We start from the raw sequence: 111,206 nt of genomic DNA, 5'->3' as shown, positions 1-111,206 counted from the left end.
TTGGCGGCGACGGCCAACATGTACCTCGACAAAGAAGGCAATGTCATTCCCGACCTCAGCACACGCGGGCACCTGGCCGTCGGCGTGCCAGGCACTGTCTCTGGTATGGAGCTGGCGCTGAGCAAGTACGGCACCAAACCGCGCAAGGACATGATCGCCCCGGCGATCAAACTGGCTGAGGACGGCTTCGAACTGGAGCAAGGTGACGTCGAGTTGCTTGAGTACGCCACCGATGTGTTCAAGAAGGACATGCGCGATTCCGGCTCGATCTTCCTGCACAACGGCGAGCCGATGCAGGTTGGGCAGAAACTGGTGCAGAAGGATCTCGGCAAGACCCTGCGCAGCATTTCCGAAAAAGGTGCTGACGGTTTCTATAAAGGCTGGGTGGCCGACGCCATCGTCACCTCCAGTCAGGCCAACAAGGGCATCATTACCCAGGCCGACCTCGACAAGTACAAGACTCGCGAACTGGCTCCGGTGGAGTGCGACTACCGCGGTTATCACGTGGTCTCGGCACCACCACCAAGCTCTGGCGGGGTGGTCATCTGCCAGATCATGAACATTCTCGAAGGCTATCCGATGAAGGATTTGGGCTTCCATTCAGCCCAGGGCATGCACTACCAGATCGAAGCGATGCGCCACGCCTACGTGGATCGCAACAGCTACCTTGGCGATCCGGATTTCGTCAAAAATCCGCTTGAGCACCTGCTCGACAAGAACTACGCGACCAAATTACGCAACGCGATCCAGCCGCAGAAGGCTGGCGTGTCGGCGGAACTGAAACCCGGCGTCGCACCCCATGAAGGCAGCAACACCACGCACTATTCGATCGTCGACAAGTGGGGCAATGCGGTCTCGGTCACCTACACCCTCAACGACTGGTTCGGCGCGGGCGTGATGGCGAGCAAGACCGGGGTGATCCTCAATGACGAAATGGATGACTTCACCTCCAAGGTCGGCGTGCCAAACATGTACGGTCTGGTGCAGGGGGAAGCCAACGCCATCGCCCCAGGCAAGGCGCCGTTGTCGTCGATGAGCCCGACCATTGTCACCAAGGACGGCAAAGTGGTCATGGTGGTGGGTACGCCGGGCGGTAGCCGGATCATCACCGCGACCTTGCTGACCATGCTCAACGTCATCGACTACGGCATGGGCTTGCAGGAAGCAGTCGACGCGCCGCGATTCCACCAGCAATGGATGCCGGAGGAAACCAACCTCGAAGACTTCGCCGCGAGTCCCGATACCCGGAAGATTCTGGAGAGTTGGGGCCACAAGTTTGCCGGGCCGCAAGATGCCAACCACATCGCTGCGATTCTGGTCGGTGCACCGTCGCTGGGCGGTAAGCCGGTAGGGAAAAACCGCTTCTACGGCGCCAACGACCCACGGCGCAATACCGGGTTGTCACTGGGCTATTGAGAGGCGTAAAAGGGGACGGACGCCAGTCCGTCCCTGTTTCAAGGAATGATCAAAGAAGGCTCATCATGACCACCGCATTACTGATCATCGACGTTCAGCGCGCCCTGTGCTCGGGCGAATACCAGTGCCACGACATCCACCGCGTGATCGCCACCATCAACAACCTCAGCACCCGCGCCCGCAAGGCCGGGGTGCCGGTGGTGCTGATTCAGCATGAGGAAAAGGACAGCCCGTTGGCCCATGGTGCCGAAGGCTGGCAACTGGCCGAAGGGCTTGAGACCTCCCCGCAAGATCTGCGCGTGCGCAAAACCACCCCGGATTCGTTCTACCAGACCGACCTGGGCAAATTGCTGCCGGCCGAAGATTTCGAGCGATTGGTGATCTGCGGCCTGCAAACCGACTATTGCGTCAACGCCACCGTGCGCCAGGCCCATCAACTGGGCTACGACGTGGTACTCGCCGCAGACGCTCATTCCACCCTCGACAACGGCAACATGAGCGCCGAAGACATCATCGCCGAACACAACAAGGATCTGGCGCACCTGACCGGCTCGGTGGCGCGGATCGATGTCAAACCTGCCTTGGACATTGCGTTCTAACTCCGATGTCCTGTGGGCTCCCACAGGGATATGCGGAGGCTGGCTGGAACCTTGGTGTCCAGCGAGGATTTCTGTCAGCGGCACTGGCATAATGCGCGCCGTTTGAAGAATGGAATCTATCGATGTTCGCCTTGACCCTCCGTCATGCCCTGGCGCTGACGGCCCTCGCGTTTACCTCCGTCGTCCACGCCAGCAGTTTCGATTGCGCCAGCGCTGGCAGCAAAACTGAAAAAGCCATTTGTGCCGATGCGGATCTTTCGCGGCTCGACGAGCAGCTCGCAGAGCGTTGGCGCGCGACGCTGGCCAGCGTCCCCGATCCCAAGGCGCTCAAGACCGATCAACGCCAATGGCTGAAAAATCGCAACGGCTGTGTCGATCTGACGGCCTGCTTGCGCCGTCAATATTTGATGCGTCTGGCCGAACTTGAGCACGCCACTCAACCCTTCAACTGGGACGCGACCTGGCAACTGATTCCGCCCGGCACCTCAACGTCGGCGACCGCGACTACCCAGCGCCGCGACGCCACTCACATCATCGTCAGCATAGAGGCGGCTGAGGGCGGCAACTCCGGCGATCTTGAGGGCGTCGCCACGCTCAAGGACGGCAAAGCGATCTACTCAGAGGACGAATGCACCCTGTTGCTCACGCCGATCAATGGTGTATTGGATATCTCGCAAACGGACGCTGGCGGTTATTGCAGCGCCGGCATGGGCGTGTATTACACCGGCCGCTTTATCGCCTCGGAGCAGCGGCTGAGCCTGGATTACGACATGCTCAGCCTGGGCCTGGTGCGAACGCCCGCCGACAACCAGGCCTTGCACGCGCTGCTTGAAAACGACTACCAAAGGGCGGTGGAAATGTCGGGTTCGTTGATGACCGCTGAACCGTCATCCGACGTCCCGGACAGTCAGGTCACCGAGATGTGGATGCGCGGTCTGGGCGGAACCGGCGTGGTCATGCGTGCCGGCGGCGCGCGCTTCTGGGTACTGCTGGTGACATACGATGGCGGCAAATCACGCCTGCGCTATTACACCAATGAACCGAAGTGGAAAAACCGCCTGCCTCAAGCCTTGCAAGTCTGGAGCGAACGCATGAAGAGCTACCAGGATCTCCCCGTTGACTTCATGCCTTGACCGCGCACTCAAGTCGCAAACAAAACCCCACGAATCTCCCCAACCCGGGGCGCTACCACCACGCCCTCCAGCACCATGCGCGTAATCGTCTCCGCAGCCGTCTGATAGTCCTCATCCTGCGGCTCGGCACGCCCGGTGATGCAGCCCATTTGCCAGCCAATATTGGTGTACGTACGCGTCGCCGACCAAATGAACAGCATCAAGTGTTCGGGATCTACCGGCGCCAGCAAACCGCGCTCGATCCAACTGCGCAAACAGTCGACATTGCGCCGCGCTTCCGCGTGCAACAGGTCGCGACACTCGTCCGGCAACTGTCGACCGCCGAGCAACAACTCGCCGCTGAACACCTTGGCAATCGCCGGATGCTCACGGGCGATGCGGATGCGCGCCGCGACGTAGGCGCGCAGACCAATCAACGGGTCGTCACTCTCGCGCAGCACCGCCGAAGCCTCCAGCAGCGGCTCGACAAAACCCAGCAGCACTTTGCCGTACAGGTTTTCCTTGGTCTGGAAGTAGTAATACAGATTCGCCTTGGGCACCCCGGCGCGGGCCGCGATGTCGCGGGTCTGGGTGGCGTCGAAGCCGTTGGCCGCGAATTCTTCGCTGGCGGCGGCGAGGATCAACTGCTCGTTGCGGACTCGTATAGCGCTCATGGAAACACGGAATGGATGGACGGCATGGAAAGGTTCTGGCGATTTCGGTTTCGCAATATACAAAACTATATAGCGGTGAGGCCAGCGTACTCGACGGACAGCGCTATGATGTTTCGATCATTTATAAGAAACGGAGCGGGAATATGAACATTCAGGCACTGCGAGCGGATGCGACACACCTGGACGCAGTCGCCCAACTGTTCGATGCCTATCGAGGTTTTTACCTGCAACCCTCAAACATCGAACAATCGCGCACTTTCATCGCCGAGCGCATGGCGGGCAACGAGTCGGCGATTTTTCTCGCGCTGGACGAGCAGGGAGAGGCGCTGGGTTTTGTGCAGTTGTACCCGACGTTTTCCTCCATCGACGCCCACCGCACCTGGCTGCTCAGCGACCTGTTCACCGCGCCGACTGCCCGTGGTCGCGGCGTTGGTCGGGTGTTGATGAATACCGCTCGCGAATTTGCCCTGGAGACCGGCGCCAAAGGCCTGATGCTGGAAACCGCCACCGACAACGTCACCGCACAGGGTCTATACGAGTCGCTGGGGTATGTGCGCGACACGGGTTATTACACCTACCTGCTCGATTTGCGTCAGGGCTGAGCAAATATTTTTGCCGATTTCACCCATTCGGTCTTTCCCAAGACGTTCGCTCTCTCTAGAATCCGCCCGGCTTCTGAGGTAGAGGCTCATTGCCATCATTTGGCTGTGTTCATATAGGGACGGACATCATGCAGTTCGGGAAAATCCTGGCGTTGGGCCTGGTACTGACGCTGGGCGGTTGCGCCAGTTTCACCAAAGACGAAGTCGCGCCGGTGACTCTGCCGTCGATGGCCAACTACGCCAACAAGCCAAATGTTTACGTCGATTTCGACTTCTACGTCGGTGAGCCTAAAAGTGCTTCTGCGGTAGAAGTGCCGCAAGGGCGCGACCAACTCAAGCCACAACTGCAGAAAATTCTCACTGACTCCGGTCTGTTCGGCCGTGTCACGCTCGACGAATTCCAGAAGCAGCCTGGCGATTACAACCTGCGCTTGAAGGTGTACAACCATCCGCCGAACGCCGGCTCGATGGCGCTGGCGTTTATCAGTGGTTTCAGCATGATGGTGATTCCGGCTTACGGCACCGATCAGTACACCATGAGCCTAGAAGCCGTGGACGGACAAGGCCAGGCCCTGACGACCGCGAGCAATCACGATGCGATTGGCACCTGGTTCGGTATCTGGTTCATCCCGCTGATGGCCAACACGCCTAAAGAGGCTATGAGTGATACGTTCACCCGTCAGGTCAACGCGCTGCTCAAGCAAGTGGTCGAGAGCAACAGCCTGAAATACTCGGCACTCGAAACCCGCACCCCACGGGCGTGAAGCAAAAAAAGAGCCGCGATTGCGGCTCTTTTTTTGTCGGTTACTTCAACGCCTGAATGAACTGCGGATCGCTGTACAGTTCTTTGAGCAGATCACGCAACATCGGGTTGTAAGCGTTGACCGCATTCGGGATCGCGATAAACCCGAAGAAGCTGCTGCTCCATTGACTGCTGACATCCTTGGTTGCGTCGTACACGACATCATTGCCGTTGAGCAACGTGAAACGTGCGGCAAGTTCACCGTTGCCAGTGCCCATGCCTGCGGTCATTTCGTTCTTCACCACCAGCACTTTCAACTGACGCTGAGCTTGCGGGTCAAGCAGACCGGCCTTGCGCAGTTCTTCACTGATCGCATCCTGAATGTGTGCCGGAATGCTGCCGGATGGCGAGCGAATCGGATTGGCGCGCACTGTCAGCGAACCTTCACCGGATTGAGCGGTGACCTGCGGATTGCTGATCGCATGCAGCGGCGGGGTTTGCTTGAGCTTCTGGACGTTCTCGTAATTCGGCTCGTAGCGCAGCATGGTCATGCCACACCCTTGCAGCAACAGCGCCAACATCGGGATCAACAACAGCGACTTCTTCACGGCAGTTCCTTGCGTGGATAGGTAGGGAGGCGAATTATGGGCAGAGTGCCATCATCGAGCAACCTTGTTTATCTGAGCCATCAGCAAGTTCTCGATTTGCGCCAATTCCCAGGTACTGAGCAAATTCACCGGATCAGTGCCATAACGCTGCCATGTATCCAGCGCGCCTTCCTGCCCGTCGCAGTGGCGGGCGTATTCACAGTGATGCAAACGCCCATCGGTAAAATCCAGCAGCAGGCGCCAACCCTCGATATCGACCGTGACCAGTCCGGCCTCGGTCGGCGCTTCGCACACTTTGCAGGCAAGTACGCCCAACGCAGCGTCGCGCAAGCGCTGGCAAACTTCGCGGGCAGTCAGAAATTCAGACATGTTGAACTCGGCGAATACAGAAACGCGCCAGCATAAAGCCCGCGTCGCCAGGTGTCAGCGACACTGGCCCGATCCGGGACAATTCCGTAACATCCGCAACCCTCTTTTCTTCCGAACACCGGCGGCCATGCTCGTTGGCCGCTCAATCAGGTAAGCCATGAAACCGATCCGTCTGCGCGCCGATGTCCTGGCCGGACTCACCACCTCGTTTGCCTTGTTGCCCGAATGCATTGCGTTTGCGCTGGTGGCGCACCTCAATCCGTTGATGGGGCTTTACGGCGCCTTCATCATTTGTACGTTGACGGCTTTGTTCGGCGGGCGGCCGGGAATGGTCTCCGGCGCAGCGGGCTCGATGGCGGTCGTCATTGTTGCGCTGGTGGTGCAACACGGCGTGCAATATCTGCTGGCGACGGTGCTGCTTGGCGGCCTGATCATGCTGGCGTTCGGGCTGTTGCGCCTGGGCAAACTGGTGCGCATGGTGCCGCACCCGGTGATGCTCGGTTTCGTCAACGGCCTGGCGATCATTATTGCGCTGGCACAACTGGAGCATTTCAAAAGCGGCGAAGCATGGCTCAGCGGCACGCCGTTGTACCTGATGGCCGGGCTGGTGGCGCTGACCATGGCCATCGTCTACATGCTGCCGCGCCTGACCAAAGCGGTACCGCCCGCGCTGGTCGCCATTCTCGGCGTTGGCCTGCTGGTCTACCTGTTTGCCCTGCCGACCCGCACCCTCGGCGACATGGCGCACATTGCCGGTGGCCTGCCGACCTTCGCCTTGCCGGACATCCCGTGGAATTTTGAAACCCTGCGAATCATCGCCCCCTACGCGATTCTGATGGCGCTGGTCGGCCTGCTGGAAACCCTGCTGACCCTTAACCTTACCGATGAAATCACCGAAAGCCGTGGCTTCCCGGATCGCGAGTGTGTGGCACTGGGCGCGGCGAACATGGTTTCGGGCGTGTTCGGCGGCATGGGCGGTTGCGCGATGATCGGCCAGACCGTGATCAACCTCAGCTCCGGCGGGCGCGGGCGCTTGTCCGGTGTGGTGGCGGGGGTGTTGATCCTGTTGTTCATTCTGTTTCTGTCGCCGCTGATCGAGCGCATTCCGCTGGCGGCGCTGGTCGGCGTGATGTTCGTGGTGTCGCAGCAAACCTTCGCCTGGGCTTCGTTGCGGGTGGTGAACAAAGTGCCGCTCAACGATGTGCTGGTGATCATCGCGGTGACCACCATCACCGTATTCACCGATCTGGCCACGGCGGTGCTGTGCGGCATCATCATTGCTGCGCTGAATTTTGCCTGGCAACAAGCCCGCGAGTTGTATGCCGATGAGCATCTGGAAGCTGACGGCAGCAAGCTCTATCGCCTGCACGGCACGCTGTTTTTCGCCTCGACGACGCCGTTCCTCAACCAGTTCGACCCGGCCAATGACCCGCAAAAGGTAACGCTCGATTGCCGGCACTTGAGCTTTGTCGATTACTCGGCGATTGCCGCGCTGAAAACCCTGCGCGAGCGTTACGCGAAGGCTGGCAAGCATTTGCAGGTGTTTCATCTGTCGGAACGGTGCAAGAAACTGCTCAAGCGTGCAGGCGTCGCGCACGACTGAACACCTCGTCCCCGGTAGGAGCTGCCGAAGGCTGCGATCTGTTGATCTTGAAATCCTCAAGATCAACAGATCGCAGCCTCGTTTCACTCGACAGCTCCTACAAAGGAAGGGGGCAGTTTCAGATCGCCGGGAAGTCGATTTCGGTCAGCGCCGTGTTGTTCAGGTAATTGGTCAGGGTCTGCACCGCCACCAGCGCAATCACTTCAATGATTTTGCTGTCGTCGATCCCGGCGGTGCGGGCGGCGGCGATGTGCTCGTCGCTCAAGTGGCCGCGGGTTTGCGTCAGTTGATAGGCGAGGGCGGCGTAGGCGTTGAGTTCGCCTTGGCGCGCCGCGACGATGTCCTGCGCTGACAGCCCGGATTTACCTGCAAACAAGGTGTGCGCCGCCAGGCAATAATCGCAACCGTTGACCTGCGACGTGGCGAGGTACACCGCTTCTTTTTCCTTGGCGCTCAGCGACGACTTGCCGAGGAGCGCCGAGGCTTGCACGTAGGTATCCAGGGCCAACGGGGCCTTGGCCAAAGTGGCGAACAGGTTCGGCAGAAAACCGATTTTCTTCTTCACGCCTTCCAGTACCGTGCGGGTGGCGTCGGTGGCGGTGTCGAGGCTGATAGCGTTGATGCGGCTCATGATGACTCTCCGAAAGTCCGGTGCGAAGTGCGCCGGCGATGGAGCTCATGTTATTGAGCGTGGCTGGTGCTTTGGCGTCATATCGTCGAGGATATGCGACAGATCGTCCAGAACTGCCCCGGGAGTCACCATGGATCGCCTGTCTACACTGCTCAGTCATTTCGGCGTCAATGCCGGCACCTTCCACAGCGGCGAGTTCTGCGGTATCAGCGTGCATGAGGGCGAGCCGAGTGGGCATGTGCACCTGTTGCAGGCGGGTGAGTTGCTGCTCAAACCCGGAATTGAACGCGAGATTCGTCTTGCCGAACCCTCGCTGATTTTCTTCCCCCGACCGTTTGCCCACCGAATGTCGGCCGACGAGGCCATGGAGACGAAACTGGTGTGCGCGTCGCTGACATTCGACGGCGGCTCAGGCAATGCCTTGGCGGCGGCGTTGCCGGATTATCTGGTGCTCAAACTGACCGACATTCCAGAGTTGAGCGGCACGCTGGAATGGCTGTTCAAGGAAGCGTTCGAGGGTCATTGCGGGCGTATGGCGGTGATGGATCGCTTGTTCGAATTGCTGGTGATTCTGTTGTTGCGGCACCTCATCAGCAGCCGTGATCAGCAACCGGGAATGATGGCCGGGCTGGCTGATCCGCGCCTGTCCCGGGCCTTGAACCTGATCCACGAGCAACCGGCGAAACCCTGGAGCGTGGCGGATCTGGCCAGCGCCGCCAACCTCTCGCGCGCCGGGTTTGCCGAGCAGTTTCGCCGCGTCGTCGGCCAGACGCCGGCCGATTACCTGCTGAGCTGGCGGGTCAGTCTGGCGCAGAAACGCCTGCGTGAAGGCAAGCCGATTGCGTTGATTGCCGATGAAGTCGGTTATGAAAGTCCCTCGGCGCTGGCCCGGGCCTTTCGGCGCAAAACCGGGCTCAGTCCTCGGGAGTGGAAGGCAGGACTCTAACGCTTATCGGGCAAATTTCTTCGCCCCGGCCACACACAAAATTACGCCAAGTGTCACCGCCAGCATGCCGAGGCTGACGTGCTCGTGCAGCAGCGTCGCCGCCAGCGCCAGGCCGAAAAACGGTTGCAGCAGTTGCAATTGCCCGACCGCAGCGATCCCGCCCTGCGCCAGTCCGCGATACCAGAAGACAAAGCCAATGAGCATGCTGAACAGCGAGACATAGGCCAGACACAACCACGCCGACAGGCTGATGTGGCTGAACGAGGCGGGCGCCAGCCACAGACTCAACAGGGCCATCAGCGGCAGCGACAACACCAGCGCCCAACAGATCACCTGCCAGCCACCGAGGGTTCGCGACAGTTTGGCGCCTTCGGCGTAACCGAGGCCGCAGGCGACAATGGCCGCGAGCATCAGCAGATCGCCGGTCGGCGAAGCGCTCAGGCCTTGCGACAGCGCAAAGCCCACGACCAGAGCACTGCCCAGAATCGAGAAAATCCAGAACACCGGGCGCGGCCGCTCACCACCGCGCAGCACGCCGAAAATCGCCGTCGCCAGCGGTAGCAATCCGACAAACACAATCGAATGCGCCGACGTCACGTGCTGCAATGCCAGGGCGGTCAACAACGGAAAACCGAGCACCACGCCCATCGCCACAATGAACAGCGACAGCCATTGATGTCGCGCCGGGCGGCGCTCGCGAAACAACCCCAACAAGGCTAACGCCACCACCCCGGCAATAGCTGCACGCACCACCGTCAGAAACACCGGATCGAATTCCAGCACCGCCACTCGCGTGGCTGGCAATGAGCCGCTGAAGATCAATACGCCGATAAAACCGTTGATCCAGCCGCTGGTTTTTTCCAGGGCCGGTTGGGCCAGGTTTGAGGTTCGTTCCATACGAGTTCGCGCTCAGAGGTGGGTTGCGTTGCGGCCATCCTAGGGACGAGAATCAGGACAATCAAAGAATTGTCATGGATACATCGCCCTATGCCGCGCGCTCGCTACAAGACGCTTGTCGACACCTACGCGGCGGACATTCGCGCCGGTCGATTGCCACCGGGTATGCGGCTGCCCACCCACCGGCAACTGGCGTCAGCGCATGGGCTGGCGCTGGTCACCGCCTCGCGGGTTTACGCCGAATTGGAGGCGATGGGGCTGGTCAGCGGCGAAACCGGGCGCGGCACCTTTGTGCGCGAAACCTCGTTGTCGCCGGGGCAGGGCATTGATCAGAAAGACGTCGCGGTCGGCATGATCGACCTCAATTTCAATTATCCGTCGTTGCCCGGTCAGGCCGAGTTGCTGCGCACGGCGCTAAGGCAATTGGCGCTGTCCGGCGACCTCGAAGCGTTGCTGCGCTATCAACCGCATGCAGGCCGCGCGCACGAACGCGCCTCGGTCGCGCGGCACCTGCTGAGCCGTGGGGTGAATGTCGATGCCGAGCAAGTGCTGATCGTCAATGGCGCCCAGCAAGGGTTGGCGGTGGCGCTGATGGCAATACTCAGGCCCGGTGATGTGATTGCGGCGGACGCGCTGACCTATTCCGGGTTCAAGGTGCTGGCGGAGGCGCTGCATCTGGAGATCGTGCCGATTCCGGTCAGCGCTCAGGGGCCGGATCTGCTGGCGTTGGACAAACTGTGTCGGCATCGCTCGGTACGCGCCGTGTACAGCATGCCGACGCTGCACAATCCGCTGGGCTGGGTCATGCCGATCGAGCAGCGCGAGCAATTGGTGGCGATTGCCCGGCGGCATGAACTGACGATCATCGAAGACGCGGCCTACGCGTTTCTGGTAGAAAACCCGCCGCCTGCGCTGGTCGAACTGGCGCCGGAGCGTACTGTTTACGTCTCGGGACTTTCCAAGAATATTGCCACCGGCCTGCGCGTGGGCTTCATTGCCGCGCCGCTGCCAACGGTGCCGGCGCTGGAGCGGATCATTCGCGCCACTACCTGGAACACGCCCGGTGTGATGACCGCGATGGTGTGCGCGTGGCTCGATGACGGCACGGTCATCGAGCTTGAAGAGCAAAAGCGCAACGATGCCAAGGCGCGTCAGGCATTGGCGGTCGAGTTGCTCCAGGGGCTGACCTGCATCGGTCATCCGTCCTCGTACTTTGTGTGGCTGCCGCTGCCGGAAGACGTGCGCGCCGATCAGATTGTCGTCGAGTTGATGCACGAACAGATTTCGGTCACCACGGCTGAGCCGTTTTCGGTGTCGACGCACGTGCCCCACGCGATTCGTCTGGCGCTGGGCTCGGTGGATATGGCGCTGTTGCGCCAGGCATTGATCACCGTCAGGAAGATCATCGCTGCCTATCTGTAAAACCATCTCGGTAAAAACCCTGTGGCGAGGCAGCTCGCTCCCGCTGGACTGCGCAACTGGCCCAACATTCGGGATCGCCTCGCAATCCAGCGGGAGCGAGCTCCCTCGCCACAAAATGTTAGCCTTGCCTCAATTGCATTACACCGTCCTGGATCGTCCGATGAAAAACACCGCGTCACTGTCTTTTGCCCTGATCTTCACCGCAGCTTTTTTCAGCGCAGGCGTCCACGCAGCAGGCGACCCGGAGGCTGGCGCGAAAATCTTCCCGCGCTTGTGTGGCGGCTGCCATCAGGTCGGCGAATCAGCTCGCCCGGGGTTCGGTCCGCAACTCAACGGCATCTTCGGCCGACCCGCCGGGACCTCGGCCAACTACGTGTATTCCGATGCGATGAAAAACTCCGGCGTGACCTGGGATCGCGACACACTGACGGCGTATCTCAAAGATCCCAAAGGCGTCGTACCGGGCACGCGGATGATTTTCTGGGGGCTGAGTGACGAAGAAAAACTCGACAACCTGCTGGCGTATTTGCAGGGTTTTCAGGCTCAGTGAGGCGCGATTCACGCCGCCAGATGTTCTGGAGGCCGCCGAGATAGACGGTCGGGAGTCTGCTAGAGTCCATGTTTTTTGAATAAGACAGGCGCTACACGGTCATGCATGTTCGAAGCCTTCGATTTTCCTCCATACGCCAATTGAACGTCCGGCCCAAGCCGCCCAAAGGGAATTCCGGTACACAACAACACATTGATGTCATGGAACGCATCGACCTGACTGACATCAATCTCTTCATAGGCAGTAACGGTGCGGGTAAATCTACAGTCATCGACATGGTCAGGGCGCTGGCCTCTCCTCAACTATTGCCCAGCCTTTATACCGAGAATGCTTTTTCAGGCGTTTTTTCTGGATTCTCCGTTTCTTTTGACAAGATTGATTACTCATACAAGTTTGAGCCCGTCGGCCCTCACTATGACTCGGTGATGTGCCAAATGCTGAGTCGAACAAACCGTAAGAAAGACTCTGCGCAAATAAAAAAGAAAAAATTCCCCGTGTTCTCGCTGCCGGCCAGAGCATTCAAACGCCTCCGGCAAAGGGCGTCGTTGTCAGGTATCTGCACGGTGGTGGCACGCTCCCTGTCGATGCCGATGCAATGCTGTTGTTGAATGATCTGGGGCCAATGTTGACCGGTGCGGTCGACTGGAATACCTACAAGGGCAGATTGCCCCCACCAAAGAACGGCGGCGCGCTGCAAAAGAAGGATGCGCAAACCCTTAACGTCTTTCTGGCTGACAGCGCTGCTGATGAGTTGCCGCTTTCGCCACACAGCTTATCCGTGGAGTCTTTTCCCTCGGGTTGGAAGGCTTACGCGGCGGTGCTGAAATGGCTCAAGGACGTTCCGCGAGGCGGGATCGCCTTGCTTGAAGAGCCCGAATCGCATCTGCATCCGCACTTTCAACGTTTACTGTTTACAGTGATGACGAAGCTGGTCAAGGCAAGAAAGCTGCAACTGTTGATGAGCACGCATTCTTCTGCGCTGATCAACGCGGCGGCGGAATTGAATGGCAAACCATCGGTAAAAATATTTCAGATGCATGATGGCCACATTCAATCGGCCAACATTGGCAAAGTGCTCGATCAACTGGGCTATCGCGCTTCGGATCTGCTTCAGGCCAACAGTGTGATCTGGGTGGAAGGTCCTTCCGATCGCATTTACCTCAACTGGTGGATTCGCCATAAGCGCAAGGATTTCATCGAGGGTGTTCATTACTCGATCATGTTTTATGGTGGGCGTTTGTTCAGTCATCTCTCCGCTGAGACGGAGCCACTGGCTGACCTGATCAAGTTGAAAAAACTCAACCGCCACTCCGCCATCATGTTTGACAGCGATAAAGAGGCTCCCCACGTCAAGCTCAACCCCACCAAGGAGCGACTAAAAAAGGAGTTTTCCGGAACGACGGAAGAACCGGGTTTTGCCTGGGTGACCGAAGGTCGTGAAATTGAAAACTATCTCGACGAAACGCAATTCAAAAAAGCCTGAAGGCTCAGCACAAACATCTGCACAGGTATTCCGCCACAGGCATTTGGGAGAACTGGCTCAAATATGAAATTGCGAAACCGGCGCCCAATGCAAAATCGACGGATCTCAAGCGCAGTGGAGATAAAGTGGCCGTGGCGAACCGATATATCAAAAAGTGGAAAGTGGATCTCAAAGTGCTGGATCTGGACAGGCAGTTAACGCTGCTGTGCGAATTTATCGACCGAGCGAACCGTTGAAGTAACGTTTCATGCCGATTGCCAAGAGGCGGTGCAGGTTATACCGCCTCGACTCGGGCATGGCTCGCGAACCATTGCAGGACTGTTGTGCAGGCAGGATGCCCCGCCGCCGAAGACAGCAGGCACATTGCGTAAACTCCGCCGGTCTTCAATGGTTCGCCGAACGGCACCACCAACACCCCTCGCTCGATCGACTCCGCCGCCAGTGTCATGTCCGTTACCGCCACGCCCAATCCTCGTGCCGCCGCATCCAGAGCCAGCTCATCAAGGTTGAACGGGATGTGCCGGTAATCTTCCAGCGGTTTTCCATCGTTTGCCGCCAGCCATTCTATCCACGCCTGGCGATCGGCCGAGCGGTGCAGCAAGGCAAAACGCTGCAACTCGTCGATCGAGCGCGGTGCGTGCGCGAGGGTGGGTGAACACACCGGCACCAGCGCTTCTTCAAATAGCGTCAGGCAGTCTGCATCGCTGCTCGGTTGCGGCAGATAAAGAATGTAGGCATCACTGTCACTCGCCGGCTCAACCACTTCAGTGGCGACGGTTTCAATGGCCAGCGCCACCTCAGGATGGCGCAGATAAAAATCGCTGAGTTTTGGCAGCAGCCAGCGCACCGCCAGCGACACGTGCATGCGGATGCGGAAGGGGCGCCTCTGTGGGGCGAGGCGTTCTTCAAGGTTTTGCAACTGTTCGAGGATGCTGCGCGCGCTGGCCAAAACCTGCTCTCCCTCCGGAGTCAGTCGCAAGCTGCGGCTGGTGCGGATGAACAGCGCCACATTGAAGTGGCTCTCCAGTTGCTGGATCTGTCGGCTTACCGCGCTTTGGGTCAGACACAGTTTTTGCGCAGCCGTGGTGAAGCTGCCGCAGCGGGCAACTTCGACCAGCGCTTGCAGAGCTTGCAGGGAAGGAAGGTGACGAATTTTATCCATGCGGTTTCAGAATGGCTCGATGATTTTATAGCGTTGGTCGGTCAGGCGAAGACCTAATAGATTCTAGCTCTGGCGACGATCTTCTCAAGTTGCGCATGCGATTCACGCATGCTCGACGGGCAGAAGCAAGCCGCAGAACGAGAGTCGATGAGGTGATGCATGGAAAATGTATGTGGCTGGATCGCGCAGGCCGGCAGTTCGCCGGAACGCGGTCGCCTGAGTGGTGCGCAAAAAGCCGACTGGCTGGTGATCGGTGGCGGGATTACCGGGCTCAGCGCTGCGCATACGCTCGCCGAAATGCACCCGCAGGCACGTATTGTCGTGGTCGATCGGCAGCGGGCGGCGCAAGGCGCTTCGGCGCGTAACTCGGGGTTCGTCGTGGCCCATGAACATCCGGCGTCGAGCGAGTTGCTCGGCGCTTCAGGTTTTGCCGGGTTTGAAACCGATACGATGATTTCCCGCGCTGCCAGTGAAGAAGTGCGTCAACGCATCGCTCGCCATGGTATCGACTGCGAGTTTCGCGACAGCGGTTATTACTTTGCCGTCAGCGACCGGGCGAAACTCGACCAGGTTGACGCCAAACTGGCGACGCTGCGCGCCCTCGGTGCCCGCGCCGAGTTTATGCAGGGCGCTGCACTGGCGCAGACGCTTGGCACTCGCCACTACGAAGCGGCGATCTATTGCGGCCACGGCAACGCGTTGCTGCAACCGGCCAAGTACGTGAAAGGGTTGCTCAACGCGCTGCCGGGCACTATCACCCTTTACGAAAACACTGACATCACCGGTATCGAGCGCCTGAGCCAGGGACGGCTGCGCGCCAATGCGGTGGATGGCAGCGTCGAAGCCAAACGGGTGCTGGTGTGCCTGAACGCCTTCATTCCGCGCGTCGGCATCACCGACAGCGCCACCTTCCCGATGGAGCTGAGCGCCAGCCTCACGCGACCGCTGACCGATCAGGAGTTTGCAGCCATCGGCGCGGTCGAGCCTTGGGGCGTGCTGTCGACTCGTCCGCTTGGCGCCACGGTACGGCTGACGCCCAATCGCCGGGTGATGATCCGCAACACTGCCGAATACCGCACGCGCGACCTTTCCAACAGCCAACTCGCCTTGCGTCGGCAACATCACGTGCGAGGCTTGCAGCGGCGCTTTCCGTTCCTCAGCGAGCAGGACATTCAGTACACCTGGACTGGCCACTTGAGTGCGACGCGCAGCGGCCAGGCTTTTTTTGATCGGGTTGAAGAGGGCGTCTTCGCCGTCGCCGGCTGCAATGGTTCCGGCGTTGCCCGGGGGACGTTGTGGGGGCGCTTGCTGGCGGAACTGGCGTCGGGCGTTGATTCGCCACTCTTGCAATCGGTCATGCAGCGCGCCGAACCCGGCTGGCTGCCGCCGCGTCCCTTCTTCGATATCGGTGCCATGCTGCGCATGCGCGTGGAGGCAGTCAGGGCCAGAACAGAAATCTGAAATTTCGCCTATCGCACAAGAACAAAAGCCACTCAACTCAGGTGACAGAACATGCGCATTCATCCACTTTCTCTGACCGTTGTGCTCGCAGCCGCTTCCACTGCGGCGCTCGCCGACGAAACCGTCAACATCTCCAACTGGAACAGCTACATCGCTCCGGACACCCTGGCCAACTTCACCCAGGCCACCGGCATCAAGACCACCTACGACATTCACGACAGCAACGAAGTGCTGGAGTCGAAGTTGATGACCGGCAACACCGGGTATGACGTGGTCAGCCCGTCGAACCATTTTCTGTCGCGGCTGATCAAGGCCGGGGCGATCCAGAAACTCGACAAGTCGCAATTGCCGAACTGGAAAAACCTCGACCCGGTGTTGATGCAGAAGCTTGAAGTCAACGACCCCGGCAACCAGTACGGCTTCCCGTACATGTGGGGCACTGCCGGCATCGGTTACAACGTCGAGAAGATCAAGGCGATCTTCGGCAACACCGATGTCACGCGCTCGTGGAAGATGTTGTTTGATGAAGAAAACATCAAGAAGTTGAGCCAGTGCGGTGTGGCGTTCATCGATAACCCGACGCAGGTGTTGCCGATCACCCTCAACTATCTGGGCCTGCCACCGCACAGCCACGAGCCGGCGGATTACAAAAAGGCCGAACAGGCGTTGTTGAAGATCCGCCCCTACATCCAGTATTTCCACGCCTCGAAATACATCAGCGACCTGGCCAACGGTAATGTCTGCGTGGTGATCGGTTTCAACGGCGACATCGTCCAGGCTGCCGCCAGCGCCAGGGAAGCGAAGAATGGCATCGACATCGCCTACTCGATCCCGGACGAGGGCACGACCCTGTGGTTCGACATGATGGTCATGCCCAAAAGCGCGCCTCACGAGAAAAACGCCTACGCCTATATGAATTACCTGCTCGACCCCAAGGTGATTGCCAACATCAGCAACAGCATTCATTACGCCAACCCCAACGCAGCGGCTGACGAGTTTCTCAACACCGACGTGAAAGAGGACTCGGCGATCTACCCACCGAAAAGCGTGATGGAAAAACTGTTCACCGTGGAAGAGTTGCCAGCAGCCATTGCGCGTCTGTCCACACGCTTGTGGACCAAGCTTAAAACCAACACCTGATCGACACCCCTGTAGGAGTTGCCGCAGGCTGCGATCTTTTGATGTCTAGTTACTGAAAATCAAAAGATCGCAGCCTGCGGCAGCTCCTAGATTGGTGTAATCCGGCATTCTGGGCTATTGCTGAAGGCTTGGCACATCGTCTGAATCAAGGAGTACAGGGTGAAATCTCTGATGTTTGCATTGCCTCTGTTGTTCGCTGCCGGGATGGCCCACGCCGCCATTCCGATGCTCAACGCCACCTGCCCGGGAAAGATCGAAGTACATGCCGATGAAGGCGGGCCGATCTACATCAATGGCAAGGAAGGCAAACTGAAGAAATTCAACGAAAACTACTTCGAAGCCAAAGGCGCAGGCGTGACCATTTCCCTGAGCATCAATCCCGATGGTTCGCCAGCGCTGTCGTATACCGGCAAGAACAAGGCCCACGGCATCTGTGAAGTGAAAAAGGCCTGATCAGGCCACCTGATTACGGCCTGCTGCTTTCGCCTGATACAACTGCTGGTCGGCCCGTTTGATCAGCGCTGTAGGGTTGTTGTCCGCCGGGTCTGCCAGACCGATGCCGAGGCTCACCGTCACCTGACCGACGGCTGGGAAGTGGGCATCGGCAATGGCTGCGCGGATCTTCTCCGCGACCACTTCCGGGGTGTCGGGTTGGGCGATTTCCGGCAGCAGTACGGCGAACTCTTCACCGCCGTAACGCGCCACGAAGTCGGTAGTGCGCAGGCTGCTCTGAATCAGTTGGGCCAACTGCTTGAGCACTTCGTCACCCACCGCGTGGCCGTGCGTGTCATTGATGCGTTTGAAGTGATCGGCGTCGATCAACAACAGTGCAAACGGGCGCCCCGTGCGCCGCGACAGCAAGCTGTATTCGGTGAGTTTTTCGTCGAAACGACGGCGATTGAACACGCCGGTCAGCGCATCGTGCGTGGCCAGGTTCAGCAGCTCTGCGTTGGCCTGCATGAGGTCGGCGGTGCGTTGCGCCACAGTGGCCTCCAGTGAGGCATTGGCTTCTTGCAGTTCGCGCTCTTTGGCGAGCAACGATTGCGTCATCGCATCAATCGATTGGCCGAGCTGAGCAATTTCGCGCACCGGATGTTGCAGCGGGAAGTGAGCGCCGGGCTGGTTGTTCTGGACTTGCTTGGCCGAATTCGCAAGCTGCTCGATCGGACGGCTCAGGTACAGCGCCAGGTAATACGCCACCAAGCCGAACACCATTGCCGCGAACACGCCCAGCATCAACAGCTTGTAAAGCAACAAGCGCGCCGGTTGCAGCGCCGTCTCCAGTGGCTGGCGGACGGCAATCGACCACGACAGCGCCGTGCTGGGTGGCGTCGGCACGGTGACCATGCTGGTCAGGTAACCGTTACCCACCGACCAGCCCGGCGCTTTTGCTTCGTCCATCGCCAGTTGCTGGCCCATCAGGGCCTCGGGGTACAACACTTTGCCGTCGTGATCGACGATCAGCGCTTCGACATCCGGCGCAGCATTTTTATGGGAAAACGTCGCCGATTCGACAATGCGCGTCACCCAGTTCCAGTGAGCATGGGCGCCGAGCACGCCAATCACCTGACCTTCGGCATTGTGGATCGGTGCGGCGAAATCGATGAAGCGCAGCGGTTCGCCGTTTGGTGTGCCCGGCAGCAATTTGGCCAGCAGCACGGCCTCATGCGGGTCGCCGGTGTACTGCCCACGCAGCCCGGCTTGAAACCACGGCCGCTGTTGCACCGATTGACCGACCAACAATCTGTTCACCGCCTGGTGCACGTTGCCTTGCGCATCGGTCACGCCCATCCACGCGTACTCGGCTCGGGCTTCAGTGCGCAGTTGCATCGACTTCAGAATTGCCGGGTTGTCCAGATCGCCGCGCTCCAGATGCGGTGCGCGGCTGAGCAGATACACCTCCAATTGGCGCTCGCGCAACTGCTCACCCAGCAAGGTTGCCGCCGAGCGCGCAGTGTTCAAAAGGGCATTGCCGCTGGCCTGCTTCATCTGTTCGGTGGCGATATGGCCGACATAGAAACCCACGCTGAGCAGCGTCAGCAATGACAAACCGGTAAACCACAGAGTGAGATGGCTACGCAGACTGGCTTTGAGCATGGGCGGGCAAATTCTGTTTTGGAGTTGTGGCCGCATGGTATGCGTAATCGGCGGTGTGCTGCCAGTCGGCCGATTCGGTCAGTCGCTGTCGGACGTTTCAGTGGTACTCGGTCTTGGTGTCAACTTCTCTGACGGTTGTGCTGGAATACCGCAGGCACAAAAACAGCACATGAAAAAGCCCGGCTGATCAGGCCGGGTTTCCCAGACCCGCAGTATGGCTCCTGTAGGCGCTGCCGCAGGCTGCGATCTTTTGACCTTCACCCCACACTCAAAGCCCCGACCGAACACACAACTCCCCGGTAGCTCGAGTCAACGCCAACTCATGCAGCGCATCAAGGGCTAAGCCACTGCGCGCTTTGGCTAGCCACACCGAGCAATCGGGAGCATGCCGGTACGGTGCGAACTCAGCGTATTGCTGCAACAGACGGCTTTGCAATTCGTCCAGTCGCGGCCGGATCTGCTTGCCCAGATCCGGCCGTGGCGTGTCCGGCGCTGCACCGGCCGCTTGCCACTGCGCAAGCAAACCGTATTGCACCAACTTGTTAGCCTCCATCTGCGCGGCGATCAATTGCGCCACATCCTCCGCGTCGAGCTTGCGCTCGACAGCCAACGTGCGGGCATTGGCAATGACTTGCGCTTCCCGAGGGCTGTCCTGAATCGGCTTGCCGCTGTCCCATTTGGTCAGGGCGACGAGATCGCCGATGTTCAGGCGTTCGTTCAGGGTTTCCAGCAGGGGCTTCAAGGCCTCGGGCGGCGCAGCGGGTGTGCCAGCGTTCGCGAGGGTGGCAGCCAGAGTGAGGAGGGTGCAGGTCAGCAGGTTTGGAAGGTGGGGCATGAACCGAGCCTCGATGGAAGATTTCTGGAAGGCGGGGTGTTTATCACAACCCGGAAAGGCAACCGAGAATAAACAACCTTAAATGTTAATTGCACCTCGCCCCCAACTCACCGAAGCTATCCTTCATCAAGCCCCCGCCGTCGAGATGGACCTCAAGTCAATGCAAACCCCCGCCGCCATCAAACCCCTCTGGCAAACCTACCTGCTGTTCCTGGCGCCCATGGTGCTGTCCAACTTTTTGCAGTCAATGTCAGGCACGGTCAACAGCATTTACATCGGTCAGATGCTCGGCACTCAGGCGTTGGCGGCGGTGTCTGGGATGTTTCCCATCGTGTTTTTCTTTATCGCGCTGGTGATCGGCCTCGGTGCGGGTGCCGGGGTGTTGATCGGTCAGGCCTGGGGGGCGCGTGAGCCGCATATGGTCAAAGCCATTGCCGGGGCGACGTTGTTGTTGGGGGTATTGATCGGTTTGGTGGCGGCGGTGTTTGGCAGTGTGTTTGCGCGGCAGGCATTGACCGGGTTGGGCACACCGGCGGATGTGCTCGACGATGCGGTGGCGTATGCGCATGTGATGATGTGGATCTTGCCGGCGATGTTGGTGTTTGTGCTGTTCACCCAGTTGTTGCGCGGGGTCAGCGATACGTTGTCACCGTTGCTGGCATTGGTGGTGTCGACGTGTGTGGGGTTGGCGCTGACGCCAGCGTTGATTCGCGGCTGGTTCGGTTTGCCGCAGATGGGCATTCAGAGCGCGGCGTATGCCGGACTGGCGGGCACCCTGTCGGCGATGGCGTGGCTGGCGTGGCGTTTGATTCGCAAGGGCCATCCGTTGGCGCCGGATCGCGAGTTCTTCGCGGCCCTGAAACTGGACGGGGCGATTCTAGGCAAAGTGCTGCGCATCGGTCTGCCGACCGGGGTGCAGATGATTGTGCTGTCGTTGTCGGAGCTGGTGATTCTGGCATTGGTCAATCAGCACGGTTCACAAGCGACAGCGGCTTACGGTGCCGTGACGCAAATCGTCAATTATGTGCAGTTTCCGGCGCTGTCGATTGCGATCACTGCGTCGATCCTTGGTGCGCAGGCCATCGGGGCTGGGCGGCTGGAGCGCATGGGGCCGATTCTGCGCACCGGGCTGTGGATCAATGTCTGTCTGACCGGCGGTTTGATCGTGCTCGGTTACCTGTTGTCGCACTGGTTGCTGGGGTTGTTCCTGACCGAGGATGCGACCCGGGCGATGGCGGAACATCTGCTGCACATCATGTTGTGGAGTCTGTTGGTGTTCGGTTTTCAAGCGATCATCGGCGGGATCATGCGCGCCAGTGGCACGGTGCTGGTGCCGGTGGTGATCGCCATTATCTGCGTGGTGGGTGTGCAGTTGCCGGCGGCGTATTGGCTGGACAGTCAGTACGGCTTGCAGGGTGTGTGGATGGCGTTTCCCGTTGCGTATCTGGCGATGCTGGTGCTGCAGACGCTGTATTACAAACTGGTCTGGCAACACCAGAAAATCGAACGCCTCGTCTGATTCGCGTGGGGTGGCGTAACCGGTGGATGTTTGCTTAAGTCAATCGAGACCCTCGACGGCTAGCCTCGCCCGGAGAATCCCATGTCGATCCGATTGCTGCTGGCTACCGCGTGTTCGCTGTGCGTCATTCCTGGCGCGCACGCTGTCGAGTACAGCCGAGTCAACACCACCGCCAGTCAGATCAGCTTCACCTACAACCAGATGGGCTCGCGGATGTACGGCACCTTCGGCAAGTTCGAGGCGACGCTGGACTTCGATACCGACAACCTCGCCAGCGCCCACACGACTTTGCACATCGACCTCAACAGCATCGATGCCGGCAGCGAAGACGCCAACACCGAACTGGTCAAACCGGCCTGGTTCGATACCGAAAAATTCCCCGTGGCGGTGTTCGAATCGAGTCGGTTCACTCAGGTCGCCGAGCATCGCTATCTGATCGCTGGCCAACTGACCCTCAAAGGCATCACCCGCGAGGTGCAAGTGCCAGTGGAACTGAAACCCGACAGTGACATCGGCATTTTCGACGGTGAACTGGTGCTCAAACGCGATGAGTTCGGCCTCGGCGCGGGGGAGTGGGCGGACAGCGTGGTTTCCAAAGACATCGCCATCAAATTCAAAGTGGTGGCGCCACAGCAGTGACGCCCCACGCTCGGATCAATAGGCGCGCCAGTGCCCCGGCACCCAGCGCCATTGATTACCGCCCCAGCGGTAGTGACCGGCGACCCAGTGATAACCCGGCGCCGGCATCACCGGCACGACTTCAACCGGCGGCGGCGGGCGATGCGGGCGAGCCGGTGCGACGACGCAACCGCTCAGGGTGATGGCCACCAGTGTGGCCGCGAGCAGTGATTTAACCGTTTTCGACATGGTGATGTTCCCGGAAAGTGACGTTTGCAGGCAGGCGTGTGATCAACGCACCCAATGCCCCTCAACCCAGAACCAGTTCGGCCCGCGCGCCTGCCAATGCCCCGGCTTCCAGTGCGCGTTGTATCGCACCGGCTGCCAGTGGCCGGGCATCCACACATAACCTCGGCCTTGCCAGCGCCAATGGCCCTGATCCCAGACATAACCGGGGCGCGGGCCGGGCATCACTTCCATGCGCATCGGCGGAGGTGCTTGCTGGACAATCACCACCTGCTGCGCAAACACCGGCGTGCTGGCCAGCGCCGCCAGGGTCAAAGGCACCAGCAGCAATGTTTTTCGCCATTTGGACAGGGAACGCAAAACGCTCATGACAACTCCTCAAGGCCTGCGTTGAAAAGTTAACGCAGCTGAAGAATTGGACGCTTCAAAAGGCAAACATCCCATTGGCCGCAGATGAAATTTTTGTCAGGAATTCGGCTTGGGTTTTCGCGGGCGACAAACAGTCGTCGGCTGTTCATTCAGCACAAATACAGGCTGATCCGGCCTACAAGGTATGATGTTGCGGTTTTCTGTCGGAGTTCGTTTGTCATGCCACGCATCACCCACTACAAAACCCCATGCCCCGAAGGCGTCAACAGCCAGATTCTGCAAATGGTGGTCGACTACCTGACCGACATCAGCGCGATCGGCCTCGGCCCGAGCAACCTGCTGTACAACGTCTATCAGTACGCGGTCGGCTACGAGGTGCATCTGTATCTGGAAGCGTTGAATGGCGATAAGGGCACCGAGGTGGAATTGCTGGTCGCGAGCGATGACGAGGATCCGGAGCAAGTGATCGGTTTCCTCTTGTACCTGCCGGTGCAGGGCGATTGGGAGGCGTGCAGCGTGGCTTACATGGCCGTGCGTGAAGGGCATCGACGTCAGGGTGTGGCGCGGGCGTTGATTGGCGAAATGGTCGGGCGTTATCCGCACGCCGAACTGGCCTGCACCGTCGGCAAAGTCCCTTATTTCGAAGCGCTGGGCTTTGAGGTGATCGCTGCGCGCGAGACGCAAGTACTCATGAGTACCCGGCATTACCGCAGCAATGGCCTGCGCGGCTTTATCGACACCACGCCGATTTACCGATCGCTGGAAGTGCAGCAGATTCACACGTATCTGTTACAGAAGAACGGCAAACGGGCGATGCTCGACGCCGAGAAGCAGCGCGACCGCCATCTCGATCAGACCACCCGTCACACCGAGGAATTTGTCCGTCAACGGCTCACCGTTCACTGATCAAGGCCAAACCCTTGTCGCCGAATTCAGCTGATTTGCGCAGACAAAAAAGAGCCTCAAAGCTCTTTGATGGGGAGGAAGTAGAGCCCGTGAGGCTCAAGAGGGGCATGAATCAAGGCGCGGGCTTGATTGGGGTTCAGAGCACCCGCGCCTACGCGGGGCTTGATGAGCAAAGCCGCCGCGCCACTCCATCCTAGGAGTGTGCCGGGGTGGCCTCAAGTACCGCCAGTCGCGCGGGCGGCGGCTCTTTCGACCATCGCCATGATGGTTTCATACAGCTCGTCACTGGCCTGTCCGGCGCTGATTTCGTCGTTGGCTGCGGCGTGGGACAAGGCTTCCGCAGCGCCGAGCATCGCGCGCAAAGCCGCTTGAGTGATCTGCCCGCCGTTGGCATAGGGCACCAGATCGTTGCGGCATTTTTCGAGGAAGATCGCCTCGTACTCACGCTTGATCTTCTCCAGTTCCGGAGTACTCGCCAGCGCGGCGATGACGCCGGGAATCTCGTTGCCTTGCAGCAACACACAATCGACGTACGCCTTGGCGATCACTGACGCGGTGCTGATCAACGTCGGCTCGCAATTGGCGATGGCGGCGTCCATGACCAGTGTCTGACGCGCATCGAAATCCCGGTACAGCGCCGCCAGCAATCCGGCGCGAGTGACAAAGTGGTCGTAAACCACCGGTTTGGTCACGCCAGCCTTTTCTGCCAGATAGCCGAGGGTCAGGGCGTCAGTGCCTTCGGCGCGAATGATCTGCCAGGCGATGTCGAGCAACTGGCGCAATCGATCTTCACGCGACAGGCGTTTGCGCGGTTGGGCGGGGGAATTCTGTTCGGACATTTCAGTGGTTGACATCGTTATATACCAAACGTAACTTACTGTTAGTAACTTACCAAGAGTATATAAGCCTTGTCAGGCAATCACCAACAGGAGATTCCACATGCACACGTTGATTGTTGTCGCGCATCACGATCCTCGCTCATTGACCCATGGCGTGGCAGCGCAGATCGCCGAAGGTCTGACGCAAGCCGATCCGGACAATACCTTTGAGATCGCCGACCTTTACGCCGAAGGGTTCGAACCGCGTTTCGGCGCCGCCGATTTTGCCGTGCATCACCGCGAGGCACAGCCGCCCGCCGATGTGCTGGCGGAGCAGGCGCGAATCGACCGCGCCGACACGCTGGTGCTGGTGTATCCGGTGTACTGGTGGTCGATGCCGGCCCTGCTCAAAGGCTGGATCGATCGGGTCTTCAGCAATGGCTGGGCGTTCGATTTCAGCGGCGACCTCAAGCATGTGAAGCTGCTGCAGCGTATGCGCGTGCACTTGGTCCAGCTCGCCGGGGCGGATGCGCGCACCTACGAGCGCCATGGCTATGGCGCGGCGATGAAGGCGCAGATCGAACACGGGATTTTCGATTACAGCGGGGCGACGGTGCTGAGTTCGACGTTGCTGCCGGAGTCGGAGTTGCGTGATCCCGCACAGCAACTGAGTGTCGCCCGCGAACTCGGCACCCAAATGGCCAGATAACCCGTGTAGGAGCTGCCGAAGGCTGCTCCTACAGGTGGAGCGTCTATTAGCGGGCGCCGGGCCACCCGGCCTTTTCGAGGGCGGCGAGCAGGGTTTTTTCGTCCAGTCCCGGTACAGCATGGCCATTGCCTTGAGTGCTTTCGCTGGCGAGCAGGGCGTTGATGATCGCCTCTTCAACCGCTTCGGTGGCGGCGAGGAACAGTTCGCTGATATGGTCGTTGTTGACCATGCGCAAGCCATCGCAGGTCGACGCCCCTTTGCCTTCATACGCCGCGGGCGGAACGTGATCGTTGCCGGTGGCGAACGCGATGAAAATGTCGCCGCTGTGATCCTCGTTACCACCGCCGGTACGCGCGAGGCCGAGGCTGGCGCGCTGCGCCAGACGCGTGCATTGATGGGGCAGCAGCGGTGCATCGGTGGCCAGACAGACCACGATGGAACCCATGCCGGGATGCGGCAACGATGCGCGCAAGAAGGGCGAATCCACCTGTTCCATGTAGCGGCCGACCGGGTAACCGTCGACCCGCAATTCACTGCGAATGCCGTGGTTGGCTTGCACAATCGCACCCACCGTCCAACCGCCCTGAACATCGCTCAAACGGCGTGATGCCGTGCCAATGCCACCCTTGAATTCATGGCAGATCATGCCGCTGCCTCCGCCCACGGCGCCTTCCTGTACCGGACCGGAGGCCGCGTTTTGCATGGCTTCGGCGACGTGCTCGGGCTTGACGTGAAAGCCGTTGATGTCATTGATCAGCCCGTCGTAAGTCTCCAGCACCACCGGCATGTTCCAGTAGAGGCGACCATCATCCGGTTGCTGTTCGCGATCCAGCACAATCAGCGCGTCACGCACCACGCCGAGGCTATGGGTGTTGGTAAACGCGATGGGGCTGGTCAGCAATCCGGCTTCGCGAATCCACTCAAGCCCCGTGGCATCACCGTTGCCATTGAGCACATGCACCCCGGCGAAGCACGGTTGCTGGCTGGTCGAGCCCTGCCGCGGCTCGATCAGGGTGACGCCGGTGCAGATGTCGCGACCCGCGCTGCTGCGGCCGCGCACATTGCTGTGGCCGACGCGGATGCCGGGTACATCGGTGATGGCGTTGAGCGGACCGGTTGGCAGTTGGCCGATGCGGATGTTCAGATCTCGGGCGCGGGGTTTCATGGATGGTTGTCTCTCTCTTAAGGCAGAAGAAGTTCTCGGGCAACGGACAGTTTCTGTGGCGAGGGAGCAAGCTCCCTCGCCACAAAAGCTTCTTTGAGTTCTATGGGATTACTGGCCGTTTTTGACTTTGCTCCACACCCGCGTACGCACGCGCTCGGTGGCTTTGGGCAACGGTTCAAGGGTGTACAACGTGGCCATCGCTGCGGCGGAGGGATAAACCGCCGGGTTGTCCCGGGTAGCCTCAGCCACCAGCGGCGTGGCCGCGCGATTGCCGTTCGGATACGACAGATGATCACTGACCGGCGCGATCACCTCGGGGCGCAACAGGTAATCGATGAACGCCAGCCCTTGAGTCCGATTCGGCGCATCCTTGAGCAGCACCAGCGTGTCGAACCACACCGGCGCACCTTCCTTCGGCAGGCTGTAGGCGATCTTCACGCCGTTGTTGGCCTGCTCGGCATTGGTCTTGGCTTCAAGCATCGCCCCTGACCAGCCGACCGCCACGCAAATGTTGCCGTTGGACAGGTCACTGATGAATTTCGAGGAATTGAAATAGGCAATGTGCGGGCGCAGTTTCAGCAGCAGCGCTTCGGCTTTTTTATAGTCTTCGGGATCGGTGCTGTTCGGTGGCAGCCCCAGATAATGCAAGGCAACCGGAAGCATCTCCGAGGGCGAATCCAGCATCGCCACGCCGCACTGGCCGAGCTTGGCGAGGTTCTTTTCGTCGAACACCAGATCCCAGGAATCCACCGGTGCCTTGTCGCCCAATGCTGCGCGCACCTTGTCGACGTTGTAGCCGATGCCGTTGGTGCCCCACAGGTAGGGCACGGCGTATTGATTGCCGGGATCGTTGTTGGCCAGTTTGCTCAGCAGATCGTTGTCGAGGTTCTTCCAGCCCGGCAGTTGATCGCGCGGCAGCGGGGCGAGGGCGCCCGCCTTGATCAGCGTTGGCAGGCTGTAGTTGCTCGCCACCACCACGTCGTAACCACTGCGGCTGGTCATCAGTTTGCCTTCAAGCACCTCGGCACTGTCGAAGGTGTCGTAGACCGGTTGAATACCACTGTCGCGCTGAAAGTCGTGCAGCGTGTTCGGGCCGATGTAGTCGTACCAGTTGTAGACGTGCACGCTCGGCGCATCGGCGGCGCCGGCGGCAGATACCACGCCCAGACAGGCGAGCAGGCCCAAGTTGATATAGCCACGATGACCACGCATGATGCGGCACTCCTGGCCTGTGCAGGCCGGTGATGAACAGGAGTGGTCAGCCTACCGGGCCGACCACGCCTGACCCATTCCCTTCATGGGTTATACAAAAGGGGTAGTGCGTGGACGCGTTGTTGCAGGAATTGCCGGTGCATCAAAGCCTGGCGCGGGTATTTGCCAGTGTCGGGCAGGATGCGTTCTGGCGTGCATTGGTCGACACCCTGCGGTTGCTGGTGCCGTTGGATAACGCACTGGTGGCGGTGATGAAAGCGGGGCAGGCGCCGCAGTTGTTGATCGATGTCGACAGCAAGGGCCGCGCCGACGAGCAGGAAGAACTGGCGGGTTACACCGACGGCATGTACCTGCTCGATCCGTTCTATCAAACCGCGACCATCGGCCTTGCCGATGGCTTGCACAGCCTGGCCTCGGTGGCGCCGGATCAGTTCCTGCACAGCGAGTACTACCAGAGTTACTTTCGCTCGGTGGTGGGCGAGGACGAGTTGCAGTTCATCATCAATGTCGATGGCGGCGTGCTGGGTTTGTCACTGGGACGCTCGACGGCGTTCGAAATGGCCGAGCAGGGCAGGCTGCTGTGCGTGCGCGACTGGGTGCTGGCGGCGATGCGCCGGCACGTGCAGCTTATGCCGCCGCAGGGGACGATTGCCGAGGTGGGCATCGGGGATCTGGCGACCTTGCTGGATCGTTTCGATGCGCGGTTGACCGCGCGCGAAGTCGACACCGCACGGTTGATTCTGCAGGGCTTCTCCAGCAAAGCGATTGCCCAGCAAATGGGTATTTCGCCGGAGACGGTCAAAGTCCATCGGCGCAATCTTTATCACAAGCTCAATGTCAGCGGACACGGCGAATTGTTCGCCCTGGTGCTGAGACCAGCACAAATCCTGTAGGGGATTTTGGTAGGTCAGTGGGTGCGTTGGAAGACCAGGGCTTTCAGGCCGCTTTGCGGGTCGATGTCGGGGAATTCCGGCGGGTTTTCCAGGCGCTGTTCGAAGCGCAGACCGGGCGCTTGCTCGGTCACCCCGTCAATCAAGAAGTCCGGGCCGAACGCCGGATCATTCATGCACGCCAGCACCGTGCCGTTCGCCGTCAGCAGCTCCGGCAGACGGCGCAGTACCCGCTGATAATCCTTGGTCAGCAGAAAACTGCCTTTCTGAAACGACGGCGGATCGATGATGACCAAGTCATAAGGGCCGCTGTTGATCACCTTGCCCCAGGATTTGAACAAGTCGTGGCCAAGAAAACTGACTTTGCTTAGATCATGGCCGTTCAAACGATGATTATCGCGCCCGCGACTCAAGGCTGCGCGCGACATGTCCAGATTGACCACATGGCTGGCGCCGCCCTCGATGGCCGCCACGGAAAAACCGCAGGTGTAGGCGAACAGGTTGAGGATTCGCTTGCCGCTGGCCTGTTCGCGCACCCAGTCGCGCCCATAACGCATATCGAGAAACAGCCCGGCATTCTGCTTGCGGCCCAGATCGACGCGGTACTGCAAGCCGCCCTCGATGATGGTCATTTCATCGATTTCATCGCCCAGCAGCCACTCGGCAGTGCTTTGCGGCAGGTAACGGTGCTGGATCAACAGGGTCTTTGCGCCGCACTGCTGCCATTGCTCAGAAACGGTGATGTCGAGCAGCAAGCGCTTGAGGTTTTCCAACTGCTCAGGTTCCGGCTCCTTGAACAGCGACACCAGCACCACACCCTGCAACCAGTCCACGGTCAGTTGTTCCAGCCCCGGCCAGCAACGTCCGCGCCCGTGAAACAAACGGCGGGTTTCGCTCGGCGCCGCCGCGAGTGCAGGCAGCAGATGGGCGTGGAGGGTGGCGAGGGCTTCAGGGTTCATCGGTCAGGGCCGGCAAGCAAAAGGGCCAGCATTTTAACCACAATTGCACCGTCGCGAACGCTTGTCGCGGGCCGGCCAGTTTCACCTTTCAGAAAAGAGCTGTATCAAAAATGAATTTCTGCAGAACGCGCCGCTCATACCAGATAAGCAGCGGATTCAAACCGCTAAATCGTTAATGCAGTTCCGGGAGTGCCAGTTCATGTGCCCAACACCAACGGCGAGCACGCACCTTCCTGGCGGGTTGATTCTGGTAGTTGAGGATGATCCGTTGATTCTGGAGTTTCTCTGCGAAATTCTTCAGGAGGAAGGTTTCAAGGTCGAGCCGCAGACCAGCGCCGACGCCGCATCGCAATACCTTGAGGAACACGCGCCGGAAGTGGCGTTGTTACTCACCGATATCACCATGCCCGGCACCCTCAACGGCGCCGACCTGGCGAATCTGGTCGGCGATCGCTGGCCGGACAAACCGGTGATGGTCATGTCTGGCTACGAAACCCCCGAGACCTCCGGGGTCAAGCATTCGGTGGCGTTCATCAAGAAGCCCTGGGCGATCGGTCAGTTGCTCGATTGCGTCGACAGCGCCTTCAAATCCAAGGCGCCGCGCCTGCACTGACAAGTGCTACATTGCCGGGCAAAATTGCCCGGCCCCTTGCCAGAGGAAGCGAACCTTTGCCTGCTCACACTTGTGTTTTTGAACGCGCGTTCGGCGCGTTCCTGTTTGACATGGACGGCACCGTCCTCAACTCCATCGCCGCCGCGGAGCGGATCTGGTCCGCCTGGGCCGTGCGTCATGGCGTGGACGTCGACACGTTTTTGCCGACCATTCACGGTGCCCGGGCTATCGACACGGTCAATCGCCTGAACCTGCCGGGGGTGGACGCCGAGGCGCAAGCGGCGTTTATCACCGAAGCGGAAATTGAAGACGTCGAAGGCATTGTCGAGATTCCCGGTGCGGCGGCGTTTCTCAATGGCTTGCCTGCCGATCGTTGGGCCATGGTGACTTCAGCGCCGCGCGATCTGGCGCTGCGGCGGATGGCTGCCGCAGGGATTCCCGAACCGGCGGTGATGATTACCGCTGAAGACGTCAAGGCCGGCAAACCCGACCCGGCCGGCTACATACTGGCCGCCAGACGCCTGGGTCTTGAACCGCGCGATTGCCTGATTTTTGAAGACGCTACCGTCGGCATTCAGGCTGCCGAAGCGGCTGGCGCTGCGCTGATGATCATCACCACGACGCATCAACATCCGCTGCAAACGAGCCACGCGACGTTGGCCAGTTACGCCGACATCAGCGTCAAAATCGACAACGACGGCAAGCTCCACCTCGATCGCAGCTGACACAACACAATCCCTTGTAGGAGTGAGCCTGCTCGCGATAGCGGTGTGTCAGACACACATTTTTGACTGACACACCGCTATCGCGAGCAGGCTCACTCCTACAGTGACGGTGTTCGCAAATCAGTAAACACCGGGGAGCAAGCGCCAGCTGCGTGCGCAGTAAGCGTCATATTCGCCGCCAAACTGCGCGCGTAGCAGGGCTTCTTCGGAATGAATGCGGGCGATCAGCGGAATCAATGTCAGCGCCGCGAGCAACAACCCGACACTGGAACGAAACGCCAGCGCCCAACCCACGGCATTCACCACCAGGCCCAGATAACTCGGATTGCGCAAGTACTGATAGATGCCATCTGTCACCAGCCGATGGCCCGGCTGAATTGCGACCAAACCACTAAAACGTCGCCCCAGCACGAACACCGGCCACAGCCGCAGCGCACCGCCGACAATGAACAGCAACGCTCCCAACCAACGCACGCCTTCGCCACCGAATGTCCAAAAACTCACGCGGTCGCAATAGGCCGGCAGAAAACCGCTGACCAGCCCAATCACGCCAAACGCCGGAAGCACCCAGCGATTGGCCCGGTCCTCGCGTTCGCCGGCACTCAGGTTGACCTCGGTGAACAGCGATGCGATCACCATTGCCACCGTCGCCAGCGCCACTACCACCAGCGAACCGTGGGAGAAAAATATCCCCACACCACCGATCCCCCACATCGCCAGACCCAGGTAGGCGAGGCTGGCGAGTACCGCGGCAACGGTCATTTGCGCTGACATTCTCATGGTCAGCTCATCGCACAGGCTGTTCCTTGCAGTGTAGTGCGTGACCGACGATCAGGCGCCGGCCCTTGTGGGTGGGGCTTGCTCCCGAATGCGCGGGATCAGTCGACAGTGATGCTGGAGGTGGCAATGCCTTCGCGAGCAAGCCCGCTGCCACGGGGGAAGGGGTCGGTGAGGACTTTGCGGAAGGTTTCTACCAACGGCCGCAAGTTGATCCGGTGCCACGCCGCCCACAACGGTGTGGTGAGCGTCAGCCAAGGCACTTCGCGCAATACCACACCCGGCGGCGCGTTATGGCTCAAGCCTTTCTGAATCATCGCAATCCCAAGCCCCGACGCCACCAGCCCCAGCGCCGTAAACGGCTCGGTTGCCTGCATGCGCACATCCGGGGTGAAACCGGCGCGGATGCACGCGCTGACAAACTCATCACTCGCATCCTGACGTGGTTGCACGCCGATCCATTCCTGCCCGGCCAGATCCTGCGGGCTCAACGTTGCCTGGTGCGCCAGCGGATGGTGCTCCGGCAGGGCCAGCAGCATCGGGTCATCGAGCACCTGAAAACCCAGCAAGTCCGGGTCGTCATCGGTCGGCGGCTCGCTCACCAGGGCGATATCGAGACTACGCTGACGCAGGCCCTCCAGTTGCTCGGCCGAACTCAGGTTGTACAGCGCGACATGCACATTCGGTCGATCGATGCGCAGTACCCGCAAGGCATTGGGCAGCACGCCGGCGTGCATGGCGTTTTCGATATAGCCGATGCACAAACCGCCTTCCTCACCCCGGCCCAAGCGTTTGCCGAGGGATTCGAGGCGATTGGCGTGGGTCAGCAGGGCACGGGTTTCGGCGAGAAATGTCTGACCATCACGGGTCAGCCGAATGCGCTGTTGGCTGCGCTCGAACAGCGTCAGGCCCAAGCGCTCCTCTAGCTGGGCGATCTGCCGGCTGAGTGGGCTTTGGGAAATATGCAGCCGTTCGGCGGCGCGGCCGACGTGCTCTTCCTCGGCGACTACAACGAAGTAGCGCAATTGGCGAATGTCGATCATGTCAGACCTGTAGGGACTCAAGTGCTGCACATTATGTCTTGGACGGTCTCGGTGTCGCAATCTAGGATCTGCTCAACGGTCACGCAGACCCTGAACCTATGAGGAACATCCAATGAGCTTGAAAGACAAACTGCCCGGCCAACTCGGTTTCGGTACTGCCCCACTGGGCAACATGTTCCGCGCCATTCCCGAGGAAGAAGCGCAAGCCACCGTGCATGCCGCGTGGGCTGCCGGCGTGCGTTACTTCGACACCGCGCCGTTTTATGGCTCGGGCTTGTCGGAAATCCGCCTCGGCGAAGCTTTGAAGCAATACAACCGCGATGACTATGTACTCAGTAGCAAAGTCGGCCGAGTGATTCTCGATGAAGTCGAAGACGCCGCTGCCCGCGATCTCGGCGAAAAAAGTGGCGTGTTCGAGCACGGTCGCCCGAACAAGATCGTTAACGACTACAGCGCCGACGCGACCCTGCGCTCCATCGAAGACAGCCTCAAGCGCCTGCAGACCGATCGCCTCGACATCGTTTGGGTGCACGACATCGCCCAGGACTTTTACGGCGATCAATGGCTGGAGTACTTCAATCAGGCGCGCACCGGTGCGTTCAAGGTGCTGACGCGTTTGCGCGAAGAAGGCGTGATCAAGGGCTGGGGCCTGGGTGTGAACAAAGTCGAGCCGTGTGAACTGACGCTGGATCTGACGGAAGCGCAGCCTGACGGTTTCCTCTTGGCCGGGCGCTACACGCTGCTCGATCACGAACGGCCGTTGCAGCGCCTGATGGATGCGGCATTGGCGCAGAACGTTGAAATTGTTGTCGGTGGACCCTACAGCTCGGGGATTCTTGCCGGTGGCGCGCACTTTGAATACCAGCAGGCCAGCCCTGAAGTCGTTGCCAGGGTTGAACAGATCAAACGCATCGCTGCTGCTTTTGGCGTTGATGTGAAAGCCGCTGCGCTGCAATTTTCGCTGGCCCATCCGGCGGTCGCGGCAGTGATTCCTGGCGCGAGCAAGCCGGGGCGGATTGCTGAGGATGTGGCGGCTTTGTCGGCAGTGATTCCAGCCGGGTTCTGGCAGGCATTGCGTGAAGCGAAACTGGTTTCCGAACGCGCACCATTACCCATCGATGAGGTGAAAGCATGAAGATTGATTTGGGTGGCAAGCTGGCGATAGTCAGTGGCAGCACGGCGGGTATTGGTTTGGGCATCAGCCAGTCGCTGGCCGAGGCCGGGGCCACGGTGGTGGTCATCGGCCGCGACACCGGTAAGGTCGAACAAGCACTGGCGAGCATTCGGCAGAAGGTGCCGGGAGCGCAGTTGCGTGGTTTGACTGCGGATCTGGGCACCGCCGAAGGTGCGGCCAAGTTGTTCGCCGCCGAGCCGCGTGCCGACATTCTGGTGAACAACCTGGGCATCTTCAATGACGTCGATTTCTTTGAGGCGCCGGACAGTGAGTGGACGCGCTTCTATGAGGTCAATGTGATTTCCGGCGTGCGCCTTGCGCGGCACTATGTGCCGGCGATGGTCGAGCAGGGCTGGGGACGGGTGATCTTCCTGTCTTCGGAATCCGGGGTGGCCACACCGGCAGACATGATCAATTATGGCGTAACCAAAAGCGCCAATCTGGCGGTGTCTCACGGTCTGGCCAAGCGTCTGGCTGGCACCGGTGTGACAGTCAATGCGATCCTGCCGGGGCCGACGTTTACCGATGGCCTGGAAGAGATGCTCAAGGATGCCGCCGCCGAATCGGGCCGCACGCTGCGCGATGAGGCCGACGCCTTTGTGCGCAAGGCCCGTCCTACTTCCATCATCCAGCGCGTGGCCGACGTTGAAGAGGTTGCGCACCTGGTGACTTACATTGCGTCACCGCTGTCTTCGGCGACCACTGGCGCGGCGTTGCGCGTCGATGGTGGTGTGGTCGACAGCCTGACGATCTGAATTCGAATTCTTCAAGAGAGACGTATATTTATGCCAACAGCATCTGCAACCATCGACATCCCGGCTTCGGCCGATCAGGTCTGGCAATTGATCGGCGGTTTCAACACGCTGCCGGACTGGCTGCCGTTCATTCCCAAGAGTGAGTTGAGCGAAGGCGGGCGCGTGCGCACCCTGCAAACCGCCGATGGCGGCGTGGTGATCGAGCGCCTGCAAGCGTTCGACAACACGGCGAAGACCTACAGCTATTCGATCGAACAGGCGCCGTTCCCGGCCACCGATTATCTGGCGACGATCAAGGTTGAAGCCCAAGGGCAGGGCGCACGGGTGACGTGGTCAGGCCGTTTCAACGCCAAAGGCGTCAGCGATGAAGAAGTCGTGGCGCTGTTCAACGGCATCTACCAGGGCGGCCTCGAAGCGCTGCGCGCCAACTACCCGGCCTGAAGAACACCACGATCAAATGTAGGAGTGAGCCTGCTCGCGATGGCGTCTTTTCAGTCGATATTGTCGTTGACTGATACACCGCTATCGCGAGCAGGCTCACTCCTACAGGGGTTGTATTCCAAGTTAGGGATCAGGTGTTAGAGATCAAACGCTGCTGACAATCGAGCACCAGTTTCGCCCCACCCAAATCGCTGCTGCCGACTTCGAGGCTGAAGCCATGCAAGCTGACAATCGCGGCCACAATCGACAGGCCCAAACCAAAACCACCCTGCGGTTGCCCACCTTCGGCGCGATAGAAACGCTGGAACACCGCCTCACGCTCAGCCTCCGGGATGCCCGGCCCTGAATCGTGCACTTCAATCCGCGTCTGGCCACCGGCATTCACGCCACGCAACATCACCGTACCGCCCGGAGGGGTGAATTTGATCGAGTTGCTCAACAGGTTCGCCAGTGCCTCAAACAGCAATGCCCGATCACCGTTCAACGGCGGCAACGTCTCCGGCATGTTCAGCTCGAAACGCAGCTCACCTTCCTCAGCCAGCGGCAAATAAAACTCGTGCAATTCTTCCAGCAACGACACCGGATTCAGCTCGACAAACCCTGAGCGACGCTGCCGATCTTCCAATTCGGATATCCGCAACAGCCCGCGAAACCGCGCCATCAGCGTGTCCGCTTCGGCCAGCACCAGATCCAGTTGCGCCGCCTCCTGGGAGCCTTCACCGGCCTGTTGCTGCATGCGATACAACTGCGCGCGCAAGCGGGTCAGCGGTGTGCGCAAATCATGGGCGATGTTGTCGCACACGCCTTTGACTTCATTCATCAAACGCTCGATGCGCTCAAGCATGGCGTTGACGATGGCCGCGAGCATGTCCAGCTCGTCACGGCGATTGGACAGCGGTAAACGGTGAGTCAGGTCGCCGGCCACAATCGACTGCGCACTGGCCTGAATCGCCCGGATCCGCCGCAACGGTCGCCGGCGCAACAAATGCCAACCGGCAATCCCCGGCAGAATCGTCAGCGACACGCCCCAGAACAACGCGTGCAAAATGATCCGCGTTACCGCGAACAACGAACCGTTGTCGCGCAGCAATACCAGCCAACGACCGTCGCGGGTTTGCGTGGCGACGGCATCGCAGCTGTCATTGGGCAGGGTCGGATCATCGGAGTCGGCGCAGTCGGCGAGCATGTGGATCTTGCCGTCCAGCGGCAGGCCTTCGGGGATCTGCTGTAGCGCGCCGCCGAGGTAAGTGCCTTGCGCATCGAACAGGCCATAAGCGTCGATGCCACGAATGTCGAAGGTCATGCTCGCGGCGAGCGCCTCTTCCAGTTGCTCACCGCGAAAGTGTGAAAACAGATGCTGACGTTGCATCAGCGAATGCTTGGCAAGATTGTCGAGGTAGCCGGAAACCTCGTAATACATGACCCCCATGAGGATCGCGCTCCAGGCCACGAACAACGAACTGTACAGCGCCAGCAAACGGCTGCTGGAAGAGCGCCAACCGTCAGACGGGTTCGGCAATGACATAACCTGAGCCCCGTACCGTGCGGATCAGCGGCACGTTGCCCACCGCGTCGATTTTCTTGCGCAGACGGCCGATGTGCACGTCGATGAGGTTGGTGCCCGGGTCGAAGTGATAACCCCAGACTTCTTCGAAAATCATCATCCGCGAGAGAATCTGGCCGCTGTTGCGCATCAGAAATTCGAGCAATTTGTATTCGGTCGGCAACAGCGTCAGCACCTGCTCGGCGCGGCGCGCTTCGTGGCTGATCAAATCCAGTTGCAGATCGGCCACCTGCAAGGTTGTCGCTTGCGTCGCGACGCTGTTCTGCCGGCGCAGCAACACTTCAACCCGCGCCGCCATTTCATCGGTAGCGAACGGCTTGGTCAGGTAATCATCACCACCGGCGCGCAAGCCGCGCACACGCTCATCGACATCGGAAAGGGCGCTGATCATCAGAATCGGCGTGGCCACGCCCATGGTGCGCAGCGTGGTGACGATGGCCAGGCCATCGAGTTCCGGCAGCATGCGGTCGAGGGTAATCAAGTCGTAATTGCCGCTCACGGCGCGGTCGAGGCCTTCACGGCCATTGTCGACCCAGTCGACGTCCAGACCGTGGCTGCTGAGTTCGGCGACGATTTCCCGAGCGGTTACGGCGTCGTCTTCGATGGTCAATATACGAGTCATAGGGCAGGCCTTGATCGGTTCAAACGGAATGGCAGCATTTTGCCAAGAAATTTCCGTGACGCTTTAAATTAACTTTCATGTTGTAGCTGTCAAAAACGCAAATCGGCGGATTTATTTTCCAGTGCAGAAAACCCGCTGAAATCGACCCTTTGTTGCAATTTGCATGGTCTTAGGAAGTTCATCTTTTCTAAGTTATTGATAAACATAGGTTTATTAAATTCTGGCAACTGGCACGGTCGCTGCAATTCCTCTGATGTCGAGTTGTAACACCATTTTTCATGCCTGGAGCAGAACAACAATGAATAGATCCTCTGATGGGTTGTATCCTGCCTTCGAAGAGTCGAGCAGCGTGTCAGGTGTGTCCTGGGGCGCAATTTTCGCAGGTGCCGCGGCTGCCGCTGCCCTGTCGATGATTTTGGTGCTGCTCGGTTTCGGTTTGGGTTTCTCTGCCGTTTCACCGTGGGCCGGGGAGGGCATCAGTGCCAAGGGCCTGGGTATATCAACGATAGTCTGGCTGGCGGCGACGCAAATCATCGCTTCCGGCATGGGTGGCTACATCGCCGGTCGCCTGCGGGTGAAGTGGGCGAACATGCACGGTGATGAAGTGTATTTCCGTGATACCGCACACGGCTTCCTCGCCTGGTGCGTAGCCACGTTGGTGACCGCGATCCTCGTGGTCGGTTCGGTCAGCAGCGTGATCAGTGGTGGTGTGCAAGCCGGTGCCAGTGTGGCTGGCGGTGCTGCCAGCGCCATGACCCAAGCGGCCGGTACTGCAGCAGCGAACACTGACAGCAACCAATACGGTTATTTCGTCGATAGCCTGTTCCGCGATGACCGTCCTGCTGCCGTCAGCGATGACGCTGCCCATGGCGCGGTCACCCGCATCTTCGCCCAGAGTCTGGCTAACGGTCAGCTCAGTGCCGAAGACCGTACCTATCTCGCCCAACTGGTCGCCCAGCGTACCAACCTGACTCAAGCCGACGCTGAACGTCGTGTCGACGAGATCTACGCCCGCACTCAGAAAGCCATCGCCGACGCCAAGTTGAAAGCTCAACAAGCCGCCGACACCGCCGCCAAAGTCGCTGCCTTGACCTCGCTGTGGATGTTCGTTGCGCTGCTGGCCGGCGCGTTCTTTGCCAGCTTCGCCGCGACCTTCGGTGGTCGTCGTCGGGACGCGGTCGAGTACGTTGAAGTCGACACTTACACCACGACCACTCCGGTCCGTTAAATAAGGAGATTCACCATGCGCTCACTCCTATTGTTTTTCCTCGGCGTACCGATCCCGATCATCATCCTGATCGCCCTGTTCGTGCACTGATTGCTCTATTGAGGCGTTTGCCTCGGCCGCTTTCACCTTCGGGTGAAAGCGGCTTTTTGCTTTCTGCGGGGACAGCGGCGAGAATTGCCGTCGGAAGTGGATTGGCCGCTTTACCTCTCTTTAAGGATGAACGCGTTGGACAAGAAGGAAATCAAACGACAATTGGTGGAAATGCTCGAGGCCGGGCGTTCGAAAACCGAGACGTTCAAAGCGCTGTCGGGCGGCAAGGTCAAGGATCGCGTGTTGGCGGCGTGGATAGCAGGTCGCCCCGATCCGGCGCTCAGACAAAAGCATTCACTCAAGGTCACGCTGTTGATCGTGCTGATCTGTATTCAGGCATTTATCGGCGCAGTGTCCGGGTTCTTTCTGTTTTTCGAGGTCAGCGCCGGCCTGGCACTGACCATGATGCTGATCGCTGGCGGTGTACCGCTGTTGTTTGCCTGGTATTTCTACAAGAACGTCGCGGCGGCTTATACCGTCTTCATTCTCCTGAACATCAGTCAGGTTTCGCGCATGTTCAAGGGCTATGAAGAGGATCCGCTGTCCACCGTGATCGCCGTTGGCATCACCTTCGCTGTGGTGTTTTACGCTGCCTGGGTCAAATCGTTGTTGTTCCCCGATCTGGGATTCATCGGTGCGAAGAAGCTCAAAGGGCAGTTCGTCTTCTCCAACTGATCGTTGAACAATCCGACTGTTTTCACTGGCCTGGATCAATGTTTCGATTGGCGATATCGCCTAACGTAAATGAACCAGGCCTTTGCTGAGGTATGAGCTACAGTGCTTCCCGCGCACCTTGTTTGCGCTGACGGAGTACCCCGCGAGCCCGCCCGATCGAAGAATTATCCGGGCCGCAAGGTGTAGTGCAGCAAGGAGCTGACGCAACACTCCCCTGAACCTTTTCACGGATGAACACCGCAATGCACTGCCTAGAAAGATCCTTCGATATCCAGCCTTTGGCGCAGGCGGATATGACTGTCCACATCAACGGCCAGGCGGTCACTGCCGCCATCGGCGAAACCGTCCTCAGCGTTATTCAATCCCTCGGCGTACGCCAGATCGCGCGCAACGATCATGACCAGATCAGCGGCGCCTATTGCGGCATGGGCGTGTGCCAGTGCTGCCTGGTCAAAATCAATGGTCGGCACAAACGTCGTGCCTGCCAGACGGTGGTGCGCGATGGCATGCAGATTGAAACCCGGGTCAACCGCATCACCGCGCAGGAGGTCGTATGAACCTGCAACCGGTAATCGTCGGCGGTGGCCCGGCGGGGATGGCCGCGGCTATCGAACTGGCGCGCCATGGCGTGCGTTGCACCTTGCTTGAAGAAGCTTCGCGTCTTGGCGGTGTGGTCTATCGCGGGCCGCTGCGTGATGGCGTGCAACTGGATTATCTGGGCCCGCGTTATTCCGAAGCATTGAGCAAACTGCACGGTGATTTTCAGGAGCAATCCGGGCTGATCGATGTCCGCCTCAACCACCGTGTGATCGGCGCTGAAGGCACCCGTGCGTTGGTGGTGCTCGATGGTGATGAGCAATTGCACGAGATTGACTATCCGCAATTGCTGTTAGCCGCCGGTTGCCATGAGCGCAGCGTGCCGTTTCCCGGCTGGACGCTGCCGGGGGTGATCATGCTTGGCGGCCTGCAACTGCAAATCAAGAGTGGCGTGGTCAAGCCGCAAGGGCCGGTAATCATTGCCGGCACCGGGCCGCTGCTGCCGCTGGTGGCGACGCAGTTGCACGCCTCTGGCGTCAGCGTGGCCGGCGTCTATGAGGCCTGTGCGTTCGGCAAGATCGCCCGCGAGAGCCTGGCGCTGCTGAACAAGCCGCAGCTGTTTCTCGATGGCTTGAGCATGCTCGCCTACCTGAAATTGCACGGCATCCCGATGAACTACGGTTGGGGCGTGGTCGAAGCGCACGGCGAGGGCGAGTTGAAAAGCGTCAGCGTCGCGCCGTACTCGGCGACGTGGGAGCCGGACCTGTCTCGCGTCGAGCGCTTCGAAGCGAAGACCCTGGCGGTCGGTTATGGCTTTATTCCGCGCACTCAACTCAGTCAGCAGATGGGCCTGGATCACGGTTTCAGTGACGACGGTTACCTGCGCGCCAACTCGAACATCTGGCAGCAAAGCAACGAACCTCACGTGCATCTGGCCGGTGACATGGGCGGGATTCGCGGCGGTGAAGCGGCGATGCTCGCGGGCAAGATTGCTGCGACGTCGATCCTGCTGCAACGCGGTGTGCTTGAAGAAGAATTGGCTCGCGTGCGCCGCGACCGTTACCTGAGCAAACTCAAAGCCATCGTGCGCTTCCGCGCCGCCGTCGATCGCTACACCGAACGCGGCGTTGGCCAGACAGCATTGCCCGCCGCCGACACGGTGATCTGCCGTTGCGAACACGCGACCCGCGCCGACATCGATCGGGCGCTGGAGCAGGGTGTGCAAGACATCGCCAGCCTGAAAATGCGTACCCGCGTGAGCATGGGCGATTGCCAGGGACGGATGTGCGTCGGCTACTGCAGCGACCGTTTACGCCAGGCCACGGGGCGCAAGGATGTTGGCTGGCTGCGTCCGCGCTTCCCGATTGATCCGATTCCTTTTTCCGCGTTCCACAATGCCGGCACGGAGGCCGCTGCCCATGAGTAAGTTCTACGATGTGATCATCGCGGGTGGCGGCGTGATCGGTGCTTCTTGTGCCTATCAACTGTCCAAGCGCAAGGGCCTCAAGGTCGCGGTCATCGATGCGAAACGTCCGGGCAACGCAACCCGTGCGTCGGCCGGTGGCTTGTGGGCGATCGGCGAGTCGGTCGGCCTCGGTTGCGGGGTGATTTTCTTCCGCATGATGTCGGCCAACCGCAAGCGCGAAACCCAGGGCGCGGCGGTGGCGGTGGACGCGAGCACGCCGCACATTCTGCCGGAGTCGTTCTTCGATTTCGCCCTGCAATCCAACGCCTTGTATCCCGCGCTGCACCGCGAGCTGAAAGACAATCACGGCATGGATTTCAAGTTCGAAAAGACCGGGCTGAAATTCGTCATCTACGATGATGAAGACCGCCTCTACGCCGAGCACATCGTCGGGTGCATTCCGCATCTGGCCGATCAGGTGCGCTGGCTCGATCAAGCTGAGCTGCGCGTGGCCGAACCGAGCGTCAGCCATGAAGCGCGCGGTGCACTGGAATTCCTCTGCGACCATCAGGTCAGCCCGTTCCGTCTCGCCGATGCCTACATGGAGGGCGCGCGACAGAACGGTGTCGATATCTACGTCAACACCAACGTCACCGGCGTGTTGCATCACGGTACGCGCGTGACTGGCGTGCAGACCGCCGAGGAGGGCGTGTTCCACTGCAAAACGCTGATCAACGCGGGCGGCGCCTGGGCGGCGGATCTGAGCGAATGGGCGACCGGCATTCGTATCCCGGTGAAACCGGTGAAAGGCCAGATTCTGCTGACCGAGCGCATGCCGAAAATCCTCAATGGCTGCCTGACCACCAGTGATTGCTACGTCGCGCAAAAGGACAACGGTGAGATCCTGATCGGCAGTACCACCGAGGACAAAGGCTTCGACGTCACCACCACTTACCCGGAAATCGCCGGGCTGGTGCAGGGCGCCGTGCGTTGTCTGCCGGAGCTCAAGGACGTCAATCTGAAGCGAACCTGGGCGGGGCTGCGTCCGGGCTCACCGGATGAATTGCCAATTCTCGGGCCGATGCGTGGCGTGGAGGGTTATCTGAATGCCTGCGGGCACTTCCGCACCGGCATCCTGACCTCGGCGATCACCGGCGTACTGCTGGACAAACTGGTCAACGACGAGCCGCTGCCGCTGGACATCACCCCGTTCCTGGCGGACCGCTTCGAAGTGGCCCCGGTCAAACCAGAGCGCACGCTAGAGCCTGCTTGACTCAGATCCCCTGTGGGAGCGAGCCTGCTCGCGATGGCAATTTGTCAGTCCTGAATGTGTTGACTGACACACCGCTTTCGCGAGCAGGCTCGCTCCCACATGGAGTTTTGTGTGTGGCTCAGGTTCTGCGGGATTCTTCTTCGAGCTGATCGGACTCGAACAACCGCGCCAGCTCCGCCCGGGCTTCCTGGGCGGTTTGCAGGACTTTTGCCGCGTCGTCGTAGATCGCGTGTTGCGCCTCCAGCACCTGTTCGTCATGGTGTTTGAAGCGCTTGATGCGGGCATCGGCCTGAGCTTGGGTCAGCCCCAAGCCCACCAATGTGCGCCGGCTCATTTCCAGGCTTGAGTAATACGTCTCGCGAATCGCTTCCGCGCCGACATCCACCAAGCGGTGAACGTGCTGACGGTTACGCGCCCGGGCGATGATTTTCATGTGTGGGTAGAGCTTGCGCACCACCTCGGCGGTCTTGATGTTGGTCTCCGGATCGTCCGTGGCAATCACGAAGTATTCCGCTTCGCCGACCTTGGCCGCATGGAGGATTTCCGGGCGCATCGGGTCACCGTAGAACACCGGCACGCCGCCAAAGCTGCGCGACAGTTCGATGGTTTCGACCGAGGTGTCCAGTGCGACGAATTTGATGTTCTGCGCGCGCAGAATCCGCGCCACGATCTGCCCCATCCGGCCCATGCCAGCGATCACCACGCGCGGCGTGTCGGTATCGATCTCGCGGAATTTTTCCGGCACTTCCACCGGCTGTACCTTCGGGCTCACCAAGCGCGCGCAGAGCAACAGCAGCAACGGCGTCAGCGCCATCGACAGGGTGATGGTCAGCACTAGCAAGTCGTACAGGCGCGGCTCGAACAGACCCTGATCGCGGCCTATCTTGAACACCACAAAAGCGAATTCACCACCCGCGGCGAGGACGATGCCGAGGCGAATGGCGCTGATCTTGTTCAACCCGCCGGCCAGACGCCCGACCACAAACAGCAGCGGCAGCTTCAGACCAATCAGCAGCAGCGTCAGCCCGAGCACCGTGATCGGCGCGTTAAGCAGCAGACTGAGGTTGGCGCCCATGCCGACGCTGATGAAAAACAGCCCGAGCAACAGGCCCTTGAACGGTTCGATCTGCGCTTCCAGCTCATGCCGATACTCCGAATCCGCCAGCAGCAGCCCGGCGAGAAACGCCCCCAGAGCCATCGACACACCGACCAGATCCATCAGCCACGCTGTGCCGATCACTACCAGCAACGCGGTGGCCGTAGAGACTTCCGGCAGGCCGGTTTTCGCCACCACGCGGAATACCGGACGCAACAGATAGCGCCCGCCAACCACCACCACAGCGATACCGCCGAGCACTTGCAACGCGTGATTCAGACTCTCGGCACTGCTGGTGTTTTGTGCGCCGCCAGCGAGCATCGGCACCAGTGCAATCAACGGGATCGCGGCGATGTCCTGAAACAGCAGGATCGCGAACGCCAGACGCCCGTGGGGGCTGGTCAACTCTTTGCGCTCGGCCAGACTTTGCAGGCCGAACGCCGTGGAGGAGAGTGCCAGACCGAGGCCCAGCACAATCGCACTGTTCAGTGGTTGGCCAAACACCGACAGAGCCAGCACACCAATCACCGAAGCCGTCAGCAACACCTGCGCCAGGCCGACGCCGAACACCGATTTGCGCATCACCCATAACCGTCGCGGCGACAGCTCAAGGCCAATGATGAACAGCAGCAGCACCACGCCCAATTCGGAAATATGCGCCACGCTTTGCGGGTTGCCGATCAGGCCCAGCACGGAAGGGCCGATGATCACCCCGGCAAACAGATAACCGAGCACCGCGCCCAATTGCAGACGTTTGGCCAAAGGCACGGTGAGCACCGCCGCGAACAGAAACACGACAGCGGCTTGCAACAGATTGCCTTCATGGGGCATGGGTTTACTCCTGACAGCGTACGGCGGGGGCGACAAGGATAAAGGCTGCATCGTTTCCAGATCCACCGAAGATCCCGCCGCAGAACCGGTTTCACTGATCATGCGGCGTACGTCAGGTGGTATCGTGCGGGCCCCGACGCCAGGCGCAGCCGAAGCGTCAGTATCATCTCGATACCCCGTGACGTTACAAGGAGCTTCTCCAGAATGGATTTTAGAACCCTGCTGTGTGCCGGGCTTGTATGTATGACCGCAATTGATGCTCACGCCGAATCCTCGAATTTGCCCGGGCATTACTACCTGTCCGGCGTCATGGAAATGGGCGCCGAATTGCTGCTGCAGGCAGACGGGACGTTCAAGGCCGGGATGGAATACGGTTCCGCCAGCGGCATGGCCAACGGCAAGTGGTACGTCGAGGACGACGTCGTCACGCTGGAAAGCCAGGCCAGTGCGCAACCCGCCGAGGCGCTGGCCTTCGAAGAGCCCGGGGAAATCAGCCTGGCGCAACTGGAAGAAAACACCAGGCACTATCCGGATGAGCGCGCTGGCCTATGGCGCAACCACTATCTGTTAGAGATGCGCTATGCGCGTTTGCGTGAGGCGCCAAAGATCCAACCGGGTTTTGTCTACGTGCAGTTCGACCATGGCGACAGCGGTCCTTTGCCGTTGGAATCCGGCATCCCGGCCAGACTCTGGCTGCCTTACGATTCACAGAAAACCATCCGCAAGATCGGCTTCAGCACCGCCAAAAACACTGCGCCCGAGCAGTGGCTGCAGGTCTCGCCCGACACGCGTCTGTTCAGCTTCAACTGGAAAAAGCCCAAGCTTCAGCCCATCGTCATCGACAAGCCGCAGGAAGATAAACTGGCCGATGCACAACGGTTTTTACCCGAGGATGAGCAAGGCCGAATTCAGAATCACTACTTGATCGAGCTGTTCCATTACGACCCGGTACCCGCGCCGCCGATCAAACCGGTCGACGTGTATTGGCAGTTTGCCGATGGGTCAACTCAGCAGCAGGTCTGGACCGACTCAACTCAGGCCCGGTTGAAGCTGCCCTATACCGGCGCCAGTCCTTTGCAGAAACTGGGCTTGCGCACGCATGGGGCGACCGAGGACGTGCAGTGGTTTGACGTTGGCGCTGACACGCGTTTACTCAAGGTGCAGTGGCAGCCTGATCGTGGTCCCGGAGAGTTGGCGGCGATGTTTGAGGATCTGCAATTGCAGGTCGAGCCCAACTGTCTGGCGGTGAGTGGATGGAGTGACAAGGCCTGTTTCCGTCGGCGCTGATGGTGTGACGCGGCATTACCCGAACCCGCCCTTGTGGCGGGTTTTTACTGGTCGGCGGCTGTAAAATATCGCATCAATTGGTTACATTGATAGCGACAGCGAATCAATCATTTCGAGACCGACCATGGCCATCAACTTCGACCTCAACGACCTGCAAGCCTTTCGCGCTGTGGTCGAGCAGGGCAGTTTCCGCAAGGCCGCCGACACCGTGCGCCTGTCACAACCGGCGCTGAGCCGGCGCATCGAGAAGCTCGAAGACGCCCTCGGCGTAAAACTGTTCGAGCGCACCACGCGCAAGGTCAGCCTGACCCAGGCGGGGCGCGGCTTCATGCCCAGTGTCGAGCGTTTGCTCGATGATCTCGACGTGGCCTTGCTCGGCATCAGCGAAGTCGCTTCGACCCGTCTGGGCCATGTCACCGTCGCCTGCGTGCCCTCGGCGGCGTACTACTTCATGCCGCGCGTGGTTGCCCGCTATCACCAGCAATTCCCGCGCATCAAGGTCAAAGTTCTCGACTCCAGCGCCCATGACGTGCTCAGCGCGGTGGTCAACGGCGAGGCGGATTTCGGTTTGAGTTTCCTCGGTACGCAGGATGCCAAAGTCGACTTCGAACCGCTTGTGCAGGAGTGCTACGTCGTCGCGTGCCGCCGCGATCACCCATTGGCCGGGCGCAGCAGCGTGACGTGGGACGAGTTTTATCAGCAGGATTACATCTCGCTGGACAAGACGTCGGGCAATCGCTTTTTGCTCGATCAAGCCCTGAGCACGGTGGTGCCGCAGCGCCAGAGCATCTGCGAAACCAAGCATGTGACGACCATGATTGGTCTGGTCGAGGCGGGTTTGGGCGTGGCGGCGGTACCGTTGATGGCGATGCCCGGGCCGGATCATCCGATCCTGACGCGGGTGCCGCTGACCGACCCGCAAGTGATGCGCAGTGTCGGCATTATCAAGCGCCGGGATCGCACGTTGACCCCGGCGGCATTGGAGCTGGAGCGGCTGGTGGTGGCGATGAAAGTCCAGCCGCCGACGATCAACGCTTGACCGAGTCCAACCCGGTGGCCTGGACATCCGCCTGGGCGGCTGGCGCGGCGAGGTAGGTGAGCAACGCTTTGGCTTCCTGTGGATGCTGCGCGCCCACCGGGACGCCGGCAGCAAAACGCGTGACCGACTGCACCGATTCCGGAATCTTCGCGACGAAACTCACGCCCGGCACTGGCAGCAATTCGCTGACCTGCTGAAAGCCCAGTTGATAATCGCCAGTGGCAACCACCGAGCCCACCGGGATTTTTGCGATCATTTTGGCTTTCGGTTTCAGTTGCTCTTCGATGCCCAGCTTCTTGAATAACTGCTGCTCGATGTACACGCCGCTGGCGCTGTCGGAATAGGCCACCGACTGTGCATCAAGCAGGGTTTTCTTCAGGCCGTCGACGCTGCTGATATCCGGTTTTGACGCGCCTTCGCGCACCACCATGCCGATCCGCGAATCCGCCAGTTCCACGCGGGACGCCGGGTCGACCTTGCCTTGCTTGATCAAGTCATCGAGGGCGTAGCCGACCATGATCACCACGTCGGCGTGCTCACCGCGCGCGAGGCGATTGGGGATCGCCTCGGGTGCCTTGCCCATCGACGGGCCAAGTTGGGTGTCGAGGGTGTTGCCGGTGGCGGTGGCGAACTTCGGGCCGAGGATTTTATAGGCGGCGGTGAAGCCGCCGGAGGTCATCACGTTCAGTTGTTCTGCGTGCGCCAGGGTGCTGAAAGCGAAGAGCGCGATGGCGGTGAGGTTGAAGAGTTTTTTCATGGTCATTGTTCCTTATGCGGCGACCGGTTGCAGGCGGCCGCCCGCGCGGCGATAGAGGTACAGCGTCGCGCACAGTGCACACAACGCACCGATGCTCATCCAGTAACCCGGCGCCGCTTTGTCGCCGGTGTATTGAATCAGGAAGGTCGACATCGCCGGAGTGAAGCCGCCGAAAATGGCTGTCGCCAGGCTGTAAGCGAGGGAGAAACCGGCGACGCGCACTTCCACTGGCATGATTTCGGTCAGCGCCGGAATCATCGCGCCGTTGTACATGCCGTAGATGAACGACAACCACAGCAGCGACATCAGCATGTGGCTGAAGCTCGGCGCCTGCACCAGGTACGACAGCGCCGGATAAGTGGTGGCCAGTGCTAACAGCGACATCGCAATCAGCACCGGACGACGGCCGATGCGATCCGACAACATGCCGCCAATCGGCAGCCAGAAGAAGTTCGATACCCCCACCAGCAACGTCACCAGCAACGCGTCCGAGGTGCTCAGGTGCAACACGGTTTTGCCGAAGGTCGGCGCATACACGGTGATCAGGTAAAACGCGGTGGTGGTCAGGGCGACCATCAACATCCCGCCGAGTACCACAACCCAGTTCTGGCCAAGGGTGCGGAACACTTCGCCCATGCTCGGACGGTGTTTGCGCGCGGCGAACTCTTCGGTTTCTGCCAGATTGCGGCGCAGCAGAAAGATGAACGGCACGATCATGCAGCCAACGAAAAACGGAATCCGCCAGCCCCAATCAGCAATCACGTCCGGCGCCATCCAAGCGTTCAGCGCGAAGCCCAATGCGGCGGCGACAATGATCGCCACTTGCTGACTGGCCGACTGCCAAGCGGTGAAGAAACCTTTGCGGCCCGGGGTGGCGATCTCGGACAAGTACACCGAAACCCCGCCCAATTCGGCACCGGCGGAGAAGCCTTGCAACAGGCGTCCGATCAGTACCAATGCCGGTGCCAACAGACCGATGCTTTCGTATCCGGGCACCAGCACGATCAATATCGTGCCGCTGGCCATGATCGACAGAGTGACGATCAAACCTTTACGGCGGCCGACGTCATCGATGTACGCGCCGAGCACGATGGCCCCCAGAGGACGCATCAGAAAGCCCGCGCCGAACACCGCGAAGGTCATCATCAGGGAGGCGAATTCACTGCTCGCCGGGAAGAACACCGACGCGATCTGCGTGGCGTAGAAACCGAACAGAAAGAAGTCGAACTGTTCGAGGAAGTTGCCCGAGGTCACCCGGAAAATGGCGCCGGCCCGCGAGCCGCCGTTTGGGATTGAGGCTGTCATAGCAAAGTACTCCACCGCTTTTATGACGTGCGCCACGGAGAGTCAGCGCACGGATGTTATTGGGGCGGATGGTGGCGCAGGTGTAACAATATGTTAATTGCATTGTTGGCATGGATTGATGCGCAAAGCGGATCAATGCGCCCGACGCTTGCTTTTTGTAGGCGCTGAGCTTGCTCGCGAAAGCGTTGTCTCAGACGATCAATATGTTGGATGTGTCGACGCCTTCGCGAGCAAGCTCGGCTCCTACAGGTTTTGTGGTGTGGGTGAAATTTGCGCTCACATGAAAATCTTGTGGGCGCTGGCTTGCCAGCGATGGCGGCCCGGCAGACGACTACAATCCCCCAGCCAACCGGCACAAAAAAACAAGGAATGATTCCCGAGCCGCGCAGTCGGAGTTCAGGTATCACACATCAATGGAGGTTCACCGATGAACAGCAAAACCCTAATCGCCAGCCTGGCCCTCGTTGCCGGCATTGCCGGGATCAGCCCACTTGTTCAAGCGGCGCAAACCTCAAGCAACCTACCGTACAATCCCCGGTCAGCGACCGCGAATTGAAGGTCAACGACCGCGCCCCGGATATTTATCAACGCAGCGAAAAAGCCCTCGACTGGAAAGCCAAAGGCCTGAAAAAACCGGTCGATCAGGCGCAGTGGGTGCAGATCAATGACCAATACGTCATGGTGATGATCACCAACGGGACGATTATGGAAATCAAACCGGTAGAGCGTTAGACAATGTAGCGCTCTAACCATTTTCGTTGAATCGAAGGAATGGTTAGGGCGTAAGACATAACACTTGGCTCCTCCCATAGAGGTTTTGGTAAAAGTTGCTAGCTGAGAAGATATTGGTTTCTGATCACTATTCAGTGATGGCTCTTTGACACTTGCTGATGATTTTAATTAGAATCCGCTTTGTGAAAAAGCATGCAGGGATTCGGCAAGAATATGCCGGGATAACTAAAATATTATCAGCTTAGCGAATCGTCGAATGGAACCGTCAAAACAGCCATTAAGTAAACTTCTTACGATCGAGGGTACGCAGGAAAGCTATCGGGTTCCGAAGTATCAGCGACCTTATTCATGGTCCGCCCGCGACTGGCAACAGTTGGTGGATGATGTGAATGATGATGCAAATGACAAGGAAGGCCACTATATGGGGTCAGTTATTTGCGTAGATGCCAGTTCTGGTGCGCCGGGCGAACCTCGGGTTTATGAACTGATCGATGGTCAACAGCGAATTACCACTATTTCCTGCTTGTTGATTGCTATTTGGTCAAAGCTCAATGAAGTGCTTTCGGCTGAGGTTGATTTGAAAGAGCAGTCCAGTCTGGATGAGGACGATATTGCTGATTTAAAAGCATTGATGGATGATGTTCGTCGTAAGGTGGTACGAGAGCGCAGATATCAAAAAGATGAAAAGATGCCGGTTCATTCAAGCAGGAATACTTTGCTGGGTGATTTTTATATTGGTCGAAAAAATCGCACCGATTATTATTGCCGGATACTGCCGTCGAGTCAGGATTTAAATCGTGTTGATTATATTAATGCTCTGAGTCATTACAGGTTGTTAGCGCTTGTTGAACACGAGGCGCCGAGGAACTGGGGTAATCGTCGTATAGCTAAATGCATTCGTTATTTTTCTGAAGAGTTACCCAGCGATGTGACGGCGCTTAAACTGTTGGCCCAACGAGTAAATGCACTGATTTTTATTCACATCAAGGTCGACAGTCATTCTGATGCCTTCAGACTTTTTGAGGCGATTAACAATCGAGGTGTACCATTATCCGCTCTGGATATTATCAAGAACGCAATGTTGGCCACGCTGGAAAGAAATAGCACTGGTGCTATTGACGAGGCTTTCGAAACTTGGTCCGCCATGACCGAAAGTCTGGGACCAGATGCAGGTCTTCATGAAAGCTATCTGCGGCACTTTTATAATGCATTTCAAGTGGAGGCGGGGCGGAGCGTCCCTAATTTTAAACGAGCAACCAAGACCTCGTTGATTTCCATTTTTGAGTATTTGATAAAAAAGGATGCAGGCGATTTGTTGGATGCTCTAGCCCGGCGTGCCAGTTTTTATACTGCTATTACGCAGCCGGAACGTGCAGATATTGCCCCATTGCGTCGCTCGAAACTGTTGAATTTATCGCGCCTGGATGCCAAGCCAAGTCATCAGTTTTTGCTTTATATGTTGGATAGAGAAGAGAATGGGTGTTGTGCGTCTGCTGACGTAAATAAGTCAATCGATTTTCTTTCACGATACTTTGTGCGCCGAAATCTGACCGGCACCCCTGCCACTAACCGTTTAGATGGTTTGTTTATCGATCTTGTGAGTGTTTGTGAAAAGACCATTAAGAAGAGTGGGGGCTTTTCTTATGAGTTGGTTCGCGGCACTTTGCTCAAGGCGAAGGGTAGCGATGCGCCTGCGGACGATGGGGATTTTGAAGAAGCCTTGAGTACTCATATCTATTATTATAATCCGGTCGTTGCTCGTTACTTGTTGTGCAATTATGTGATGGGGCGCGAAACAAAAGAGCGCCAGATTGATTTGTGGCGCAGAGACGACAAAGGGCGATATGTCTGGACAATTGAACATGTTCTTCCTCAAGGTACATTGAAGTCGGGCTGGATTGAGATGTTGGCAGGTGGCGACGTTGAGAAAGCGCTTGAAATTCAGGAACAATTTGCCGATCAAATAGGTAATTTGACACTGTCTGCTTATAATTCAAATTTGTCCAATGCTGAATTGGTTGAGAAGCAGAAGAAGACTGTGGTCACGCTTGCGGGTGATAAGGCTGCTATAGGATATAAAAACGGCTTATTGCTGAATGACTTGAAGTTCAAGGTCGGAAGAAAGATTTCATGTCTCTCAGGTACCGCCAGTTGGAATGATGAGCACATCGATGCCAGGACTGATGTTCTTGTCGAAGCGATGATGTCGGATTATAAACTCTGAGACTTTATCGGCGTTTATTTGAAACGTTAGATTGTCAGGCGAATTTTAACTTGGCGCTATTTAGGTAGCGCCTCGAATTATTCACCTACTCGACCCGAATGTGACTCAGAACCTGCCCACCGCCCAACCGATACTGATTGTTGCCACTGCGTTTCGCCTCATACATCGCCAGATCGGCAATGTGCAGCAGGCGGTCCATGGTCGGTGCGTGGTCGGGAAACACCGCGACGCCAAGGCTGCTGCCGATATGGCGCTGGTCGTTGCCGATGCTGATCGGCGGCGACAGCTCGATGAAAATCTTCTGACAGATGCTGCGGGCTTCGTCCTGCAAGTCGATGCCCGGTGCCAAGCCTTGCAGGATGACCACGAATTCGTCACCGCCAATCCGTGCGACGGTGTCGGTGGCGCGCAGGATGCGTTTGAGGCGTGTAGCGGTGGTGATCAGCACGCGGTCGCCGGCGGCATGGCCGTAGTGGTCGTTGATGTTTTTGAAGCCGTTCAGGTCGACGAACACCAGCGCCACTCGCGTGTTGGTCTGCCGGGCCTGATCCAGTGCTTCGGACAAGCGTTCTTCCAGTACCAGACGATTGGGCAATCCGGTCAATGGATCGAAGTGGGCGAGGTGCTGGAGGTAACTGGCCGAGGCTTTTTCTTCGGTGATGTCGCGCACCACGCCCATCATTTTGATGACCGTGTCGTGGTCATTGCGCACCACATTGCCGGTCTCGCGCAGCCAGCGAATCGTACCGTCGGGCCAGACCACGCGGTATTCCTCGTCGTGGTTTTCGCCGGTTTTCAGGCAGCGCAGTTCACCGTCGCGCACCCGCACGCGGTCATCCGGGTGTACGCAGGAGCAGAACAGAGCGTAGGACGGCGTGATCTCACCGATCTTGAACCCAAACATGCCGTAGATCGCGTCCGACCAATACAGCCGATCGGTGTCGACTTCCCAATCCCAGGTGCCGATGCGCGCGAAGTATTGGCTGCGCTTGAAGCGCTCGGCGTCGCCGTCCTGATGAATGTTGCGGCCTTCAGCGGCGCGGCTCAGCAGTTCACGGTATTCGGCGAGTTGCCGGCGCAAATTGCGCTCGCGCCAGCTCAGCACGACAATCACGGCCAGCAAGACAATCCCAAGGGCTAGACCGATCCAGAGCTGAGTCATTAGCGTGCTGCCAGCATGGCGGATCTATCCGATGAGTAATGGCGGTTGGCTATGTTAATGCTTCGTCACTCGGTTCGGATACAGGGCGATCTTCGTGTACTGGTTGCCAATAACCGCCATTTCTGGGAAAACGGCGGCCTGCTGAACAATAGAGTGAATGACATGAATGATGAACTGCAGGTAATCGATCTTCAGGTGGGCGAGGGCAAAGCCGCGGTCAAAGGCGCACTGATCACCACGCAATATACCGGCTGGCTGGAAGACGGCAGCGAGTTCGATTCGTCCTACAGCCGTGGCAAACCTTTTCAGTGCGTGATCGGCACGGGCCGCGTGATCAAGGGCTGGGATCAGGGGCTGATGGGCATGCAGGTGGGCGGCAAACGTAAGTTGCTGGTGCCGGCGCACTTGGGGTATGGCGAGCGGACGATGGGCAAGATTCCGCCGAATTCGAATCTGCTGTTCGAGATTGAGTTGCTGGAGGTTTTGACGCGGGAGGATTGAGGTGGGTGGGAAACTGCTTTGGCTGTGAGAGGGGCAATGCCCCTCATCGTTTGATTGAACTACGTGTTGGCGGCGGGTGAGCTTTCTTTCAGGCCCACTGCAACGGTGGCCCGGACGGAAAGCAGATGTCTACTTCCAACTTTGCTGCTGCCGAAATATTGACCAAGGCATCGAGCGAGAACTTGTCGATTTTCCCGTTGAGTACATCATTGAGGCGTGGCTGAGTAATGCCCAGACGCTTGGCTGCCTCCTTTTGTGGAAGCTCCCAAGCGCGAATGGTCTCGCAAAGCGTACGCATCAGTTTGGCCCGCAGACGCATATTGGCTGCGTCCTGCGGCGTGTCTTCCAGTGCATCCCAGACGCTTGTAAAACGCAGGGATGGGTCTTGATGATCCTTCATGGCCTAACCTATTTCCTGGTATCTGGCGCGAGCCAGTTCGATATCTCGCGTTTCAGTTTTTCGTGTGGTCTTGTGCATGGCGTGCAGCACATAAATGGCTTCAGGCCGATTGACCACATAAAACACCCAAAACGCTCCTGAATCCTCAGTGATCCTGATTTCGTTGACGCCACGGCCTCTGGTTTTCATGGGATGCCAATCAAAAGGTTCTTCACCCTGTTGCAAAAGATCCAACTGAAAACCCGCAGCCCTTCGGGCATCAAGCGGGAGCTCTTTCAGGTCTTTAAGCGCATTCCCGACAAACACCACATCCTTGTGTCTTGGCATTGACTTCTCCTTTGTTGATAGGAAAAGCGTAATCGCCCGGATGAAATCGTGGAGCGGTGTTGTGTTGCAAGGAATGGCGGAAAGGACTTTGAAAACAGGTTATATCAGAACAGATATAAAGCAAGCAGGGATTCAACATTCAGATATTCGTCGGCAGAAAGAAAGCTTCGCGAGCAGGCTCACTCCTACAGTGATTGCGGTGGTTCTGCAGGTCCAGTGTGGGAGCGGGCCTGCTCGCGAAGGACTATCACGCGGTCAATCAGGCTGCGTGCGCCATCTCGGCCAAGGTGTCGGCCACCGTCCTTTGCAGTGAGGGGAATCGGCGGCTCACTCGGCGCAGCGCCGGCAGGACGGCGTCGATTTCCAGTTCATCGAGTTGGGCGAGGACGGTGACGGCGGAGGCGACGATGGTTTCTCGTTCGCTTTCGAAGAGCACCAGGCAGGTGTTCTGCGCCCAGCGTCTGTCGCGTTCGTTGAAGCCCATGGCTACCAACGCCGCGACGACTTGTGCATCTGTTTTTTGGGTCATGGTCATTGCCTAAGGTCGGGGTCGAGTTTGTCGAGCGCGCGGTTGACGGCGAGTTCGCCGAGCATCACCACTTGCTGAATGCCAAGCAGGGTGTTGCGGTAGGGCGTTTCGAGCAGGCCGGCGAAGTCGCTGAGCATGATGCTGGCCGAGGCCATGGATTCGCAGGCGTGAGCGAGGAGGGATTCGGTGTCCATGTTCGGGGCGACCAGGAACATGGTGCTGGGTGTTCGCTGCGGTGGGGCGTGGGGTTTGAGGTAGTGATCGAGGGCGCGTTCGGCGGCGTCGTTCAGTTTTGTCGGGTCTAGCGTGGAGTAAGGGGATGTTGGATCGGATTCGGGTATGGCATCCGCTTCTGGCGGATTTGGCGTTACTTTGAACATGACTTGGATAACCTCAATGAGGCTGACACGGTCTTGCGACTAAACAATAGGTGGCAGCTGTACGCAGGTTAGTCGACCAGTATCCAAGCATTACCGGCGCACCCGAAGGCGCCCTGCGCACAGCTACCATTTAGCGCAGGCGTATAAATACCTGACTGAATGACAGCTTGCGAACTTGGAAAAACACCGAGCGACTAAACCCGATCACTGAACATTCAGTGATGCGAACCAAGTTACCGGCGACCCCCAAGCCGCACAAGCCGGCGGATTCTGGCGTAGTTGTAGGCAAAGGCGCAAGGCGCTGTAGCCCGGTGGATGATGTCGAAATGATGCGTTGTTTTTCCGGGCCTTTTCGCGAGCAGACTCGCTCCCCCAGGGCAATGCATTCCAAAATGTAGGAGCGAGCCTGCTCGCGATGGAGCCTTCAAAATTCACTCAAGAATTAGCCTTCACCTCACGCCCAAAACGCTCGCGATAAACCGACGGCGGCACCCCGACCACTGTGCGAAACGCTACCCGAAAGCTCTCCACCGAGCGGTACCCACAGCGTTGAGCTATCTGCTCGGTCGTGTGCGCCGTGCTCTCCAGCAACTCCCGCGCCCGTGCCAGTCGCTCATGTTGCAGCCACGTCTTGGGTGATTGGCCATTGGCCTCGGTAAAGCGCCGCAAAAAGGTGCGCTCGCTCATCGCCGCTTCACTGGCCAGATCACGCACTTCCAATGGTTCATGCAGGCGCTCGCGGGCCCATTGCATGACCCGTGACAGATCGTTGCGCGGTGTCGGGCTGACCGGCGTCGGAATGAACTGCGCCTGACCACCGGTGCGTTGTGGCGACATCACCAGACGCCGTGCCACGGCGTTGGCCACTTGCGTACCGAAGTCCCGCGCCACCAGATGCAGGCACGCATCAATCCCGGCGGCGCTGCCCGCTGAGGTAATCAACTGACCCGCGTCGACGTAAAGCACATCGGGGTCGACTTCGATGGCCGGAAAACGCTGCGCCAGTTCTGTGGTGTAGCGCCAGTGCGTCGTGGCGCGATGCCCGTCGAGCAAACCACTGGCGGCCAGCACAAAGACTCCTGAGCAGATCGACAACAGCCGCGCGCCTCGGGCGTGGGCCTGCCGTAACGCTTCGATCAGTGCAGCAGGTGCTGCAGCATTTCGATCGCGCCAGCCGGGAATGATGATGGTGCGGGCCTCGGCCAACAGGTCCAGCTCGCCATCGGCCAACACCTGAATCCCGCCCAGGGCGCGCATCGGGCCTGGGTCGACTGCGGCAATGGCGTGCTCGTACCACGGGAAATCGAACTCGGGCCGCGCCAGGCCGAAGATCTCCACGGCAATGCCGAACTCGAATGTGCAGAGGCCGTCGTAGGCCAGAATCGCGACCAGACCTGGTGATGTCGGCATTTGGCGGAAAATTCCCGGTGAGTGTCTTGTGCGCCACTGTAGCGATTCACCGTGGCTGGATAAAGTCTGTTCATACCCAACCGACGTAGGAGCAACACCCATGACCAGCCTGGTTCGCGAAATTCCTGCCGCGCCTTCGGCCATCGCCTTGATGCATTTCAGCAATCGTCTGACCTTCGAAACCGATTGTTCCGACGTCTTCAGTAGCCAAGAAACCGGTGAGGTCGATTTTGTCCTGGTCGACGTGCGCGGGCCGCTGGCTTTCGAACGCGGCCACGTGCCGGGCGCGATTAATATCCCGACGCGGTCTCTGACGGCAGAGCAACTGACCAGCTACCCGAAAACCACGCTGTTCGTGGTCTATTGCGCCGGGCCGCACTGCAACGGCGCGAACAAGGCTGCGGTGAAACTGGCGGCGCAGGGTTACCCGGTCAAAGAGATGATCGGCGGCGTGACCGGTTGGCTGGATGAGGGCTTTCAACTGAGCGTGGCGACAGCGGCCAAAACCCCCATTGCCTGCGAATGCTAATGCCTGTGTAGGAGCTGCCGAAGGCTGCGATCTTTTGATTTTTTTAGAATCAGGATCAAAAGATCGCAGCCTTCGGCAGCGTCCTACAGGGGATTCCTGTGCTGTTTGAGGGCTTGTCCTACAGCCTTTGCACCACGACGGCGCAGCCTTTGACCTCGGTCAATCGGCTCGCCGATTTTCTGTAAGTATTTGTCGCATCAACACAATTTACCCTGTGCGCGCCGCCATAGACTGCCGGCCACTTCGGTATTTGCCGCTAAATGGCCATGACCGAACGCTGAATCGAAAGCTGCCAATAAAAGCCTCCGCACACAGGAGTAATAAATGAAGAAGCTAGTGATGTTTGGTGCCCTGGCACTGTCGATGTTGTCCCTGACCGCTGTGGCCGAAGACGCCAAGCCGATTCGCATCGGTATCGAAGCCGGTTACCCACCATTCTCGATGAAAACCCCTGACGGCAAACTCGCCGGTTTCGATGTGGATATCGGCGATGCGCTGTGTGAGCAGATGAAAGTCAAATGTACCTGGGTCGAGCAGGAATTCGATGGCCTGATCCCGGCGCTGAAAGTGAAGAAGATCGACGCGATCCTGTCGTCGATGACCATCACCGACGACCGCAAGAAGAACGTCGATTTCACCATCAAGTACTACCACACCCCCGCGCGTTTCGTGATGAAGGCCGGTTCCGGTGTCAAAGACCCGCTGACCGAGCTCAAGGGCAAGAAAGTCGGCGTGTTGCGCGCCAGTACCCATGACCGCTACGCGACCGAAGTGCTGGTGCCAGCCGGGATCGAACTGGTGCGTTACGGCTCGCAGCAGGAAGCCAACCTCGACATGGTCTCCGGGCGCATCGACGCGATGCTGGCCGACTCAGTCAACCTCAGCGACGGTTTCCTGAAAACCGACGCTGGTAAAGGCTTCGAATTCGTTGGCCCGACCTACGAAGACGCCAAGTACTTCGGCGGTGGCGCCGGCATTGCTGTGCGCAAGGGCGATACCGCACTGGCCGAGCAATTCAACAAAGCCATCACCGAAATTCGCGCCAACGGCAAGTACAAGCAAGTGCAGGACAAGTACTTCGACTTTGACGTGTACGGCCATTAATACGCCGTAAAAAAAAGTGGCCCCGTTGACGCGGTGGCCACTTTTTTTGCGTTTTAATTGTGACGAGATCTTTGTAGGAGTGAGCCTGCTCGCGATAGTGGTGTATCAGATGCCATCGGTACTGAATGTAAAACCGCTATCGCGAGCAGGCTCACTCCTACAGGGGATCTGTGTGATCCAGCTATTGAGGAGTTTTCCCATGCAACGCATTGTTCATGTCCTGCCCTGGAGTCATCTGGGCAGTGAGCGCTCGCTGAGCGTGTTCCGTTATGGCGCAGGGCCGCGCAAGGTTTACATCCAGGCCAGCCTGCACGCCGATGAATTGCCGGGCATGCGCACCGCGTGGGAACTCAAGCAGCGCCTCAACGAACTTGAGCAGCAAGGGCGTTTGCACGGCGTGATCGAGCTGGTGCCGGTGGCCAACCCGATCGGTCTCGATCAGCATCTGCAGGGCGCGCACATGGGGCGCTTCGAGCTGGGCAGCGGCAAGAATTTCAATCGCGCTTTCGTCGAACTGAGCGCCCCGGTGGCGGCGTCGGTCGGCGAGCGCCTGGGTGCGGATGCCGAAGCCAACGTCGCGCTGATCCGCCAAACGATGCTCCAGGTTTTCGAAGACTTGCCAGCCCCGGCCTCGCAACTGGAGGCGCTGCATCGTCTGCTGCTGCGTCATGCCTGCGACGCCGACATCACGCTCGATCTGCACTGCGATTTTGACGCCGCGATTCACTTGTATGCGCTGCCGCAACACTGGCCGCAATGGCAATCGCTGGCGGCACGTTTGCAGGCGGGCGTCGCGTTGCTCTGCGAAGACTCCGGTGGCAGCTCGTTCGATGAATCCTGTTCGACACCGTGGCTGCGCCTGGCGCAGGCCTTCCCGTCGGCGGCGATTCCGCCGGCCAACCTGGCGACCACGCTGGAACTGGGCAGCATGGGGGACACGCGCGTCGATCAGGCACAGGCCAATTGCGAAGCTATTCTGGGCTTTCTCGCCGAGCAGGGTTTCATCAGCGGCGAATGGCCGGCCGCGCCAGGCGAGTGCTGTGAAGGCATGCCGTTCGAAGGCACCGAATACCTGTTTGCTCCGCACCACGGCGTGGTGAGCTTCCTGCGCAATGCCGGTGAGTGGGTGGAGAAGGGCGATGCGCTGTTCGAGGTAGTCGACCCGCTGCAGGATCGCGTCAGCACCGTGCGCGCTGGCACCAGCGGTGTGCTGTTTGCAATTGATCGCGGGCGCTACACCGAGCCGGGGATCTGGCAGGCAAAAGTGGCGGGGCGGGTCCCGTTTCGCACCGGGAAACTGACTAACGACTGACAGTCTTCGTTGCATCTAAAGGCCTCATCGCGAGCAGGCTCACTCCTACAGGGGAACGCTTTCCAAATGTAGGAGCAGAGCTTGCTCGCGAAGAGGCCATCAGCAACACCGCCACATTTGGATCCTTGCCTGAGAATGCTAGGCTCACCCCCGAACCCGACACTCTGTTAAGGAAGGCTTATGTTCAAGGCGTTTGCTCTGTTGACCTTGCTGGCATCCACCGCCGTGCAGGCTCAAACTTCGCTGCAAAGCGATCTGCCGCTGAAGTACATCGAGCAGGTTCACGCGGACGCGAATCCGCGGCCGTTGGTGATTTTCCTGCACGGCTACGGCAGCAACGAAGCCGATCTGATTGGCATGAAATTCCAGCTGCCGGCGCAGTACAACTACCTGTCGGTGCAGGCCCCGTTATCGTTGGGCGAAGGGCGCTACCAATGGTTCCGCAAGAAAGGCGAAGGTGCCTACAACGGCGAGACCGATGATCTGAAGGTCAGCGGCCAGAAGCTGCGTGACTTTGTCGCGCAAGCGGCGAAGAAATATCACGCCAGTCCGGACAAGGTGTACCTGATCGGTTTCAGCCAAGGCGCGATGATGACGTACGAAGTGGGGCTGCGACCGCCCGCAGCGGTAGGTGGTATTGCGGCGTTGAGCGGACGTTTGCTGCCGGTGCTCAAAACCGAGTTGAAGGCGGAGCAGCAACCGCTGCCACTGAGCATCTTCATCGGCCACGGTACGGCCGATGATCGTGTGCCGTATCACGACGGCACCGAGGCCAATGCGTTACTGCAAAAGCTCGATTACAAGCCGCAATTCCACGCTTATCCCGGCGTCGGCCACAGCATCAGTGCGGCCGAACTGCGCGATTTGAATGGCTGGTTGCAGCAGCTCAATCCTTGAGGATGGTTTTTACCAGCGCCTCGTGGCCGGCCTTGTCGCTGACCCGGGAAATCACCTGAACCAGCGCCATGTGCGTGCCGGAACCGGCCATCAACGTGGTGTTGAGGGTCTGACCACCGCCCTGGGTGGCCGTGCTATCGACCTGGCGCAGGCCGAGACCGGTGCTTTTCTGGGTCAGGCTTTTCTCGGTGAGCTTGTTGAAGTCCGGCAGGGCTTTGCGCTGGGCGTCGATGAAGTCGGACACGGTGCCGTCGAGGAACGCACTGTCGTTGTCCTTGACGTTGTTGCCTTCGGGAATCAGGTTTTCGGCGGCGATGACCACGGTTTTAGTGGTCTGATTGGTGTACATCGTGCCCTTGGCGCCAGTCGGGCCGGCCGGCAGCGGGTCGGCGACAAAACCCTTGGGCAGGACGAAGGTAAATTTGCCTTCGAGCATCGAGACTTTCTCGGTGGTGGCTTTTTCTTTGGCCTTGGCCGCCTGAGCGTTGATGGCGCCGAGACCGGCGACGGCCGCCAGCAGCAGGACGACGGCTTTCTTGCTCAACAATGACATTCGAATCTCCGAGGAATGGACGCGTTTAGGCGGCCGATCATCCCATGCGGCGCGTTGCCACTCCAGCCCGGCTCGTCCAGAAGTGAACGCTTCCCTGTGGCTAGCCACAGGAATAGCCTCAGCCTTCAGACGTTCGCGTTGATCGCATTGGCGCCGGTTTGGCGAGCAACTTGCGGGTCACGCCAAGCATGGCCACCGACACGGCAACACCAAGGGCAAATCCAGTCAGACCCAGGCTCGGCAAGGTCAGCGCCGAGACCAGACAAAACGCCGAAAACGAATACATCCCGGTCGCCGTCGCGCGTAACAGTACGGCGGTAAATTCAGGCCCGCGCGTCTGCTGGGAAAACACCGCCATGACACTGCCCAGCACCGGGAACACCGCCAGCAGTCCGCTCCAGCGTTCGCCGACGGTACTGGCCAGCATCGTCACCACCAGCGTCAGCGCCGCGCCGGCGATCATCCGCCAGATCAGTTTGTCCGACTTCGGCGCCGTACCGTTCAGCACCGGTTGCACGTCAGGAAATAAATACGGCGAGGCGAGCAAAGCAATCGCCGCCGCGACTACGGAGAACGGCAGCGACGGCGCAATCACCGACAACACCGACGCAAGCGCAGCCCACACCGCCAGTGAGATCGCCAGCGCCCACGGCCAGTTGGCGCGCTGCGCGACCTGCGCGTAGGTGATACAGAACGCAATCATCGCGAACATCGCCGACAACGCAGCCACCGCCGATTGCGCGGCAAACAGCGGCCCTTGTTCGATGGCGAGGAAAAACAGGATCGGCCCGACCACCACCGGTAACCCCGACAACCAACCGGCCACGCTCGGCCCCCAGCGTTTGCCCGCGAGGGAGATCAGCAGCAGAAAACCGGGAATCAGCAGCAGTTTGAGGATCAGCACGCAGGTGTCTCCGTCGGGTCAGAGGCGCTCACGTTAGCACCGCCGATAAGCGATTGCTGCATATGTGTGCAATTTTTGTATACAAATTGGTCGCTGCGATCCGCGCTATGCTCTGATTATCCAGACTTGCTCGGAGTTGACGCGGCGATGAACAGAACTCCCAAAGTGTTGCGTGGATGTTGTGGCATCGGCTTGTGGGCCTTGTTGTTGACGCCGACCTGGGCCAATTGGCAGGACGCGGTGCCCGGTGCGCAGATTATTGGCACGGGCGATTTCAGTGTTTGGGGCTTCGATGTGTACAACGCGCGTTTATGGAGTGCCGCGCGGCCACTGGCGGACGGCCAGCCCTTTGCGCTGGAGTTGATCTACCGCCGCACGATCTCCCGCGATGATCTGGTCAAGGCCAGCGTCGATGAAATCAAACGTCTGGCCGGGACTAATGTCAGCCCGGCGCAACTGGCTGGTTGGCAGAACCAGATGCAACAATCGTTCGTCGATGTACAGGCCGGCACTCGGATCACCGGAGTGTATCTGCCAGGGCAGGGTGCGCGGTTTTTTGTCGGGCAGCAGTTGCAGCATGAAATTGATGATCCGCAGTTTGCTCGGGCGTTTTTCGATATCTGGCTGGATCCGCGCACGCGCAGTCCCGAACTGCGCGAGCAATTGTTGGGTGTGAGTCGATAGAAATCAGAAGTTCGTTTGATCTTCAAGGTTATGGCTTAAACGTCTAAGCTGCGTTTTTCCGACTTGTTTCTGGATGTGTTCGTGAAATTCAGTGTGCCCAAAATCGCCACCGCGCCGTTTTGTCCGCCGGAAGTGGCCGGCAGTGTCGCGGTCGATCCCAACGCCTCTTTCTTCAAACGTGTGCTGCGTTTCGCCGGTCCCGGTTTGCTGGTGTCGATCGGCTACATGGATCCTGGCAACTGGGCGACGGCGATCGAGGCCGGTTCGCGGTTTGGTTACAGCTTGTTGTTCGTGGTGTTGCTGGCGAGTCTGGCGGGCATGGTTGTGCAGTGTCTGTGCTCGCGGTTGGGCATCGCCACCGGGCGCGATCTGGCGCAACTCTCCCGCGAGCGCTACAGCACGCCGACCGCGCGGCTGCAATGGGTGCTGGCGGAGATCTCGATCATCGCCACCGACCTCGCCGAAGTGCTCGGCTGCGCATTGGCGTTCCACCTGCTGCTCGGTTGTTCGCTGACCTTCGGCATTGCCCTGACGGCGTTCGACACACTGTTGGTGCTGGCCTTGCAGAACCGCGGTTTCCGTCGACTGGAAGCGATCATGTTGGTGCTCGTCGCGACCATCGGCGTGTGTTTCTTCGTTGAACTGGTACTGATCAAACCGTACTGGCCTGATGTTTTCCAAGGCTTCAAACCCTCGTTGTCGGCGATCAGCGATGCCGCGCCGTTGTACCTGGCCATTGGCATCCTCGGTGCGACGGTGATGCCGCATAACCGTTACCTGCACACTTCAATCGTGCAGACGCGGATGATCGGCAAGGATCTGGCGAGCAAACAGGACGCAGTGAAGCTGGCGCGCATCGACACCATTGGATCATTGGCGCTGGCGTTGCTGGTCAATGCGGCGATTCTGATTCTCGCGGCCGCCGCGTTCCATCAGTCGGGGCACACTGATGTGGTGGACATTCAGGACGCCTATCACTTGCTCGATCCGCTGGTCGGCGGCGCACTGGCAAGTGTTCTGTTCGGGGTGGCGTTGCTGGCCTCGGGACAGAGCTCGACTTTCACCGGCACTATCGCCGGTCAGGTGATCATGGAGGGCTATCTGAACCTGCGGATACCGTGCTGGCAACGGCGTTTGATTACCCGTGGGCTGGCGCTGATTCCGGCGTTTATCGGCGTGTGGCTGATGGGTGACAACGCAGTGGGCAAGTTGCTGGTGTTGAGTCAGGTGGTGCTGAGTCTGCAACTGCCGTTTGCGCTGTATCCGCTGATTCGCATGACCAATGACAAACAGCTGATGGGGCCGTTTGTGAATCGGCTGCCGACGCGGGTGTTGGCGTGGGGGTTGTTTGTGGTGATCAGCGGGGCGAATGCCTGGTTGATCCTGCAATTGGCAGCCTGAACACAATCCCCCGCAGCTCCTACAGGGAAGAGTCAGACGGCTAGGGTGCTGAACAGTGGAATTCGCCCATTCAGCGAAGGCCGGTAATGCCAGGCCAGTCGCTCCAGATTCACACCGTGATCGAGGATTTCCCTGACAGTCGCGCAGGCAATTTCCATCGCCAGCACCTGACCTGGACACTGATGTCGCCCGCTGCCAAAACTGAAACTGCGCCGATTCGGCCGATCCAGTAAAAAACTGTCTGGCTGTTCATCAAGCGCCGGATCGCGATTGGCCGAGGCCAGCAGTACCAGAATCACATCGCCGGCCTCGACCCGCACACCGTCGATCTCGCAAGCGGCAGCCACAAACCGCCGCGTGTTTTGCACCGACGGATCAAAGCGCTGCACTTCGGCCATCAGCGTATCCATCGACGCACCGAGCAACTCAGGATGACGCCGCAACGCCACCAACGCGTTGCCAATCAAACCAGCGGTAGCTTCGTGGGTCTGCGAACACAGGCCAATCAGGTTAGCGATCATCGTGTCTGCATCGCCTTCAAATCGCTGCTTGATCGCCGCCAGCAAAGCGCTATCCGTCTTCGCCAGCAACTCAATGAAATATCCACGCAACTGCTCAGCGGCGGCATGCGCGGCCAGCCGTTGCAGGTCATTGCTCAACGGCGACAGGCATGCGACGAAGTCAGCGGTCAATACACTGACGACCCGAGCCTGCGCCGGGTTGAAGCCAAGCAGCGCCGCGACCACGCACACCGGCCCGCGAAACATGGCTTTATATAAGCCATCGGCGTCTACCGTGATCAGACGCGCCGCCACCAATGTGTTCACTGCCGTCAGATCGATCAGCGCCAGCTCGGGCTCAATCGCCGAACGCGGGCAGCGCTGACGCTCGCCATCGTTCATCCTCATCAACTGCGCGAACACTGCTCCGGCCGTGCCCGAAGCAATCGCCTTGGGCACTGGCTCCAGCAGTGGACGCACCCGACAATCGGCGTGCGCCAACACCGCACACACCGCGCGCGCACTGCTGGCGACCCACAATTTCAAGCCATGATGAAAGGTCAACCCGCCCTGTGCACGCAATTCGGCGTAATAAGGATAAGGATCGGCATGTGTCGCAGCGATGATCGGGTCCATGGTTCACAGCCTTGTCGTGAGGAAAGTGATGCGAGTATCTTCAGTCCACAGCGGCGATGATTCGTCCGGGAGCGAAATATGCACGCAGAACATCAAGACATCGGCGTCTCGCAGGTGGCCGCTGCCATTGCGGAGCCGGCGCGCACTAAAATCCTCTGCTCGTTGATGGACGGCCACGCGCGCACCAGCACGGAGTTGGCGACCATCGCTGAAGTCAGCGCCTCCACCGCCAGCGCGCACTTGGCCAAACTCAAGGATCTGAGCCTGGTGCGCCTGCATGTGCAGGGCCGCCATCGTTATTACAGCCTCGCCGACAAGCGCGTGGCGCAGGCGCTGGAAGCGTTGATGGTGATTGGTCAAAACGCCGCACCGACCTTCAAGCCACACACGCCGGATCGCCTGCAATTTGCTCGCACCTGTTACGACCACATGGCCGGGACGCTGGCGGTGCTGCTGCATGACCGCTTTATCGAGGCGGGTTGGCTGGAGGCAACCGACGAGCAGGCGTATTGCGTGAGCGCCAGTGGCGAGGCGTTGTTTGCCGAGCTGGGTGTTGAGGTCGGCGATCTGTCGACGTTGCGGCGCAAATTTGCCTGTCCGTGCCTGGACTGGAGCATGCGCCGGCCGCATCTCGGTGGATCGCTGGGGGCGGCATTGTTGCAGGCAGCGTTGAAGCGCAAATGGGTGACGCAGGATCTGGACAGTCGGGCGTTGGCGCTGACGGCGCTGGGGCGCAAGGAAATCCGTGCGCGATTCGGCATCGAGTTGCCGGTCGAGGTTGGCATCAAAAGATCGCAGCCTGCGGCAGCCTCTACAGGGACTGTCTATAGCTGAATCGCGTAGGAGCTGCCGAAGGCTGCGATCTTTTGATCTGGTCTTGCACCTTGTGCTCGTTCAATAGACTCGATACTGTACGCATAACCAGTATCGAGTCGTAGCCATGCAAATCATCGACAAGCTCAGCATCCTCGCCGACGCCGCCAAGTACGACGCCTCCTGCGCGAGCAGCGGTGCGCCCAAGCGCAGCTCCGAGGGCAAGAGCGGTCTGGGCTCGACCGATGGCATGGGCATTTGCCACAGCTATACGCCCGACGGGCGTTGTGTCTCGCTATTGAAAATCCTGCTGACCAACTTCTGCCTCTACGATTGCCAATACTGCGTCAATCGCCGCTCCAGCGATGTGCCGCGGGCACGCTTCACGCCCGAAGAGGTCGTCACGCTGACCCTGGATTTCTACCGGCGCAACTGCGTCAGCGGGCTGTTCCTCAGTTCCGGCATCATCCGTTCGGCGGACTACACCATGGAACAACTGGTGCGGGTGGCCAGGTTACTGCGCGAAGAGCACGAGTTTCGCGGCTACATCCATCTCAAGACCATTCCCGAGGCCGACCCGGCGCTGATCGAAGAGGCCGGGCGTTACGCCGATCGCCTGAGCGTGAACATCGAACTGCCCACCGATGCTAGCCTGCAAACCCTGGCGCCGGAGAAGGACATCGGTTCGATCAAGCAAGCAATGAGCACCATCTACACCGGCGTACAAACAGTACTCAACGAACCCCGTTCGGCGAAGTTCGCGCCCGCCGGCCAGAGTACGCAAATGATCGTCGGCGCCGATGACACCGACGACAGCACGATTTTGCACAGTGCCCAGTCGCTGTACGGCAACTATCGCTTGCGGCGCGTTTACTATTCGGCGTTCAGCCCGATCCCCGACAGCCCGAAAAGCGTGCCTCTGGCCGCGCCGCCGCTGATGCGCGAGCACCGTTTGTACCAAGCCGATTTCCTCTTGCGCAGTTACGGTTACAGCGCCGACGAGTTGCTCAAGGGGCCGGGCAATCTGGCGTTGGATATCGACCCGAAGCTGGCGTGGGCGCTGCAGAATCGCGAAGTGTTTCCGCTGGATCTCAACCGCGCCGAAGCCTCGTTGATCGCGCGCATCCCCGGCATCGGGCTACGTACCACTGAACGTCTGGTCGAGCTGCGTCGGCAACGACGGATCCGCTACGAAGATGTCGCGCGCATGCGCTGCGTATTGGCCAAGGCCAAACCCTTCATCATCACCAGCGACTACCACCCGCAGCAGGCTGAGGTCACCAGCCATATGCTTTATCAGCAACTGCGCGACCGGCCGATGCCGCAACAGATGGGGTTGTGGGGATGATCAATCTCGATTGCGACGATTTGTTCGACACCTGGCGACAGCAGGCGCGTTGGCTGCTCAGCCATGAAGTCGACCCGAGTCTGGTGAGTTGGGCGTCGGAAGGCGTGGGAGATCTGTTTGCCAATAATGATGATCCGGTGCCTGAAGGGCAGGGGCCGTTTATGGCGAAGATCCCGCGCGTGCTGCTCGATACCCTGGAACAAGCCGCGCAATATCGGGGTGATCAACGCTGGAGTCTGTTGTACGAAGTGCTGTGGCGCGTCAGCCACGGTGATCGCACGGCAATGATGGCCGGTGACAAACTCGGTAGCGAGTTGCAGCGGCGAATCAAGCAAGTGCGCCGAGAAGCTCATCACCTGCATGCCTTTGTCCGATTCATCGAGCGTCCCAAATCCAGTGTCGGCCCGCAATATGTGGCGTGGCACGAACCGGCCCACGACATTCTGCACAGCGCCAGCGAGCATTTTGTCGGGCGCATGGGCCAGCACCGCTGGCTGATCGCCACGCCGCGTGACGGGGTTTATTACGATGGCGAGCAACTGATCCATCAGCGTCAATGTCCGCGGGAATGGCAACAACTGGCACAGAACGTCGACGATCCGCATGGCGAATTGTGGCTGACCTATTACAGCCACATCTTCAACCCGGCGCGTTTGAACGAGAAGGTCATGCAGGGGCATCTACCGGTGCGGTTCTGGAAAAATCTGCCGGAGGGTGAGTTGATTCCCGGATTGATCACCCAGGCACGAATGGGCAAACAGCAGGATGGCCAGGCGAGTGGGATTGCCAGTCGTTCGGGTAAACGTATTGCGTTGAAATAAAAGATCAAAGATTCAAATAAAAAGCCCCCCATCGATCACTCGATGGAGGGCTTTCGTGCATCAGCAGCCGTCAAATCAAACCTTGACGATCCAGCCCGCTGGCGCTTCGATGTCGCCGGTCTGTACGCCCGTCAGCTCTTTATAAAGCTTCTGAGTGACAGGGCCTACTTCGGTTTCGCTGTGGAACACATGCAGGTGATCGTTGTAGCTGATCCCGCCGATCGGGGTGATCACCGCAGCGGTACCGCAAGCGCCGGCTTCTTTGAAGTCCGACAGTTTGTCGATCAGCACGTCGCCTTCGACCACTTCCAGGCCCAGACGCGATTTCGCCAGTTCGATCAACGACAGGCGGGTGATGCCTGGCAGAACGGATGGTGAGTTCGGGGTGATGAACTTGTTGTCGTGGGTGATCCCGAAGAAGTTGGCCGAACCGACTTCTTCGATTTTGGTGTGGGTCATCGGATCCAGGTAGATCGCGTCGGCGAAGTTGGCTTTCTTGGCTTTCGAGCCCGGCATCAGGCTGGCTGCGTAGTTGCCACCGACCTTGGCTGCGCCGGTGCCTTGTGGGGCAGCGCGGTCGTAGCTGGAGATCTGGAAGTTGTGCGGGGTCAGGCCGCCCTTGAAGTAGGCGCCGACCGGGATGCAGAAGATCGAGAAGATGAACTCGGGTGCGGTGCGCACGCCGATGTTGTCACCTACGCCGATCACGAACGGACGCAGGTACAGCGCGCCGCCGGTGCCGTACGGCGGAATGAAGCGCTCGTTGGCACGAACCACTTCTTTACAGGCTTCGATGAACTGCTCGGTGTCGACCGTTGGCATCAGCAGACGCGCGCAGCTGCGTTGCATACGCAGGGCGTTCTGATCCGGACGGAACAGGTTGATCGAGCCGTCCTTGCAACGATAGGCCTTCATGCCTTCGAAGCACTGCTGGCCATAGTGAAGGGCAGTCGAGCCTTCGCTGATGTGCAGCACGTTGTCTTCGGTCAGGGTGCCTTTGTCCCACTCGCCATCGCGAAAGTACGACAGATAGCGTTTGTCGGTCTTGATGTAGTCAAAACCCAGCTTGTCCCAATTGATGCTTTCGTTACCCATGACACCCTCTATCACTGAACAACCGTCGAAACGGTTCAAGGCTTCTGACGTTTTTTGGATGGGCACAACAATACTTCATTCTTGAGCGGTTTCGCAGCCCGGGCGATGGGGGATAAGCAAAAATATTAGCTTGCTTACTAAATCCCCATCATTCCTGCATGCCCCGCCTCTTTCGTGGCGAGGGAGCTTGCTCCCGCTCCAGTGCGCAGCACTGGCAAAACCGGACACTGCGGTGCATCAGATGCACGGTGGTGGCGGGGCTTGGGGCCGCTTCGCAGCCCAGCGGGAGCAAGCTCCCTCGCCTCAGGGGTTCAGCGTTTACAGGTGCAACGCATGCCCCAAAGCACGCAACGCCGCTTCCTGCACTGCCTCACCCAGGGTCGGATGCGCGTGAATGGTGCCGCCGATATCTTCAAGCCGCGCGCCCATTTCCAGGCTTTGCGCGAACGCCGTGGACAACTCGGACACCCCGACACCCACAGCCTGCCAGCCGACAATCACATGATTATCCCGACGAGCGACTACGCGTACGAAGCCGCTTTTCGACTCCAGCGTCATCGCCCGGCCATTGGCGGCGAACGGGAAGCTCGACACGATGCAGTCCAGGCCCGCAGCCTTGGCCTCGTCCGGTGTTTTGCCAACCACCACCAGTTCCGGGTCGGTAAAGCACACCGCGGCGATGGCAGTCGGGTGGAATTCGCGGGTCTTGCCGCTGATCAATTCGGCAACCATTTCGCCCTGCGCCATGGCGCGGTGGGCCAACATCGGCTCGCCGCTCAAATCGCCAATGGCGTAGACGTTGCGCATGCTGGTCTGGCAGCGGCTGTCGATCTTGATCGCAGAACCGTTCATGTCCAGATTCAGCGCTTCAAGGTTCCAGCCTTGGGTATTCGGTTTGCGACCGACGGCCACCAGCACCTGATCGGTTTCCAGGTTCAGCGTTTCGCCTTCAGGGTCGCGCACCTGCAACGTGCCGTCGAAACCCAGCACGCTGTGTTTCAAATAGAGCTTCACGCCCAGTTGCTTCAGCGCATCATGCACCGGCTGCGTCAGTTCGGCGTCGTAGGCCGGCAGGATGCGATCCTGCGCCTCGACCACGCTGACCTCGGCGCCGAGCTTGCGATAAGCGATGCCCAACTCCAGACCAATGTAACCACCGCCAACCACGACCAAACGTTTCGGCACTGACTTTGGCGTCAGTGCTTCGGTGGAGGAGATGATCGGCCCGCCAATCGGCAGGATCGGCAGGTTGACGCTGGTCGAACCGGTGGCCAGCACCAGATGCTCGCACTGGATGCGGGTGTCGCCGACGTCTACGGTTTTGCCGTCGATGACTTTGGCCCAGCCATTGATGACCTGAACCTTGTTTTTCTTCAGCAGAGCCGCAACGCCAGTGGTCAGGCGATCAACGATGCCGTCCTTCCACTCGACGCTTTTAGTGATGTCGAGCGTCGGCGCCGAAACGCTGATGCCCAGCGCCGAATGCTGATGGTGATGCTGGGTCTGGTGAAACTGCTCAGCCACATGAATCAGTGCTTTCGAAGGGATGCAGCCGATGTTCAGGCAAGTGCCGCCCAGCGATTGGCCTTCGACCAGAATCGTCGAAATGCCCAGTTGCCCGGCGCGAATCGCTGTGACATAGCCGCCAGGGCCGCCGCCAATAATCAGCAGCGTGGTGTTCAAAGTCTGCATTGCATCACTCCACAAACAGCGTTGCGGGTTGTTCGATCAAGCCGCGAATGGCCTGGATGAAGAGCGCCGCGTCCATGCCGTCGACCACGCGGTGATCGAAGGAGCTGGAGAGGTTCATCATCTTGCGAATCACCACCTGGCCTTTCACAACCATCGGTCGTTCAACGATTTTGTTGACGCCGACGATTGCCACTTCCGGCAGATTCAACACTGGCGTGCTGACGATGCCGCCCAGCGCACCGAGGCTGGTCAGGGTGATGGTCGAGCCGGACAACTCATCACGGCTGGCCTTGCCATTACGTGCGGCGTTGGCCAAACGCGAGATCTCCGCCGCGCTGTCCCACAGGCTCCGAGCTTCGGCATGACGCACCACCGGCACCATCAGACCGACATCGCTTTGCGTGGCGACGCCGACATGCACCGCGCCGAGGCGGGTAATGACCTGGGCTTCGTCGTCGTAGCGGGCGTTCATCTGCGGGAAGTCGCGCAGGGCGACGACCAGGGCGCGGACGAGGAACGGCAGTAAGGTCAACTTGCCACGGCTGGCACCGTGTTTTTCATTCAGATGCGCGCGCAGTTCTTCAATCGCGGTGACGTCGATTTCTTCGACATAACTGAAGTGTGCGGCTCGCTGAGTGGCGTCCTGCATGCGCTGGGCGATCTTGCGGCGCATGCCAATGACTTGAATCTGATCTTCGTCGTTACGCTGGGCATAAGCGGCAGCAACCGGCGCCGAAGCGTTTGACTGACCTTGCACCAGATAGGCTTCAAGGTCTTCGTGCAGCACACGACCGGCCGGGCCGGAACCGCGCACCAGACGCAATTGAATGCCCAGATCCAGCGCATGCTTGCGCACGGCCGGGGAGGCGAGCGGGCGTTCATCCGCTTCACGAGCAACCATCGGGCCTTGGCAAACCGCAGCCGGACGCGGGGCGGCTGGAGCAGGTTGGCTTTCCACTACGGTTTCAACTTTCGGCGCCGCCGGTGCTTCTTTTACAGGAGCGGGAGCGGCGGACTCTCTAAGGTTGCCAGCCCCCTCGACTTCAATGCTGATCAGCACACTGCCAACCGCCATCACTTCACCCGGCTGACCACCTAACGCAATGACCTTGCCGTGTACCGGCGATGGAATATCGACCATCGCCTTGTCGGTCATCACGTCCGCCAGCACCTGATCTTCAACCACCAGATCGCCGACCTTGACGTGCCACTGCGACAATTCTACTTCTGCGATGCCTTCGCCGATGTCCGGCATCTTGATAACGTGCGTGCCCATTCAGACCTCCATAACCCGTTTCAACGCCGCGCCCACTCGGGACGGCCCTGGGAAATACGCCCACTCTTGCGCGTGCGGGTAGGGGGTGTCCCAACCGGTGACGCGTTCGATTGGCGCTTCCAGGTGATGGAAGCAATGCTCTTGCACCAGCGACACCAGTTCGGCACCGAAACCGCAGGTGCGGGTGGCCTCGTGAACCACCACGCAACGACCGGTTTTCTTCACCGATTTGACGATGGTTTCGAGGTCCAGCGGCCACAGGCTGCGCAGGTCGATGACTTCGGCGTCGACGCCGGACTCTTCAGCAGCGACTTGCGAGACGTACACGGTGGTGCCGTAGGTCAGCACGGTCACGTCTTTGCCCGGACGGGTAATCGCGGCAACGTCCAGCGGTACGGTGTAGTAACCGTCCGGGACTTGCGCGGCCGGGTGTTTCGACCACGGGGTTACCGGGCGGTCGTGGTGGCCGTCGAACGGGCCGTTGTACAGGCGCTTTGGCTCAAGGAATATCACCGGGTCATCGTTTTCGATGGAGGCGATCAGCAGGCCTTTGGCGTCATACGGGTTGGATGGCATCACGGTGCGCAAACCGCAGACCTGAGTGAACATCGCCTCGATGCTCTGGCTGTGCGTCTGGCCGCCGTAGATGCCGCCGCCGCAAGGCATGCGCAGGGTCATCGGCGCGGTGAACTCGCCGGCCGAGCGATAACGCAGGCGCGCGGCTTCGGAAATGATCTGGTCGGAAGCGGGGTAAACGTAGTCGGCGAACTGAATTTCGGCGACCGGACGCAAACCGTAGGCGCCCATGCCGACGGCAACGCCGACGATGCCGCTCTCGGAGATCGGCGCGTCGAACACTCGCGAGGCGCCGTACTTGGTCTGCAGGCCTTCGGTGCAACGGAACACGCCGCCGAAATAGCCGACGTCCTGACCGAACACCACCACATTGTCATCACGCTCAAGCATCACATCCATGGCCGAGCGCAGGGCCTGGATCATGGTCATGGTGGTCGTGGTCATGGCGGTTTCCAACTGAATATTGTTGTTGTGATCGTTCATGTCAGATCCCCAACTGCTGACGCTGGCGCTTCAAGTGCTCCGGCATCTCTTTGTAGACGTCTTCGAACATGGTCGCGGCGCTTGGAATCTGACCGCCGGCCAGGGTGCCGTACTGTTCGGCCTGTTTCTGCGCGGCAATCACTTCGGCTTCGAGCTCGGCGCTGACGGCGGTGTGCTCTTCTTCCGACCAGTGGCCGACTTTGATCAGGTGCTGTTTCAAACGGGCGATCGGGTCGCCGAGCGGGAAGTGGCTCCAGTCATCGGCCGGGCGGTATTTCGACGGATCGTCCGAGGTCGAGTGCGGGCCGGCGCGGTAGGTGACCCATTCGATCATGGTCGGGCCGAGGTTGCGACGGGCCCGCTCGGCAGCCCAGGCTGATGCCGCATAAACCGCGTAGAAGTCGTTGCCATCAACGCGCAGCGAAGCGATACCGCAACCGACGCCGCGTCCGGCGAAGGTGGTGGCTTCACCACCGGCAATCGCCTGGAAGGTCGAAATTGCCCATTGGTTGTTGACCACGTTAAGGATCACTGGCGCCCGATAGACGTGGGCGAAGGTGAGGGCGGTGTGGAAGTCCGACTCGGCGGTGGCGCCGTCACCGATCCACGCCGAGGCGATTTTGGTGTCACCCTTGATCGCCGAAGCCATGCCCCAACCGACCGCCTGAATGAACTGGGTGGCGAGGTTGCCGGAGATGGTGAAGAAACCAGCCTCTTTAACCGAATACATGATCGGCAACTGGCGGCCCTTGAGCGGATCGCGCTCGTTGGACAGCAGTTGGCAGATCAGGTCGACCAGTGGCACTTCGCGGGCCATCAGGATGCTTTGCTGACGGTAGGTCGGAAAGCACATGTCGTCGATGTTCAAGGCCAGAGCCTGGGCGCTGCCGATGGCTTCTTCACCAAGGCTCTGCATGTAGAACGACATTTTTTTCTGGCGCTGGGCGACCACCATGCGGTTGTCGTAAATGCGCGTCTTGAGCATGGCGCGCATGCCTTTACGCAGGATCTCGACCGGCACGTTCTCGGCCCATGGGCCGAGGGCATTGCCTTGATCGTCGAGCACACGAATCAGCCCACGCGCCAGGTCGGCGGTGTCAGCGGGTTCTACGTCGATTGGAGGTTTGCGCACCGTACCGGCATCGGTCAAATGCAGGTAGGAGAAGTCGGTTTTACAGCCTGGACGGCCCGAAGGTTCAGGGACGTGCAGACGCAGCGGTTCATACGCTTGGGTCATGGCTTCTACGCTCGATCTTGTGAATTTCTTGTAGTGAGCTGGCAGTCATTCCTCGGTAGAGGAAATCTTGTCCTACAACAATCATAGGCCCGGGCAAGAAGAATATTTCTCTCTGTTTCGTTGCGCTGGAGACGATTTGCAGATAGAAATTCTGCATAAACATAAAAAACAGGTGGTTTTGTCTCATGCGCAAACTGGACCGTACCGACATCGGCATTCTCAACAGCCTTCAGGAGAATGCGCGCATCACCAACGCCGACCTCGCACGCTCGGTAAATCTGTCGCCGACGCCGTGCTTCAACCGGGTCAAGGCGATGGAAGAGTTAGGGCTGATTCGCGAGCAAGTGACGCTGCTGGATGCCGATCTGCTGGGGCTGCACGTGAACGTGTTCATTCATGTCAGCCTGGAGAAGCAGGTGGAGGAGGCGTTGCAGCATTTCGAGGAGGCGATTTCCGATCGCCCCGAAGTGATGGAGTGCTACCTGATGGCCGGCGACCCGGACTATCTGATCCGGGTTTTGGTGCCGACCATTCAGTCGCTGGAGCGCTTCATGATGGACTTTCTGACCAAAGTGCCGGGGGTGGCGAACATTCGCTCGAGCTTTGCGCTGAAGCAGGTGCGCTACAAGACGGCGTTGCCGTTGCCGGCGAATGGCCTGACGCTGGGCACCTAGCGTTTTCTCCACCTCTGGATAAACACTTTATTGCGGCGAAAGAGCTGAAACTCCGGATGCTTCCTGGTGAGTCCACTTTTTTAGCATCCGGATTTGAGATTGGCATAAAGGGCATCAAAAATCGGTTGGGACTTCAGACCTTCCTTAACTGCCGGAATTTCAGGGGGCAAGAAAACCTGCGACCTTACCTTATTGAAGCACCAGCGCCGATAGGGAGTTTGAGTTCGCTATAATCGGCAGGCATTGGCGTTTTACTTTCAGGCATGCCTTTAATCTTATGTAACATATCTTTGGTTGGTAATATGAATTGCCCATCGTTTCGGGACAATATCAACTCATTGATATTACCCCCGCCTTTTAAATGCTGAATGACCTCGTCAATGCCAAATGCGCGCGACTCATTTAAGGGGTGATCCCCTTTGTTCACCCAAACATGCAGGTGCAAGGTAGCGGTTGAAGGTGCAACCGGAAAATGGAAAAATAAATTAACCTTGTCTTTTTCAGCAGATACCCCATAGATATCAACTAAATGCTGAAGGCTATCCTGTTTTAGTTTTTCCAGCATCCCAACATCAGCCTGCTCCAAATCCAATATAGAGGTTAATGACTTCACGCCAGATGTTAACTCGGCGCTATATTGATTTAATTCCTCCTTCTGGTTAGCCGGTGCATTTCCTGTTGAGGGGGCACCCTTCATTTCCTGAATCAAATCATGTGGCACTGCAGGATGAACGGCCCAGGCCGTCAGCTGGATGCCTTCTGGCCTAGAGGCCAGATCTGTGATTTGTCCAGTGGTGTAGGTTTGCGACATGTAGGGAATATTCGGGTAAATCAGAAACCCATTGCCCGCTCCCAGCGGGGTAGAGTAATGGAAGACGTCGGGATTTTTTTGTACACCTCACTGTATACCTTGTCGCCTGGCTCCCGGCTGTTACCGCGTAGCAGCTCAACCAGAAACTGGGTGGCATTTTCATTTTTGTACGTTTCCTTGAGCTGTGCCAGATTTGTTGTTGTCAGTGTTACCTGAGCCAGGTCGTTAGTTTGATATTTTTGCAAGCCTCTTGGGTTTAGCCATCTGAAACTGCCATAGTCGTCTTCGGATTGTTTGGATATATAGGCGCCATGGGTCAAGTCGGCGGTGCCGGAATTGTCGTGTTTGATCAACACATGATACTTGTCTTGATTTAGCTGGCTCAGGGTTTTCCGATTGTCATCAATACCATAAGCGTCCAGTGTTCTGCGGATCGTAGAGCTTTCGTGTGGCTTCAGACTGGCCTGAGAATTACGTACAGCCTGTACATCCAGGGTCTGATGGCGTGAGTGACTCGAGTCAGCAGGTAAGGTCGCAGTAGTAGGCTGCAACGCCTGAATTGAAATCATTAGTTATCTCCTGTAGTTGTCATGCTGCACGTTGCGGGTGCGTTGGCTGCGCTCAGTCACCAAGGCTTGCCCGATCGCACTGCAACGTAAAAAAGAATGGGTATAAAATCGATTACAAAGGCAGGTTTAAAATATTGTCGTGCACACCTTTAAATGGAATGCCGCTAATATTCTTGATGGAGTCCGAGGTTGGTAAAAAATAGGAACCTCCATTTCGCTCAAGGACAAGATCGCTGATCTCTTTTCCTGACTTAAGATGAGCAATAATCGCATCGAGATCGAAAGACCTTGGTTCATTCAGCGGGTGATCACCTTTGTTTACCCAGGTGTGTAAGTGAAGTGTGGCGGTTTTTTCTGCGACGGGAAAATGAAAAAACATTCTGGTATTGTCATGTTCATTTACAGCATAGACATCTCGAAGATGTTGCACAGTCTCTTGTCGCAATTTTTCGAGCTGCGGAAGATGCTCTTGTTTTAAATTCAGAATGCTGGTCAAGGATTCGATCTGTGTTTTTTTATCGATTACCTTTTGTGGTGTATTCTGGCTTGCTTCAAGCCTCTCGGGGCCTGTTTGATGATGTCGCGATTCCAGAAACGAGGACTGTATGCCCGGATGAATTGCGTAGGTACACAAGATGATGCCGTGTTTGCTATTTTTGAGTGTCTCGGGAGCATTCACATAAGCATCTAACACTTTTGCATCACAGTACGGTGTATTGGGGCTAATGAGATAGCCATGCTGCGTGCGATCAATCGGCGCGACAAACTGAGCGAGACTTTCATTTCGGCGATAAAGATCAATATCCAGGCAGGCCTCTGCATTGAGTACCTTGGTGAGAAAATCCGGCAAGGGAGTGTTCGAGTAGGTCTGACTGAGTTGTGTTAACTGATCTTTATTCGTAAAGCTGATGACAGCGACATCGGCGGTTTGATATTTCATCAGGCCCTTTGGATTTAACCAGTTAAAGTTGCCATAGTCATCCTCACCTTGTTTGGATACATAGGCGCCGTGGGTTAAATCGGGGGTGCCTGAGTGGTCTTTTTTAACCAACACATGATATTTCTCCTGATTTAGCTGGCTTAACGCTTTCCGGTTGTCGTCTATGCCATAGGCGTCCAGCGTTCTGTGCATCGGCGATTTTTGAGTGTTGTGCACCTCTTGCACATTCAGGGTCTGATTGCGCTGATGACTTTGCTCAGTCGGTGTAACAGAAGTAGAGCGATGCAATGCTTGGATTTGGGTCATTGCCTATATCCTTGAAAATAAAGAAATCGATTGGGCTTGTATTGTTAGGCCTGCCTGGCAGGTAACAGCGTTACCCAGAATATTTACTTACTAGCGCGCTTATATCATCCTGTGCGACAGACTTGGCGTGGATATCAAGCTCGTTAATATTGACGCCTTGTGCCACCAATCGAGCTAAAAGATGTTCGAGTTGAGGCCGCTGGGGCATATAGTGGCCGGAATCCAGATGAAATGATTTCGCTTTCCCCTGTTCAATGAGTATCATGCCCGCCGATAAAACCGGCTTGCCTTCTGTCGTCGAAGTATGTTGCCATTTGCCTTTTTCATACGGATGAACAAAGATATTTCCGTCGCGATGGATAACGATGGCAGCGTGGCCCTCCATCCCGGTCTTACCTGGTAGATGTGTCGTATCCAATAACTTACCCCCTTCTTTCCATTCACCTTGTGAAAGCGTTACCCGATAGTCAGTGGCTTGATCTGGGGATAGATAATTGATATAGCCGACATCCTGCGATAGAGGCTGCTTGGGTTTGTTCTTGAGCGTATTGATTTCAACATTGGGGTGTTGATCAATCCATTGGAATAGCCCGGTTTTGCTATTAGCGTCTTCCTGCCATGCACTTAATGCGCCGGACTGTCCGTCAAGGCCATTCAATGAAATCCTGTCGCGATGCTGCGGATCCTTAATTTCCAGCCAATATTTTTGGTTGGCACCTGCTTCCCCACAGCTTTTTCTTGGCATCATCTCCATGATGAATTGTGCGGTCTCTTTGAAGCGCATCATGCTTGGGGAGTTTTTTATCGTTTTGACCCGTAGTGACGGAGAATCATCCTGCTGTTCTACTGGGTGTCCGCTGACCTGCGCAATGTGATTGACTTTAATGTCCAGCATTAAACATTCTCCCTCATCGGTGGTTAGATATGATTTTCAGTGCGCCATGGAAATCATGAATGACTTGGCTGAATTTATTTTCAACTAATGCACGCAGATCAACCAATGCTTTTAATTCGAAACCATCGCTGCACTTGCCTAACGTCAAATGACCGGCTTCAACGTATTCCATTACGGTTGTGAGGACGGGCATGATACGTCTGGCATTGTCTATCAATAGCTCTTCGCTAATCGGGATAAATGACCAGATCAAGAGGCGATCGTCGATCAATGAGATATTGATGGATCGCTCTTCATTCATGTCGATAGTTATAGTCGAGTGTGAGTCAAAGTCGTGCAATAAGTGGTCTGGAACATTCAGGTCGGTCAGTGCATCGCGGACCAATGAACTAAGCTCATGATGAATATTTTGAGAGAATGATAATGGGCTGTGGCTCATAAGCTTAAAATGACTGTGCAAGGAGTCGGTTTGATGATCAGTTTTTTCGTTCATGGTATTTCCGTTAAGAAGAAGCAGTTGATCTATTTACATGTTACTCAGTACACATGAGAGATCTTTCGAAAAACGCTCATTTTTTTGTTGAAATCGGTACTAAGGCTGGCCTTCCGTAACGTGGGTGATCTATTCACGCTCGTGTGTTGTTCTCGAAATAATTCTTCTGTGGTCTTTGCACTTCCTCTGTCATTCAGCGCTCGGGGGAATGCACATGAAAGCCCAAGAGATTGTCGTCATCCCAGAAGAACAAGCCGAACTGCACCGCCGAGTACGCTCGGCCACCATCAGCCAGCGCGACGGCCGTCGCGCCCGAGTGATCCTGCTGGCAGCCCTAGGTTATTCACGGTTAGAAATCGCGCGGTTGACCGGTTTCTCACTCCCTGCGATCACCTGCTGGTGCCAGTGTTTTGAAACGCTGCGATTGGAAGGTTTGGTAGACAAGCCGGGGCGTGGGCGCAAAACGTCCTTGCCGGCTGACGCCGTATGTCGTGTCCTTGAGCAGGTTACTCAGTCGCGAATCGGCGAGCCTCGGTGAAGCACGCGAGTCGCAGGGATCTCGGCCACCAGCGTGCACAGACTCTGGGTCGACAATGACCTGAAGCCGCACCTGACCCGCACCTTCAAACTGTCCGAAGCAGGAGAGACTGGAAAGCCAATGATGTGGGCTCGCCGGCGGCGCAAAAACGTGACTAAAAATTAGTGGGACAGATAGACGTTTTGGCTAAGGCTTGGTCCAGAGCGGTACATTCAATGAGGGCGCGAAAAATAGACGGGGGAGATCAACTCACATCTTGTTGAGCGGAATCTTCAGGTAGGTGACGCCATTTCCTTCGGCAGCCGGAAAATTCCCCGCGCGCACATTCACCTGGATCGCCGGCAGCAACAATGTTGGCATGCCCAGCCCGGCATCACGCTTCGTGCGCATCTCGACAAACGCCGCCTCATCAACCCCGTCATGCACGTGAATATTGTTTTTGCGCTGCTCACCGACGGTGGTCTGGCATTGCGACTCGCGGTTCTCAGGCGGGTAATCGTGGCAAACGTAGAGCTTCACACTCGCCGGAAACGCCAGCAGTTTCTGGATTGAAGCGAACAACTGATTGGCGTTGCCGCCGGGAAAGTCACACCGCGCGGTGCCGACATCCGGCATGAACAGCGTATCGCCGACCAATATCTGTTCACCGTCAATCAAGTAGGCCATGTCCGCCGGCGTGTGCCCTGGCACATGCAGGGCGGTGGCCTTGAGGTTGCCAATGCGGAATGACTCGTTCGGTGCAAACAGATGATCGAACTGCGAGCCATCCACGCAGAACTCCGGCTCCAGATTGAACAGCGTCTTGAATACGTTTTGCACTTTGCTGATCGACTCGCCAATGGCGATTTTGCCGCCCAGCTTCCGGCGCAGATACGGCGCCGCAGACAGGTGGTCGGCGTGGGCGTGGGTTTCCAGCAGCCATTGCACGTGCAGGTTGTGCGCGTGGACGAAAGCAATGATTTTGTCGGCCTGGGCGGTGCAGGTGCGTCCGGCGGCGCCGTCGTAATCGAGCACCGGATCGACGATTGCGCACTGTCCGCCATCGGCTTCATAGACCACGTAGCTGTAGGTCGAGGAGGCGGGGTCGAGGAAAGCTTCAATCAGCGCGGGCATGGACACAAACCTGTACGAGTGGGCGAAAAAGCATTCGGGGTTGCAACACTTTATGTAAAAACATAATGTTCGCAGCTTAAGTGACCTTGAAGGCATCGTGCAAATGCAATCCAGTCTGACCGAATGTGAAGTCGCCCAGCTGCGCGCCTCGGCGTCCAAAGCCTGCGCGTTGCTCAAGGCGTTGGCCAATGAAGATCGTCTGTTGATTTTGTGTCAACTGACTCAGGGCGAACGCAATGTGGGCGAACTGGAGACCATGACCGGCGTGCGCCAACCAACGCTGTCCCAGCAATTGGGCATCTTGCGTGATGAGGGGCTGGTCGCGACCCGCCGTGAAGGCAAGTACATTTTTTACGGCCTGGCCAGTCACGAAGTGATTCAAGTGATGAAGACCCTGTCCGGGCTCTATTGCGGGGCGGTGCTGAAAAATTTGGGTCTTCAATAAATGCCAGCCAACCCAAACCCCCAGTAGGCCTTCGCCTGCTCGCGATAGCGCTGGGTCAGCCAACATCTTATTGACTGATTCACCGCTATCGCGAGCAGGCTCACTCCTACAATGGATTTGTGTGATGACTGGGGAATCCTTGCGTGCAGCAAAAGGAACAAGCAATGAACGATCAACACTGGGGCCCATCCATCAGTGCAGATATCGTGGTCATCGGCGGCGGCACGGCCGGTATCGGTTTTATCGCCAGCCTGCTCAAGCGTGATCCGCAGCTGAAAATCACCGTCATCGAACCCAGCGCCCAGCATTACTACCAACCGGCGTGGACGCTGGTCGGCGCTGGCGCCTACGACGTCAAAGACACTGTCCGGCCGATGGCCAACGTGCTGCCGCGCCAAGCCACTTGGATTCAAGCAGCCGTCACCGGCATTGACCCCGACAAAAAACAACTCACCCTCAACGATCAGCGCACCGTCAGTTATCAGAACCTGATCGTCTGCCCCGGCCTGCGCCTGGCCTGGGAAAAGATCGAAGGCTTGCAGGACAGCCTCGGCCAGCACGGCGTCACCTCTAATTACAGCTATCAGCACGCGCAATACACGTGGGATCAAGTGCAGAAGCTGCGCGGCGGCAAGGCGCTGTTCACCCAACCGGCGATGCCGATCAAATGCGCCGGCGCACCGCAAAAAGCGCTGTATCTGTCTTGCGATCACTGGCTCAAAAGCGGCGTGCTGAACAACATCAACGTCGAATTCAATCTGGCCGGCGCCGCACTGTTTGGTGTGCCGACGTTTGTGCCGCCATTGATGAAGTACATCGAAAAGTACAACGCGAAACTGGCCTTCAACTCGAACCTGGTCAAGGTCGACGGCCCGGCAAAAACCGCATGGTTCGAGATCAGGGACGCCGACGGCAACGTCACCCGCGAGGCGAAAACCTTCGATCTGTTGCACGTGGTACCGCCGCAGGTTTCGCCAGACTTCATCGCACACAGCCCTTTGGCCGATGCGGCCGGCTGGTGTGAAGTCAATCCGCACAGCCTGCAGCACCCGCGTTATCCCGAGGTATTCGCACTGGGTGATATCTGTGGCACCAGCAATGCGAAAACCGCGGCAGCGGTGCGTAAGCAAGTCGTCGTGGTCGCGGAAAACCTGCTCGCCCTGCGCAAGCAACAACCGCTGCCGCTGAAGTACGACGGTTACGGCTCCTGCCCGCTGACGGTGGAAAAGGGCAAGGTGATCCTCGCCGAGTTCGGTTACGCCGGCAAGTTGCTGCCGACCTTTGCTCTGGACCCGACCGTGGCGCGGCGTTCGGCGTGGTTTCTCAAGGCGACGCTGCTGCCGTGGTTCTACTGGAACGGCATGCTCAAGGGTCGCGAGTGGCTGACAAGTCTGTCCAAGGTCGACTGAGAAAACCCTATGTTGCTGGCAAGTCTGTTTGGCGTGGTGATGGGTTTGGTGCTCGGTCTGACCGGCGCCGGCGGCGGTATTCTCGCGGTGCCGGCGCTGGTGCTCGGGCTCGGCTGGACGATGACGCAAGCGGCGCCGGTCGCGTTGTTTGCGGTCGGCAGCGCGGCGGCGGTCGGGGCGATTGATGGCTTGCGTCATGGTCTGGTGCGCTACCGCGCGGCGTTGCTGATCGCGGCGCTTGGTGCAGTGTTTTCACCGCTGGGAATCTACTGCGCGCACCAGTTGCCGGAAAAGATCCTGATGATTCTGTTCAGCCTGCTGATGGTCATGGTGGCCTGGCGCATGTTGCGGCGCGAGCGCCAGCAGGAAGGGCCAAGCGATCACGGTCACGCCAGTTGGGGCCAAAAAAACTGCATGCTCAACGAGGAAACCGGGCGCTTCGACTGGACCGCGAAATGCACGGCGACCCTGGCGGCATTGGGCGCGATTACCGGGGTGGTTTCCGGACTGCTTGGCGTCGGCGGAGGCTTTTTGATCGTGCCGGCGTTCAAGCAACTGACCGATGTGCAGATGCGCGGCATCGTTGCCACGTCGTTGATGGTGATCAGCCTGATTTCCGTGATTGGCGTTATCGGCTCGTTCCACGCAGGCGTACGCATCGACAGTCAGGGGGTGGCGTTTATCGTTGCCAGCGTTGTCGGCATGATCATCGGGCGCAAGCTGTGCGCGCGAGTGCCGGCGCGGGCCTTGCAGGTGGGGTTTGCCAGTGTCTGTCTGGTGGTGGCGGCTTACATGGTGCTGCGTGCCTGAGCCTTACCGGTGGCGAGGGAGCAAGCTCCCTCGCCACAATTATTCTGCGTTCGATTACTGGTTGTAGGCGGCTTCACTGTTATCGATCAGCGGATTTTTCTCGGTCAGCACGATCTGCGCAATCCGATCCTTGCGCTTGAAGCTCACCTTCGGGTGCGACTGGGCGTAACGGATGAACCGCTCCATCGCCTCGACCATCGCCGGCGTACCGCCGATGCGGTCGTGCAGACTGACCGACATCATCCGTCGCTTGCTCGCACCTTCGGCATAGAGCCGATCGAACTCCAGCACCAGTTGCTGATAAAACTGGTCGGCGGAAAAATGCCGGCCCTCGACCAAGACGATATCGTTGTTGCGCAGGGTGTACGGCACCACGGCGAATTTACGCCCGCGCACCATCGTCACGAAGGGCTCGTCGCGGCTGACGTCATCGATGTGATAGGTGAAGTTGAGATCATGCAACACCTTCAGCGTATTGGGGCTGCGCCTTAGCCAATTGGCGTTGTAGCCGACCGAGCGCTGGCCGGTGAGTTTTTCCACCGCCGCCACACCGTCGCCGATGAATTGTTTTTCCTGCGCGTAACTCATGTTGTAGGAGTCGGCCCAGCGCATACCATGCGCTGCGAGCTCATGGCCACGTTCGGCAATCGCCTTTGCCAGCTCCGGGTGCTTTATCGCAGCCTCGCCGACCACGTGGGAGGTGACTTTGATCCCGGTGCGATCCCACAAATCGAGCATGCGCCACAAACCTTCCTTGTGACCGTAATCGAACCAGGTCTGCGCCGGCAGATCCGGGTAGCCTTTGGGTAAAGGGCTGCCGGAGAATGGACTTTCTGCGCCGTCGGGTTGGCCACCGGTCTCGAATTGCATCGATACCGAGATCACCAGTTGCGAGCCATCCGGCCATGGCCGCTCCTGGGCAAAAGCGAGGGCGGGCAACAGTAGCGCGGCGGCCAGGAGGTTTTTCAGCAGACGCGGGGAGCGTTGGCGGTGGGGTGTGGTCATAACGGGCACCTTGGGGTTGAGAAGTGCCGCAAGGGTGGCATTTGTTGCGCCCGGGAATAATCCGCTGTGGGCGAGATGACTTTTAAACAATTTTTACCAATCGGGCTTCACACAATTCCGGTGTAGGAGTGAGCCTGCTCGCGATAGCGATTTAACAATCCACAATAATAGTGACTGATATACCGCTATCGCGAGCAGGCTCACTCCTACAAGGGATATGGGTTTGCAGGACGATTTGCGGCAAACTTCAATCACCTTTCGCACAAGGCTATTCAATGGATCACTACGCCCCGCGCAACTGGCAGCCGCACGAGAAGCCCAGCCTGCCCGGTTCCCCCTCGACGCCGCTGCACTCCAATCCGAAGCGCCTGGCCTATGCGCTGGTCGGGCTGTTGGTGGCGTTGACCGGTGGTTTGGGCAACTCGCTGGTGGTGGCCAACCTGACTTATCTGCAAGGCGCACTCGGCGCGACCACCGCAGAAATGGCCTGGCTGCCGGCGGCGTACGTGATGACCAACGTCTCGATGAACCTGTTGCTGGTGAAGTTTCGCCAGCAGTTCGGTCTGCGCGCATTCACCGAGGTATTTCTGGTGCTGTATGCGCTGGTGACCTTCGGCCATTTGTTCGTCAACGACTTGAACTCGGCCGTGGCAGTGCGTGCGGCCCACGGCATGGTCGGCGCGGCGCTCAGTTCGCTGGGTCTGTATTACATGGTGCAGGCGTTCCCGGCGAAATGGCGGATGAAGGCGCTGGTGCTCGGTCTTGGTACTTCACAACTGGCGCTGCCACTGGCGCGATTGTTTTCCGAAGATCTGCTGCAGATTGCTGAATGGCGCGGTTTGTACCTGTTCGAATTGGGCATGGCGCTGTTGTCGCTGGGCTGTGTCTTGATGCTCAAGTTGCCACCGGGCGATCGCTTCAAAACCTTCGAAAAACTCGACTTCCTGACCTTCGCGATTCTTGCCACGGGCGTGGCGCTGCTGTGCGCAGTGCTGTCGCTGGGACGGATCGACTGGTGGCTTGAGGCCAACTGGATTGGCGTGGCGTTGGCCGCCTCGATTGCGCTGATCCTCACCGGCCTGGCCATTGAGCACAATCGCAGCAACCCGATGTTGATGACGCGTTGGCTGGGCAGTGGAGTGATGATCCGTCTGGCGCTGGCGGTGGTGCTGATTCGCATGGTCACTTCCGAGCAATCCACCGGCGCCGTGGGTTTCATGCAGACCCTCAACATGAGCAGCGAGCAGTTGCACAGTCTTTACGTGGTGATGCTGATCGGCAGCGTTGCCGGCCTGGCAACCAGTGCGCTGACCATCAACCCGAAACACCTGCTCATGCCACTGATCATCTCGCTCGCGCTGATGGCGACCGGTTCGGTCATGGACAGTTTTTCCAATAATCTGACGCGCCCGGAAAACCTCTATCTCAGCCAGTTTCTGCTGGCGTTCGGCAGCACGTTTTTCCTCGGCCCGACCATGGTTCTGGGCACCCGTAATGTGCTGACCAATCCACGTAACCTGGTGAGTTTTTCCGTGCTGTTTGGTATCTGCAATAACCTCGGCGGGTTGATCGGCGCGGCGTTGCTCGGTACGTTCCAGATCGTCCGGGAGAAATTTCATTCCAGCCACATCGTTGAGCAATTGGTGTTGTCTGACCCGTTGGTGGCCGCGCGCGTGCAGAGCGGTGGCTCGGCCTACGGCTCGCTGCTGGCCGACCCGAGCCTGCGCAATCTGGCCGGCATTCGCAGCCTGGCCAGCGCGGCCACTCGCGAAGCGAACGTGCTGGCCTATAACGATGTGTTCATGCTCATCGCGGTGATTGCGGTGCTGACCATGATCTGGATTTCCATTCGCGCACTGTGGCTGATGAGTACCACCAAAGCCGTTGCCGCAGCGCCTTCCGTACCTTCTAGCGGTGCCACTTCTTCATGACCGAACCGACCACCACGACCACCAATGCCATCGCCGCCACCCCTGAGGGCGTGGCGCCGCCATCATCGCCGAACACTGAACCGCGCTCGCTGCGGGTGCGGATTATCTCCTCAATGGGCTTTGCCGCGATTGCCATTGTCGGCGTGTTGATCGTCCTGTATGCGTGGCAATTGCCACCGTTCAGCAGTGCGGTCGAGACCACCGAGAATGCCTTGATACGCGGGCAAGTGACGATCATCGGCCCGCAGCTCGCCGGCTACGTGTATGAAGTGCCGGTGCAGGATTTCCAGTACGTGAAGGCTGGGGATTTGCTGGTGCGGCTGGACGACCGTATTTATCAGCAGCGTCTCGATCAGTCGCTGGCGCAATTGGCGGTACAGAAAGCAGCACTGGCCAATGTCGTGCAGCAGCGCAACAGCGCCGAGGCGACGATCAAACTGCGTCAGGCCGCAGTGGCCGACAGCGAGGCGCAACTGCGCAAGAGTGAGGCGGATTTACGCCGCAACAAGGAACTGGTGAGCGACGGCTCCGTTTCCAAGCGCGAAATGGACGTAACCCTGGCCGCCAATGCCCAAGGCATTGCTGCCGTGGCGCAGGCCAAGGCCAATCTGGAAATCGCCCGGCAGGATCTGCAAACCGTGATCGTCAATCGTGGCTCGCTGGAGGCGGCGGTAGCCAGCGCCGAAGCAGCGGTGCAATTGGCACGGATCGATTTGTCGAACACGCGGATCGTTGCGCCGCGTGACGGTCAGCTCGGGCAGATCGGCGTGCGCCTCGGCGCTTACGTCAACTCCGGGGCGCAGTTGATGGCGTTGGTGCCGGACCAGAAGTGGGTGATCGCCAACATGAAGGAAACGCAGATGGACAACATACGGGTCGGGCAACCGGTGCGCTTCACCGTCGATGCGTTGAACCACCGCAAATTCACCGGGCATGTGCAGCATATTTCGCCGGCGACGGGGTCTGAGTTCGCCTTGTTGCAGGCGGATAACGCGACCGGCAACTTCGTCAAAATCGCCCAGCGCGTGCCGGTGCGGATCACCATTGATGAGGGGCAGCAGGAGGAGGAACGTTTGCGGCCGGGGATGTCGGTGGTGGTCAGCATCGACACCGCCGCGGGCGACACCCAACCGCATTAAGATCAACACAAATCCAATGTAGGAGTGAGCCTGCTCGCGATAGCGGTATGTCAGGCGAAATATTCGTTACTGATTCACCGCTATCGCGAGCAGGCTCACTCCTACAGGGGGCTCTGTGACCTTTAGGTTGTGATCATCGGGGGCAGGGTGCCGAGCAGCGAGACGGCGGCTACGGCGCCGATACCCAGCAGCCATTCGAGCATCACACTGCGCCGCAGGCTGCCCATTCGCTGTTCGCAATCATCCATGCGCAAGCGATTGAATAACGCCAACCCGAGCATCCCCAGCACAATCATTGCCTTGATCAACAGAATCAAGGCAAACCCGCTGAACAACGGCGTCGGCCACCACTGCCCGGTCAGCACGCGCACGTTGATCAAACCCGTGATCAGCAGCCCGGCCACCAACGCATACCCGACACCGCTGAAACGGCGCAAAATCGCCGGCATCGGCTCACTCGGCTGACGCAAAATCATCACCAGCAACAACAGTCCACCCAGCCATGCGGCGACGCAGGTCAGATGAATGATCTGGTTGAGAATCAGCAACTGCCCACTCAAACCATCGAGCATCGCGCCATGCCCGACCGGTGCCAGCGTCGCCAGCAGCAAACCACTCAAGCCCAACCGCAGCGGCATGCTGGAGCGCCACGGGGTAAACAGCAGCGCCAACAACGCGGCATTGATCAGCAGATGCCAGCGCCACACTTGACCGAAAAACGTATTGCCCAGCACCAGCGCAAGCGTGTCCGGATCAAACGCCGCCACTGCCGACCCGGCCATGCTCGCGGTAATCAACAGTGCCCAGGCAATCCCGCTGACCAGCGCGATCGCGGTTAGCCAACGCGCCAGTCGCGCCAGGTGCCGGTCTACTGGCGGCGCGTCAGCCTTGAGCAATAACGGCCTGAACAGCCAGGCCCCGAACAGCATCAACACCACGCTGAAATGCAGGAACCGGCACAGCACCAGCGCTTCACTCATGAATTACTGGCCAACCTTGAACTGATAAGCACCTTCGCTTTTGTGCGTATCAACCGATACCGCGTGCCATTCGACTTTGTACTCGCCAGCAGTCAGCGGTGCAGCCGGGGTGACGATGAGGATTTTCTTGTCGCCTTCGGTGGTCAGCGCTTTGACCGCGACCGGCGCGCCATCCTTGGTCAGGGCGACTTTGGTGAAGCTGGCCTCAACGCCTTCGGAGAACGTCAGGCGCAAATCGGCGGGGGCAGCGACGGTGCTGTCGGCGGCCGGGGTCTGGCTTTTAAGATGGGCGTGGGCGAATACCGACGAAGCGGCGAACAGCGAGGCGAGCAGGGCAGTAGTGGTCAGGACGTTCTTGAACAGCATCGCGGATACCTCTGAGGCAGGATCGAAGAAGCTGCCAGTTTAGCCATCCGGCCACGCCAGTACGAAGTTTTGTTTGCAGCGGTCGCCCCGGTGGCAGAGCGGATGCTAGTCTTCAACAACGTTGTTGTCAGGGAGCCCACATGGGCAATCACAAGATCGAAATCCGCCGCAGTAATGTCGACAAAATCCTTCTGGCAGCGGAAAAAGTCTTCGCCGAAAAAGGCTTCGCGGGCACGGCCATGGCCGACATCGCCGCCGAAGTGCAACTGCCGCGTTCCAACCTGCATTACTACTTCTCGACCAAAAGCGAGTTGTACAGCGCCGTGCTGTTCGACCTGCTGGAGGTGTGGAAGCAGGACGCGCTGTGCTTTGAGATGTTCGATGACCCGCGCGTGGTGCTCAGCAGCTACATCCGCGCCAAGATGAACCACTCTCGCAGTCGGCCGTACGGCTCGAAAGTCTGGGCCAACGAAATCATCCATGGCGCACCGACGTTGGGCGAGGCGCTGGATGTCAGTCTGTATGACTGGGCGAAAATGAAGGAAGCGAAGATTCGTCAGTGGGTCGAAGACAAACGGATTTTGCCGGTGGAGCCGTCGAGTCTGCTGTACATGATCTGGGCGTCGACCCAGCATTACGCTGACTTTGATCACCAGGTGAATATCTTGAATGATCACCAGCCGCTGTCGGACATGCAGTTCGAGCGTGCGGTGCAGACGGTGACGAGCGTGATCCTGCGCGGGATCGGATTGGAACCCTGAGTCTTTGGTGACCGGGCTGGCCTCTTCGCGAGCAGGCTCGCTCCCACAGGGACATGCATTGCAAATGTGGGAGCGAGCCTGCTCGCGAAAGCGTGGGTTCAGCCGCCGCCGACCTCAAAGACTGACATGGTAGGGATTTCTCGGATCATGATTCCAGTCCAGAAACGGCTTGCCCGTTTCCGTCGGTACCATCTCGATGCAATCCGCCACCGGACAGGTGATCTGGCACAAATTACAGCCCACACACTCGTCATCGATCACTTCATATTTATGCGTGCCGTCCGCCTGTTTCAGGCTGCTGATTGCCTGGTGTGACGTGTCTTCGCAAGCAATGTGGCAGCGCCCGCAACCAATGCAAGCCTCCTGATCGATTTTCGCGATTACCTGATAGTTGATATCCAGGTACTTCCAGTCGGTAGTGTTGCCCACGGCTCGCCCGGAAAACTCGGCGATATTGGCGTAGCCCTGACTGTCCATCCACCGCGATAAGCCGTCCTTCATCTCCTCGACAATGCGGAAACCGTGGAGCATTGCCGCCGTACACACCTGCACCGCGCCGCTGCCCAGCGCCATGAACTCCGCCGCATCGCGCCAACTGCCGATGCCGCCAATCCCACAAATCGGTAAGCCTTGAGTCTGCGGATCACGAGCGATTTCGGCGACCATGTTCAGCGCAATCGGCTTCACCGCCGAGCCGCAATAGCCGCCGTGAGTGCTTTTGCTGCCGACCGTCGGCAAGGCGACCATGTGTTCGAGGTCGACGCTGGTGATCGAGTTGATCGTGTTGATCAACGACACCGCATCGGCGCCGCCGCGATGTGCGGCGCGGGCGGCGACGCGGATGTCAGTGATGTTCGGCGTCAGCTTGACGATCACCGGCAGCGAGCAATAAGTCTTGCACCAGCGCGTCACCTGTTCGACATACTCCGGCACCTGACCGACCGCCGCACCCATGCCGCGCTCCGGCATGCCGTGCGGGCAGCCGAAATTCAGCTCGATGCCGTCGGCGCCAGTGGCTTCGACCAGCGGCAGAATGTGTTTCCACGATTCCTCGACGCACGGCACCATCAGTGAGACGATCAGCGCGCGATCCGGCCAATCCTTCTTCACCTGAGTGATTTCACGCAGGTTGATTTCCAGCGAGCGGTCGGTGATCAGCTCGATGTTGTTGATGCCCAGCACTTCACGGTTGTTGCCGTAATGCGCCGAGTAGCGCGACGAGACGTTGACCGCTGCCGGGTCCTCGCCGAGGGTTTTCCAGACCACGCCGCCCCAGCCTGCTTCGAAGGCACGGACGACGTTGTAGGCCTTGTCGGTGGGTGGCGCGGAGGCCAGCCAGAAAGGGTTTGGCGCTTTGATGCCGGCGAAGACTATCGAGAGATCGGCCATTTACGCAGCCTCCACGTTGAGCATCAGTTGCGTGTTGATCGCCTCGGCGGCGAGTTTGCCGTGCTGCACGGCTTGCACGGTCAAGTCCTGATCGAGGCTGGTGCAGTCACCGCCGGCATAAACGCCGGGAATGCTGGTGCGCAGGTTTTCATCGACCTGAATGCGTTCGCCCTGACGCTTGAGTTCGCGGGCCAGCGGGTCGGCGAGGGCGTTGCCGTCGAAGGCCTGACCGATGGCTTTGAAGATTGCATCAGCGGCCAGCTCGAAGGTTTCGCCAGTGGCTTGCAAGCGACCGTCGACCAGATCGGTGCTGGCGAAACGCATGCCTCGCACATGCCCTTGCTCGTCGAGCAGCACTTCTTCCGGTTGCGCCCAGGTCAGCAGGCGTACCTGATTGGCTTTGGCGATGTCCTGTTCGTGCCCGGTCGCGCCCATGTCGGCCGCGCCACGGCGATAGACCAGATTGACGTCGCGGGCTCCGAGGCGGGCCATTTGCACGGCCATGTCGATGGCGGTATTGCCAGCGCCGAGGACGATGCAGCGCTCGGCCAGCGGCAGTTGCGTGAGGTCATCGGCCTGACGCAGTTCGCGAATGTAGTCAGTGGCGGCGAGCAGACCGGGGGCGTCTTCGTGGGTCAGCCCCAGTTGTTTACTGGCATTCAGGCCAAGGCCAAGGAACACGGCGTCGAACTGCTGATGCAGTTCGCTGAGGGTCAGATTGTCACCCAGTTTCTGCCCGTGACGGATCTCGATGCCGCCGATTTGCAGAAGGAAATCCAACTCCTTTTGCGCGTAATCGTCGACCAGTTTGTACTTGGCGATCCCGTATTCATTGAGGCCTCCCGCTTTCTCCCGCGCTTCGAAAATCACCACGTCATGGCCGTGCATGGCACTGCGATGGGCGCAGGACAAGCCTGCCGGCCCGGCGCCGACCACGGCGATGCGTTTACCGGTGGCGGCGGCGCGCTGGAACGGGTGTTCGGTGAAGTGTGCGTTGTCCACGGCGTAGCGTTGCAACAGGCCGATCAACACCGGCGCGCATTCATGGGCGTTGTTGCGCACGCAGGCTTGCTGGCAAAGGATTTCGGTCGGACACACCCGCGCGCAACTGCCGCCGAGGATGTTCGCCGAGAGGATTTTCTGCGCCGCGCCGGGCACGTTGTCCTGATGAATATTGCGGATAAATGAAGGAATATCGATCTCGCTCGGACAGGCATTCACGCACGGCGCGTCGTAGCAATACAGGCAGCGCGAGGCTTCCAGATGCGCCTGGCGGGCGTTGAGCGGCGGCGCCAGATCGGTGAAGTGGCCGGCGAGGGCGGCCGCGCTTTCGTGCGGATGGGGGAGATGGTTCAGGGTCTCGATCACGGTTTTTTGCCTCACGGTTATTTGAGGTTCTCTGCCTCTGATGGGCAGTGGTTTTTGTGGTGTCTGGACGTGCCCCTTCGCGAGCAGGCTCGCTCCCACATTTGGAATGCATTCCCCTGTGGGAGCGAGCCTGCTCGCGAAGGCCGAAGGCCTCGTTTTCAGCGTTTCACGGCAACTGGCTTATGCAACTCAGCCCGCTTGCTCAGCAAATCAAATACCGCCGGGTACGCCGGCCGTTCGATATAGCGCCCGGCGCCACGCTCGGCGCGCAGGTCGCCATCGGCCCAGACCACACGGCCCTGGCTGACGGTATGGCTCGGCACGCCGCGCACGGTCTTGCCTTCGAAGATGTTGAAGTCGACCTGTTGATGGTGGGTCTTGGCGGAAATGGTGCGGGTTCCTTGCGGATCCCACAGCACCAGGTCGGCATCGGCGCCGACCCGGATAGCGCCTTTGCGCGGGTAGAGATTGAAGATTTTCGCGGTATTGGTGGACGTGAGGGCGACGAAATCCTGCATCGACAAACGACCGCTGTTCACCCCTTCATCCCAAAGCACGGCCATGCGGTCTTCGATACCGGCAGTGCCATTGGGAATCTTGCTGAAGTCATCGCGTCCGGCGGCTTTCTGCTCGGCGCAGAAGCAGCAATGGTCGGTGGCGGTGGTGTGCAAATTGCCGTTCTGCAGGCCGTGCCAAAGTGCCTCTTGATGGCCACGTGGTCGGAACGGTGGGCTCATCACGTAACCGGCGGCGGTCTGCCAGTCCGGGTGTTGGTAGACGCTGTCGTCGAGCAGCAAATGCCCGGCCAGCACTTCGCCGTAAACCGGTTGGCCCTTGCTGCGCGCGTAGGTGATTTCGTCGAGGGCTTCCTTGGTCGAAACGTGCACCAGATACAACGGCGTGCCAATGGTTTCGGCGATACGAATCGCCCGGCTCGCCGCTTCACCTTCAACCTGCGAAGGGCGCGACAGCGGATGCGCTTCCGGCCCAGTGATGCCTTGAGCCATCAATTTGCGTTGCAGGTGAAAGACCAGTTCGCCGTTTTCCGCGTGTACGGTCGGCACCGCGCCGAGTTCCAGGCAGCGTTCGAAGCTCGCGACCAAAGTATCGTCGGCGGCCATGATCGCGTTCTTGTACGCCATGAAATGCTTGAAGCTGTTGATCCCGTGATGACTGACCAACTCGGCCATTTCTTCACGCACCTGTTCGCTCCACCAGGTGATCGCAACGTGGAAACCATAGTCGGACGCGGATTTTTCTGCCCAGCCGCGCCACTGATGAAACGCTTCCATCAGTGACTGCTGCGGATTGGGAATCACGAAGTCGATGATCGACGTAGTGCCACCGGCCAGACCCGCAGCGGTGCCGCTGTAAAAGTCTTCGCTGGCCACGGTGCCCATGAACGGGAGCTGCATATGGGTGTGCGGATCGATGCCGCCGGGCATCAGGTATTGGCCGCTGCCGTCGAGCACTTCGGCACCTGCGGGAATGTCGAGGTTTTCACCCACGGCTTTGATCACGCCGTCGGCGCAATAGACGTCGGCGCGGTAACTTTCATCATGGGTAACAACGGTGGCGCCACGGATCAACAGAGACATTCCGAGTTCCTCGCAGGCATGACCGACTTGTGTCGGTTCTAAATGTTTTATTGATGTACAGCGGTGCAGGGTGTATTCCTGTCAGTGCTGTCAGGAATAGAAGCTAGTCTCAGTTCTGGAATAGATCAAGATTATTTTTTATAAGCTTATAGTTGTTTTAACTCATTGAAAAACAACGATAAAAAATGAAAGTCACCAAAATGGTGAGGCTGCTCACCATTTTGACGCACTTGACAGGATGGAAATATGAGCAAGATTTCCTATGTGAAATCAGCCGCTTGAAGTTGAGCTGCGGTTGTTCGCACAGCATGAAAATAAATGCAGTGCACCAGTTTGAGTCCTGTCTGTTCGGACAACTTGCCGGACGTTTAGCCTGAGCGTTCAGACAAGTATTCGCGGACTCACTCGGTGAATAATTAAAACTGATAGATATCAGAAAGTTGCAAAGCGTTTGAAACACCGCCCGATGCGCAAGCGGGGCACCCGGCACGTTTATTGATGCCGCCGCTGACACCGTGGCCGGTGCATGAAAGTTGTCAGTTCCTCCGGCCATCGTCCGGTTCGCACCTGTGTGTGCAGCCGCCCGATGAGCAAAAATAATCAAAAAAAACCGTGGAGCAGCCATGCAACAGAACAGATCGCAAGTAACCGAGCGCGACGGCTTGTTCGAGCTCGAAGCCGGCAGCGACGTCCTCGACAGCCCCCGATACAACCACGACATGGCACCGACCAAGGTGCGCGAACGAACCTGGAACAAATGGCACATCACTGCGCTGTGGGTCGGCATGTCGATCTGCGTGCCGACCTACACCCTCGGCGGCGTGCTGACGGCGTACTTCGGCTTGAGTGTCGGTGAAGCGCTGCTGGCCATTCTGTTTGCCAACGTCATCGTGCTGATTCCCCTTACCCTGAATGCTTTTCCCGGTACCAAGTACGGCATCCCGTTTCCGGTACTGCTGCGTTCCTCGTTCGGCATCCTCGGTTCCAATGTGCCGTGTCTGATTCGCGCATTGGTGGCGTGTGGCTGGTTCGGGATTCAGACGATGTTTGGCGGCCTGGCGATTCACCTGTTTCTCGGCTCGGTGTTCGAGGGCTGGAAATCCCTCGGCGGCACGGGGGAGGTGATCGGCTTCATGATCTTCTGGGCGTTGAACCTGTGGGTGGTGATTCGCGGCGCCGAGTCGATCAAGTGGCTGGAAACCTTGTCGGCGCCACTGCTGGTGGCGGTCGGCATCGGCTTGCTGGTGTGGGCGATGCCCAATGTGTCGATGACTGAACTGCTGGCGATCCCACCGAAACGTCCTGAAGGCGCCAGTGTGGTGAGTTACTTCGCTGCCGGGCTGACGGCGATGGTGGGGTTCTGGGCAACGTTGTCGCTGAATATTCCGGACTTCAGCCGCTACGCCAAAAGTCAGAAGGATCAGATCCTCGGGCAGATTTTCGGCCTGCCACTGACGATGTTTCTGTTCGCCTCCCTCGGCGTGATCATGACCGCGGCGTCGGTAAAACTGGTCGGTGTAACGGTATCTGATCCGGTTAGCCTGATCGGTCATATCCAGAGCCCGGTGTGGGTTGCGGTGGCCATGGCGCTGATTATCATCGCCACACTATCGACCAACACCGCCGCCAATATCGTCTCGCCCACCAACGACTTCCAGAACATCGCTCCCAAGGTGATCAACCGCACCAAAGCGGTGTTGCTGACCGGGTTTGTCGGGTTGGCGTTGATGGCCCATGAGTTACTGAAGAAGCTGGGTTTGATCGTGTCCGACGTTAGCCTGGAAACCGTGTATTCGAACTGGTTGCTGGGTTATTCGAGCCTGCTCGGGCCGATTGCCGGGATCATGGTGGTGGACTATTTCCTGATCAAGAAACAGCAACTGGACCTCGCCGGGTTGTACCGCGATGACGTTTATCCGGCGTGGAATCGGGCCGGTTTTCTCGCCTTTGGGGTGCCGGTGGTGCTGACGTTGCTGTCGCTGGGTAGCGATGCGTTCAGCTGGTTTTACAGCTATGGCTGGTTCACCGGCTCGGCGCTGGGCGGATTGATTTATTACGGGTTGTGCGTGATGCGCGCGCAGCCTTCTGCCGTGAAAACAGCGGTGTAGCGGCCGGCCTCTTCGCGAGCGGGCTCGCTCCTACATTTGAAATGCATTTCCCCTGTGGGAGCGAGCCTGCTCGCGAAAGCGATCTACCAGACACCAGAGAAATATCCATAAGAAACGCAGCCTGAGGAGATCCCCATGAACGCAGCCGTAGACGTTCTGCAATCGACCCATCAGCACATCAACCGCGACCGCTTGTGGGCGTCGCTCATGGAACTGGCCAAGCTCGGTGCCACGGTCAAGGGTGGCGTCTGTCGCCTGGCCCTGACCGACCTCGACCGCCAGGCCCGCGACCTGTTCGTGCAATGGTGCAAGGACGCCGGATGCAGCGTCACGGTCGATGAGGTCGGCAACATCTTCGCCCGCCGTCCCGGTCGCAATCCCAACCTGCCGCCGGTGATGACCGGCAGCCACATCGACACGCAACCCACCGGCGGCAAGTTCGACGGCTGCTTCGGCGTACTCGCTGGCGTCGAAGTGCTGCGTACGCTCAACGACCTCAACGTGGAAACCGAAGCACCGCTGGAAGTGGTGGTCTGGACCAATGAAGAAGGCTCGCGTTTCGCCCCGTGCATGATGGGCTCGGGCGTGTTTGCCGAGAAATTCACCCTCGAAGAAACCCTCGCCAAAGTCGATGCCGATGGCGTCACCGTGGGCGAAGCGCTCAATGCCATCGGTTACGCCGGGCAACGCAAAGTCAGCGGGCACAAGGTCGGCGCCTATTTCGAAGCGCACATCGAACAAGGCCCGATTCTCGAAGACGAACAGAAAACCATCGGCGTAGTGCTCGGCGCGCTGGGACAGAAGTGGTTCGACCTCAAGCTGCGTGGCGTCGAAGCGCACGCTGGCCCAACCCCGATGCACCTGCGCAAAGATGCGCTGGTCGGGGCATCGGTGATCGTCGGTGCAGTTAACCGTGCCGCCCTCGGCCATCAACCGCACGCGTGCGGCACCGTCGGTTGCCTGCAAGCCTATCCCGGCTCGCGCAACGTCATCCCCGGCGAAGTGCGCATGACCCTCGACTTCCGCCATCTGGAACCGGCGCGTCTGGATTCGATGATCGCCGAGGTCAAGCAAGTCATTGAAGCTACCTGCGAAGAACATGGTCTGACCTATGAACTGACGCCGACCGCCGACTTCCCGCCGCTGTACTTTGAAAAAGGCTGCGTCGAAGCCGTGCGCGGCGCCGCCAAAGGCCTGGGTCTGTCGCACATGGACATCGTCAGCGGTGCCGGGCATGACGCGATTTTCCTCGCCGAACTCGGTCCTGCGGGGATGATCTTCGTGCCGTGTGAAGGCGGGATCAGCCACAACGAAATCGAAAACGCAGCGCCGGACGATCTGGCGGCGGGCTGTGCAGTGTTGTTGCGGGCAATGCTGGCGGCTTCGGCGATGGTCGCGGCCGGTAAAGCCGCCGCATAAACATCAATAGATCGCAGACCTGTGTAGGCGCTGCCACAGGCTGCGATCTTTGCCTGTCACCCAAATGTCATGGAAATGTGTGATGTTGCCAGCCCATGAAAATCATCACTTCTGGCGCGTCCTATCTGGACATCGACGCCTACGCCTGCTGCATTGCCTACGCAGAATTGCTCAATCTGCAAGGCATTCCCGCCCGCGCCGTGAGTAGCGCAAAACCCAACGCCAGTGTTTCCAGCACCGTGCGCGGTTGGGGCAATTTCTTGCACGACGCGGCACCGATGCCCGGCGACGAATTTGTCTTGGTCGACGTTTCCGACTATCACCACTTTGATCCAATGGTCGTGCTCGATCAGGTCGTGGAAGTCATCGACCATCATCCGGGTAACGAAGATTATTGGGCAAAGAAACTTGGTTTAGCCGCCGACATCCGCCCGATCGGCGCAGCGGCGACTCAGGTATTTCAGCGCTGGCTGGCGGCCGACTTGCTGCATCGAATCAGTCAGCCAAGCGCCGCGCTCCTGGCCACCGCGATTCTCGACAACACCCTGAATTTCACCAGCCAGATGACCACGCCAGCGGACATCGACGCCTACGCCGACCTCGCGCCACGGGCGAAACTGACGAAAGACTGGCCCGAGCAGTATTTCCTCGAATGCCAGGCCAGTATCGAATCAGACCTTGTCGGTGCATTGGCAGTTGATTTGAAACGGATGAAACCCGAAAGCAATCTGCCGCAGATCTTTGCGCAAATGACCGTGTGGGATGCCGATGCGTTGTTGCAAAAACACCGGACGACGATGAGCCACTGGATGGCGAAGCAGGGCGAAGACTGGCTGCTGAACCTCATCAGCATTCGCGACCGGAAAAGCTGTTTGCTGGCGCCTGCCGACGTCAGCCAACAAAAGCTCAATCAGTTATTGCCACTCGACTGGCAGGCGGGAATGGCTGTGCTGAAACCCTCAATACTGCGCAAGGAGTTGCTGAAACTGGGACTTGGCGCGGCCGGTCAGGGCGCGCCGAACAGCATCGTCCAGTAAACCCCTTCATCACTGCGCGCCTCACTGGCAAACCCGGCCCCGACCTGGGTGAACATCGGGTTCATCAGATTGGCGCAATGCCCGGGACTGGCCAGCCAGCCGGCCATCGCCTTGCCTGGTGAACTCTGTCCGGCGGCGATATTTTCGCCGATCTGCCGGCCGCGAAAACCCGCTGCTCTGGCGCGATCTGCCGGCAAGTCACCGTCCGGATCACGGTGGGCGAAGTAATTGCCGTACGCCATGGCTTTACTGTGGCCCTGAGCCGCTGCGCCCAGTGCAGCATTCCAGCTCAGCGGTCGTGTTGCGGCGAAACGCTGGCGCCCGCACATTCTTGGTCGCGCGCGCGCGGCGTTGACTTCGGCGAGCAACGCTTTGCCGACGCTGCGGTTATCCGCCACACGACTGTCGAGCACCGGTTGCGCCAGTACCACTTGCCATTCGCTGCGAGTGCGACTGATGCCGATGTCGGCGTAGGTCGCATCGAGCAGCGCGCCGCAATAGTCGCTTTGCAGCAGGTCGAAAGCCTCTTCGGCATCCTGCGCCCCGACAATGCGGATGCTGCGCACCGCCACCGCCGAGTAACCGGACGACTTCAGTGCTTCGCGCAAGCCACCGCCATAGCGATAGCCGACCGGCAAGGCGAGGTTCGACTTCAGCGCCAACGGCGCCAGGCGTTGCACGGGGCGCCGATCGCAGCGTTGCGGGTGGGCGCGATAGTCATTGATGGCAGCCACCAGTTGGCGCTCCGCGCCGGCATGCGCGGTTTCAGCTAACAGGGGCGAAAGGATCAGCAGGCACAGCGAAACCAGGCGAGACGAGCGAACGGCGTGGCGCATGAGACGGGCAGCTCTGAAGGAGGACAGCGCAAAAGTTGAGTGAACCGCAGAAAGCGGCGCGGGTAGGACTGGGGATTCGGGACTTGGTTCAAGGGGCGGAGCGACGATTCAGGGACATGGGCGGTGGTTTGTCTGGCGCTATCGCTGGCAAGCCAGCTCCCACAGGGTATGGAGTCGTCCACAAAAAACTGTGTTCACCGCAAACACTGTGGGAGCTGGCTTGCCAGCGATGGCGCCCGCCCAGCCAACACAAAAAGTACAGGCAAACCCTCATCAGCGATTCAACACTTCCCCCATCCATTCCAGATACTGCACACGGTCCGAAATCGAGTTATGCCCTGAATTCGGCACAATCTTCAGCGTCGCCACGCCTTTGGGGAAGTTCTCCAGCAAGCGTTGCGTACTGTCCCGCGCAATCACCTCGTCGTCACTCGCGGCCAGCAGCAACGTTGGCACGCGAAGATGCGCGGCGTATTTGCCCGACTCGTAGCGATCCTTGAGCAACCATTTCACCGGCACCCACGGATACTGTTTCACGGCGATTTCTTCGAGGCTGTTGTACGGCGTCACCAGAATCAGTTTTTCCACCGGCCGCTGACTGGCCAGGCGCACCGCGACGCCCGAGCCGAGGCTGCGCCCGATGACGGCAACCTGCGGATGGCTGGCGTACACCTGATCAAACAGCGCCAGCGCATCCTCGGCAATCGACTCCTCGGAAGGCGAACCGCCGCTGCCACCGAAGCCACGGTAATGCAGGAAATACAACGCGTAATCGGGAAACGCTGCGGCGAACTCCGGCGGGTTGCGCGAGACGTCTTCGGCATTGCCGCCGAAATAGATCAGCGCCCGCGCCCCGACGCGTTCGCGCGTGGACACCCAGATCTCTGCGTCGGGCATCGATAGCTTCAGCCGAGACTGTGCAGAATCGACGGCGGCAGGCTGCGGAAAATAGATCAATGAGCGCTGAAAAAAGAACAGCGCCGCACACAGCGCCAGGTACACGGCGACGATCAATACGACGAGTGACATCAGGGTTCGGGACATTCGGCTACTTTTAACGGGTATGAAGGTGTGCTGTCGCAGTGTAGTCCAGCGGTCAGGCCAGACTGCCTGCGCACACAACATGCAACAGATCCACGCAACGGGGTCACCAGCATGCACCACACTGAAGGGTACTCGCGCCGCCGACTGCTCACGCTGGCTGCCGGCGTTTCGGTAGTTTTCACGTTTGACCGGGCGCTGGCCACTGCCACGTTGCCGAGCGCCTCAGGAGGCCAGACCATGCAGACCCGCGCCATCCCTTCCAGCTCCGAGTTGCTGCCCCTGATAGGGCTGGGCACCTACCGCGGCTTCGATGTCGCGCCCGGTGACACAGCCTATAAACAACTGCCAGCGGTGCTCGACGAGTTGTTCAGGAAGGGTGGCACCCTGATCGACAGTTCGCCGATGTATGGCCGCGCCGAAGAGACCACCGGTGAGTTGCTGTCGATCCACGAACCGCGCTCGCCGGCCTTCCTGGCCACCAAGGTATGGACGCGCGGGCGCGAGGAGGGCATTGCGCAGATGGAAAAATCCTTCAGCCTGCTGCGCACCGATCGCATCGACTTGATGCAGATCCACAACCTGCTCGACTGGCAAACTCATCTGCCCACTCTGCGCGATTGGAAAGAGCAGGGGCGCATCCGCTACATCGGCATCACCCATTACACGCCCTCGGCTTACGATGAAGTGGAAGCGGTGTTGCAGGCTGAAAAAATCGACTTTCTGCAAATCAACTACGCCCTCGATGACCGTGGTGTGGAGAAACGCATCCTGCCGTTGTGCCGTGAGCGCGGCGTAGCGGTGATCTGCAACCGGCCGTTCGGCGGCGGTGGCTTGCTCGCGCGCCTCAAGGGCAAGCCGCTGCCAGCGTGGGTGTCGGATGTACAAGTCAACAGTTGGCCGCAATTGGCGCTGAAGTTTTTGCTCTCGCACCCGGCAGTGACGTGTGTCATTCCGGGAACGAGCAATCCGCGCTACATGGCTGACAATGCCGGCGCCGGGTTCGGGCCTATGCTGACGGATGCGCAGCGCCAGCAATTGATTGCGTTGGTGGGTTAGGTTGATGTTTGCGCGGGAAACAGATGCTCTTTGAGAAAGTCAATAAACACTCTCAGTTTCAACTGTGGATGCTTGCCCGAGGGCCACATGATTCGGTAGACGCCGGTTTCCGAACAGTCGGGCAGGATGCGTTGCAACTGCCCGCATGCCAAGGCGTCACTGACGCAAAAGTCCGGCAGGTAGGCAATACCAATACCTCGCAGTGCAAAACAGATCCGTGCTTCGAGGTTGTTGCAGACCATTGAGGTCGGTAGTTGCAGATCGACTTCCTGGCCAGCTTCGCGCAAGGGCCAGACCTGTAGCTTGCCGGTGTTGGGAAAGCGAAACTGAATGCACGAATGGCTGAGCAGATCCGTAGCCTGTTGTGGCTCGCCATGCGTCTGAAAGTAGCTCGGAGCGCCCACCAGAATCATCCGATAACTGCCGATCAGGCGTGAGGTCAGACTGGAGTCCGGCACCTCTCCGGCGCGCAACACCGCGTCGTAGCCTTCCTCAATCACATCCACCCTTCGGTCATCGAAAGTCAGATCAAGATCTACTGCCGGATAGGTTTTCTTGAATTGTGCCAGCACTGGTAAAAACGGCTCGCCCACCAGTGGCAAACTGATTTTGAGGCGGCCACGGGGTGTGGCGTGGGTCTGAGAAAACTCCTCTTCAGCGGCTGCGATTTCACCGAGGATGCGCAAACTGCGTTCAAGCAGTCGCGTGCCGTCCTCGGTCAGCATGACACTGCGCGTGCTGCGATTGAACAACCGCACGCCGAAACGCTCCTCCAGACGCGTGATGCTTTTACCGATGGCTGACGCGGAGACCCCGAACAGACGTCCCGTCGCGACGAAACTGCGGGTTTCGGCTACCGACACAAAAACGCTCAACGTGTTCAAGCTGTCCATGACGATTCTCAATGCCTGCGCAGGTGCTCACTTTACCTTAGCCATTACGGAAAAAATTGTCCGTAAGTACCGGAACGCAGACCTGCTTAATCTCGGTAAGTGGCAGCTTTTACTATCAGCGCCACAGTCCACTACCGAGATTATTGTCATGTCTGACTCAATGCAGCGTTGGGAAATTTCCGCGTTTGGCCTCGATAACCTCAGCCTGGTTCAGGCAGCGCGTCCAACCCCGAAAGCCGGGGAGATTCTGGTGAAAATCGAAGCCGTCTCGCTTAATTATCGCGATACCCAAGTGGTAGAAAACGGCATGACGGCAGCGCTGAAGTTCCCCTTCACGCCCGCCTCGGACATGGCCGGCACCGTGGTTGCGGTGGGTGAGGGCGTGACTCGTTTTGCTGTCGGTGAGCGAGTGATCTCCACTTACATTACCAACTGGATCGACGGTAATCCCAAGACGTGGGCGGAAATGCCAACCCAGGGCGGGCCGATTCCGGGCATGTTGGCTGAATACGTGGTGACCCCGGCTGAATGGTGCGTTCGCGCACCCAAACACCTTGGCGCCGTCGAAGCGAGTACGTTGCCGATAGCCGCACTGACGGCATGGATGGCATTGATCGAACTCGGCCATTTGCACACCGGGCAAACGGTGGTGGTGCAGGGCACGGGCGGCGTTTCGCTTTTCGCCGTACAACTGGCGGCTGCCAGCGGTGCCAAAGTGATCGTCACCAGCAGCAGTGACGAGAAAATCGCCCAGGCCATCGCGCTCGGTGCTACCCACGGCATCAATCGCACGACTACACCCCAATGGCACAGCGCAGTGCTGGAACTGACCGAGGGACGCGGCGCCGATCACATTCTGGAAATGGCCGGCGGCGACAATCTCGGGCGCTCCCTGCAAGCGGTCGTACCTGGCGGTCGGGTGTCGATTATCGGCCTGCTCGACTCTGACGAATTGCGCACGCCGATCATGCCGCTGCTCGGCAGCCGTGCCTCGATTGTCGCGGTGGCCGTCGGCCCACGTCGCGCATTCGAGGACATGGTGCGGATGATCGACCACCACGGGATCAAACCGGTAATCGATGCGACCTATGCCTTCGATCAGGTGCGCGAAGCGTTCGCTCATCTCAATCGCGGCGCGTTTGGCAAGGTTGTGGTTGATTTCAGCAAGCCCTGACGCCCATCCATGAAAGCCTTGTTGGCGCTGGCCTGCCGGCTCCAACAAGGGGCCGTGTGTTGTTCACTTTCAGTGTGTGAGTTTTTATGAGCCGTTCTCCGCATCCCATGTCTGTCATGCCTTTTATCATTCTCGGCCTTTTCGGGCTGTACACCCTGGAACTTGGCGTGGTCGGCATCCTGCCGCTGATCGTCGAGCGTTTCGCCGTCAGCGTCGCCCAAGCCGGGTTGTTGATGAGCCTGTTCGCCTTCATCGTCGCTGTTTGCGGGCCATTTCTGGTGTTGGTCTTTTCTCGTTTCGAGCGCAAGAAGGTGCTGGTCGGAGCGCTGTTGTGTTTCTCGTTGTGCAGTGTTTTCTCCGCTTACGCGCCGACCTATTCGACGTTGATGGCGCTGCGTGTACTGCCGGCGATGTTGCATCCGGTGTTCTTCTCGGCAGCGTTTGCGGCAGCGATTTCGTTGTACCCCAAGGAGCGCGCAACCCACGCAACTACCACGGCGTTCATCGGCACAACGCTGGGACTTGTGTTTGGCGTGCCGCTCACCGCATGGCTGGCGGGGCGTTTTTCCTATGAAGCGTCGATCCTGTTTTGCGCGGTGGCGACATTGCTGGCCGGGCTTGGTTTGCTGCTGAAATTGCCACACCAGAAAGCGGCGCCGGAGAGTTTCTCCAGCCAGTTATCAATCTTGAAAAAGCCGCCGGTCTGGCTGGCGATCATTGCGACAGTGCTGGTGTTCACCGCCAAGTTCTCGGTGTACAGCTATGCCGCTGAATACCTGAAGAACCAGACAGGTCTGGACGGTGAAACCATCAGTTTCCTCCTGGTGATTTTCGGTGTCGGCGGGGTACTCGGCAATTTGTTGGCCGGACGTGCCCTGGCGAATCATCTGGTGGCGACGGCGCTGTCATTTCCAATTCTGCTGAGCATCGCTTACCTGATTCTGGCCAGCTTCGGCAGCGCTTCGGTAGGTTCGATGTTGTTGATCGTGTTGCTGTGGGGCGCCATTCATACCAGCGGCATGATCATCACGCAGATGTGGCTGACCGGCACCGCACCTGAAGCGCATTCGTTCGCCACCAGTTTGTACGTGTCGGCGGCCAACGCCGGGATTGCCCTGGGCTCGTGGATCGGCGGGGTGTTCATCGACACCTGGGGGCTGCCGGGCACGATCTGGTGTGGCCTGCTGTTCGCGTTTTTATCGCTGCTGACCCTAGGCGCCAAAGCGTTGCTCTATGGCGGCGCTGAAGCGTTTGCGCCGATGCGTGGTGCCAGCGCTGCTTAATGCGCGTTACGCAGGGCGCCGATGAATGCCTGCAATGCCGACGACATCTGCCGGTTGCTGGGGTAGTACAGGTAAAACGCGGGGAAGGGCGTTGACCACTCTTCCAGCAATGCCACCAGTGCGCCGCTGTCCAGTTCGTCTTTGATCCATTCACGGATCCACACCGTGATGCCTAAACCATCCAGCGCCGATTGCATGGCAACGGCGCAGTCACTCACCACCAGCGAACCTTTCACGCTCAGTTCGAACGGCAGACCGTCGCGGAAAAACCGCCATTTGTACAAACCGGTTTCGCCAGAGCGGCGCCAGTTCACGCAACGGTGTTGTAACAGATCGGCAGGTTCCTGCGGGCGTTGTTTGCCTTGCAGGTAGTGTGGCGAGGCGATGGCGATTTGCGTCAACGGCTCGCTGAGCTTGAGCGCAAACATGTCCTGTTCGATGAATTCTCCCAGGCGGATCGCCGCATCAAAACCCTGGGCGACGATGTCGGCGGTGCTGTCATCGGTGGTCAGCTCGAGTTTGATGTCCGGATAGGCTGCTTGAAACGCCGGCAGTATCGGCTGAATGAAATGCAGCATCGCCACCTGCGGCGCACAGATGCGCAGGGTGCCTACTGGCGTGTCGCGGTAATCATTGAGCTGTTCCAGTGCCGACTCCAGATCGGCAAAAACCTCTCCCAGCCGCTCGAACAGTTTGCCGCCAGCCTCGGTGGTGGAAACGCTGCGCGTAGTGCGGTTGAGCAGACGCACGCCAAGACGTTCCTCCAGACCTTTGATGGTCTGGCTCAGCGCTGAAGGCGAAACCCCCAGCGATTGCGCAGCGCGAGAAAAATTACGCTCGCGTGCGACGGCGAAAAACGCCCGCAGATGGCCAAACTCTTGATCACGCATTATGTATTCTCAGCTTCATAATGTTTGTAGGTGTTTCAGTATTCTAAATAAAGGCTTCCAGTCAGACAATGCGGCTACAGGCCAGTGTGCCAACCCCTGTCGAGGAGCCTTTCATGTCATTCAATACCTATTTCGATGTTCTGACTTCCGCGCTCGCGCCATTGCCCGACGCGCAGCGATTGCTGTTGATCAAGGGCGGCACCGTGATCACCAAGGACGAGCGATTGGGCAATTTCATCGAAGGCGACGTGCTGATTCGCGGTACGGAAATTCTCCAGGTCGGTACAGGGCTTGAAGCGCCGGATGCCGAAGTGATCGACGCCAAAGGCATGATTGTGATCCCGGGCATGGTCGATACCCATCGCCACGCGTGGGAAGGGCAGTTGCGCCGGATCAATCCCAATTCGCAGTCCCTGGAAGATTACTGCAACGCCACGCATTTCTCGTTCGCCAAATATTACCGCCCGCAGGATATGTACGTCGGCAATCTGTTGACTGCATTGGGCGCGATCAACGCCGGCATCACCACGTTCATCGATAACTCCCATAACGCTCGCAGCGGCGCGCATTCTGATGCGGCCATCGATGCCTTGCACGATGCCGGTATCCGCGCCGTGCATGCGCCGGGCGCGCCTTTGTCGGGTGAGTGGGAGTCTGTGCAATGGCCGGGTGATCTGCGCCGCATCAAGGACAAATATGCCGGTTCGCCCGATTCACTGGTGACGCTGGCGATGATGGCGCAGATCGACCGCGAACAATGGGCGGTCGCCCGTGAGCTGGGTCTGCCCATCGTTACCGAGTTCTTCGGCGCCGCAATGGCGGCGGAGCTTGAAGCCTTGAACGAAGAGGGACTGCTGGGACCGGACAACATCTTCAATCACTGCACCTGCCTGCCGGATCAGGGCTGGTCAATCCTGCGCCGCGCCGGGGTAAAGGTGAATGTCTGCCCGCGCTCCGATGCCCACTACGGTCTGGAGGACGGCGTTTTCGCCTGGCAGAAAGCTGTAGATCACGGCATGAATCCGGGCCTCAGCGTCGACAACGAAAGCTCCTATGGCGGCGACATGTTCGGTGAAATGCGCGTGGCGTTTTACCTGCAACGTGCAGCGGCGCATACCGCACGTTTTCATGGCCAGCAAGCACCGGAACTGGTCAGTGCAGCACAACTGCTCAAAGCGGCGACCCTCGATGGCGCCGCGTGTGCAGGCCTCGAAACGCGCATCGGCAGCCTCACGCCGGGCAAACAGGCCGACATCGTGCTGATTCGCACCGACAACCTCAGCGTGTACCCGTCGAGCAATGCCTTGGGCACCGTGGTGCATGCGGCGGAACGAGGCGACATCGACACTGTGATCATCGCCGGGCGCATCCGCAAACAGGCTGGTGTGGTGTTGGGCGTGGATCGTGAGCAACTGCATCGAGCCACTGAGGAATCGCGCAGTCATCTGTTTGCCGCAGCTGGCTACAGCCCCGATCCCTTCGCGGAGCACTTCGCTCCATTGCACTCACACTGAGAGGTGGCCGGTCATGATCCTGATGTCTTTTTTCTGGCCTTGCTGGCCGGTGTGGCAATTGCCGTGCAAGCGGCGGTGAACAGTCAATTGGCCGGGGCCATGAGCGGCAACACACTGGCAGCAGCGTTCTACTCGTTTCTCAGCGGCATGTTCGTACTCGGTGTGCTGGCATGTCTGCGGGGTGGATTGGGCGATGCGTTGAGCGTCATTCCTGCGCAACCCGGCTGGCGGCTGGTGGGCGGCATCCTCGGCGCCGGCGCGATTTTTTGCACCGTATGGCTGGCGCCACGCATTGGACTGGCGAACTTGTTGGTGTTGGTGATCGCCGGGCAACTGTTGTCGTCGGTGGCGATTGATCACTTCGGCTGGCTCGGTGCAGCGGTGCGCCCGGCGGCGTCAATCAAGATTGCTGGCGCAGTGGTGGTGTTGCTGGGGGTGGCGCTGACGCTATTCGGTGAACGGCTGATCGCACTGCTCGCCAGACCTTTCTGACGCCCGGTTATCCCTTGCAGGAGTGAGTCTGCTCGCGATGGAGGTTGTGCACTCAACATTTTTCGTGACTGCAATTGCGCTATCGCAAGCAGGCTCACTTCTACAAGGGTTGCGGGGCGCCTGAACCTTCCATGAATACTTCACAGGTGTCGTCATGCCTGAATTCACTCAGTTCGGAATGCGCAATGGATTGCTGTTGCTCGCCATTTTCAGCGGTTGGGTTCACGCGGACCTCTTCGCCGATTCCCACGCTTCGTTCGAAACCCGCAACGTTTACTTCAATCGTGACTTTCGAAATGGACCGTCAACGCAACAGTCCAAACGCGAAGAGTGGGCGCAGGGATTGATGTTCAACTTCGAATCCGGTTATACCCCCGGCATGCTGGGCTTCGGTCTGGATTTACTGGGTATGGTCGGCGTGCGTCTCGACTCCAGTCCGGACCGCGCCGGCAGTGGTCTGTTGCCCGTACGCAGCGACGGGCGTGCGGCCCGTGAGTACGGCAAACTGGGCGTGACGGCCAAGGTCAGATTATCGAAAACCGAGCTGAAGGCCGGTGCGCTGATTCCGGTCCTGCCGACACTGCGACCGCAGGACGGGATGATTTTGCCGCAGACGTTTCGTGGTGCGCTGGTGGTGTCGCAAGACCTGCCCGGCATGGTGCTGACGGCCGGCCAACTGGATCGGGTCAAGGGCCGCAACGACACGAGTTACGAACCGATTGCGCTGAACAACAAAAACAATCGATTTGCCACCAATGCGCAGGGTGCGCATCTGAATATGCTCGGTGTCGAGCGTCAGCTCAGCGATACGCTAAAGGTCAGTTATCACTACGCGGCATTGAGCGATGTCTACGATCAGCACTATCTCGGACTGACCGATACGCGGCCGATGGCCGGGGGCACGGTGAGCAGCGATCTGCGCTTCTTCTCCAGTGAAAGTCAGGGCGCGGCCAAGGCCGGAAAAATCAGCAACCAGTCGCTCAACGGCTTGTTTGGTTACGCCGCTGACGGGCACAAAATCAGCGTCGGTTATCAGGCGATGATCGGCAACAACGCGTTTCCGTACATCGAAGGCAGTGACGCGTATCTGGTCAACTACGCACAGATCGGCGATTTCGCCGAAGCACAGGAGCGTTCAAGGCAGGTGCGTTATGACTACGATTTCGAACATTCAGGCATTCCCGGGCTGACGTTCATGAGCCGCTACATCGACGGCGATCACGCGCAAGTCGCCAGTAGCCGAGGCGCCGAGTGGGAGCGTGATACCGAGGTGAAATACGTCATTCAGAGCGGCACATTCAAGGACCTCGCCTTGCGCCTGCGCAACGCTTCGTATCGCTCGTCGTTCAGTCGTGATGCCGATGAAACGCGGATTTTGCTGACGTACACCAAAGCCCTCTGGTGACTTATCCGCGATGCCGCAACGCCTCCAGCAACAACGCGAATGCCGGTGCGGCCTGGCGCCGGCTCGGGTAGTAAAGGTGGTAACCGGCGAAGGTCGGGCACCAATCTTCCAGCACTTGCACCAGGCGGCCGTCGGCCAGATACGGCGCGACGATATTCTCCGGTATATAGCTCAGGCCGAATCCGTCCAGCGCGGCGTCGAGCAACGGGTAGACGCCGTTCAGGATGATTTGCCCGGACACCCGCACTTTCAGGCTTTCGCCATCTTTCTCGAACTCCCAGCTGTAGAGCCCGCCATTGGTGGGCAGACGCAGATTGTTGCAAGCGTGGTCGGTCAGCTCACGTGGGGTTTTCAGGGCGGGGCGGCGGGCGAAATAACCGGGTGAGCCAACCACCGCCATGCGCATGTCCGGCCCGATGCGAGTGGCAATCATGCCCTGCGCAACGTCTTCGCCCAAACGAATGCCGGCGTCGAAACCCTGACCAGCGATGTCGACAAAACCGTAGTCGCAGCTGACTTCGACGGCAATATCCGGGTACTTCGGCAAAAACGCCTTAAGTACCGGGCGCAACAACCAGTCCAGCGAATGGTCAGTAGCATTGATGCGGATTTTGCCCGCCGGTGTTTCGCGCAGAGTGCTCAGGGCCGCCAGTTCCAGTTCGATCTCTTCGAAACGCGGGCCGATGGTCTGCATCAGGTGTTCGCCGGCCTCGGTGGGCGAGACGCTGCGGGTGGTACGGGTCAGCAGGCGCAGCCCCAAGCGGGCTTCGAGGGCGCGAATGGTGTGACTGAGCGCCGATTGCGAAACGCCGAGCTTGGCGGCGGCTTTGGTAAAGCTGCGCTCGCGTGCCACGGCAAGAAAGGCGAGCAGGTCGGTGGCGTTTTCGCGAAGCATTGATGAGTGTCCTGCATAAGTTTTTTCGAATTCTAGTCGATTATTCGCAGAGTACCGACCGGTAAAGTGAACGCATGTCCCGTGTAGGCGGTGCCGCACGGGTTTGGCGAAACTCTGGAGGACTTGTCATGAATCCGCTAACCGCTTCCGCGCTGACGCTTTCCCTGCTGGCCGGCGAAGTTCAAGCCAATGAAAATCCGCGTGTGACCGTGATACCCAATGGTTCTCAACCTTCGGCCCGTGGCCCGGCGGATTGGTTCACTGGCACGGTGCGCGTCGACGCGCCATTCAAGGGTTCTGATGAGGCGCGAGTCAGCGGCGCCACCGTGACCTTCGAACCGGGTGCGCGGACGGCGTGGCATACGCATCCGCTGGGGCAGACGTTGATCGTGACTGCCGGGGCTGGTTTTGTGCAGGAGTGGGGTCAGCCGGTCAGGGAAATCCGTCCGGGTGATACCGTATGGATTGCGCCGGGTGCCAAACATTGGCATGGCGCACTGCCGACGACGGCGATGACGCATATTGCAATTGCTGAAGTGCTCGACGGTAACGTCGTGGAGTGGATGGAGCAGGTTAGCGAAACACAATACCCACTGTAGGAGCAGCGGCAGGCTCGGGCGGCGATCGGACGATCTTTTGATTTTGATGTTTAAAAAACAAGATCAAAAGATCGCAGCCTGCGGCAGCTCCTACAGGGGCGTTTCAGATCATCTCCGGCAATGAAGAGAGGATTTTGTCGAGGGTGATCGGGTAATCCCGCACCCGTGCTCCGGTGGCGTTGTAGATTGCATTGGCCACCGCCGCACTGACGCCGCAAATGCCCAGTTCGCCGACACCCTTGGCCTTCATCGGCGAGGAAATCGGGTCGGTCTCATCGAGGAAAATCACCTCTTGATGCGGGATGTCGGCATGCACCGGGACCTCGTACCCCGCCAGATCATGGTTGACGAAAAAGCCAAGCTGCTTGTCCACCGCCAACTCCTCCATCAACGCCGCGCCGACGCCCATGGTCATTGCGCCAATCACCTGACTGCGTGCTGCTTTGGGGTTGAGAATCCGGCCCGCCGCACACACCGCGAGCATGCGTCGCACGCGGA

Annotated in this window: 113 protein-coding genes and 2 pseudogenes (2 of these 115 only partly in view); 62 read left to right on the top strand and 53 right to left on the bottom strand. The window is 58.9% G+C overall.

Annotated features, from left to right (window positions below; all coding sequences use genetic code 11):
• The 3 genes from ggt to JFT91_RS15455 form a co-directional block, all read left to right on the top strand.
• On the top strand, positions 1-1,416 hold the 3' portion of the coding sequence (ggt, locus tag JFT91_RS15465) for a gamma-glutamyltransferase (protein WP_201226346.1). It extends 312 nt beyond the left edge of the window; 1,416 of the gene's 1,728 nt are visible here — the last part of the coding sequence; its start codon lies off the left edge, out of view; the stop codon is at positions 1,414-1,416.
• 65 nt (positions 1,417-1,481) lie between these two features.
• Positions 1,482-2,015 carry a cysteine hydrolase family protein gene (locus JFT91_RS15460; protein WP_201232935.1) on the top strand — a complete coding sequence of 178 codons (534 nt, stop codon included), beginning with the start codon at positions 1,482-1,484 and terminating at the stop codon, positions 2,013-2,015.
• A 122-nt stretch (positions 2,016-2,137) separates the two neighbouring features.
• Entirely contained in the window at positions 2,138-3,148 is a 1,011-nt protein-coding gene (locus JFT91_RS15455; protein ID WP_201232934.1) for a lysozyme inhibitor LprI family protein, read from the top strand.
• 8 nt (positions 3,149-3,156) lie between these two features.
• Here the strand turns inward: JFT91_RS15455 and JFT91_RS15450 are convergent, their stop codons facing one another.
• The gene (locus tag JFT91_RS15450) at positions 3,157-3,801 is read right to left on the bottom strand and encodes a TetR/AcrR family transcriptional regulator (RefSeq protein ID WP_201226344.1); all 645 of its coding nucleotides are present in this window, start codon (positions 3,799-3,801) and stop codon (positions 3,157-3,159) included.
• Between the two features lie 143 nt (positions 3,802-3,944).
• On the opposite strand from JFT91_RS15450, the gene JFT91_RS15445 reads away from it, so the two are divergent.
• On the top strand, positions 3,945-4,403 hold the full coding sequence (locus JFT91_RS15445; RefSeq protein ID WP_201204540.1) for a GNAT family N-acetyltransferase: 459 nt from the start codon (positions 3,945-3,947) through the stop codon (positions 4,401-4,403).
• A 128-nt stretch (positions 4,404-4,531) separates the two neighbouring features.
• Positions 4,532-5,167 carry a hypothetical protein gene (locus tag JFT91_RS15440; protein WP_201204539.1) on the top strand — a complete coding sequence of 212 codons (636 nt, stop codon included), beginning with the start codon at positions 4,532-4,534 and terminating at the stop codon, positions 5,165-5,167.
• 40 nt (positions 5,168-5,207) lie between these two features.
• On the opposite strand, the gene JFT91_RS15435 is transcribed toward JFT91_RS15440, so the two are convergent.
• A complete protein-coding gene (locus JFT91_RS15435; protein WP_201204538.1) occupies positions 5,208-5,753 on the bottom strand; it encodes a hypothetical protein in 546 nt (181 codons plus the stop codon).
• Positions 5,754-5,804: 51 nt separating this feature from the next.
• A complete protein-coding gene (locus tag JFT91_RS15430) occupies positions 5,805-6,122 on the bottom strand; it encodes a DUF7693 family protein (protein WP_201204537.1) in 318 nt (105 codons plus the stop codon).
• Between the two features lie 157 nt (positions 6,123-6,279).
• Between JFT91_RS15430 and JFT91_RS15425 the strand changes: the two genes are divergently transcribed.
• The gene (locus tag JFT91_RS15425) at positions 6,280-7,725 is read left to right on the top strand and encodes a SulP family inorganic anion transporter (RefSeq protein ID WP_201232933.1); all 1,446 of its coding nucleotides are present in this window, start codon (positions 6,280-6,282) and stop codon (positions 7,723-7,725) included.
• Positions 7,726-7,843: 118 nt separating this feature from the next.
• On the opposite strand, the gene JFT91_RS15420 is transcribed toward JFT91_RS15425, so the two are convergent.
• Complete coding sequence (locus JFT91_RS15420; protein WP_201232932.1) at positions 7,844-8,356, bottom strand: carboxymuconolactone decarboxylase family protein; 513 nt, start codon at positions 8,354-8,356, stop codon at positions 7,844-7,846.
• Between the two features lie 130 nt (positions 8,357-8,486).
• Between JFT91_RS15420 and JFT91_RS15415 the strand changes: the two genes are divergently transcribed.
• Positions 8,487-9,302: an AraC family transcriptional regulator gene (locus tag JFT91_RS15415; RefSeq protein ID WP_201232931.1), complete on the top strand. Its 816-nt coding sequence runs from the start codon at positions 8,487-8,489 to the stop codon at positions 9,300-9,302.
• A gap of 3 nt (positions 9,303-9,305) precedes the next feature.
• Here the strand turns inward: JFT91_RS15415 and JFT91_RS15410 are convergent, their stop codons facing one another.
• A complete protein-coding gene (locus tag JFT91_RS15410) occupies positions 9,306-10,199 on the bottom strand; it encodes a DMT family transporter (protein WP_201232930.1) in 894 nt (297 codons plus the stop codon).
• A gap of 90 nt (positions 10,200-10,289) precedes the next feature.
• On the opposite strand from JFT91_RS15410, the gene JFT91_RS15405 reads away from it, so the two are divergent.
• The 4 genes from JFT91_RS15405 to JFT91_RS15390 all read left to right on the top strand — a co-directional run bounded on the left by JFT91_RS15405 (position 10,290) and on the right by JFT91_RS15390 (position 13,654).
• Positions 10,290-11,621, top strand: coding sequence for an aminotransferase-like domain-containing protein (locus tag JFT91_RS15405; RefSeq protein WP_201204531.1), 1,332 nt, complete (start codon positions 10,290-10,292; stop codon positions 11,619-11,621).
• 160 nt (positions 11,622-11,781) lie between these two features.
• A complete protein-coding gene (locus JFT91_RS15400; RefSeq protein ID WP_201232929.1) occupies positions 11,782-12,171 on the top strand; it encodes a c-type cytochrome in 390 nt (129 codons plus the stop codon).
• 200 nt (positions 12,172-12,371) lie between these two features.
• Positions 12,372-12,779, top strand: a complete 408-nt coding sequence (locus JFT91_RS15395) for a hypothetical protein (protein ID WP_201232928.1) — start codon at positions 12,372-12,374, stop codon at positions 12,777-12,779.
• Positions 12,767-13,654, top strand: coding sequence for an ATP-dependent nuclease (locus tag JFT91_RS15390; protein ID WP_201232927.1), 888 nt, complete (start codon positions 12,767-12,769; stop codon positions 13,652-13,654). The genes JFT91_RS15395 and JFT91_RS15390 overlap by 13 nt, the downstream gene beginning before the upstream one ends.
• 274 nt (positions 13,655-13,928) lie before the next feature.
• Here the strand turns inward: JFT91_RS15390 and JFT91_RS15385 are convergent, their stop codons facing one another.
• Positions 13,929-14,816, bottom strand: coding sequence for a LysR substrate-binding domain-containing protein (locus JFT91_RS15385; RefSeq protein ID WP_201232926.1), 888 nt, complete (start codon positions 14,814-14,816; stop codon positions 13,929-13,931).
• A gap of 159 nt (positions 14,817-14,975) precedes the next feature.
• On the opposite strand from JFT91_RS15385, the gene JFT91_RS15380 reads away from it, so the two are divergent.
• From JFT91_RS15380 to JFT91_RS15370, 3 genes are all read left to right on the top strand, one after another.
• The gene (locus JFT91_RS15380) at positions 14,976-16,277 is read left to right on the top strand and encodes an NAD(P)/FAD-dependent oxidoreductase (protein WP_201232925.1); all 1,302 of its coding nucleotides are present in this window, start codon (positions 14,976-14,978) and stop codon (positions 16,275-16,277) included.
• 51 nt (positions 16,278-16,328) lie between these two features.
• A complete protein-coding gene (locus JFT91_RS15375; RefSeq protein WP_201232924.1) occupies positions 16,329-17,417 on the top strand; it encodes a polyamine ABC transporter substrate-binding protein in 1,089 nt (362 codons plus the stop codon).
• A 171-nt stretch (positions 17,418-17,588) separates the two neighbouring features.
• Positions 17,589-17,870: a hypothetical protein gene (locus tag JFT91_RS15370; protein WP_207196929.1), complete on the top strand. Its 282-nt coding sequence runs from the start codon at positions 17,589-17,591 to the stop codon at positions 17,868-17,870.
• Here JFT91_RS15370 and JFT91_RS15365 read toward each other — a convergent pair whose 3' ends face one another.
• Together JFT91_RS15365 and JFT91_RS15360 are read right to left on the bottom strand one after the other, a co-directional pair.
• Positions 17,871-19,514, bottom strand: a complete 1,644-nt coding sequence (locus tag JFT91_RS15365) for a sensor domain-containing diguanylate cyclase (protein WP_201204522.1) — start codon at positions 19,512-19,514, stop codon at positions 17,871-17,873.
• A gap of 268 nt (positions 19,515-19,782) precedes the next feature.
• A complete protein-coding gene (locus JFT91_RS15360) occupies positions 19,783-20,349 on the bottom strand; it encodes a chorismate mutase (RefSeq protein ID WP_201232922.1) in 567 nt (188 codons plus the stop codon).
• Between the two features lie 160 nt (positions 20,350-20,509).
• Between JFT91_RS15360 and JFT91_RS15355 the strand changes: the two genes are divergently transcribed.
• Positions 20,510-21,868 (top strand): MATE family efflux transporter, encoded by a 1,359-nt coding sequence (locus JFT91_RS15355; protein ID WP_201232921.1) that lies wholly within the window; start codon positions 20,510-20,512, stop codon positions 21,866-21,868.
• Positions 21,869-21,949: 81 nt separating this feature from the next.
• A complete protein-coding gene (locus JFT91_RS15350; RefSeq protein WP_201204518.1) occupies positions 21,950-22,507 on the top strand; it encodes a YceI family protein in 558 nt (185 codons plus the stop codon).
• A 15-nt stretch (positions 22,508-22,522) separates the two neighbouring features.
• On the opposite strand, the gene JFT91_RS15345 is transcribed toward JFT91_RS15350, so the two are convergent.
• Together JFT91_RS15345 and JFT91_RS15340 are read right to left on the bottom strand one after the other, a co-directional pair.
• On the bottom strand, positions 22,523-22,735 hold the full coding sequence (locus tag JFT91_RS15345) for a YXWGXW repeat-containing protein (RefSeq protein ID WP_103306739.1): 213 nt from the start codon (positions 22,733-22,735) through the stop codon (positions 22,523-22,525).
• Positions 22,736-22,777: 42 nt separating this feature from the next.
• On the bottom strand, positions 22,778-23,101 hold the full coding sequence (locus JFT91_RS15340; RefSeq protein ID WP_201204502.1) for a YXWGXW repeat-containing protein: 324 nt from the start codon (positions 23,099-23,101) through the stop codon (positions 22,778-22,780).
• Positions 23,102-23,320: 219 nt separating this feature from the next.
• Between JFT91_RS15340 and JFT91_RS15335 the strand changes: the two genes are divergently transcribed.
• Positions 23,321-24,007, top strand: a complete 687-nt coding sequence (locus JFT91_RS15335; RefSeq protein ID WP_201232920.1) for a GNAT family N-acetyltransferase — start codon at positions 23,321-23,323, stop codon at positions 24,005-24,007.
• A 215-nt stretch (positions 24,008-24,222) separates the two neighbouring features.
• Here JFT91_RS15335 and JFT91_RS15330 read toward each other — a convergent pair whose 3' ends face one another.
• Complete coding sequence (locus tag JFT91_RS15330; RefSeq protein WP_201232919.1) at positions 24,223-24,861, bottom strand: TetR/AcrR family transcriptional regulator; 639 nt, start codon at positions 24,859-24,861, stop codon at positions 24,223-24,225.
• An 85-nt stretch (positions 24,862-24,946) separates the two neighbouring features.
• Here JFT91_RS15330 and JFT91_RS15325 point away from each other — a divergent pair, with 85 nt between their 5' ends.
• On the top strand, positions 24,947-25,534 hold the full coding sequence (locus JFT91_RS15325; protein WP_201232918.1) for an NAD(P)H-dependent oxidoreductase: 588 nt from the start codon (positions 24,947-24,949) through the stop codon (positions 25,532-25,534).
• A gap of 46 nt (positions 25,535-25,580) precedes the next feature.
• On the opposite strand, the gene JFT91_RS15320 is transcribed toward JFT91_RS15325, so the two are convergent.
• Together JFT91_RS15320 and JFT91_RS15315 are read right to left on the bottom strand one after the other, a co-directional pair.
• Positions 25,581-26,699, bottom strand: coding sequence for a DmpA family aminopeptidase (locus JFT91_RS15320; protein ID WP_201232917.1), 1,119 nt, complete (start codon positions 26,697-26,699; stop codon positions 25,581-25,583).
• A 108-nt stretch (positions 26,700-26,807) separates the two neighbouring features.
• Entirely contained in the window at positions 26,808-27,911 is a 1,104-nt protein-coding gene (locus tag JFT91_RS15315) for a polyamine ABC transporter substrate-binding protein (RefSeq protein WP_201232916.1), read from the bottom strand.
• A 110-nt stretch (positions 27,912-28,021) separates the two neighbouring features.
• Between JFT91_RS15315 and JFT91_RS15310 the strand changes: the two genes are divergently transcribed.
• A complete protein-coding gene (locus JFT91_RS15310; protein ID WP_201232915.1) occupies positions 28,022-28,804 on the top strand; it encodes a LuxR C-terminal-related transcriptional regulator in 783 nt (260 codons plus the stop codon).
• A 14-nt stretch (positions 28,805-28,818) separates the two neighbouring features.
• On the opposite strand, the gene JFT91_RS15305 is transcribed toward JFT91_RS15310, so the two are convergent.
• On the bottom strand, positions 28,819-29,760 hold the full coding sequence (locus JFT91_RS15305) for a class I SAM-dependent methyltransferase (RefSeq protein WP_201232914.1): 942 nt from the start codon (positions 29,758-29,760) through the stop codon (positions 28,819-28,821).
• Between the two features lie 199 nt (positions 29,761-29,959).
• On the opposite strand from JFT91_RS15305, the gene JFT91_RS15300 reads away from it, so the two are divergent.
• Together JFT91_RS15300 and JFT91_RS15295 are read left to right on the top strand one after the other, a co-directional pair.
• Entirely contained in the window at positions 29,960-30,373 is a 414-nt protein-coding gene (locus tag JFT91_RS15300; RefSeq protein WP_201226318.1) for a response regulator, read from the top strand.
• Between the two features lie 56 nt (positions 30,374-30,429).
• On the top strand, positions 30,430-31,098 hold the full coding sequence (locus tag JFT91_RS15295; RefSeq protein WP_201232913.1) for an HAD-IA family hydrolase: 669 nt from the start codon (positions 30,430-30,432) through the stop codon (positions 31,096-31,098).
• A 120-nt stretch (positions 31,099-31,218) separates the two neighbouring features.
• Here the strand turns inward: JFT91_RS15295 and JFT91_RS15290 are convergent, their stop codons facing one another.
• Together JFT91_RS15290 and JFT91_RS15285 are read right to left on the bottom strand one after the other, a co-directional pair.
• Complete coding sequence (locus JFT91_RS15290; RefSeq protein WP_201232912.1) at positions 31,219-31,878, bottom strand: methyltransferase family protein; 660 nt, start codon at positions 31,876-31,878, stop codon at positions 31,219-31,221.
• 98 nt (positions 31,879-31,976) lie between these two features.
• On the bottom strand, positions 31,977-32,918 hold the full coding sequence (locus JFT91_RS15285) for a LysR substrate-binding domain-containing protein (RefSeq protein WP_201232911.1): 942 nt from the start codon (positions 32,916-32,918) through the stop codon (positions 31,977-31,979).
• Positions 32,919-33,030: 112 nt separating this feature from the next.
• On the opposite strand from JFT91_RS15285, the gene JFT91_RS15280 reads away from it, so the two are divergent.
• Genes JFT91_RS15280 through JFT91_RS15270 form a run of 3 tightly spaced genes read left to right on the top strand, consistent with a single transcriptional unit; the run spans position 33,031 to position 35,288 of the window.
• Positions 33,031-34,053 (top strand): aldo/keto reductase, encoded by a 1,023-nt coding sequence (locus JFT91_RS15280; RefSeq protein WP_201232910.1) that lies wholly within the window; start codon positions 33,031-33,033, stop codon positions 34,051-34,053.
• Positions 34,050-34,847: an SDR family NAD(P)-dependent oxidoreductase gene (locus JFT91_RS15275; RefSeq protein ID WP_201204488.1), complete on the top strand. Its 798-nt coding sequence runs from the start codon at positions 34,050-34,052 to the stop codon at positions 34,845-34,847. The genes JFT91_RS15280 and JFT91_RS15275 overlap by 4 nt, the downstream gene beginning before the upstream one ends.
• A gap of 30 nt (positions 34,848-34,877) precedes the next feature.
• Positions 34,878-35,288 carry an SRPBCC family protein gene (locus tag JFT91_RS15270; protein ID WP_201232909.1) on the top strand — a complete coding sequence of 137 codons (411 nt, stop codon included), beginning with the start codon at positions 34,878-34,880 and terminating at the stop codon, positions 35,286-35,288.
• A gap of 130 nt (positions 35,289-35,418) precedes the next feature.
• On the opposite strand, the gene JFT91_RS15265 is transcribed toward JFT91_RS15270, so the two are convergent.
• Together JFT91_RS15265 and JFT91_RS15260 are read right to left on the bottom strand one after the other, a co-directional pair.
• Positions 35,419-36,813, bottom strand: a complete 1,395-nt coding sequence (locus tag JFT91_RS15265) for a sensor histidine kinase (protein ID WP_201232908.1) — start codon at positions 36,811-36,813, stop codon at positions 35,419-35,421.
• A complete protein-coding gene (locus tag JFT91_RS15260; RefSeq protein ID WP_201148561.1) occupies positions 36,791-37,474 on the bottom strand; it encodes a response regulator transcription factor in 684 nt (227 codons plus the stop codon). The genes JFT91_RS15265 and JFT91_RS15260 overlap by 23 nt, the downstream gene beginning before the upstream one ends.
• 298 nt (positions 37,475-37,772) lie before the next feature.
• On the opposite strand from JFT91_RS15260, the gene JFT91_RS15255 reads away from it, so the two are divergent.
• The 5 genes from JFT91_RS15255 to hcnC all read left to right on the top strand — a co-directional run bounded on the left by JFT91_RS15255 (position 37,773) and on the right by hcnC (position 42,682).
• On the top strand, positions 37,773-38,702 hold the full coding sequence (locus JFT91_RS15255; RefSeq protein WP_201226312.1) for a hypothetical protein: 930 nt from the start codon (positions 37,773-37,775) through the stop codon (positions 38,700-38,702).
• A 225-nt stretch (positions 38,703-38,927) separates the two neighbouring features.
• Positions 38,928-39,467: a hypothetical protein gene (locus JFT91_RS15250; RefSeq protein ID WP_201204481.1), complete on the top strand. Its 540-nt coding sequence runs from the start codon at positions 38,928-38,930 to the stop codon at positions 39,465-39,467.
• A gap of 242 nt (positions 39,468-39,709) precedes the next feature.
• Positions 39,710-40,024, top strand: a complete 315-nt coding sequence (locus tag JFT91_RS15245; RefSeq protein WP_201226311.1) for a (2Fe-2S)-binding protein — start codon at positions 39,710-39,712, stop codon at positions 40,022-40,024.
• On the top strand, positions 40,021-41,430 hold the full coding sequence (gene hcnB / locus JFT91_RS15240; protein WP_201232907.1) for a cyanide-forming glycine dehydrogenase subunit HcnB: 1,410 nt from the start codon (positions 40,021-40,023) through the stop codon (positions 41,428-41,430). Before JFT91_RS15245 ends, hcnB begins: the two co-directional genes overlap by 4 nt.
• Positions 41,423-42,682: a cyanide-forming glycine dehydrogenase subunit HcnC gene (gene hcnC / locus JFT91_RS15235; RefSeq protein ID WP_201232906.1), complete on the top strand. Its 1,260-nt coding sequence runs from the start codon at positions 41,423-41,425 to the stop codon at positions 42,680-42,682. The genes hcnB and hcnC overlap by 8 nt, the downstream gene beginning before the upstream one ends.
• A gap of 118 nt (positions 42,683-42,800) precedes the next feature.
• Here hcnC and JFT91_RS15230 read toward each other — a convergent pair whose 3' ends face one another.
• Entirely contained in the window at positions 42,801-44,609 is a 1,809-nt protein-coding gene (locus tag JFT91_RS15230) for a monovalent cation:proton antiporter-2 (CPA2) family protein (RefSeq protein WP_201226308.1), read from the bottom strand.
• 243 nt (positions 44,610-44,852) lie between these two features.
• On the opposite strand from JFT91_RS15230, the gene JFT91_RS15225 reads away from it, so the two are divergent.
• Both JFT91_RS15225 and JFT91_RS15220 read left to right on the top strand, forming a co-directional pair.
• Positions 44,853-45,896: a tudor domain-containing protein gene (locus JFT91_RS15225; RefSeq protein WP_201232905.1), complete on the top strand. Its 1,044-nt coding sequence runs from the start codon at positions 44,853-44,855 to the stop codon at positions 45,894-45,896.
• Positions 45,897-46,020: 124 nt separating this feature from the next.
• On the top strand, positions 46,021-46,935 hold the full coding sequence (locus tag JFT91_RS15220) for a LysR family transcriptional regulator (RefSeq protein WP_201232904.1): 915 nt from the start codon (positions 46,021-46,023) through the stop codon (positions 46,933-46,935).
• Here the strand turns inward: JFT91_RS15220 and JFT91_RS15215 are convergent.
• Both JFT91_RS15215 and JFT91_RS15210 read right to left on the bottom strand, forming a co-directional pair.
• Positions 46,925-47,692 carry a substrate-binding domain-containing protein gene (locus tag JFT91_RS15215; protein ID WP_201232903.1) on the bottom strand — a complete coding sequence of 256 codons (768 nt, stop codon included), beginning with the start codon at positions 47,690-47,692 and terminating at the stop codon, positions 46,925-46,927. The genes JFT91_RS15220 and JFT91_RS15215 overlap by 11 nt on opposite strands.
• 12 nt (positions 47,693-47,704) lie before the next feature.
• Positions 47,705-48,997: an MFS transporter gene (locus JFT91_RS15210; RefSeq protein ID WP_201232902.1), complete on the bottom strand. Its 1,293-nt coding sequence runs from the start codon at positions 48,995-48,997 to the stop codon at positions 47,705-47,707.
• Between the two features lie 427 nt (positions 48,998-49,424).
• Here JFT91_RS15210 and JFT91_RS15205 point away from each other — a divergent pair.
• A pseudogene (locus tag JFT91_RS15205) lies at positions 49,425-49,729 on the top strand (RcnB family protein).
• Positions 49,730-49,985: 256 nt separating this feature from the next.
• Complete coding sequence (locus JFT91_RS15200; protein ID WP_201232901.1) at positions 49,986-51,953, top strand: DUF262 domain-containing protein; 1,968 nt, start codon at positions 49,986-49,988, stop codon at positions 51,951-51,953.
• Between the two features lie 85 nt (positions 51,954-52,038).
• Here JFT91_RS15200 and JFT91_RS15195 read toward each other — a convergent pair whose 3' ends face one another.
• On the bottom strand, positions 52,039-53,115 hold the full coding sequence (locus tag JFT91_RS15195; RefSeq protein WP_201232900.1) for a sensor domain-containing diguanylate cyclase: 1,077 nt from the start codon (positions 53,113-53,115) through the stop codon (positions 52,039-52,041).
• 162 nt (positions 53,116-53,277) lie between these two features.
• On the opposite strand from JFT91_RS15195, the gene JFT91_RS15190 reads away from it, so the two are divergent.
• Positions 53,278-53,616 (top strand): FKBP-type peptidyl-prolyl cis-trans isomerase, encoded by a 339-nt coding sequence (locus JFT91_RS15190; RefSeq protein WP_064390593.1) that lies wholly within the window; start codon positions 53,278-53,280, stop codon positions 53,614-53,616.
• 88 nt (positions 53,617-53,704) lie between these two features.
• Here the strand turns inward: JFT91_RS15190 and JFT91_RS15185 are convergent, their stop codons facing one another.
• From JFT91_RS15185 to ftrA, 5 genes are all read right to left on the bottom strand, one after another.
• Entirely contained in the window at positions 53,705-54,016 is a 312-nt protein-coding gene (locus tag JFT91_RS15185; protein ID WP_201204464.1) for a helix-turn-helix domain-containing protein, read from the bottom strand.
• A 3-nt stretch (positions 54,017-54,019) separates the two neighbouring features.
• Positions 54,020-54,343 (bottom strand): type II toxin-antitoxin system RelE/ParE family toxin, encoded by a 324-nt coding sequence (locus tag JFT91_RS15180; RefSeq protein ID WP_201232899.1) that lies wholly within the window; start codon positions 54,341-54,343, stop codon positions 54,020-54,022.
• Between the two features lie 259 nt (positions 54,344-54,602).
• Positions 54,603-54,872, bottom strand: a complete 270-nt coding sequence (locus tag JFT91_RS15175) for a hypothetical protein (protein WP_201232898.1) — start codon at positions 54,870-54,872, stop codon at positions 54,603-54,605.
• Between the two features lie 2 nt (positions 54,873-54,874).
• Positions 54,875-55,252 (bottom strand): DUF6124 family protein, encoded by a 378-nt coding sequence (locus tag JFT91_RS15170; protein ID WP_201232897.1) that lies wholly within the window; start codon positions 55,250-55,252, stop codon positions 54,875-54,877.
• 435 nt (positions 55,253-55,687) lie between these two features.
• Complete coding sequence (gene ftrA / locus JFT91_RS15165; RefSeq protein WP_201232896.1) at positions 55,688-56,662, bottom strand: transcriptional regulator FtrA; 975 nt, start codon at positions 56,660-56,662, stop codon at positions 55,688-55,690.
• Positions 56,663-56,762: 100 nt separating this feature from the next.
• On the opposite strand from ftrA, the gene JFT91_RS15160 reads away from it, so the two are divergent.
• From JFT91_RS15160 to JFT91_RS15145, 4 genes are all read left to right on the top strand, one after another.
• A complete protein-coding gene (locus JFT91_RS15160; protein WP_201232895.1) occupies positions 56,763-57,191 on the top strand; it encodes a rhodanese-like domain-containing protein in 429 nt (142 codons plus the stop codon).
• Between the two features lie 324 nt (positions 57,192-57,515).
• Entirely contained in the window at positions 57,516-58,295 is a 780-nt protein-coding gene (gene aotJ, locus JFT91_RS15155) for an L-arginine-binding protein AotJ (RefSeq protein ID WP_201227016.1), read from the top strand.
• Between the two features lie 199 nt (positions 58,296-58,494).
• Positions 58,495-59,607 (top strand): succinylglutamate desuccinylase/aspartoacylase family protein, encoded by a 1,113-nt coding sequence (locus JFT91_RS15150; protein ID WP_201232894.1) that lies wholly within the window; start codon positions 58,495-58,497, stop codon positions 59,605-59,607.
• 180 nt (positions 59,608-59,787) lie between these two features.
• A complete protein-coding gene (locus tag JFT91_RS15145; protein WP_201202518.1) occupies positions 59,788-60,504 on the top strand; it encodes an alpha/beta hydrolase in 717 nt (238 codons plus the stop codon).
• On the opposite strand, the gene JFT91_RS15140 is transcribed toward JFT91_RS15145, so the two are convergent.
• The gene (locus JFT91_RS15140) at positions 60,494-61,057 is read right to left on the bottom strand and encodes a DcrB/PsbP domain-containing protein (RefSeq protein ID WP_201202519.1); all 564 of its coding nucleotides are present in this window, start codon (positions 61,055-61,057) and stop codon (positions 60,494-60,496) included. The two genes, JFT91_RS15145 and JFT91_RS15140, sit on opposite strands and share 11 nt — an antisense overlap.
• Before the next feature lie 118 nt (positions 61,058-61,175).
• Positions 61,176-61,961: a hypothetical protein gene (locus tag JFT91_RS15135; protein ID WP_201232893.1), complete on the bottom strand. Its 786-nt coding sequence runs from the start codon at positions 61,959-61,961 to the stop codon at positions 61,176-61,178.
• Between the two features lie 147 nt (positions 61,962-62,108).
• Between JFT91_RS15135 and JFT91_RS15130 the strand changes: the two genes are divergently transcribed.
• Positions 62,109-62,645, top strand: coding sequence for a chalcone isomerase family protein (locus JFT91_RS15130; protein ID WP_201232892.1), 537 nt, complete (start codon positions 62,109-62,111; stop codon positions 62,643-62,645).
• 81 nt (positions 62,646-62,726) lie between these two features.
• Entirely contained in the window at positions 62,727-64,046 is a 1,320-nt protein-coding gene (locus tag JFT91_RS15125; RefSeq protein WP_201232891.1) for an Nramp family divalent metal transporter, read from the top strand.
• A 32-nt stretch (positions 64,047-64,078) separates the two neighbouring features.
• On the opposite strand, the gene JFT91_RS15120 is transcribed toward JFT91_RS15125, so the two are convergent.
• Complete coding sequence (locus tag JFT91_RS15120) at positions 64,079-65,182, bottom strand: cytochrome P450 (protein ID WP_201232890.1); 1,104 nt, start codon at positions 65,180-65,182, stop codon at positions 64,079-64,081.
• A gap of 78 nt (positions 65,183-65,260) precedes the next feature.
• Here JFT91_RS15120 and JFT91_RS15115 point away from each other — a divergent pair, with 78 nt between their 5' ends.
• From JFT91_RS15115 to JFT91_RS15105, 3 genes are all read left to right on the top strand, one after another.
• Positions 65,261-66,016 carry an ArsR/SmtB family transcription factor gene (locus JFT91_RS15115; protein ID WP_201232889.1) on the top strand — a complete coding sequence of 252 codons (756 nt, stop codon included), beginning with the start codon at positions 65,261-65,263 and terminating at the stop codon, positions 66,014-66,016.
• Between the two features lie 106 nt (positions 66,017-66,122).
• The gene (locus tag JFT91_RS15110) at positions 66,123-67,343 is read left to right on the top strand and encodes a putative DNA modification/repair radical SAM protein (protein ID WP_201204455.1); all 1,221 of its coding nucleotides are present in this window, start codon (positions 66,123-66,125) and stop codon (positions 67,341-67,343) included.
• Positions 67,340-68,164: a TIGR03915 family putative DNA repair protein gene (locus tag JFT91_RS15105; protein ID WP_201204453.1), complete on the top strand. Its 825-nt coding sequence runs from the start codon at positions 67,340-67,342 to the stop codon at positions 68,162-68,164. The genes JFT91_RS15110 and JFT91_RS15105 overlap by 4 nt, the downstream gene beginning before the upstream one ends.
• Positions 68,165-68,239: 75 nt before the next feature.
• On the opposite strand, the gene JFT91_RS15100 is transcribed toward JFT91_RS15105, so the two are convergent.
• From JFT91_RS15100 to JFT91_RS15080, 5 genes are all read right to left on the bottom strand, one after another.
• A complete protein-coding gene (locus JFT91_RS15100) occupies positions 68,240-69,259 on the bottom strand; it encodes a branched-chain amino acid aminotransferase (RefSeq protein WP_053121443.1) in 1,020 nt (339 codons plus the stop codon).
• Positions 69,260-69,577: 318 nt separating this feature from the next.
• Positions 69,578-70,951, bottom strand: a complete 1,374-nt coding sequence (gene lpdA, locus JFT91_RS15095; RefSeq protein WP_201232888.1) for a dihydrolipoyl dehydrogenase — start codon at positions 70,949-70,951, stop codon at positions 69,578-69,580.
• A gap of 4 nt (positions 70,952-70,955) precedes the next feature.
• A complete protein-coding gene (locus tag JFT91_RS15090) occupies positions 70,956-72,227 on the bottom strand; it encodes a dihydrolipoamide acetyltransferase family protein (RefSeq protein WP_201232887.1) in 1,272 nt (423 codons plus the stop codon).
• Entirely contained in the window at positions 72,228-73,286 is a 1,059-nt protein-coding gene (locus JFT91_RS15085; RefSeq protein ID WP_201226296.1) for an alpha-ketoacid dehydrogenase subunit beta, read from the bottom strand.
• A gap of 1 nt (position 73,287) precedes the next feature.
• Positions 73,288-74,523 carry a 3-methyl-2-oxobutanoate dehydrogenase (2-methylpropanoyl-transferring) subunit alpha gene (locus JFT91_RS15080; RefSeq protein WP_201232886.1) on the bottom strand — a complete coding sequence of 412 codons (1,236 nt, stop codon included), beginning with the start codon at positions 74,521-74,523 and terminating at the stop codon, positions 73,288-73,290.
• A gap of 185 nt (positions 74,524-74,708) precedes the next feature.
• Here JFT91_RS15080 and bkdR point away from each other — a divergent pair, with 185 nt between their 5' ends.
• A complete protein-coding gene (gene bkdR / locus JFT91_RS15075; protein WP_008059350.1) occupies positions 74,709-75,197 on the top strand; it encodes a Bkd operon transcriptional regulator BkdR in 489 nt (162 codons plus the stop codon).
• Between the two features lie 184 nt (positions 75,198-75,381).
• On the opposite strand, the gene JFT91_RS15070 is transcribed toward bkdR, so the two are convergent.
• The 5 genes from JFT91_RS15070 to JFT91_RS15050 form a co-directional block, all read right to left on the bottom strand.
• Positions 75,382-76,008: a m7GpppX diphosphatase gene (locus JFT91_RS15070; protein ID WP_201232885.1), complete on the bottom strand. Its 627-nt coding sequence runs from the start codon at positions 76,006-76,008 to the stop codon at positions 75,382-75,384.
• 20 nt (positions 76,009-76,028) lie between these two features.
• Entirely contained in the window at positions 76,029-76,577 is a 549-nt protein-coding gene (locus tag JFT91_RS15065) for a hypothetical protein (protein ID WP_201232884.1), read from the bottom strand.
• Between the two features lie 112 nt (positions 76,578-76,689).
• Positions 76,690-77,823: a hypothetical protein gene (locus JFT91_RS15060; protein WP_201232883.1), complete on the bottom strand. Its 1,134-nt coding sequence runs from the start codon at positions 77,821-77,823 to the stop codon at positions 76,690-76,692.
• A gap of 70 nt (positions 77,824-77,893) precedes the next feature.
• A complete protein-coding gene (locus tag JFT91_RS15055; RefSeq protein WP_201232882.1) occupies positions 77,894-78,718 on the bottom strand; it encodes an IQM protein middle domain-containing protein in 825 nt (274 codons plus the stop codon).
• Positions 78,719-78,731: 13 nt separating this feature from the next.
• A complete protein-coding gene (locus JFT91_RS15050; protein ID WP_201232881.1) occupies positions 78,732-79,211 on the bottom strand; it encodes an InvB/SpaK family type III secretion system chaperone in 480 nt (159 codons plus the stop codon).
• A gap of 214 nt (positions 79,212-79,425) precedes the next feature.
• On the opposite strand from JFT91_RS15050, the pseudogene JFT91_RS15045 reads away from it, so the two are divergent.
• Positions 79,426-79,845: pseudogene (locus tag JFT91_RS15045) on the top strand (helix-turn-helix domain-containing protein); the annotation flags it as partial.
• Positions 79,846-79,998: 153 nt separating this feature from the next.
• Here JFT91_RS15045 and JFT91_RS15040 read toward each other — a convergent pair.
• A complete protein-coding gene (locus JFT91_RS15040) occupies positions 79,999-80,862 on the bottom strand; it encodes an MBL fold metallo-hydrolase (RefSeq protein ID WP_201232880.1) in 864 nt (287 codons plus the stop codon).
• Positions 80,863-80,965: 103 nt separating this feature from the next.
• Between JFT91_RS15040 and JFT91_RS15035 the strand changes: the two genes are divergently transcribed.
• The 3 genes from JFT91_RS15035 to JFT91_RS15025 all read left to right on the top strand — a co-directional run bounded on the left by JFT91_RS15035 (position 80,966) and on the right by JFT91_RS15025 (position 83,526).
• The gene (locus tag JFT91_RS15035; protein ID WP_201226291.1) at positions 80,966-81,307 is read left to right on the top strand and encodes an ArsR/SmtB family transcription factor; all 342 of its coding nucleotides are present in this window, start codon (positions 80,966-80,968) and stop codon (positions 81,305-81,307) included.
• A gap of 164 nt (positions 81,308-81,471) precedes the next feature.
• Entirely contained in the window at positions 81,472-82,716 is a 1,245-nt protein-coding gene (locus JFT91_RS15030) for an NAD(P)/FAD-dependent oxidoreductase (protein ID WP_201232879.1), read from the top strand.
• Positions 82,717-82,725: 9 nt separating this feature from the next.
• Entirely contained in the window at positions 82,726-83,526 is an 801-nt protein-coding gene (locus JFT91_RS15025; RefSeq protein WP_201232878.1) for a sulfite exporter TauE/SafE family protein, read from the top strand.
• A gap of 54 nt (positions 83,527-83,580) precedes the next feature.
• Here JFT91_RS15025 and JFT91_RS15020 read toward each other — a convergent pair whose 3' ends face one another.
• Complete coding sequence (locus JFT91_RS15020) at positions 83,581-84,531, bottom strand: polysaccharide deacetylase family protein (RefSeq protein WP_201232877.1); 951 nt, start codon at positions 84,529-84,531, stop codon at positions 83,581-83,583.
• Positions 84,532-84,806: 275 nt separating this feature from the next.
• Between JFT91_RS15020 and JFT91_RS15015 the strand changes: the two genes are divergently transcribed.
• Both JFT91_RS15015 and JFT91_RS15010 read left to right on the top strand, forming a co-directional pair.
• A complete protein-coding gene (locus JFT91_RS15015; RefSeq protein ID WP_201232876.1) occupies positions 84,807-86,462 on the top strand; it encodes an MFS transporter in 1,656 nt (551 codons plus the stop codon).
• A complete protein-coding gene (locus JFT91_RS15010; RefSeq protein ID WP_201226282.1) occupies positions 86,459-87,601 on the top strand; it encodes an HlyD family secretion protein in 1,143 nt (380 codons plus the stop codon). Before JFT91_RS15015 ends, JFT91_RS15010 begins: the two co-directional genes overlap by 4 nt.
• Positions 87,602-87,723: 122 nt before the next feature.
• Here JFT91_RS15010 and copD read toward each other — a convergent pair whose 3' ends face one another.
• Together copD and copC are read right to left on the bottom strand one after the other, a co-directional pair.
• A complete protein-coding gene (gene copD / locus JFT91_RS15005) occupies positions 87,724-88,581 on the bottom strand; it encodes a copper homeostasis membrane protein CopD (protein ID WP_201232875.1) in 858 nt (285 codons plus the stop codon).
• A 3-nt stretch (positions 88,582-88,584) separates the two neighbouring features.
• Positions 88,585-88,947, bottom strand: a complete 363-nt coding sequence (gene copC, locus JFT91_RS15000) for a copper homeostasis periplasmic binding protein CopC (protein ID WP_201226280.1) — start codon at positions 88,945-88,947, stop codon at positions 88,585-88,587.
• A gap of 140 nt (positions 88,948-89,087) precedes the next feature.
• On the opposite strand from copC, the gene JFT91_RS14995 reads away from it, so the two are divergent.
• On the top strand, positions 89,088-89,708 hold the full coding sequence (locus JFT91_RS14995) for a TetR/AcrR family transcriptional regulator (protein ID WP_201226279.1): 621 nt from the start codon (positions 89,088-89,090) through the stop codon (positions 89,706-89,708).
• A 114-nt stretch (positions 89,709-89,822) separates the two neighbouring features.
• Here the strand turns inward: JFT91_RS14995 and preA are convergent, their stop codons facing one another.
• The 3 genes from preA to hydA all read right to left on the bottom strand — a co-directional run bounded on the left by preA (position 89,823) and on the right by hydA (position 94,063).
• Entirely contained in the window at positions 89,823-91,097 is a 1,275-nt protein-coding gene (gene preA, locus JFT91_RS14990; RefSeq protein WP_201226278.1) for an NAD-dependent dihydropyrimidine dehydrogenase subunit PreA, read from the bottom strand.
• A complete protein-coding gene (locus tag JFT91_RS14985) occupies positions 91,098-92,465 on the bottom strand; it encodes an FAD-dependent oxidoreductase (RefSeq protein ID WP_201232874.1) in 1,368 nt (455 codons plus the stop codon).
• Between the two features lie 158 nt (positions 92,466-92,623).
• A complete protein-coding gene (hydA, locus tag JFT91_RS14980) occupies positions 92,624-94,063 on the bottom strand; it encodes a dihydropyrimidinase (RefSeq protein WP_201232873.1) in 1,440 nt (479 codons plus the stop codon).
• Positions 94,064-94,248: 185 nt separating this feature from the next.
• On the opposite strand from hydA, the gene JFT91_RS14975 reads away from it, so the two are divergent.
• The 4 genes from JFT91_RS14975 to JFT91_RS14960 all read left to right on the top strand — a co-directional run bounded on the left by JFT91_RS14975 (position 94,249) and on the right by JFT91_RS14960 (position 98,627).
• Positions 94,249-94,440 carry a hypothetical protein gene (locus JFT91_RS14975; RefSeq protein ID WP_201232872.1) on the top strand — a complete coding sequence of 64 codons (192 nt, stop codon included), beginning with the start codon at positions 94,249-94,251 and terminating at the stop codon, positions 94,438-94,440.
• Positions 94,441-94,686: 246 nt separating this feature from the next.
• Complete coding sequence (locus JFT91_RS14970; RefSeq protein ID WP_201232871.1) at positions 94,687-96,171, top strand: NCS1 family nucleobase:cation symporter-1; 1,485 nt, start codon at positions 94,687-94,689, stop codon at positions 96,169-96,171.
• Between the two features lie 135 nt (positions 96,172-96,306).
• Positions 96,307-97,590, top strand: coding sequence for a Zn-dependent hydrolase (locus JFT91_RS14965; RefSeq protein ID WP_201232870.1), 1,284 nt, complete (start codon positions 96,307-96,309; stop codon positions 97,588-97,590).
• Positions 97,591-97,685: 95 nt separating this feature from the next.
• Positions 97,686-98,627: a DHH family phosphoesterase gene (locus JFT91_RS14960; protein WP_201232869.1), complete on the top strand. Its 942-nt coding sequence runs from the start codon at positions 97,686-97,688 to the stop codon at positions 98,625-98,627.
• Here JFT91_RS14960 and JFT91_RS14955 read toward each other — a convergent pair.
• A complete protein-coding gene (locus JFT91_RS14955) occupies positions 98,597-99,463 on the bottom strand; it encodes a CAP domain-containing protein (RefSeq protein ID WP_201232868.1) in 867 nt (288 codons plus the stop codon). The genes JFT91_RS14960 and JFT91_RS14955 overlap by 31 nt on opposite strands.
• Before the next feature lie 273 nt (positions 99,464-99,736).
• Entirely contained in the window at positions 99,737-100,507 is a 771-nt protein-coding gene (locus tag JFT91_RS14950) for an alpha/beta hydrolase (RefSeq protein ID WP_201232867.1), read from the bottom strand.
• A 111-nt stretch (positions 100,508-100,618) separates the two neighbouring features.
• Here JFT91_RS14950 and JFT91_RS14945 point away from each other — a divergent pair, with 111 nt between their 5' ends.
• Positions 100,619-101,563: an aldo/keto reductase gene (locus JFT91_RS14945; RefSeq protein WP_201202558.1), complete on the top strand. Its 945-nt coding sequence runs from the start codon at positions 100,619-100,621 to the stop codon at positions 101,561-101,563.
• On the opposite strand, the gene JFT91_RS14940 is transcribed toward JFT91_RS14945, so the two are convergent.
• A complete protein-coding gene (locus JFT91_RS14940; RefSeq protein WP_201232866.1) occupies positions 101,560-102,456 on the bottom strand; it encodes a LysR family transcriptional regulator in 897 nt (298 codons plus the stop codon). The two genes, JFT91_RS14945 and JFT91_RS14940, sit on opposite strands and share 4 nt — an antisense overlap.
• A gap of 148 nt (positions 102,457-102,604) precedes the next feature.
• Here JFT91_RS14940 and JFT91_RS14935 point away from each other — a divergent pair, with 148 nt between their 5' ends.
• Both JFT91_RS14935 and JFT91_RS14930 read left to right on the top strand, forming a co-directional pair.
• Complete coding sequence (locus tag JFT91_RS14935) at positions 102,605-103,630, top strand: zinc-dependent alcohol dehydrogenase family protein (RefSeq protein WP_201232865.1); 1,026 nt, start codon at positions 102,605-102,607, stop codon at positions 103,628-103,630.
• A gap of 116 nt (positions 103,631-103,746) precedes the next feature.
• On the top strand, positions 103,747-104,913 hold the full coding sequence (locus JFT91_RS14930) for an MFS transporter (RefSeq protein WP_242489280.1): 1,167 nt from the start codon (positions 103,747-103,749) through the stop codon (positions 104,911-104,913).
• On the opposite strand, the gene JFT91_RS14925 is transcribed toward JFT91_RS14930, so the two are convergent.
• Positions 104,910-105,803, bottom strand: coding sequence for a LysR family transcriptional regulator (locus JFT91_RS14925; RefSeq protein ID WP_201232863.1), 894 nt, complete (start codon positions 105,801-105,803; stop codon positions 104,910-104,912). The two genes, JFT91_RS14930 and JFT91_RS14925, sit on opposite strands and share 4 nt — an antisense overlap.
• A gap of 113 nt (positions 105,804-105,916) precedes the next feature.
• On the opposite strand from JFT91_RS14925, the gene JFT91_RS14920 reads away from it, so the two are divergent.
• The 3 genes from JFT91_RS14920 to JFT91_RS14910 all read left to right on the top strand — a co-directional run bounded on the left by JFT91_RS14920 (position 105,917) and on the right by JFT91_RS14910 (position 109,214).
• Positions 105,917-107,317, top strand: a complete 1,401-nt coding sequence (locus JFT91_RS14920; protein ID WP_242489279.1) for an amidohydrolase family protein — start codon at positions 105,917-105,919, stop codon at positions 107,315-107,317.
• 3 nt (positions 107,318-107,320) lie between these two features.
• Complete coding sequence (locus JFT91_RS14915; protein WP_201232862.1) at positions 107,321-107,809, top strand: DMT family transporter; 489 nt, start codon at positions 107,321-107,323, stop codon at positions 107,807-107,809.
• Between the two features lie 154 nt (positions 107,810-107,963).
• Positions 107,964-109,214 carry an OprD family porin gene (locus tag JFT91_RS14910; RefSeq protein ID WP_201232861.1) on the top strand — a complete coding sequence of 417 codons (1,251 nt, stop codon included), beginning with the start codon at positions 107,964-107,966 and terminating at the stop codon, positions 109,212-109,214.
• 1 nt (position 109,215) lies between these two features.
• Here the strand turns inward: JFT91_RS14910 and JFT91_RS14905 are convergent, their stop codons facing one another.
• A complete protein-coding gene (locus JFT91_RS14905) occupies positions 109,216-110,109 on the bottom strand; it encodes a LysR family transcriptional regulator (RefSeq protein WP_201232860.1) in 894 nt (297 codons plus the stop codon).
• Positions 110,110-110,237: 128 nt separating this feature from the next.
• On the opposite strand from JFT91_RS14905, the gene JFT91_RS14900 reads away from it, so the two are divergent.
• Positions 110,238-110,708 (top strand): (R)-mandelonitrile lyase, encoded by a 471-nt coding sequence (locus tag JFT91_RS14900; protein ID WP_201232859.1) that lies wholly within the window; start codon positions 110,238-110,240, stop codon positions 110,706-110,708.
• A gap of 103 nt (positions 110,709-110,811) precedes the next feature.
• On the opposite strand, the gene paoC is transcribed toward JFT91_RS14900, so the two are convergent.
• Positions 110,812-111,206, bottom strand: the 3' end of a protein-coding gene (gene paoC / locus JFT91_RS14895) for an aldehyde oxidoreductase molybdenum-binding subunit PaoC (protein WP_201232858.1). The gene runs 1,804 nt beyond the window's last position; only the last 395 of its 2,199 coding nucleotides appear in the window; the start codon falls outside the window, past its right edge; its stop codon occupies positions 110,812-110,814.

It is taken from the genome of Pseudomonas sp. TH08, from assembly GCF_016651275.1.
GTDB lineage: Bacteria > Pseudomonadota > Gammaproteobacteria > Pseudomonadales > Pseudomonadaceae > Aquipseudomonas.
This window is presented reverse-complemented; position numbering and strand designations above follow the sequence as displayed.

Bases quoted from the DNA above. Each gene is read 5' to 3' on its own strand.
- JFT91_RS15360 (WP_201232922.1), bottom strand. From the start codon at position 20,349: ATGCCCCACCTTCCAAACCTGCTGACCTGCACCCTCCTCACTCTGGCT.
- JFT91_RS14965 (WP_201232870.1), top strand. From the start codon at position 96,307: ATGAACGCAGCCGTAGACGTTCTGCAATCGACCCATCAGCACATCAAC.
- JFT91_RS15345 (WP_103306739.1), bottom strand. From the start codon at position 22,735: ATGTCGAAAACGGTTAAATCACTGCTCGCGGCCACACTGGTGGCCATC.
- JFT91_RS15035 (WP_201226291.1), top strand. From the start codon at position 80,966: ATGCAATCCAGTCTGACCGAATGTGAAGTCGCCCAGCTGCGCGCCTCG.
- JFT91_RS15380 (WP_201232925.1), top strand. From the start codon at position 14,976: ATGGAAAATGTATGTGGCTGGATCGCGCAGGCCGGCAGTTCGCCGGAA.
- JFT91_RS15015 (WP_201232876.1), top strand. From the start codon at position 84,807: ATGGATCACTACGCCCCGCGCAACTGGCAGCCGCACGAGAAGCCCAGC.
- JFT91_RS15445 (WP_201204540.1), top strand. From the start codon at position 3,945: ATGAACATTCAGGCACTGCGAGCGGATGCGACACACCTGGACGCAGTC.
- JFT91_RS15425 (WP_201232933.1), top strand. From the start codon at position 6,280: ATGAAACCGATCCGTCTGCGCGCCGATGTCCTGGCCGGACTCACCACC.
- JFT91_RS14930 (WP_242489280.1), top strand. From the start codon at position 103,747: ATGCCTTTTATCATTCTCGGCCTTTTCGGGCTGTACACCCTGGAACTT.
- JFT91_RS15300 (WP_201226318.1), top strand. From the start codon at position 29,960: ATGTGCCCAACACCAACGGCGAGCACGCACCTTCCTGGCGGGTTGATT.
- JFT91_RS14970 (WP_201232871.1), top strand. From the start codon at position 94,687: ATGCAACAGAACAGATCGCAAGTAACCGAGCGCGACGGCTTGTTCGAG.
- JFT91_RS15385 (WP_201232926.1), bottom strand. From the start codon at position 14,816: ATGGATAAAATTCGTCACCTTCCTTCCCTGCAAGCTCTGCAAGCGCTG.
- JFT91_RS15160 (WP_201232895.1), top strand. From the start codon at position 56,763: ATGACCAGCCTGGTTCGCGAAATTCCTGCCGCGCCTTCGGCCATCGCC.
- JFT91_RS15375 (WP_201232924.1), top strand. From the start codon at position 16,329: ATGCGCATTCATCCACTTTCTCTGACCGTTGTGCTCGCAGCCGCTTCC.
- JFT91_RS15245 (WP_201226311.1), top strand. From the start codon at position 39,710: ATGCACTGCCTAGAAAGATCCTTCGATATCCAGCCTTTGGCGCAGGCG.
- JFT91_RS15395 (WP_201232928.1), top strand. From the start codon at position 12,372: ATGGAACGCATCGACCTGACTGACATCAATCTCTTCATAGGCAGTAAC.
- JFT91_RS15100 (WP_053121443.1), bottom strand. From the start codon at position 69,259: ATGGGTAACGAAAGCATCAATTGGGACAAGCTGGGTTTTGACTACATC.
- JFT91_RS15030 (WP_201232879.1), top strand. From the start codon at position 81,472: ATGAACGATCAACACTGGGGCCCATCCATCAGTGCAGATATCGTGGTC.
- JFT91_RS15020 (WP_201232877.1), bottom strand. From the start codon at position 84,531: ATGACCACACCCCACCGCCAACGCTCCCCGCGTCTGCTGAAAAACCTC.
- JFT91_RS15055 (WP_201232882.1), bottom strand. From the start codon at position 78,718: ATGCTGGACATTAAAGTCAATCACATTGCGCAGGTCAGCGGACACCCA.
- JFT91_RS15210 (WP_201232902.1), bottom strand. From the start codon at position 48,997: ATGACAGCCTCAATCCCAAACGGCGGCTCGCGGGCCGGCGCCATTTTC.
- JFT91_RS14905 (WP_201232860.1), bottom strand. From the start codon at position 110,109: ATGCTTCGCGAAAACGCCACCGACCTGCTCGCCTTTCTTGCCGTGGCA.
- JFT91_RS15290 (WP_201232912.1), bottom strand. From the start codon at position 31,878: ATGAGAATGTCAGCGCAAATGACCGTTGCCGCGGTACTCGCCAGCCTC.
- JFT91_RS14995 (WP_201226279.1), top strand. From the start codon at position 89,088: ATGGGCAATCACAAGATCGAAATCCGCCGCAGTAATGTCGACAAAATC.
- JFT91_RS15190 (WP_064390593.1), top strand. From the start codon at position 53,278: ATGAATGATGAACTGCAGGTAATCGATCTTCAGGTGGGCGAGGGCAAA.
- JFT91_RS15200 (WP_201232901.1), top strand. From the start codon at position 49,986: ATGGAACCGTCAAAACAGCCATTAAGTAAACTTCTTACGATCGAGGGT.
- JFT91_RS15285 (WP_201232911.1), bottom strand. From the start codon at position 32,918: ATGATCGACATTCGCCAATTGCGCTACTTCGTTGTAGTCGCCGAGGAA.
- JFT91_RS15185 (WP_201204464.1), bottom strand. From the start codon at position 54,016: ATGAAGGATCATCAAGACCCATCCCTGCGTTTTACAAGCGTCTGGGAT.
- JFT91_RS15260 (WP_201148561.1), bottom strand. From the start codon at position 37,474: ATGACTCGTATATTGACCATCGAAGACGACGCCGTAACCGCTCGGGAA.
- JFT91_RS15400 (WP_201232929.1), top strand. From the start codon at position 11,782: ATGAAAAACACCGCGTCACTGTCTTTTGCCCTGATCTTCACCGCAGCT.
- JFT91_RS15335 (WP_201232920.1), top strand. From the start codon at position 23,321: ATGCCACGCATCACCCACTACAAAACCCCATGCCCCGAAGGCGTCAAC.
- JFT91_RS15325 (WP_201232918.1), top strand. From the start codon at position 24,947: ATGCACACGTTGATTGTTGTCGCGCATCACGATCCTCGCTCATTGACC.
- JFT91_RS15450 (WP_201226344.1), bottom strand. From the start codon at position 3,801: ATGAGCGCTATACGAGTCCGCAACGAGCAGTTGATCCTCGCCGCCGCC.
- JFT91_RS14935 (WP_201232865.1), top strand. From the start codon at position 102,605: ATGTCTGACTCAATGCAGCGTTGGGAAATTTCCGCGTTTGGCCTCGAT.
- JFT91_RS15175 (WP_201232898.1), bottom strand. From the start codon at position 54,872: ATGACCCAAAAAACAGATGCACAAGTCGTCGCGGCGTTGGTAGCCATG.
- JFT91_RS15405 (WP_201204531.1), top strand. From the start codon at position 10,290: ATGCCGCGCGCTCGCTACAAGACGCTTGTCGACACCTACGCGGCGGAC.
- JFT91_RS15275 (WP_201204488.1), top strand. From the start codon at position 34,050: ATGAAGATTGATTTGGGTGGCAAGCTGGCGATAGTCAGTGGCAGCACG.
- JFT91_RS14940 (WP_201232866.1), bottom strand. From the start codon at position 102,456: ATGGACAGCTTGAACACGTTGAGCGTTTTTGTGTCGGTAGCCGAAACC.
- JFT91_RS15410 (WP_201232930.1), bottom strand. From the start codon at position 10,199: ATGGAACGAACCTCAAACCTGGCCCAACCGGCCCTGGAAAAAACCAGC.
- JFT91_RS14960 (WP_201232869.1), top strand. From the start codon at position 97,686: ATGAAAATCATCACTTCTGGCGCGTCCTATCTGGACATCGACGCCTAC.
- JFT91_RS15255 (WP_201226312.1), top strand. From the start codon at position 37,773: ATGAATAGATCCTCTGATGGGTTGTATCCTGCCTTCGAAGAGTCGAGC.
- ftrA (WP_201232896.1), bottom strand. From the start codon at position 56,662: ATGCCGACATCACCAGGTCTGGTCGCGATTCTGGCCTACGACGGCCTC.
- JFT91_RS14945 (WP_201202558.1), top strand. From the start codon at position 100,619: ATGCACCACACTGAAGGGTACTCGCGCCGCCGACTGCTCACGCTGGCT.
- JFT91_RS15105 (WP_201204453.1), top strand. From the start codon at position 67,340: ATGATCAATCTCGATTGCGACGATTTGTTCGACACCTGGCGACAGCAG.
- copC (WP_201226280.1), bottom strand. From the start codon at position 88,947: ATGCTGTTCAAGAACGTCCTGACCACTACTGCCCTGCTCGCCTCGCTG.
- lpdA (WP_201232888.1), bottom strand. From the start codon at position 70,951: ATGCAGACTTTGAACACCACGCTGCTGATTATTGGCGGCGGCCCTGGC.
- JFT91_RS15070 (WP_201232885.1), bottom strand. From the start codon at position 76,008: ATGTCGCAAACCTACACCACTGGACAAATCACAGATCTGGCCTCTAGG.
- JFT91_RS14950 (WP_201232867.1), bottom strand. From the start codon at position 100,507: ATGTCCCGAACCCTGATGTCACTCGTCGTATTGATCGTCGCCGTGTAC.
- JFT91_RS15180 (WP_201232899.1), bottom strand. From the start codon at position 54,343: ATGCCAAGACACAAGGATGTGGTGTTTGTCGGGAATGCGCTTAAAGAC.
- JFT91_RS15350 (WP_201204518.1), top strand. From the start codon at position 21,950: ATGTCGATCCGATTGCTGCTGGCTACCGCGTGTTCGCTGTGCGTCATT.
- JFT91_RS15460 (WP_201232935.1), top strand. From the start codon at position 1,482: ATGACCACCGCATTACTGATCATCGACGTTCAGCGCGCCCTGTGCTCG.
- JFT91_RS15355 (WP_201232921.1), top strand. From the start codon at position 20,510: ATGCAAACCCCCGCCGCCATCAAACCCCTCTGGCAAACCTACCTGCTG.
- JFT91_RS15110 (WP_201204455.1), top strand. From the start codon at position 66,123: ATGCAAATCATCGACAAGCTCAGCATCCTCGCCGACGCCGCCAAGTAC.
- JFT91_RS15270 (WP_201232909.1), top strand. From the start codon at position 34,878: ATGCCAACAGCATCTGCAACCATCGACATCCCGGCTTCGGCCGATCAG.
- JFT91_RS15215 (WP_201232903.1), bottom strand. From the start codon at position 47,692: ATGAAAAAACTCTTCAACCTCACCGCCATCGCGCTCTTCGCTTTCAGC.
- copD (WP_201232875.1), bottom strand. From the start codon at position 88,581: ATGAGTGAAGCGCTGGTGCTGTGCCGGTTCCTGCATTTCAGCGTGGTG.
- preA (WP_201226278.1), bottom strand. From the start codon at position 91,097: ATGGCCGATCTCTCGATAGTCTTCGCCGGCATCAAAGCGCCAAACCCT.
- JFT91_RS15080 (WP_201232886.1), bottom strand. From the start codon at position 74,523: ATGACCCAAGCGTATGAACCGCTGCGTCTGCACGTCCCTGAACCTTCG.
- JFT91_RS15305 (WP_201232914.1), bottom strand. From the start codon at position 29,760: ATGAACCCTGAAGCCCTCGCCACCCTCCACGCCCATCTGCTGCCTGCA.
- bkdR (WP_008059350.1), top strand. From the start codon at position 74,709: ATGCGCAAACTGGACCGTACCGACATCGGCATTCTCAACAGCCTTCAG.
- JFT91_RS14920 (WP_242489279.1), top strand. From the start codon at position 105,917: ATGTCATTCAATACCTATTTCGATGTTCTGACTTCCGCGCTCGCGCCA.
- hydA (WP_201232873.1), bottom strand. From the start codon at position 94,063: ATGTCTCTGTTGATCCGTGGCGCCACCGTTGTTACCCATGATGAAAGT.
- JFT91_RS15130 (WP_201232892.1), top strand. From the start codon at position 62,109: ATGAACAGAACTCCCAAAGTGTTGCGTGGATGTTGTGGCATCGGCTTG.
- JFT91_RS14955 (WP_201232868.1), bottom strand. From the start codon at position 99,463: ATGCGCCACGCCGTTCGCTCGTCTCGCCTGGTTTCGCTGTGCCTGCTG.
- JFT91_RS15115 (WP_201232889.1), top strand. From the start codon at position 65,261: ATGCACGCAGAACATCAAGACATCGGCGTCTCGCAGGTGGCCGCTGCC.
- JFT91_RS15440 (WP_201204539.1), top strand. From the start codon at position 4,532: ATGCAGTTCGGGAAAATCCTGGCGTTGGGCCTGGTACTGACGCTGGGC.
- hcnC (WP_201232906.1), top strand. From the start codon at position 41,423: ATGAGTAAGTTCTACGATGTGATCATCGCGGGTGGCGGCGTGATCGGT.
- JFT91_RS15225 (WP_201232905.1), top strand. From the start codon at position 44,853: ATGACCGCAATTGATGCTCACGCCGAATCCTCGAATTTGCCCGGGCAT.
- aotJ (WP_201227016.1), top strand. From the start codon at position 57,516: ATGAAGAAGCTAGTGATGTTTGGTGCCCTGGCACTGTCGATGTTGTCC.
- JFT91_RS14925 (WP_201232863.1), bottom strand. From the start codon at position 105,803: ATGCGTGATCAAGAGTTTGGCCATCTGCGGGCGTTTTTCGCCGTCGCA.
- JFT91_RS15280 (WP_201232910.1), top strand. From the start codon at position 33,031: ATGAGCTTGAAAGACAAACTGCCCGGCCAACTCGGTTTCGGTACTGCC.
- JFT91_RS15430 (WP_201204537.1), bottom strand. From the start codon at position 6,122: ATGTCTGAATTTCTGACTGCCCGCGAAGTTTGCCAGCGCTTGCGCGAC.
- JFT91_RS14900 (WP_201232859.1), top strand. From the start codon at position 110,238: ATGAATCCGCTAACCGCTTCCGCGCTGACGCTTTCCCTGCTGGCCGGC.
- JFT91_RS15090 (WP_201232887.1), bottom strand. From the start codon at position 72,227: ATGGGCACGCACGTTATCAAGATGCCGGACATCGGCGAAGGCATCGCA.
- JFT91_RS15025 (WP_201232878.1), top strand. From the start codon at position 82,726: ATGTTGCTGGCAAGTCTGTTTGGCGTGGTGATGGGTTTGGTGCTCGGT.
- JFT91_RS15370 (WP_207196929.1), top strand. From the start codon at position 17,589: ATGTTTGCATTGCCTCTGTTGTTCGCTGCCGGGATGGCCCACGCCGCC.
- JFT91_RS15365 (WP_201204522.1), bottom strand. From the start codon at position 19,514: ATGCTCAAAGCCAGTCTGCGTAGCCATCTCACTCTGTGGTTTACCGGT.
- hcnB (WP_201232907.1), top strand. From the start codon at position 40,021: ATGAACCTGCAACCGGTAATCGTCGGCGGTGGCCCGGCGGGGATGGCC.
- JFT91_RS15195 (WP_201232900.1), bottom strand. From the start codon at position 53,115: ATGACTCAGCTCTGGATCGGTCTAGCCCTTGGGATTGTCTTGCTGGCC.
- JFT91_RS15170 (WP_201232897.1), bottom strand. From the start codon at position 55,252: ATGTTCAAAGTAACGCCAAATCCGCCAGAAGCGGATGCCATACCCGAA.
- JFT91_RS15150 (WP_201232894.1), top strand. From the start codon at position 58,495: ATGCAACGCATTGTTCATGTCCTGCCCTGGAGTCATCTGGGCAGTGAG.
- JFT91_RS15455 (WP_201232934.1), top strand. From the start codon at position 2,138: ATGTTCGCCTTGACCCTCCGTCATGCCCTGGCGCTGACGGCCCTCGCG.
- JFT91_RS15220 (WP_201232904.1), top strand. From the start codon at position 46,021: ATGGCCATCAACTTCGACCTCAACGACCTGCAAGCCTTTCGCGCTGTG.
- JFT91_RS15265 (WP_201232908.1), bottom strand. From the start codon at position 36,813: ATGTCATTGCCGAACCCGTCTGACGGTTGGCGCTCTTCCAGCAGCCGT.
- JFT91_RS15390 (WP_201232927.1), top strand. From the start codon at position 12,767: ATGCTGTTGTTGAATGATCTGGGGCCAATGTTGACCGGTGCGGTCGAC.
- JFT91_RS15315 (WP_201232916.1), bottom strand. From the start codon at position 27,911: ATGCGTGGTCATCGTGGCTATATCAACTTGGGCCTGCTCGCCTGTCTG.
- JFT91_RS15145 (WP_201202518.1), top strand. From the start codon at position 59,788: ATGTTCAAGGCGTTTGCTCTGTTGACCTTGCTGGCATCCACCGCCGTG.
- JFT91_RS15050 (WP_201232881.1), bottom strand. From the start codon at position 79,211: ATGAACGAAAAAACTGATCATCAAACCGACTCCTTGCACAGTCATTTT.
- JFT91_RS15065 (WP_201232884.1), bottom strand. From the start codon at position 76,577: ATGATTTCAATTCAGGCGTTGCAGCCTACTACTGCGACCTTACCTGCT.
- JFT91_RS15060 (WP_201232883.1), bottom strand. From the start codon at position 77,823: ATGACCCAAATCCAAGCATTGCATCGCTCTACTTCTGTTACACCGACT.
- JFT91_RS14910 (WP_201232861.1), top strand. From the start codon at position 107,964: ATGCCTGAATTCACTCAGTTCGGAATGCGCAATGGATTGCTGTTGCTC.
- JFT91_RS15340 (WP_201204502.1), bottom strand. From the start codon at position 23,101: ATGAGCGTTTTGCGTTCCCTGTCCAAATGGCGAAAAACATTGCTGCTG.
- JFT91_RS15040 (WP_201232880.1), bottom strand. From the start codon at position 80,862: ATGCCCGCGCTGATTGAAGCTTTCCTCGACCCCGCCTCCTCGACCTAC.
- JFT91_RS15415 (WP_201232931.1), top strand. From the start codon at position 8,487: ATGGATCGCCTGTCTACACTGCTCAGTCATTTCGGCGTCAATGCCGGC.
- JFT91_RS14975 (WP_201232872.1), top strand. From the start codon at position 94,249: ATGAAAGTCACCAAAATGGTGAGGCTGCTCACCATTTTGACGCACTTG.
- JFT91_RS15330 (WP_201232919.1), bottom strand. From the start codon at position 24,861: ATGTCAACCACTGAAATGTCCGAACAGAATTCCCCCGCCCAACCGCGC.
- JFT91_RS15010 (WP_201226282.1), top strand. From the start codon at position 86,459: ATGACCGAACCGACCACCACGACCACCAATGCCATCGCCGCCACCCCT.
- JFT91_RS15320 (WP_201232917.1), bottom strand. From the start codon at position 26,699: ATGAAACCCCGCGCCCGAGATCTGAACATCCGCATCGGCCAACTGCCA.
- JFT91_RS15120 (WP_201232890.1), bottom strand. From the start codon at position 65,182: ATGGACCCGATCATCGCTGCGACACATGCCGATCCTTATCCTTATTAC.
- JFT91_RS15140 (WP_201202519.1), bottom strand. From the start codon at position 61,057: ATGTCATTGTTGAGCAAGAAAGCCGTCGTCCTGCTGCTGGCGGCCGTC.
- JFT91_RS15230 (WP_201226308.1), bottom strand. From the start codon at position 44,609: ATGCCCCATGAAGGCAATCTGTTGCAAGCCGCTGTCGTGTTTCTGTTC.
- JFT91_RS15085 (WP_201226296.1), bottom strand. From the start codon at position 73,286: ATGAACGATCACAACAACAATATTCAGTTGGAAACCGCCATGACCACG.
- JFT91_RS15420 (WP_201232932.1), bottom strand. From the start codon at position 8,356: ATGAGCCGCATCAACGCTATCAGCCTCGACACCGCCACCGACGCCACC.